The sequence below is a fragment of the uncultured Alcanivorax sp. genome, from assembly GCF_947258575.1.
Lineage (GTDB): Bacteria > Pseudomonadota > Gammaproteobacteria > Pseudomonadales > Alcanivoracaceae > Alcanivorax.
Genome location: NZ_CAMYIV010000010.1, coordinates 55179 through 170043 on the forward strand (window position 1 = coordinate 55179; position 114865 = coordinate 170043).

102 protein-coding genes (2 of these 102 only partly in view) are annotated in these 114865 nt (G+C 58.7%); 55 read left to right on the top strand and 47 right to left on the bottom strand.

What is annotated here, in order from left to right; translation table 11 throughout:
* The 7 genes from Q0Y02_RS10045 to Q0Y02_RS10075 form a co-directional block, all read right to left on the bottom strand.
* Positions 1-73: the start of a DJ-1/PfpI family protein gene (locus Q0Y02_RS10045; protein ID WP_297767505.1), read on the bottom strand. 503 nt of this gene lie to the left of the window's left edge; 73 of the gene's 576 nt are visible here — the first part of the coding sequence; the start codon lies at positions 71-73; its stop codon lies beyond the left edge, outside the window.
* Between the two features lie 16 nt (positions 74-89).
* A complete protein-coding gene (locus Q0Y02_RS10050; RefSeq protein WP_297767508.1) occupies positions 90-425 on the bottom strand; it encodes a TfoX/Sxy family protein in 336 nt (111 codons plus the stop codon).
* Positions 425-850, bottom strand: coding sequence for an MAPEG family protein (locus Q0Y02_RS10055; RefSeq protein WP_297767511.1), 426 nt, complete (start codon positions 848-850; stop codon positions 425-427). The genes Q0Y02_RS10050 and Q0Y02_RS10055 overlap by 1 nt, the downstream gene beginning before the upstream one ends.
* 34 nt (positions 851-884) lie before the next feature.
* Positions 885-1124: a hypothetical protein gene (locus Q0Y02_RS10060; protein WP_297767514.1), complete on the bottom strand. Its 240-nt coding sequence runs from the start codon at positions 1122-1124 to the stop codon at positions 885-887.
* 61 nt (positions 1125-1185) lie between these two features.
* Positions 1186-1848, bottom strand: coding sequence for a DUF1294 domain-containing protein (locus Q0Y02_RS10065; protein WP_297767517.1), 663 nt, complete (start codon positions 1846-1848; stop codon positions 1186-1188).
* A gap of 11 nt (positions 1849-1859) precedes the next feature.
* Positions 1860-3029, bottom strand: coding sequence for an AAA family ATPase (locus Q0Y02_RS10070; RefSeq protein WP_297767520.1), 1170 nt, complete (start codon positions 3027-3029; stop codon positions 1860-1862).
* Between the two features lie 169 nt (positions 3030-3198).
* Positions 3199-3918 (bottom strand): 16S rRNA (uracil(1498)-N(3))-methyltransferase, encoded by a 720-nt coding sequence (locus Q0Y02_RS10075; protein WP_297767522.1) that lies wholly within the window; start codon positions 3916-3918, stop codon positions 3199-3201.
* Between the two features lie 89 nt (positions 3919-4007).
* On the opposite strand from Q0Y02_RS10075, the gene Q0Y02_RS10080 reads away from it, so the two are divergent.
* Entirely contained in the window at positions 4008-4994 is a 987-nt protein-coding gene (locus Q0Y02_RS10080; RefSeq protein WP_297767525.1) for an alpha/beta fold hydrolase, read from the top strand.
* 270 nt (positions 4995-5264) lie between these two features.
* Here the strand turns inward: Q0Y02_RS10080 and Q0Y02_RS10085 are convergent, their stop codons facing one another.
* The 3 genes from Q0Y02_RS10085 to Q0Y02_RS10095 all read right to left on the bottom strand — a co-directional run bounded on the left by Q0Y02_RS10085 (position 5265) and on the right by Q0Y02_RS10095 (position 8175).
* Positions 5265-6278 (bottom strand): hypothetical protein, encoded by a 1014-nt coding sequence (locus Q0Y02_RS10085; protein WP_297767528.1) that lies wholly within the window; start codon positions 6276-6278, stop codon positions 5265-5267.
* Positions 6279-6410: 132 nt separating this feature from the next.
* Positions 6411-7022, bottom strand: coding sequence for a hypothetical protein (locus tag Q0Y02_RS10090; RefSeq protein WP_297767531.1), 612 nt, complete (start codon positions 7020-7022; stop codon positions 6411-6413).
* A 451-nt stretch (positions 7023-7473) separates the two neighbouring features.
* The gene (locus Q0Y02_RS10095; RefSeq protein ID WP_297767533.1) at positions 7474-8175 is read right to left on the bottom strand and encodes a TetR/AcrR family transcriptional regulator; all 702 of its coding nucleotides are present in this window, start codon (positions 8173-8175) and stop codon (positions 7474-7476) included.
* 313 nt (positions 8176-8488) lie between these two features.
* On the opposite strand from Q0Y02_RS10095, the gene Q0Y02_RS10100 reads away from it, so the two are divergent.
* From Q0Y02_RS10100 to Q0Y02_RS10115, 4 genes are all read left to right on the top strand, one after another.
* Positions 8489-9931, top strand: coding sequence for a coniferyl aldehyde dehydrogenase (locus Q0Y02_RS10100; protein ID WP_297768091.1), 1443 nt, complete (start codon positions 8489-8491; stop codon positions 9929-9931).
* Positions 9932-10146: 215 nt separating this feature from the next.
* Positions 10147-10680, top strand: a complete 534-nt coding sequence (locus Q0Y02_RS10105; protein WP_297767536.1) for a twin-arginine translocation signal domain-containing protein — start codon at positions 10147-10149, stop codon at positions 10678-10680.
* Positions 10681-10731: 51 nt separating this feature from the next.
* Positions 10732-12348 (top strand): GMC family oxidoreductase, encoded by a 1617-nt coding sequence (locus Q0Y02_RS10110; RefSeq protein WP_297767540.1) that lies wholly within the window; start codon positions 10732-10734, stop codon positions 12346-12348.
* A 149-nt stretch (positions 12349-12497) separates the two neighbouring features.
* Positions 12498-13361 (top strand): PA4780 family RIO1-like protein kinase, encoded by an 864-nt coding sequence (locus tag Q0Y02_RS10115; protein WP_297767543.1) that lies wholly within the window; start codon positions 12498-12500, stop codon positions 13359-13361.
* Between the two features lie 85 nt (positions 13362-13446).
* On the opposite strand, the gene Q0Y02_RS10120 is transcribed toward Q0Y02_RS10115, so the two are convergent.
* From Q0Y02_RS10120 to Q0Y02_RS10130, 3 genes are all read right to left on the bottom strand, one after another.
* Complete coding sequence (locus Q0Y02_RS10120) at positions 13447-13926, bottom strand: hypothetical protein (RefSeq protein ID WP_297767545.1); 480 nt, start codon at positions 13924-13926, stop codon at positions 13447-13449.
* A gap of 88 nt (positions 13927-14014) precedes the next feature.
* A complete protein-coding gene (locus tag Q0Y02_RS10125; RefSeq protein WP_297767548.1) occupies positions 14015-14593 on the bottom strand; it encodes a DUF4334 domain-containing protein in 579 nt (192 codons plus the stop codon).
* Positions 14594-14847: 254 nt separating this feature from the next.
* Positions 14848-15231, bottom strand: a complete 384-nt coding sequence (locus Q0Y02_RS10130) for a MerR family transcriptional regulator (protein WP_297767551.1) — start codon at positions 15229-15231, stop codon at positions 14848-14850.
* A 79-nt stretch (positions 15232-15310) separates the two neighbouring features.
* Between Q0Y02_RS10130 and Q0Y02_RS10135 the strand changes: the two genes are divergently transcribed.
* The 6 genes from Q0Y02_RS10135 to Q0Y02_RS10160 all read left to right on the top strand — a co-directional run bounded on the left by Q0Y02_RS10135 (position 15311) and on the right by Q0Y02_RS10160 (position 20879).
* A complete protein-coding gene (locus Q0Y02_RS10135) occupies positions 15311-16375 on the top strand; it encodes an SDR family oxidoreductase (protein WP_297767554.1) in 1065 nt (354 codons plus the stop codon).
* Between the two features lie 96 nt (positions 16376-16471).
* Positions 16472-16966, top strand: coding sequence for a pantetheine-phosphate adenylyltransferase (gene coaD / locus Q0Y02_RS10140; protein ID WP_297767557.1), 495 nt, complete (start codon positions 16472-16474; stop codon positions 16964-16966).
* Between the two features lie 259 nt (positions 16967-17225).
* Complete coding sequence (gene ggt / locus Q0Y02_RS10145) at positions 17226-18899, top strand: gamma-glutamyltransferase (RefSeq protein ID WP_297767560.1); 1674 nt, start codon at positions 17226-17228, stop codon at positions 18897-18899.
* 21 nt (positions 18900-18920) lie between these two features.
* Positions 18921-19118 carry a hypothetical protein gene (locus tag Q0Y02_RS10150; protein WP_297767563.1) on the top strand — a complete coding sequence of 66 codons (198 nt, stop codon included), beginning with the start codon at positions 18921-18923 and terminating at the stop codon, positions 19116-19118.
* A gap of 90 nt (positions 19119-19208) precedes the next feature.
* Positions 19209-20243 carry a nitronate monooxygenase gene (locus tag Q0Y02_RS10155; protein ID WP_297767566.1) on the top strand — a complete coding sequence of 345 codons (1035 nt, stop codon included), beginning with the start codon at positions 19209-19211 and terminating at the stop codon, positions 20241-20243.
* A gap of 216 nt (positions 20244-20459) precedes the next feature.
* Entirely contained in the window at positions 20460-20879 is a 420-nt protein-coding gene (locus Q0Y02_RS10160) for an SRPBCC family protein (RefSeq protein ID WP_052042504.1), read from the top strand.
* A gap of 140 nt (positions 20880-21019) precedes the next feature.
* On the opposite strand, the gene Q0Y02_RS10165 is transcribed toward Q0Y02_RS10160, so the two are convergent.
* A complete protein-coding gene (locus Q0Y02_RS10165) occupies positions 21020-23140 on the bottom strand; it encodes a TonB-dependent siderophore receptor (RefSeq protein WP_297767570.1) in 2121 nt (706 codons plus the stop codon).
* 123 nt (positions 23141-23263) lie between these two features.
* Complete coding sequence (locus tag Q0Y02_RS10170; RefSeq protein WP_035245758.1) at positions 23264-25036, bottom strand: monovalent cation:proton antiporter-2 (CPA2) family protein; 1773 nt, start codon at positions 25034-25036, stop codon at positions 23264-23266.
* 153 nt (positions 25037-25189) lie between these two features.
* Between Q0Y02_RS10170 and Q0Y02_RS10175 the strand changes: the two genes are divergently transcribed.
* Both Q0Y02_RS10175 and Q0Y02_RS10180 read left to right on the top strand, forming a co-directional pair.
* Positions 25190-25792, top strand: coding sequence for an HPP family protein (locus Q0Y02_RS10175; protein WP_035245749.1), 603 nt, complete (start codon positions 25190-25192; stop codon positions 25790-25792).
* A 73-nt stretch (positions 25793-25865) separates the two neighbouring features.
* Positions 25866-27122: a PepSY-associated TM helix domain-containing protein gene (locus Q0Y02_RS10180; protein ID WP_297767575.1), complete on the top strand. Its 1257-nt coding sequence runs from the start codon at positions 25866-25868 to the stop codon at positions 27120-27122.
* A gap of 118 nt (positions 27123-27240) precedes the next feature.
* Here Q0Y02_RS10180 and Q0Y02_RS10185 read toward each other — a convergent pair whose 3' ends face one another.
* The 6 genes from Q0Y02_RS10185 to serA all read right to left on the bottom strand — a co-directional run bounded on the left by Q0Y02_RS10185 (position 27241) and on the right by serA (position 32800).
* On the bottom strand, positions 27241-27648 hold the full coding sequence (locus Q0Y02_RS10185) for a DCC1-like thiol-disulfide oxidoreductase family protein (RefSeq protein ID WP_297767580.1): 408 nt from the start codon (positions 27646-27648) through the stop codon (positions 27241-27243).
* A gap of 49 nt (positions 27649-27697) precedes the next feature.
* Entirely contained in the window at positions 27698-28993 is a 1296-nt protein-coding gene (locus Q0Y02_RS10190; RefSeq protein ID WP_297767584.1) for a CsgG/HfaB family protein, read from the bottom strand.
* A 61-nt stretch (positions 28994-29054) separates the two neighbouring features.
* Positions 29055-29648: a penicillin-binding protein activator LpoB gene (lpoB, locus tag Q0Y02_RS10195; RefSeq protein WP_035245737.1), complete on the bottom strand. Its 594-nt coding sequence runs from the start codon at positions 29646-29648 to the stop codon at positions 29055-29057.
* Positions 29649-29686: 38 nt separating this feature from the next.
* Complete coding sequence (locus Q0Y02_RS10200) at positions 29687-30085, bottom strand: YcfL family protein (protein ID WP_035245734.1); 399 nt, start codon at positions 30083-30085, stop codon at positions 29687-29689.
* The gene (locus Q0Y02_RS10205; protein ID WP_297767591.1) at positions 30082-31422 is read right to left on the bottom strand and encodes a hypothetical protein; all 1341 of its coding nucleotides are present in this window, start codon (positions 31420-31422) and stop codon (positions 30082-30084) included. The genes Q0Y02_RS10200 and Q0Y02_RS10205 overlap by 4 nt, the downstream gene beginning before the upstream one ends.
* Before the next feature lie 148 nt (positions 31423-31570).
* Positions 31571-32800 carry a phosphoglycerate dehydrogenase gene (serA, locus tag Q0Y02_RS10210; protein ID WP_035245729.1) on the bottom strand — a complete coding sequence of 410 codons (1230 nt, stop codon included), beginning with the start codon at positions 32798-32800 and terminating at the stop codon, positions 31571-31573.
* A 143-nt stretch (positions 32801-32943) separates the two neighbouring features.
* On the opposite strand from serA, the gene Q0Y02_RS10215 reads away from it, so the two are divergent.
* Positions 32944-34338: an FAD-binding oxidoreductase gene (locus Q0Y02_RS10215; protein WP_035245726.1), complete on the top strand. Its 1395-nt coding sequence runs from the start codon at positions 32944-32946 to the stop codon at positions 34336-34338.
* Positions 34331-35029: a fumarylacetoacetate hydrolase family protein gene (locus Q0Y02_RS10220; RefSeq protein ID WP_297767595.1), complete on the top strand. Its 699-nt coding sequence runs from the start codon at positions 34331-34333 to the stop codon at positions 35027-35029. The genes Q0Y02_RS10215 and Q0Y02_RS10220 overlap by 8 nt, the downstream gene beginning before the upstream one ends.
* 151 nt (positions 35030-35180) lie before the next feature.
* On the opposite strand, the gene Q0Y02_RS10225 is transcribed toward Q0Y02_RS10220, so the two are convergent.
* A complete protein-coding gene (locus Q0Y02_RS10225) occupies positions 35181-36278 on the bottom strand; it encodes a histone deacetylase (RefSeq protein WP_297767598.1) in 1098 nt (365 codons plus the stop codon).
* A 126-nt stretch (positions 36279-36404) separates the two neighbouring features.
* Positions 36405-36869 carry a bacteriohemerythrin gene (locus Q0Y02_RS10230; protein WP_297767600.1) on the bottom strand — a complete coding sequence of 155 codons (465 nt, stop codon included), beginning with the start codon at positions 36867-36869 and terminating at the stop codon, positions 36405-36407.
* Positions 36870-37064: 195 nt separating this feature from the next.
* Here Q0Y02_RS10230 and Q0Y02_RS10235 point away from each other — a divergent pair, with 195 nt between their 5' ends.
* A complete protein-coding gene (locus tag Q0Y02_RS10235; protein ID WP_297767622.1) occupies positions 37065-39254 on the top strand; it encodes an OsmC domain/YcaO domain-containing protein in 2190 nt (729 codons plus the stop codon).
* Positions 39255-39356: 102 nt separating this feature from the next.
* Here Q0Y02_RS10235 and Q0Y02_RS10240 read toward each other — a convergent pair whose 3' ends face one another.
* The 10 genes from Q0Y02_RS10240 to Q0Y02_RS10285 all read right to left on the bottom strand — a co-directional run bounded on the left by Q0Y02_RS10240 (position 39357) and on the right by Q0Y02_RS10285 (position 49150).
* Positions 39357-40310 (bottom strand): NAD(P)-dependent alcohol dehydrogenase, encoded by a 954-nt coding sequence (locus Q0Y02_RS10240; RefSeq protein WP_297767625.1) that lies wholly within the window; start codon positions 40308-40310, stop codon positions 39357-39359.
* Between the two features lie 178 nt (positions 40311-40488).
* The gene (gene arfB, locus Q0Y02_RS10245; protein ID WP_035245718.1) at positions 40489-40905 is read right to left on the bottom strand and encodes an alternative ribosome rescue aminoacyl-tRNA hydrolase ArfB; all 417 of its coding nucleotides are present in this window, start codon (positions 40903-40905) and stop codon (positions 40489-40491) included.
* A 130-nt stretch (positions 40906-41035) separates the two neighbouring features.
* Positions 41036-42388, bottom strand: coding sequence for an SPFH domain-containing protein (locus Q0Y02_RS10250; RefSeq protein WP_052042499.1), 1353 nt, complete (start codon positions 42386-42388; stop codon positions 41036-41038).
* Between the two features lie 207 nt (positions 42389-42595).
* Positions 42596-43789: a DUF445 domain-containing protein gene (locus Q0Y02_RS10255; protein ID WP_289622860.1), complete on the bottom strand. Its 1194-nt coding sequence runs from the start codon at positions 43787-43789 to the stop codon at positions 42596-42598.
* A 66-nt stretch (positions 43790-43855) separates the two neighbouring features.
* Positions 43856-44515, bottom strand: coding sequence for a hypothetical protein (locus Q0Y02_RS10260; RefSeq protein WP_297767632.1), 660 nt, complete (start codon positions 44513-44515; stop codon positions 43856-43858).
* A gap of 157 nt (positions 44516-44672) precedes the next feature.
* Entirely contained in the window at positions 44673-46544 is a 1872-nt protein-coding gene (locus tag Q0Y02_RS10265; protein ID WP_297767634.1) for an MFS transporter, read from the bottom strand.
* Positions 46545-46674: 130 nt separating this feature from the next.
* Positions 46675-47271 carry a TetR/AcrR family transcriptional regulator gene (locus Q0Y02_RS10270; protein WP_297767636.1) on the bottom strand — a complete coding sequence of 199 codons (597 nt, stop codon included), beginning with the start codon at positions 47269-47271 and terminating at the stop codon, positions 46675-46677.
* An 81-nt stretch (positions 47272-47352) separates the two neighbouring features.
* Positions 47353-48051 (bottom strand): PspA/IM30 family protein, encoded by a 699-nt coding sequence (locus Q0Y02_RS10275; RefSeq protein WP_297767639.1) that lies wholly within the window; start codon positions 48049-48051, stop codon positions 47353-47355.
* A gap of 80 nt (positions 48052-48131) precedes the next feature.
* Entirely contained in the window at positions 48132-48404 is a 273-nt protein-coding gene (locus Q0Y02_RS10280) for a YiaA/YiaB family inner membrane protein (protein ID WP_035245713.1), read from the bottom strand.
* 131 nt (positions 48405-48535) lie between these two features.
* Positions 48536-49150 carry an acyltransferase gene (locus tag Q0Y02_RS10285; RefSeq protein ID WP_297767643.1) on the bottom strand — a complete coding sequence of 205 codons (615 nt, stop codon included), beginning with the start codon at positions 49148-49150 and terminating at the stop codon, positions 48536-48538.
* A 231-nt stretch (positions 49151-49381) separates the two neighbouring features.
* Here Q0Y02_RS10285 and Q0Y02_RS10290 point away from each other — a divergent pair, with 231 nt between their 5' ends.
* Positions 49382-50101: a DUF4197 domain-containing protein gene (locus Q0Y02_RS10290; RefSeq protein ID WP_297767645.1), complete on the top strand. Its 720-nt coding sequence runs from the start codon at positions 49382-49384 to the stop codon at positions 50099-50101.
* Between the two features lie 53 nt (positions 50102-50154).
* Here the strand turns inward: Q0Y02_RS10290 and Q0Y02_RS10295 are convergent, their stop codons facing one another.
* The 3 genes from Q0Y02_RS10295 to Q0Y02_RS10305 all read right to left on the bottom strand — a co-directional run bounded on the left by Q0Y02_RS10295 (position 50155) and on the right by Q0Y02_RS10305 (position 52484).
* Entirely contained in the window at positions 50155-50886 is a 732-nt protein-coding gene (locus Q0Y02_RS10295) for a glutamine amidotransferase (RefSeq protein ID WP_297767649.1), read from the bottom strand.
* A 343-nt stretch (positions 50887-51229) separates the two neighbouring features.
* Positions 51230-51793, bottom strand: coding sequence for a DNA-3-methyladenine glycosylase I (locus Q0Y02_RS10300; RefSeq protein WP_297767651.1), 564 nt, complete (start codon positions 51791-51793; stop codon positions 51230-51232).
* The gene (locus tag Q0Y02_RS10305; RefSeq protein WP_297767653.1) at positions 51762-52484 is read right to left on the bottom strand and encodes a YafY family protein; all 723 of its coding nucleotides are present in this window, start codon (positions 52482-52484) and stop codon (positions 51762-51764) included. The genes Q0Y02_RS10300 and Q0Y02_RS10305 overlap by 32 nt, the downstream gene beginning before the upstream one ends.
* Before the next feature lie 196 nt (positions 52485-52680).
* Between Q0Y02_RS10305 and glyQ the strand changes: the two genes are divergently transcribed.
* The 5 genes from glyQ (at position 52681) to Q0Y02_RS10330 (ending at position 57659) form a co-directional block, all read left to right on the top strand.
* Positions 52681-53673, top strand: a complete 993-nt coding sequence (gene glyQ / locus Q0Y02_RS10310; RefSeq protein WP_297767656.1) for a glycine--tRNA ligase subunit alpha — start codon at positions 52681-52683, stop codon at positions 53671-53673.
* Entirely contained in the window at positions 53673-55745 is a 2073-nt protein-coding gene (gene glyS / locus Q0Y02_RS10315; protein ID WP_297767659.1) for a glycine--tRNA ligase subunit beta, read from the top strand. The genes glyQ and glyS overlap by 1 nt, the downstream gene beginning before the upstream one ends.
* A gap of 171 nt (positions 55746-55916) precedes the next feature.
* Complete coding sequence (gene gmhB / locus Q0Y02_RS10320) at positions 55917-56459, top strand: D-glycero-beta-D-manno-heptose 1,7-bisphosphate 7-phosphatase (protein ID WP_297767662.1); 543 nt, start codon at positions 55917-55919, stop codon at positions 56457-56459.
* A 2-nt stretch (positions 56460-56461) separates the two neighbouring features.
* Positions 56462-57190: a lysophospholipid acyltransferase family protein gene (locus Q0Y02_RS10325; protein WP_297767665.1), complete on the top strand. Its 729-nt coding sequence runs from the start codon at positions 56462-56464 to the stop codon at positions 57188-57190.
* Positions 57191-57299: 109 nt separating this feature from the next.
* On the top strand, positions 57300-57659 hold the full coding sequence (locus Q0Y02_RS10330) for an H-NS histone family protein (protein ID WP_290536932.1): 360 nt from the start codon (positions 57300-57302) through the stop codon (positions 57657-57659).
* Positions 57660-58292: 633 nt separating this feature from the next.
* On the opposite strand, the gene gyrB is transcribed toward Q0Y02_RS10330, so the two are convergent.
* The 4 genes from gyrB to dnaA form a co-directional block, all read right to left on the bottom strand.
* Complete coding sequence (gene gyrB / locus Q0Y02_RS10335; protein WP_297767670.1) at positions 58293-60710, bottom strand: DNA topoisomerase (ATP-hydrolyzing) subunit B; 2418 nt, start codon at positions 60708-60710, stop codon at positions 58293-58295.
* Between the two features lie 9 nt (positions 60711-60719).
* Positions 60720-61829, bottom strand: a complete 1110-nt coding sequence (gene recF / locus Q0Y02_RS10340) for a DNA replication/repair protein RecF (RefSeq protein ID WP_297767672.1) — start codon at positions 61827-61829, stop codon at positions 60720-60722.
* A 294-nt stretch (positions 61830-62123) separates the two neighbouring features.
* Positions 62124-63224 carry a DNA polymerase III subunit beta gene (gene dnaN / locus Q0Y02_RS10345; protein WP_035245693.1) on the bottom strand — a complete coding sequence of 367 codons (1101 nt, stop codon included), beginning with the start codon at positions 63222-63224 and terminating at the stop codon, positions 62124-62126.
* A gap of 95 nt (positions 63225-63319) precedes the next feature.
* Positions 63320-64729 (bottom strand): chromosomal replication initiator protein DnaA, encoded by a 1410-nt coding sequence (gene dnaA / locus Q0Y02_RS10350; RefSeq protein ID WP_297767676.1) that lies wholly within the window; start codon positions 64727-64729, stop codon positions 63320-63322.
* Positions 64730-65336: 607 nt separating this feature from the next.
* Between dnaA and rpmH the strand changes: the two genes are divergently transcribed.
* From rpmH to Q0Y02_RS10390, 8 genes are all read left to right on the top strand, one after another.
* Positions 65337-65471 carry a 50S ribosomal protein L34 gene (rpmH, locus tag Q0Y02_RS10355; RefSeq protein WP_011590025.1) on the top strand — a complete coding sequence of 45 codons (135 nt, stop codon included), beginning with the start codon at positions 65337-65339 and terminating at the stop codon, positions 65469-65471.
* A gap of 38 nt (positions 65472-65509) precedes the next feature.
* Positions 65510-65875 (top strand): ribonuclease P protein component, encoded by a 366-nt coding sequence (rnpA, locus tag Q0Y02_RS10360; protein WP_297767679.1) that lies wholly within the window; start codon positions 65510-65512, stop codon positions 65873-65875.
* Between the two features lie 40 nt (positions 65876-65915).
* A complete protein-coding gene (gene yidC / locus Q0Y02_RS10365) occupies positions 65916-67652 on the top strand; it encodes a membrane protein insertase YidC (RefSeq protein ID WP_297767682.1) in 1737 nt (578 codons plus the stop codon).
* A 96-nt stretch (positions 67653-67748) separates the two neighbouring features.
* A complete protein-coding gene (mnmE, locus tag Q0Y02_RS10370; RefSeq protein WP_297767685.1) occupies positions 67749-69131 on the top strand; it encodes a tRNA uridine-5-carboxymethylaminomethyl(34) synthesis GTPase MnmE in 1383 nt (460 codons plus the stop codon).
* A 364-nt stretch (positions 69132-69495) separates the two neighbouring features.
* Entirely contained in the window at positions 69496-71019 is a 1524-nt protein-coding gene (locus tag Q0Y02_RS10375; protein WP_297767688.1) for a hypothetical protein, read from the top strand.
* Positions 71020-71028: 9 nt separating this feature from the next.
* Positions 71029-72330: a hypothetical protein gene (locus tag Q0Y02_RS10380; RefSeq protein ID WP_297767690.1), complete on the top strand. Its 1302-nt coding sequence runs from the start codon at positions 71029-71031 to the stop codon at positions 72328-72330.
* A 26-nt stretch (positions 72331-72356) separates the two neighbouring features.
* Positions 72357-73007: a hypothetical protein gene (locus tag Q0Y02_RS10385; protein WP_297767693.1), complete on the top strand. Its 651-nt coding sequence runs from the start codon at positions 72357-72359 to the stop codon at positions 73005-73007.
* Positions 72997-75114: a DUF6160 family protein gene (locus tag Q0Y02_RS10390; protein WP_366516916.1), complete on the top strand. Its 2118-nt coding sequence runs from the start codon at positions 72997-72999 to the stop codon at positions 75112-75114. Before Q0Y02_RS10385 ends, Q0Y02_RS10390 begins: the two co-directional genes overlap by 11 nt.
* Here the strand turns inward: Q0Y02_RS10390 and Q0Y02_RS10395 are convergent.
* On the bottom strand, positions 75111-76040 hold the full coding sequence (locus tag Q0Y02_RS10395) for a GIY-YIG nuclease family protein (protein WP_297767698.1): 930 nt from the start codon (positions 76038-76040) through the stop codon (positions 75111-75113). The two genes, Q0Y02_RS10390 and Q0Y02_RS10395, sit on opposite strands and share 4 nt — an antisense overlap.
* A gap of 31 nt (positions 76041-76071) precedes the next feature.
* On the opposite strand from Q0Y02_RS10395, the gene Q0Y02_RS10400 reads away from it, so the two are divergent.
* The 5 genes from Q0Y02_RS10400 to Q0Y02_RS10420 all read left to right on the top strand — a co-directional run bounded on the left by Q0Y02_RS10400 (position 76072) and on the right by Q0Y02_RS10420 (position 85089).
* A complete protein-coding gene (locus tag Q0Y02_RS10400; RefSeq protein WP_297767701.1) occupies positions 76072-77451 on the top strand; it encodes a class II fumarate hydratase in 1380 nt (459 codons plus the stop codon).
* A gap of 246 nt (positions 77452-77697) precedes the next feature.
* Positions 77698-79329, top strand: a complete 1632-nt coding sequence (locus Q0Y02_RS10405; RefSeq protein WP_297767704.1) for a fatty acid--CoA ligase — start codon at positions 77698-77700, stop codon at positions 79327-79329.
* A 665-nt stretch (positions 79330-79994) separates the two neighbouring features.
* Positions 79995-81116: an efflux RND transporter periplasmic adaptor subunit gene (locus Q0Y02_RS10410; protein ID WP_297767707.1), complete on the top strand. Its 1122-nt coding sequence runs from the start codon at positions 79995-79997 to the stop codon at positions 81114-81116.
* Positions 81113-84208, top strand: a complete 3096-nt coding sequence (locus Q0Y02_RS10415; RefSeq protein ID WP_297767710.1) for an efflux RND transporter permease subunit — start codon at positions 81113-81115, stop codon at positions 84206-84208. Before Q0Y02_RS10410 ends, Q0Y02_RS10415 begins: the two co-directional genes overlap by 4 nt.
* A gap of 215 nt (positions 84209-84423) precedes the next feature.
* Complete coding sequence (locus Q0Y02_RS10420; RefSeq protein WP_297767715.1) at positions 84424-85089, top strand: SprT family zinc-dependent metalloprotease; 666 nt, start codon at positions 84424-84426, stop codon at positions 85087-85089.
* Between the two features lie 216 nt (positions 85090-85305).
* Here the strand turns inward: Q0Y02_RS10420 and Q0Y02_RS10425 are convergent, their stop codons facing one another.
* The 3 genes from Q0Y02_RS10425 to Q0Y02_RS10435 form a co-directional block, all read right to left on the bottom strand.
* The gene (locus tag Q0Y02_RS10425; protein WP_011590014.1) at positions 85306-85509 is read right to left on the bottom strand and encodes a cold-shock protein; all 204 of its coding nucleotides are present in this window, start codon (positions 85507-85509) and stop codon (positions 85306-85308) included.
* 195 nt (positions 85510-85704) lie between these two features.
* Positions 85705-86592 carry a D-hexose-6-phosphate mutarotase gene (locus Q0Y02_RS10430; RefSeq protein WP_297767718.1) on the bottom strand — a complete coding sequence of 296 codons (888 nt, stop codon included), beginning with the start codon at positions 86590-86592 and terminating at the stop codon, positions 85705-85707.
* A 69-nt stretch (positions 86593-86661) separates the two neighbouring features.
* Positions 86662-88035 (bottom strand): wax ester/triacylglycerol synthase family O-acyltransferase, encoded by a 1374-nt coding sequence (locus tag Q0Y02_RS10435; protein ID WP_297767720.1) that lies wholly within the window; start codon positions 88033-88035, stop codon positions 86662-86664.
* Positions 88036-88516: 481 nt separating this feature from the next.
* On the opposite strand from Q0Y02_RS10435, the gene Q0Y02_RS10440 reads away from it, so the two are divergent.
* A complete protein-coding gene (locus tag Q0Y02_RS10440; RefSeq protein ID WP_297767723.1) occupies positions 88517-90115 on the top strand; it encodes an isocitrate lyase in 1599 nt (532 codons plus the stop codon).
* A gap of 363 nt (positions 90116-90478) precedes the next feature.
* On the opposite strand, the gene Q0Y02_RS10445 is transcribed toward Q0Y02_RS10440, so the two are convergent.
* The 3 genes from Q0Y02_RS10445 to Q0Y02_RS10455 form a co-directional block, all read right to left on the bottom strand.
* Complete coding sequence (locus Q0Y02_RS10445) at positions 90479-92293, bottom strand: acyl-CoA dehydrogenase C-terminal domain-containing protein (protein ID WP_297767725.1); 1815 nt, start codon at positions 92291-92293, stop codon at positions 90479-90481.
* A 386-nt stretch (positions 92294-92679) separates the two neighbouring features.
* A complete protein-coding gene (locus tag Q0Y02_RS10450; protein ID WP_297767729.1) occupies positions 92680-93489 on the bottom strand; it encodes an SDR family NAD(P)-dependent oxidoreductase in 810 nt (269 codons plus the stop codon).
* A 177-nt stretch (positions 93490-93666) separates the two neighbouring features.
* The gene (locus Q0Y02_RS10455) at positions 93667-95367 is read right to left on the bottom strand and encodes a potassium/proton antiporter (protein WP_297767732.1); all 1701 of its coding nucleotides are present in this window, start codon (positions 95365-95367) and stop codon (positions 93667-93669) included.
* 376 nt (positions 95368-95743) lie between these two features.
* Here Q0Y02_RS10455 and mnmG point away from each other — a divergent pair, with 376 nt between their 5' ends.
* The 19 genes from mnmG to Q0Y02_RS10550 all read left to right on the top strand — a co-directional run.
* The gene (mnmG, locus tag Q0Y02_RS10460; protein WP_297767736.1) at positions 95744-97639 is read left to right on the top strand and encodes a tRNA uridine-5-carboxymethylaminomethyl(34) synthesis enzyme MnmG; all 1896 of its coding nucleotides are present in this window, start codon (positions 95744-95746) and stop codon (positions 97637-97639) included.
* On the top strand, positions 97636-98268 hold the full coding sequence (rsmG, locus tag Q0Y02_RS10465; protein ID WP_035245652.1) for a 16S rRNA (guanine(527)-N(7))-methyltransferase RsmG: 633 nt from the start codon (positions 97636-97638) through the stop codon (positions 98266-98268). Before mnmG ends, rsmG begins: the two co-directional genes overlap by 4 nt.
* 34 nt (positions 98269-98302) lie before the next feature.
* Entirely contained in the window at positions 98303-99100 is a 798-nt protein-coding gene (locus Q0Y02_RS10470) for a ParA family protein (RefSeq protein ID WP_297767740.1), read from the top strand.
* Positions 99101-99113: 13 nt separating this feature from the next.
* Positions 99114-100034: a ParB/RepB/Spo0J family partition protein gene (locus Q0Y02_RS10475; protein ID WP_297767742.1), complete on the top strand. Its 921-nt coding sequence runs from the start codon at positions 99114-99116 to the stop codon at positions 100032-100034.
* A gap of 39 nt (positions 100035-100073) precedes the next feature.
* A complete protein-coding gene (locus Q0Y02_RS10480) occupies positions 100074-101177 on the top strand; it encodes a hypothetical protein (protein ID WP_297767745.1) in 1104 nt (367 codons plus the stop codon).
* 253 nt (positions 101178-101430) lie between these two features.
* Positions 101431-101859, top strand: coding sequence for an ATP synthase subunit I (locus tag Q0Y02_RS10485; RefSeq protein WP_297767750.1), 429 nt, complete (start codon positions 101431-101433; stop codon positions 101857-101859).
* A gap of 35 nt (positions 101860-101894) precedes the next feature.
* Positions 101895-102803: a F0F1 ATP synthase subunit A gene (gene atpB, locus Q0Y02_RS10490; RefSeq protein WP_035245639.1), complete on the top strand. Its 909-nt coding sequence runs from the start codon at positions 101895-101897 to the stop codon at positions 102801-102803.
* 56 nt (positions 102804-102859) lie between these two features.
* On the top strand, positions 102860-103081 hold the full coding sequence (atpE, locus tag Q0Y02_RS10495) for a F0F1 ATP synthase subunit C (RefSeq protein ID WP_007151035.1): 222 nt from the start codon (positions 102860-102862) through the stop codon (positions 103079-103081).
* 64 nt (positions 103082-103145) lie between these two features.
* Positions 103146-103616 carry a F0F1 ATP synthase subunit B gene (locus Q0Y02_RS10500; RefSeq protein ID WP_035245638.1) on the top strand — a complete coding sequence of 157 codons (471 nt, stop codon included), beginning with the start codon at positions 103146-103148 and terminating at the stop codon, positions 103614-103616.
* A 15-nt stretch (positions 103617-103631) separates the two neighbouring features.
* Complete coding sequence (locus Q0Y02_RS10505) at positions 103632-104168, top strand: F0F1 ATP synthase subunit delta (RefSeq protein WP_035245637.1); 537 nt, start codon at positions 103632-103634, stop codon at positions 104166-104168.
* 16 nt (positions 104169-104184) lie between these two features.
* Positions 104185-105729 (top strand): F0F1 ATP synthase subunit alpha, encoded by a 1545-nt coding sequence (gene atpA / locus Q0Y02_RS10510; protein ID WP_035245636.1) that lies wholly within the window; start codon positions 104185-104187, stop codon positions 105727-105729.
* Between the two features lie 23 nt (positions 105730-105752).
* Complete coding sequence (gene atpG / locus Q0Y02_RS10515; protein WP_297767760.1) at positions 105753-106613, top strand: F0F1 ATP synthase subunit gamma; 861 nt, start codon at positions 105753-105755, stop codon at positions 106611-106613.
* Positions 106614-106671: 58 nt separating this feature from the next.
* Positions 106672-108054 carry a F0F1 ATP synthase subunit beta gene (gene atpD, locus Q0Y02_RS10520; RefSeq protein WP_297767763.1) on the top strand — a complete coding sequence of 461 codons (1383 nt, stop codon included), beginning with the start codon at positions 106672-106674 and terminating at the stop codon, positions 108052-108054.
* Positions 108055-108075: 21 nt separating this feature from the next.
* A complete protein-coding gene (locus Q0Y02_RS10525) occupies positions 108076-108498 on the top strand; it encodes a F0F1 ATP synthase subunit epsilon (RefSeq protein WP_035245630.1) in 423 nt (140 codons plus the stop codon).
* A 309-nt stretch (positions 108499-108807) separates the two neighbouring features.
* Positions 108808-110175, top strand: a complete 1368-nt coding sequence (glmU, locus tag Q0Y02_RS10530) for a bifunctional UDP-N-acetylglucosamine diphosphorylase/glucosamine-1-phosphate N-acetyltransferase GlmU (RefSeq protein ID WP_297767765.1) — start codon at positions 108808-108810, stop codon at positions 110173-110175.
* A gap of 138 nt (positions 110176-110313) precedes the next feature.
* Positions 110314-112143 (top strand): glutamine--fructose-6-phosphate transaminase (isomerizing), encoded by a 1830-nt coding sequence (glmS, locus tag Q0Y02_RS10535; RefSeq protein ID WP_297767768.1) that lies wholly within the window; start codon positions 110314-110316, stop codon positions 112141-112143.
* Positions 112144-112493: 350 nt separating this feature from the next.
* On the top strand, positions 112494-113237 hold the full coding sequence (locus Q0Y02_RS10540) for a hypothetical protein (protein ID WP_297767771.1): 744 nt from the start codon (positions 112494-112496) through the stop codon (positions 113235-113237).
* Positions 113238-113251: 14 nt separating this feature from the next.
* Positions 113252-113938 carry a hypothetical protein gene (locus Q0Y02_RS10545; protein ID WP_297767774.1) on the top strand — a complete coding sequence of 229 codons (687 nt, stop codon included), beginning with the start codon at positions 113252-113254 and terminating at the stop codon, positions 113936-113938.
* Positions 113925-114865, top strand: the 5' portion of a protein-coding gene (locus Q0Y02_RS10550; RefSeq protein WP_297767778.1) for a hypothetical protein. Its footprint extends 661 nt past the window's final position; only the first 941 of its 1602 coding nucleotides appear in the window; its start codon is at positions 113925-113927; its stop codon lies off the right edge, out of view. The genes Q0Y02_RS10545 and Q0Y02_RS10550 overlap by 14 nt, the downstream gene beginning before the upstream one ends.

Here is a 114865-nt window from a genome sequence, read left to right on the forward strand (position 1 = left end):
AGAACACTTCAAAAGGGCCGGCAAAATCCAGCACTTCGGCATCATCGTAGATCACAATCCCGATTTGTAGCATGGTCATTCCTGATGATTTATTTGTGTGGCAGGGTACGCACAAAGGCAAAGCAGTGAGATAACCAGTCCTGCAGGGCCCCATCATCGGCGACGGTATCAGCGTCGATCATCAGCATGCCCTTCATGGGCCGACCGGTGAAATCCATTTCGCCAGCTCCGGGTTCGTCGAGCAACGCTGCATAGGCATCCGGCCCCACCCGTGCCATCAAGCGGTCACCGAGAATACCGCAGCACATGTTGCCGGCGATCATGAAACAGAGGCCACCGAACATGCGCTTTTCATCGGGCAAAGCACCACTGACAGTGAGCAGCCCTTCGCGAACCCGCAACGCCAGATCAGTATCAAAGGCCATCAGAACACGGCGCGTAACGCATTGACGGTGAGCCCGATCAGTACCAGAGACGACAGGGCAAACAACACAAAACGTAGCTCGATCTTGTTGATCAACGCCTGCAATAACGAATGCACCACGCGGATACCCACATAGGCCCAGGCCAACGTCAGGTTGATGCCATCACCCTGGCCAAGCAGTGCCAGCGACAGGGCCACGGCATAGAACACCGTAGGCTGTTCCATCAGGTGGTTATAGTTATCCGCCTTCCAGCGCACACTGGCGGGCAGGGTGTTCATCTGCTCGCCACGGGGCGCTACCGGGTCTGGCTTCATGCTAGCGGCTTTCATGGCTGGCAACCGCGTTACATACATCCAGAGCCACATGACCATGGTCCAGGCCACCAGTACCACGACCGGGGTAATAATAGGGCTTGTCACTTGCATGTCTTTTCCTCGTGCTCCTTCTCATCTGAAGCGCTCAGACCAGTTTTTCCAGTGCCGCCAGCAGCATGCCAACAAGAAAAGCCGTCATCAGAATGGCGGCTATTTTTCGGTTGCTCAGCGACGTGTCAGCTGCTTGCAGATGTTTGTCACAGCAGGCTGACACCCATCCCGCTGCCGCCCCGCGACTCATCTTATATTGTCGGCATAACTGTCTGATCGCTGCTTTTTTTCCGTACACTTTCAGCGAGCTTTCCACCTCTTCCGGTAACCGCATATTATTTTTCTTCCCTGGTTATTGTTTTATTCCATTCGCTTTTTTTATAACCGTTTCAGTCTCAAACTGGGCTGCTTATCCATCCCCATTGCTTGAGTGTGATCAACCAACTCAACGCCTGAACATCCAGCCAGTCCCGCAAGGGCGCGGCCTGAGGACTGAACAGAAAGACACCTACCGTCACAAGATTTCCCACGACCATCAGCCAGAAAACAGTGCGAAAAGGCTGCTTGCGGGTTTTGTGGCGAAACAGCGGACGCGCCAGAAGACCACCGGGCCAGCCACCGGCGAGAGACAAAAGATGCAGGGTATTTTCTGGCACCCTCTGGCGTTCGTTCAGCGCTGCTCGCTTGTCCAGACCGAACATCAGGAACGTCAGGCCGGCGATTAACAACAGGAAAATAATCAGGAAAAACCAGAACGCATTCTGCGAGAAAAACCACCACAGCCCGCCATAGAACGCCCCCACCATCAGCAGCGGGAAAAGAAACTCCGGCAACAGCAGATGGCCGGGCCGCCAGCACCGTTCCACCTCCACGGCGCGTACGCCCTTGGCCGCATCCGGCTCCACCCGAAACAGCACCTTTTCGCCGGCTTTCGGGCGCGAACGAATACGGCCAAAGGCACTGACATGAACAAAAATGTCCCGGCCTTTCTTGTCGGTGATAAAGCCGAAACCACGCTCATCATCCCAACGTTGCAGTACACCCGATTGTTTTTTCATATTTTCCTGCGTCAGTGGTGTTCCGACCAATGCCAGTTAGGCGTACTCAACAACCCCTGCCCGACGATCTGTGTTTCACCCAGCTCTTTGGTGAGCTCCACCCCATGGCAATCCGGATGTTCGTTCAACGCCGCCACCAGCTGGCTGGCATGGCTGACCACCCATAGCTGGCTGTGCTGGCTGGCCTGTTTGATCAGGCGGGCCAGTGCCGGCAGCAGATCCGGGTGCAGGCTGTTCTCCGGTTCGTTAAGCACCATCAGTGAAGGAGGGCGCGGGGTGAGCAGGGCGGCGATCAGTAACAGGTAGCGCAGGGTGCCGTCGGACAGCTCCGCCGCTGACAGCGGGCGCAGCAGGCCGTACTGATGAAACTCCAGCTTCAGGCGACCATCCGGCAACGGTTCGATATTCAGCCTGGCACCGGGAAAGGCGTCCTCAATGGCCGCATCCAACGCCAGGCTGTCGCCCACTTCGCGGATGGTCTGCAGGGCCGCCGCCAGATCGCGGCCATCGTGGTGCAGCACCGGTGTACGAGTGCCGATCTGCACTTGGCGGGCCGGGGCCTCCCGGTCGGTGCGGAAGTGGTCATAGAAACGCCAGCCACGAATCCGCTCGCGTAGGGCCAGCACCTCCGGCGCCGAACGCGCATCGGCCACCTGGCTGAAAAGACTGTCGAAGGTATTGAGGTGATCAGCCAATGACAGCCAGCCGTTATCGACACGGGCTTTCACCAGCGGCCCGCGCCGATCCACCAACGCTGCCGCCGGACGGTAGGCGCCGCCGGCCCAGATGATTTCCCGCTTGATTTCCGGGTCCAGGTTGAAGGCGGTGGTGCTGTCCGGCCGGGGCAGCCCCAACTCGATCAGGTAACCAAAATCCTCGTCGGCAAAACCCAGCCTGAGCCGCCGGCTATGCTGACGGGGCCCACCTTCCACCGGCACCAATCCCTTGCGCATGGCAGTACTGAGCGTCTCCGGCCCGGCCCAGAAGGTAGACTCCAGCCCGCCCTCACCAGCCAGCGCCGCAATCACGTCATCCTGGGCAGTGGCCGCCAGCAGCCGCAGGGCCCGATACAGGTTGGACTTGCCACTGCCGTTGGCACCGGTAATCACATTCAGCGGCCCAAGCGGCAATAGCAGCTCCAGGGCGGAACGGTAATTACTGATGGCCAGGGTTGTCAGCATGTTTTGCCCTTATTGTTAGCTGCAAGCCACAAGCTTCAAGCTGCAACGCGGTTATAGTCCCGTAGTATCCGCCAGGGTCTTATCCGCGCTCATGCGCGGGCACAGACTTTCTGCCGCGATAAACCAGGCCGCGCCTTGTAGCTTGCAGCTTGAAGCTTGAAGCTATCTTTTATCCTTTCCACGCCCACAACGCCGCCAGCAACGCCACCGGTGCCGTTTCCGCGCGCAACACCCGGTTGCCCAGGGCAAAGGCCACAAAGCCGTTTTCCTCCGCCGCGCGCAGTTCCTCATCGGAAAAGCCGCCCTCCGGGCCGGTGAGCAGGGCCAGTTCCGCTGTTCCTTTCAGGGCAGCAGGGGAGAACGGGCTTTTTCCCGGGTGCGCAATCAATCGCAAGTCTGGCAGGTCTTCAGTCAGCCAGTCCTTGAGCGGCATCACGCCGGTGACCTGCGGGGGCCGGTTCAGGCCGCATTGCTCGCAGGCACTGATGGCCACCTGTTGCCACTGGGCCAGTTTCTTTTCCTGGCGTTCGCCCTTGAGGCGCACCTCACAACGCTCGGTATCCAGCACCACGATCCGGGCGGCGCCCAGCTCTGTGGCTTTCTGGATCGCATAGTCCATGCGCTCGCCCTTAATCATGGGCAGCGCCACCGTGACCGCCAGCGGGGCAGTGCGGTCTTCCTCCACAAACGCCAGCGGCTCCACGGTCACCGCCTTCTTGCCCACGGCAAGGATCCGCGCGGTCCATTCACCGCCGTGCCCATTGAATACCACCAGCTCGTCGCCCACCGCCATGCGCAGCACCTTGCCAATATGATGACTGGCATTGGCGCCCAGCTCGGTGGCAAGGCCGGAGTGAAATTCCTGATCGTCGAAAAAGCGGCGGGCCATGGGATCTCCGTCATCAATGGGTGCCAGCGGGAAAAGCAAAAGGCTACCATAGCGCCGGTCAAAGAGACTGCTATCAAGTGAGAGATTCCATGGGCGAAATAGTTGCCTCCCCGTTCCGGCCCCCCGTGTGGCTACGCAACCCCCACCTGCAAACCCTGTGGGGACCACTCGGTCGCGCCTTGCCTGAGGTGGAGCGGCACAGCGAATGGCTGCCTCTGGCGGATGGTGACCAGCTGTTGCTGGACTGGGCCGGGCCGCAACGCCACCCCGGTCAGCTCACCGTGATCCTGCTCCACGGCCTCTCTGGCTGCAGCGATTCCCACTATATGCGTGGCATTCAGAAGGCGCTGGCCAATGCGGGGGTGCGCTCGGTGGCGATCAACAGTCGCGGGGCGAAACAGCCCAATGACACCGCGCTGTGTTACCACGCCGGGGAAACGGACGATGTGGATGCGGTGATCGAGCATGTGTTTGCCCAGGACCCAACAGGTAACCGCATCGCCATCGGCGTGTCGCTGGGTGGCAGCCGGCTGCTGAACTGGCTGGCTCAACGGGACAACGGCAAGCTGACGGCGGTGGCCTCGGTGTGTGCGCCCCTGCGGCTGGACCTGTGCGCCAACCGGCTGGATCGGGGCCTGTCGAAGATGTACCGCCAGCATCTGCTGAAAGTGCTGCTCGGCCAGCTCGACGACAAGAAGCGCCATCTGGACAAGATCAACCAGCCGGAAGCCAAGCGCCTGCACCGGCTGAACATGAGCGGCATCCGCTCCTTCTGGCGTTACGATGACCAGATCATCGCGCCGCTGTACGGTTTTCGTGGGGCCTACCATTACTACGCCCAATGCTCCGCCGGCCCCAAGCTGCTGCAGATCCGCACCCCCACACTGATGCTGCAGAACCGGGACGACCCCTTCATGACCCCGGACACACTACCGCGCCAGGAAGAGCTTGGCCCGGCGGTAACCCTGGAGGTGAGCGAGTACGGGGGCCACGTGGGCTTCATCAACCACGCGCCCCAGCGCTTCTGGTTGGAACAGCGGTTGATGGCGTTTGTGCAGGGGTTTGGTTTTCGCTGACAGACTGAGAGGGTTCGTTTCAAAGCCTGGGCAGCTTGTTGGAGCCCATGCTTGCATGGCGAACTAACCCGGCACTTGAATGCAAAATTCCAGGCTTGGAGGTATGGGAGGTATGCACATCACCGATGTCATCAACGCTCCCCCAGGTTCGATGAAACGCACGGGGCAAGAGCTGACCCCCATAATCTCACCGATTGCTAGTTTCTCTAACGCCGCACTCTGCGGTAAATTTGGAGCAAAGCGTAAAATTTAGCCGGCAGCAGCGCCTTGTTATGCATCTGGTGTTAACGATGGCATTGGAGAAATAAGAGAATCAGTGACAGCTCCGACAACATTATCATCCATTCCCTGTACGCTGACAGTATCCGTTTGTGGAACTAAAAGATGGGGCTGAGAAAGCGGGCCTAATGCTTGAATAATCTCCAACACACCGAACTCTCGCCTACTAACCAACTCTTGAGTCACGAGTCGATGAAGAGGCTCTGGCAGGTTTGCTTCTCTTGGCATAGAAGCATCCGCATTACAAAATTGACTGACTATACCCCAAGATTTATAAAATATTTCCATAAAAGATCCGTCATATGGCAAAGGGCAAACGACTAGATTTCTACGTTGGTCAAAAGTGATAAGATCACTCCGTCCATACTGAGCAGGCACTATACCTACACGCAGCCCTTCTGCTCCTTCAAGTGCTGTAGGATTTATCTTAACAGTAGTGCCGACCCAGCGTTGAGAATCGGTATATCCTAAAAACAAATCAGCTTTCCATAGTCCTTTTATACTTTTAGGAAGCTCTTCTCTTCGATTTCTAAAACGAAAAGCTTCAACAATGCCTGCAAGATGTGTTTTTAACTTAGGGGGCTGGGCCTGTGCACCAGTCAGTATCCGAGAATCTTCTGTCAAAATACTATGCGCCGTATCAATCAACTGCACGGAGCCATTTTTTTCAGCGCCAAATAATATTGATTCAATACTTTGACCGGGAACCCTACAATGATTTGCTAACGCATCATCTACTTTTCCAACGATAAGGGGATCTTTTCTACGCATGGCATCATGAACAGCATATTCGAAACAAATACCAATATCACCGTCACCCTCTCTCCTCAATCTTGGCAACATCTTCAGTTTTACATTTTCATAGCCACCGACCTCCGCAACAACATCCTGCTTCAAGGAATAAAGCAATCCATGCAGTATGGGACGAATAATTGCCAAGAAAGCAGAGTATGGATCACCGACCGGATTTTGTTGAATTTCTTTATTAATCAGAATTGGAGACATCAGATTATTCCTTTTATATTGAATTCCATAGATGCATAACGCCAATATTCAGCGGCGGCCTTTGCGTAGCGAAGCGGAGAAAAGGCCGTCCGGTGGATTCCCATCAGGGCCGGAACGAACTGGAATGGTTGGTTAGCTCCTTTTCCGGGATACGTGCGGCCTCAACCAAACCTCAAACTTGGTCACCGCGTCGTTGATCTTTGGAGTGAAAGTGTCATATTTCGAGCTTTCTCCTCCATAGTACAAGATCGCCTGCTGTTCCTTTCGCTCTTCGGCATTCATCCAATCGGGCTCGTGAGGGTTTTGATATCGAGAAAGTAGATGCTGAATTGCGAGCTGAACATCCACCCTGCATTTTCTCAGAGGGACAATAACGTCTTGATACTCAGAGCCCCACTCTACCATTGCCTCAAGGTGGCATTGTTCTAGCTCAACGAACGCGTCATGCAGCACTTTCCAGCGTTTTTCGTAAACATGTGCAGTACCAGCGTGCTTAAACTCTCTCTTTAGGTGGCCATGAGTGTTCGTCATCTCTTCTGGATATTCGTATCCATAAATCGCAGGGCCTCGAACGTGTTTGAAGGCTTCCCGTACACGATAAACAGCTCTAAGAGTATCTTTGGCTATCTGATATTCAGATCTCCCCTTGAGCTCTGCTCTCCAGGTACTGATACCTTTGAAGGCAAAAAAGGCTGTGAACGCAGCAGAGAGCCCTACGGCGATGTCCTTGATTTCTGACAGCATCCTTTCTCCTGACGTGGATCTCCAATGAGCTAACAGATATTAGGAAGCCGGCCCGAATATCCAATGAACGTGCCGGCTTCATATCACAAACTACAAATTTGCATATCGAAAGATAAAAGCAGAAAAGTCAGTCAGTTACAAACCGGCCTGTTTGCACATGATTCAATATGTTGGCCTCTTCTTTTCCCTGACCCAATAACACTGACCATAAAGACAGAATTATTGAGAATCGTATCCAGCCCATGCACAAGGAGCACGCAGGCCGCCCATAGAGGCAAGCAACCATCGGTTATCAACGCCTGCGTTTGAAAGATGTATTGGGAAAAGGGCGATAACCCTGCGTCTTCATCACAGAGGGCACAGAGCACACCGAGAAAAGAGGGTTTTCCTCCGTGTGCTCTGTGCCCTCTGTGGTGAAACCGTTTTTTTGCAGTGGTAGTTGGAAGGACAGCTATTCGCTGCCGGTACGCTGCATTCCCGGCACATGGCCCAGCAGCAGCGCCGAGGTGGTGTCCGCGGCCCGGTAGCGGGCCTTCATTTCTTCCAGGTGCTCGCGGGTCTCGCCGCGCAGGAAGGGTTCTTCCAGACAGATGATCTGGTAGATGCCGTGGCGCATCAGGGATTCGTCCAGGGCTTCATCCGCCGCCGCGTCCGGGCGCAGGCCATGGACCAGCGATGCCCAGGAGGACATCAGCACCCAGGTGTTCACCATCAGTCCCTGTAGCTGCTCATCATCCACATCGATAATGCCGCTGCTGCGCAGTTCGCCGTAAATCACCAGTCCCCGTTCCAGCACCACCTCCACAAAGGCCTGGTAGCGCGCTGCCAGCGCCTGGTCGGCATGAAGAAAGTGGGTCAGGTCGCGGTGGAAAAACCGGTACTGCCACATGGACGCCAGCAACCCCTCGAAATAATGGGTCTTGATGGTCCAGGTCAGCGGCCCCTGAGGCGCCTGCAACAGGGCCAGCAGGTGCTCGCTGTAGCGCTCGAACAACGCCGCCACGATGACGCCCTTGTTGCGAAAGTGGTAGTAGAGGTTCCCCGGGCTGATCCCCAGCGCGTCGGCAATATGATTGGTGGTCACATTGCGTTCCCCCTGCCGATTAAAGAGCGTGAGGCTGGTGTTGAGGATGCGTTCCTTGGTGCTGGTCATTGTAGGCCAAATGTTGTGATTTCATTACTGCAGGTTGACTCCTAGAGTAATTACTCTAAAAATCAGACTCAAGGTTAATTTTTGATCGGCAATCAGCACTGCCGGTCTTGTCATCATACATAATCCTGAAGCCGCGATTTCAGCGTGGATGGATGGCGTAAGAATTTGCTGTCACAGGGGATTTTCTGAAGAAGCGTCGCATCAGGGAATGCGATCGACTGAAGAAAATTTTCTGTGGCGGCAAAGGCTTGCGTCAGACGCCGCGATGAAGTCGCGGACTCAGGATAAAAAAAGCCTCGGGAGGCAAGTGACCATGGTCGCCGAAGTGAAAGATCTCCACAGCAACAATGCCGACATCGAACGCATGCAGCAGATTTTCGCTGCCCAGAAAGCGGCCTACCGCCAGCACCCTTACCCCAGCGCGGAACAACGCATTGAGCTGATCAACCGCATCAAACCGATGCTGCTGGACAACCTGGATGCCTGGATCGAGGCCCTCAACAACGATTTCACCACCCGGGCGGCCGACGAAACCAAGCTGGCCGAGATGCTGATCACTCTGGAAGGGCTCAAGTACACCACCAAGAAGCTGCGCAAGTGGATGAAGCCCCAGAAGCGTAGCGTCAGCGCACTGAGCTGGCCGGGCAAGACCTGGGTGGAATATCAGCCCGTGGGCGTGGTGGGCATCATCGTTCCCTGGAACTACCCGATCCAGCTGGCCGTGGTGCCACTGATCACTGCCCTGGCCGCCGGCAACCGGGTGATGATCAAGATGAGTGAAGCTACCCCACGCACCGGTGCCTTGCTGGAGAAACTGATCGCGGACACCTTCCCGGAAGAACAGGTAGCAGTGATCAATGGCGAGGTGGATGTGGCCCAGGCGTTCTCCAGCCTGCCGTTCGACCACCTGCTGTTCACCGGCTCTACCACCGTGGGCCGCCACATCATGCGCGCCGCTGCCGCCAACCTGACCCCGGTGACCCTGGAGCTGGGTGGCAAGAGCCCCTGCATCATCGGCCAGGACTTCCCCATGAAGGATGCCGCCGAGCGTATCGCCTTCGGCAAGTGCCTGAACTCCGGCCAGACCTGTGTGGCCCCGGACTACATCCTCTGCCCTGAAAACCGGGTGCAGGAATTCGTGGACGCCTGGAAAGCCCAAGTGGCCCAGTCTTACCCGACCATGGTCAACAACCCGGACTTCACTGCCATCATCAACCAGCGCCAGTTCAGCCGGCTGCAGGGCTACCTGAAGGATGCCAGCGAGAAGGGCGCCGATGTCATCGAGATCAACCCGGCCAACGAAGATTTCACCGGCAGCCAGAAGATCCCTCATACCCTGGTGCTGAACGTGACCGACGACATGCAGATCGCCCAGGATGAAATCTTCGGCCCGCTGATGATCGTGGTGCCCTACAAGAATCTGGATGACGCCATCGAGTACGTGAACGAGCGTCCCCGCCCGCTGGCCCTGTACTACTTCGACTGGAACCAGGGCAACTGTGACCGGGTGCTGAAGAACACCCATTCCGGCGGCGTCTGCCTGAACGACACCATCTCCCATGTGGGTGTCGACGACATTCCGTTCGGTGGGTCAGGCGAGTCCGGCATGGGCGCCTACCACGGCCCGGAAGGTTTCCTGACCTTCTCCCAGGCCAAGGGCATCTACAAGAAGGGCAAGTTCAACGCCACCAAGTTCATCCTGCCCCCCTATGGCCGCGGCATGCACAAGATGATCGACAAGTACTTTTTGAAATAGGAACAGCGGTTATAGATTTACCGTTACCTTGCTGTAGGAGCGGCGCTCGAGCCGCGAACAGCCTCACGCAGTAACGAGGCACGAGAAGCGAGTTACGAAAGACGAAGAGCGGGTTTGGGGTTTTCGAAACTCGCTTCTCGCAACTCGTACCTTGTTGGTTCGCGGCTCAAGCGCCGCTCCTACAAATAACCACTAACAAGAATATAGAGTGCGCTATGGATCAGGGACTCAATCGCCGCAGCTTTCTCAAGCTGGGCGCCGCCGGTAGTGCCTTGCTGGCCACCGGCTCCAGCCTCACCCTGCTTACCGGCTGTTCCAGCAATGACGGCCCGGCGGCAGGTTATCGCCATTTTCGCCAACAGGATGTAGACCTGCTCACCCCGCTGGTCGGCGCCGTGCTGGGCAAGGCACTCACGGATGTGGGCGCCAGTGCCGAAGACGGCATGAAGGCTTACGACGATCTTCTGGATGGGGCCATGCCCGGCACCCGGGCCACCCTGTTTCAGATTCTTGATCTGATGCAGCTGGGCGCTGCCCGCTGGTTTATCACCGGCACCTGGGCCAGCTTTGCCGAGCAGAGCGAAGACGAGCTGCAACAAACCCTGGCCCACTGGTCCTCCAGTGATCGCGGCCTGTCGCAGATGGCATTCAAAGGCCTCACCCAGCCCATGTTCATGGCCTGGTACGTGAAGCCCGAGGCGGCGCGCAGCACCGGTTACCCGGGCCCGCCGCAAAAAATCGTCGCCTGAACAGCGGCCTTTCTTCTGCACCAGCCAGTCAAAAAATAAAAGGACAACGCCATGCAGGACCTGTCTTCCCTGCCCATCAAGGGCATCAATGACCCGTGGAAAACCGGTATCAAGAACGGCTGGGATGTCATTGACGGCCGTACCGTTTCCGCTGACCGCACTCTGGAAGCGGATGTGGTGATCATCGGCACCGGTGCCGGCGGCGGCGTCAGCGCAGAAATTCTCACCCAGCGCGGGCTCAAGGTGATTCTTATCGAAGCCGGCAAGCTGATGAGCTCTGACGACTTCACCCTGAACGAAGGCCAGGCCTACCGGGACCTGTATCAGGAGGGCGCCATGCGCGCCACCAAGGATGCCGGCATCACCATCCTGCAGGGCCGCACTGTGGGCGGCACCACCGTGGTCAACTGGACCAGCTCCTTCCGCACCCCCAGTGAAACCCTGCAGTACTGGCAGGACACCTTCGGCGCGGAAAATCTGCTGCGTGATGATCTGGACCCCTGGTTCCAGAAGATGGAAGAGCGGCTCAAGATCAGCCAGTGGATCATGCCCCCCAACGCCAACAACGACGTGCTGAAAAAAGGCTGCGACGCCCTGGGCTGGGAATGGGCCGTGATCCCGCGCAACGTGGAAGGCTGCTGGAATATCGGTTACTGCGGCATGGGCTGCCCGACCAATGCCAAGCAATCCATGCTGGTAACCACGCTGCCCACGGCCATGAACAACGGCGCCACCCTCATTCACAGCGCCCAGGCCCATCGTCTGATCATCGACGGCGACACCGTCACCGGGGTGGAAGTGCACCCGCTCAACAATGACAAAGTCGCCATCGGCGCCACGGTCACCGTCAAGGCGAAAACCGTGATTGCCTCCGGCGGCGGCATCCAGACTCCCGCCCTGCTGATGCGTTCCGAGGCACCGGACCCCCAGGGCAGGGTAGGCAAGCGCACCTTCCTGCACCCCACTACCTTTACCTTCGGCATCTACGACAAGGAAGTGGCGCCGTATTACGGCGCGCCGCAATCCCTGTATTCCGACGAGTTCGTGTTCAAGCATGGCGTGGACGGCCCGGCGGGCTACAAGCTGGAAATGATGCCCATGCACCCGGGCCTCACCGGTGCCCTGATGGGCGGCTACGGTGGCGATGCCCGCAGCGAAATCGAGCGGCTGCCAAACCTGGCAGCCTCCATCGCCCTGATCCGGGATGGTTTCCACGCCGACAACCCCGGCGGCAATGTGGAACTTCGCGACAATGGCGAGCCGGTCATCGACTATCCCGTTGACCCCTATCTGCTGGAAGGCGCCAAGCGCACCCACCTGACCATGGCGGAAATGCACTTCGCCGCCGGGGCCAAAGAGATCCGCCCCAGCCACGGCCATGCCGGTTATTACAAAAGCTGGAAAGAGGCCAGGGATGCCATCAACAACCTGGCCTACGACCCGGTGATCACCGGCCTTGGCAGTGCCCACGTGATGGGGGGCTGCGCCATGGGCCAGGATGAGTCCCAGTGTGTGGTCAACAGCGACGGCAGCTACAAGTATCTGAACGGCCTGTACATTATCGACGGTTCGGTATTCCCCACCAGCCTGGGGGTGAACCCGCAGCTCACCATCTATGGCATGAGCGCCCGCAACGCCACCGCCCTGGCGGACAAGCTGCAAGCCTGACCCGCCTCTGAATAACGCCCTGCGACGGTTACCTGTACGGCGCAGGGCGTTACTTTTACCGCCCCACCTCATCGCCCCCAGCGCCGATTCCGACAGGAAAACCACAGGAAGCAGGCGAAGCCGGACGCCAAATAAGGTATAAGTGCGGCATGAAAACCCCGCAACGATTACAACCCCTGGTCGATGACGGCCTCATCGACGAGGTCATCAGCCGTCTTATGAGCGGCAAGGAAGCCGATATCTTCGTGGTCCGCTGTGGCGAGGAGATCCGCTGCGCGAAAGTCTACAAGGAAGCCGCCAAGCGAAACTTCAAGAAAGCCGCCCAGTACCGGGAAGGCCGCAAGGTCCGCAACAGCCGCCGCAGCCGGGCCATGGAAAAAGGCTCCAAGTTCGGTCGTGAGCAGCAGGAAAAGATCTGGCAGAGCGCCGAAGTGGACGCCCTGCGTCTGCTGGCCGAGGCCGGCGTGCGCGTGCCCAAGCCCTACGACATGCTCGAAGGGGTGCTGCTGATGGAACTGGTCACCGACGATGAAGGCGACGTGGCCCCGCGCCTCAGCGAGGTGGTGATGTCCGCCGAGCAGGCGGAAGAAGACCACGCGCTGATGATGCAGTACGTGGTGCGCATGCTGTGTGCCGGGATCATCCACGGCGACCTGTCCGAGTTCAATGTGCTGGTGGATGACTACGGCCCGGTGATCATCGACCTGCCCCAGGCCGTGGATGCCGCCGCCAACAACAGCGCCGAAGCCATGCTCTACCGGGACGTGGACAACATGACCCGCTATTACGGCCAGTATGCCCCGTCACTGCGCGGTAGCCGCTATGGTCAGGAAATCTGGGCCCTGTATGAAAGCGGCGAGCTGACCCCGGACAGCGAACTCACCGGCCAGGTGGAAGACGACGGCCACATCGCCGACGTGGAAGACGTGCTGGCAGAAATCAAGGCCGCCTTCGAGGAAGAACAGGAACGCCGCGAACGCCTCAGTGGCGACGCCGAGGACAGCGGTTATTGACCCCATCAGGTAGGGTGCACTGAGCCCAAGCGAACTGCACCAATTCGGCGTTTGGATGGTGCAGTTCGCTTGGGCTCAGTGCACCCTACGCATCTTGAAGCGCCTGGCCCAGACACCGGCCAACGTCCGGCGACAGCGTGTCGATCATGGCATCCGCCCAGAAAAATCCCTGCACCGATACCCCACACAAGAACACTACCAGCAGGAAAAAGATCAGCGGCTTGATACGCGCCCGGTGGCCGTACGCATAGCGGGTAGGGCGTAGCACTTTTTCGTCGGGCAGGGGCGACTGGCCCAGTCGTAACACACGAAAGCTGTGCCACCCTTCAATGGCCAGCACCACCAATGCCAGCCCCAGCGGCAAGCCGATAAAAAGGCTATAGATCACCCACTCCAGACCATTAAGAGACCCATAGTTGTGACAGTGGGCCGTTTCCACGTAGTGCTCGAACCAGGGGAAAAAGAAAAACTCGGTCAGCAGGAAAAGCGGCACAGCCCAGGCGGCATGAAACAAAAGCAGGCGGATACGTTCAGCCTTGCTGTATTGCGGTGCCCACTCGGCCATGATGACTCCCCCGAATCGATCTTCATTGTGGAAGACTCCGCTCCCACAGGCATTACGAATTATTCAGGGGATATTCTGGCAGAAAGACTCAGCGATCGTCGCGACGCAGCACAAAGAAAAACGGCTGCTTCATGCCTTTCAGATCCATGATGCCGAGCACGGTGTTGTCATCCACCTTGCGGAACACATCATTGATGGGCAGGTTGTCGTAGGACATGGTGGCCGAGGTTTTTCCCCGGTAGTTAACCATCCGCAGGCGGGCGGCGGACTGGCGCCCGGACAGCAGTGGCAGCATCCACTGGAACAACTTGCCGACCCGTTCTGACTTCAGGAACGGCAACCGATCGAGCAGGCCCAGCCCCGGCATCACCAGCAACGGTTTCACCGTAGTGAGCTCGCCGGACGCCTTGCGAAACACCAGCGGGTGCACATGCTCAGCGCTGTCAAAACGCTTGCCATGCCAGTGACAACGCTCCAGCACCCCATCCAGCGGATGACCGGTTTCGAAGCCTTCGCCTTTCCAGGCACCGATCATGAAATCCGTCTCAATCGGCTCCAGCGCATCATAAATGGCCAGCGCATCTTCACAGGAGACCTTCCCGACCTGCTGTGCTGTCGCAAAACTGATTTCTTTCACGCCGTTCTGTTCTGCCTGTGACGCACCCATGATCTACTCCCTGAAGCCGCACGAAGAATGGACCCATACGCTAAGCAGAGCCCGGCGAAATCGCCAGCGTTTGTACGCCATTGTCAGGCAAGGGTGTTCGCCAAAAACACCATTCATTGACCAAAACGTTCTTTTGATAAAAAACGGAGAGCAGAAAGAGAAAAATCACGCGACATTGTTTACTGCACACCCCGCAGCATCCACATCTTCAGCCTGCTTTTCCTCAGTGAACTCTGTGCCCTCTGTGGTAAAAATCATCCCTTGCAACGTCCTTCTTCGCGCAATGCCGCCGCGCTCTCTTCCAGCCGTTGCTGCTCCCGGCCCAGCAGGGCACTGACCTGTTTCAGCTCGCGAATCTTGTCGTCCACCGCCGCCTTCTTTTCCGCCATCAGCACTGCGCCCTGTTCGCAATCAATGCTGTCGCTCCGCAAGGCATCGAGCACCTCTCGAATCTCACGCAGGGAAAACCCCAGCGCCTTGAGCTGGCGCACCATATCCACCCGCTCCACCGCCTTTTCCGGGTAGTCCCGATAATTGTTACCGCGCCGCTCCACTTCCTGAAGCAGGCCGGCCTTTTCGTAATAGCGCAGGGTGTGACGGTTTACCCCGGTACGCTGTTCCAGTTCTGCAATCTGCATGGCCGCCTCAATTCACTGTTGACCTTAGAGCATACTCTACCCTTTAGGGTGGTGGCATACCTCATCACGGAGACCTGCCATGACCCTGCTCATCACCGGCGCCACCGGCTTTATCGGCCGCCATGTCTGCGCTCAGTTAACCCAACACCACGATATCCTGGCGGTATTGCGCCAGCCTGGCAGCCAGCTTCCCGTCCTGCGCCAACAGGTCAATGCCCTGGGCGGGCAGGGCGAGCGCCTGCAGGCGGTGCAAGGAGACCTGGATTTACCCGGCCTGGGCCTGCCGGAGGATCTCGCTGCCCCTCAGGCCATCATTCATCTGGGCGCACGCTTCGCCTGGCAACTGGATCGCGAGACCGCCCAGCGCACCAATGTGGCCGGCAGCCTGGCGGTGGCCGAGCTGGCCCGCCGCCATGGCAGCCGCCTGGTGTTTATCAGTGGCTTCATGCTGGAGAACCGGGAGCATCTGCAACGACTGGGTATCACCAGCGACGCCCCGGATCAGGTGGACTGGCAGCACGTCTACCGCCGGGCCGGCGGTTATGAAGCCAGCAAACTGGAAGCGGCAATCCGGGTACGGGCGCTGGCGGCAACCGATGCGCTGGATCTGGTCGAAGTGCAACCCGCTACCGTCGCCGGCCACAGCCATAGCGGCGCCCTGGATAGTACCCAGCCGCTATTTGCGCTGCTCGACAACCTGGCTCGGGGGCGAATGGCCATGGTCCCGGGCAGCCCGGATCACTGGCTACCGCTGGTGGCCGTGGATCATCTGGCGGCACTGATTGCCGTGGCCGCCACCGCTGACAGCGCCCCACCGCGGCTACTGGCCCTGGACCCGACCACGCCCAACCTGCAGGGCCTGCTGGCCATCGCCGCCAAGATACTGGGCCGGCGGGCACCGCAGCGACACTTGCCGATACCGGTACTGGCGGCATTACTGCGTCTGCCGGGGATGCCAAGGCTGATGAACACCTGGCCGGAGGCGTTGCACTTTATCCAGCCCACCCGTTTTGACACCACCGACACCGACCATTTTCTGGACCAGCAGGGCCTGGCACGCCCTGCCATGGAGGCGGTTATTGCCCACAGCGCCCGCTGGTACCAGCAATACCGTCGCAATCTGCCCGATGCACAACCGGCCTGACCCTGCATCTTTGCTGGCGCTTGGGGTATGCTTGCGGGCATTGTGGGTACCCGGTCCGGCGCCGGGTACGGTATTCAGCGACAAAGCGAGCCAAGCATGACCAACCGCGTAATCTACCCAGGCACCTTCGATCCGATCACCAATGGCCATCTGGACCTGGTCGAGCGGGCCGCCAAGATGTTTGATGAAGTGGTCGTCGGCATTGCCGCCAGTGAAAAGAAAGGGCCCCTGTTCACCCTGGAAGAGCGGGTCGAGCTGACCAATCAGGTGCTGGCCCATCTGCCCAATGTCCGGGTCACCGGTTTCTCCAAACTGCTGGCCCACTTCTGCAAGGAAGAGGAAGGCAACATCCTGTTGCGGGGCTTGCGGGCGGTGAGTGATTTCGAATACGAATTCCAGCTCGCCAATATGAACCGGCAACTGGCACCGGAGCTGGAGACCGTGTTCCTGACCCCGGCGGAGCACCTGTCCTTTATCTCCAGCTCCCTGATCCGCGAAATCGCCCTGCTGGACGGGAATGTGAGCAACTTCGTGCCGCCGCTGGTCGCGAAAGCGCTGGAGCAGAAACGCCAGGAACGGAAGAAAGGTTAAAGGCAGCCGACAACGCCAGTCAGCCCCTGCGTGACAGCCAGGCCAAGCCCGCGAACCGGAACCAGTCGCGGGTAGCGACTTTTCAGAAGCGGTAGCCTTGGATCGCGTTGTCAGGATAGCCACTCAATAACAATAACGCTGACAGCCCCTGTAGGAGCGGCGCTTGAGGCGCGAAGCGTACCCGGGAAACCTTCCACGAACAGATTCGCGCCTCAAGCGGCGCTCCTACAGAAAATATCCGCATCCACGGAGGAACCCCATGCGCATTTTGCTCTCCTTGCTACTGCTGATCACCGTCAGCGCCCAGGCCGCCGGGCCGGGCAAGAACGCGGTAGCGAGTGCTCACCCACTGGCCACCGAAGCCGGCATGGAGATCCTCGAGAAAGGCGGCAATGCCTACGATGCGGCCATCGCCGTGGCGGCGGCTCTGGCCGTGGTGGAACCTTACTCGGCGGGCATGGGCGGCGGCGGTTTCTGGCTACTGCACCGGGAAGGTGACGGTCTGCAGACCTTCGTGGATGCCCGGGAAACCGCCCCGGACGCCGCCATCCCCACCATGTACCAGGATCGCGATGGCAAGGTCGTACGCGACTGGGCACTGAACGGCCCCAGCGCCGCCGGCATCCCCGGCCAGGCTGCCGCCTTTGTGCACCTGGCGGACAACTACGGCAAGCTGCCCCTGAAGACCTCCCTGGCCCCTGCCATCCGGCTGGCCAAAGACGGCTTCGAGGTGGAAGCGCATTACCGCAAACTGGCCGGTTACCGGGAGGATGTGCTCAACCGCTTCCCCGAAGCCGCCGCCATCTTCCTGCACAACGGCAAGGTGCCCCCCGCGGGCCATGTGATCAAGCAACCGGATCTGGCGCGGGTACTGACCCTGCTGGCCGAGAAGGGCAAGGCCGGCTTCTATCAGGGCGAGGTGGCCCAACAACTGGTGGAGGGCGTGGAGCAGGCCGGGGGTATCTGGACCCTGGACGACCTGGCCAACTACGACGTGATTGAGCGCTCACCCACCGTTAGCACCTTCAAAAATGCCCGTATCGTGTCTGCACCACCGCCCTCCGCCGGCGGCATCGTGATGGGCCAGGCCCTCAATATCCTCAGCCAGTTCGATGGCGAACCGGACACCCACCTGATCGTGGAAGCCATGCGCCGGGCCTACCAGGATCGGGCCCGCTACCTGGGTGATCCGGACTTTGTGGATATCCCTGTGGATAAGCTGTTGAGCAGCGATTATGCCAAGCAGCGGGCCAGCACCATCAACCCGGACGAGGCCACTCCCAGCCACACTCTGGGCGAGCCGCTCACCGTGGAAGAGGGTTTCCACACCACCCACCTGTCGGTACTGGACAAGGCCGGTAACCGGGTCGCCGCTACCCTGAGCATCAACCTGCCCTTCGGCAGCGGCTTCGTGGCCCCGGGCACCGGTGTGTTGCTTAACAACGAAATGGACGACTTCTCCGCCAAACCCGGCGTCCCCAACGCCTATGGTCTGGTGGGTAGCGAGGCCAACGCCATTGCCCCCGGCAAGCGCCCTCTGTCGTCCATGAGTCCCACCTTCGTGGAATTCGACGACCGCGTGGCCATCCTCGGCACCCCCGGCGGCAGCCGTATCATCACCATGGTCATGCTCGGCGTGCTGGAAGCGGCCAACAACCAGCCGGTGGACGCCTGGGTCAACCGGGTGCGCTTCCACCACCAGTACCTGCCCGATGAAGTGCAGGCGGAGCCGGAGTTTGTCGGCAGCGAAGCGGCCAAGGAATTGATGCTGCGCGGCCACCATGTGGTCTCCACCGGCCGCGACTATGGCAACATGCAGGCGATCCTGTGGCGCAAAGGCAGCAATGAGGTCAGCGCCGCCAGCGACCCGCGCGGGATTGGCAGCGCCCAGGTAAGCGGGCAGGCCGTGCTGAAGAAAACCGGCACGGATTAAGGCTGACCAGGAGCTGATGCTGTGAAAGGAATCTTGCTGTTTACCGCCGCCATACTGCTTTGCGCCTGCAGCGAGAAAGCGGTCTATGACAACATCCAGCTCAACAACCGCCTCCAGTGCGACAAGGTGCCACTGTCGGAATACGACGACTGCATGTCCCGCGCCGGCAAGCCCTATGAGGACTATGAGCGGGAGCGCCAGGAAGCCGCTGGCTCCTGATGGCTGCGCCCATGGGGTGCTCGCAAACGGTAGCGACACCCCCGTTTTCCGGTTAGCGTTGTGCTTTTGGTGACGGCACCCGGAGCCCCTATGACGCCCCTCTTTGATACCGCGTTTCCGCTGATCCAGGCGCCCATGGCCGGCGTCCAGGACTGGCGCCTGGCAGCGGCGGTGTGTGAGGCCGGCGGTCTTGGATCAGTGCCGGCGGGGATGCTCAATATCCAGGGGCTGGAAGAACAACTGACGCAACTGTCCGCGGCCACCGCCAAACCCTGGAATGTGAATTTTTTCTGTCACAGGCCACCCACGCCGGATCCGCTCGGCGAGCAACGCTGGGTGGAAACCCTGCAGCCGTTCTATGAAGAGTTCGCAGCGGATGCCGCCGCCATTCCCCATGGCCCTTCCCGCCAGCCCTTCGACCAGGATTGCGCCACAGTGCTGGAGCGATTTCGCCCGGCGGTGGTGAGCTTCCATTACGGCTTGCCGGAAGCCGCCTTGCTGGACCGGGTCAAGGCCACCGGTGCCAAAGTGTTGTCCAGCGCCACCACGGTGGAAGAAGCCCTCTGGCTGGCAGACAACGGCGCCGATGGGGTGATTGCCCAGGGGCTGGAAGCCGGCGGCCATCGTGGCCATTTCCTCAATGACGACCTCAGCCTGCAGCAGGGAACCGTCAGCTTGCTGCCGCAGATTCGCGATGCCATTTCCCTGCCGGTGATCGCCGCCGGCGGCATTGCCACACCGGCAGGGGTCAAGGCCGCCCGTGCGCTGGGCGCCTCAGCTGTTCAAGTAGGCACGGCCTATCTGCTGTGCCCGCAGGCCACCACCAAAGGGGTGCATCGGCAGTGGCTGCAGAGTGACCGTGCCCGTCATACGGCTCTGACCACGGTATTTTCCGGGCGCCCGGCCCGGGGAATAATCAACCGGTTGATGGCAACAGTAGGCACGATGCCGGAGACAGCCCCGGCCTTCCCGCTGGCGGGCAACGCCATTGGCCCGTTGCGAGCCGCTGCGGAAGCCCAGGGCAGCGGTGACTGCTCACCGTTGTGGGCAGGGCAGTTTGCCAGTGCTTGCCGGGATGTATCGGCAGTAGAAGTGACCCGGTGGCTGGCCGAAGGCTGGAGTTAGTTTTTACGTAGGAGCTATGCTTGCATGGCGAAGAATTCAGAACCTGTTCGCCATGCAAGCATCGCTCCTACAGAAAACCCGGCAGGGCCGCTTCTCCTATGGCCCGATTTAACCTTGCAGGTTGTGGGGCAGCGGTCAGAATCGACATCCTGTTTACCGGCCAGGCCGGTGTGAGATTTGCCCGGCCCGTTGCCGGGCCCTAGCGGAGTGCTTTTCATGCAGCGTATCGAGATTACCAAGACCTTCCCGTTTTCCGTGGACAAGCTGTTCGACTTTCTCAGTGACCACGAGAACCTGGAAGTGATTTTCGCCCCAGCCAAGATCAAGCGGGTTAAGCCCGGCATCGACAGCCCCAACGGCGTGGGCTCCACCCGCCGTATGCGCATCCTGATCGCGCCGCCGTTCGAAGAAACGGTCACCAAGGTGGTCCCCAACGAGCTGATCGAATACAAGATCAGCAAGGGCAGCCCGCTGAAGAACCACAAGGGCACCATGCGCTTTTCCGAAAACGGCAATGGCGGCAGCCAGCTTCATTACGTAATTGAGTTCGAAGGCAAACTGCCACTGCTTGGCCCGGTGGTAAAAGCCGGTCTGGGTCAGGCCATCAGCCGCGGCCTGAACAAGCTGAAGCTGTAAGGCAGCACTCTGTAGGAGCCATGCTCGCATGGCGAACCCTCTTAGCATGGCTCCTACACGGGCTTTCAGACATAAAAAAACGCCGACACCCTTGCTTGCACAGATGTCGGCGTTAAACGGTTGCTACAGTGATTAAGTAGCTAGAACGTATAGTTCAGGCTCAGGTTTGCGTTGGTCGGTGGGCCGTAATAGCTCTGACCAAAGTAACGCAGACTGCTCAGATATTTTTCGTCGGTCACATTGTTAACCCGCAATTTGGCATTGAAGTGGTCAGTAAAGTCATACCCGGCCATCAGGTTAACCAATGCATAACTCTCCTGTTTCGTTTCGTTGCCACCGCTAGTGTTGGTCACACGGCTCTGCCAGTTAACGGTCATTCCCACTTTCAGCTTCTTCAGTCCGACCGGGCGATACGTAGTAGCCACTGTAAAGGTTTCTTCAGGAATGTAGGTTCTCAGCGCATTCCCTTTATCATCGTCCTCGATATCCAGGTAGGAATAGCCGGCAGTGATATTCCAGTCATTCAGAATCTCGCCGGACACTTCCGCTTCATAGCCGCCGCTGTCGAAGTCCTCTCCACGGAATTCCGCTTGTGGTTGGTTGCTGGGGATTTGCTCAGCCACATTTTTTTGTTCCGTTTCAAATGCTACCAAAGAGGTGTTCAGTCGACCCTGGAACCATTCGCTCTTCAGCCCATATTCAATATTTACACCCTCAACCGGATCCAGACGGTCACCATTCGGCGTCAGTTCCGTTTGCGGATTGAAGATAGTGGTATAGCTGGTATACAGAGAGTGCTGTTCAGTAAGATCCAGGATCACGCCGGCATAGGGAACCAGTTCGGATGCACTGCTGGTGCGTGAAGCGCCGTAGGCTTCGCCCTCGCTTTCCACGTCCTGATAACGGGCACCAAGCACCGCTGTCAGCGGATCAGCCAGATTCAGGCGGGTGGCCAGATAACCCCCCAGGTACCGATCGACCCAGTCACTGCCTTCTTGCTCCCCGTCAAAGGCTGGCTCAGGGAAGTCCCCGGTGAATACTTGCTCCGAGTCAATCGGTGTAAAGCGCGAACCGCCGAAATCAGCAAAGAAGGACATTTCTTTCGGCCGGACTTTGCCACGGTTAAAGCCGATGACCATTTCATGCACACGGCCACCGACCTCATAGGGGCCCCGGGCAGACAGATCAACGGTTTCCTGGCGTTCATAACTCTGGAACTTGCTGGGGTAGGCAAACATGCCATCCAGATCACGGGTGGGATTACCGAAGAGATAAAGCAACTTCGAGTCACCTTCCCATTTACGGTACTGGTAGACCGCTTTCCCTTCCCAGCCATTATCAAATTGCTGGGCCAGCTCGACAAAGGCATCTTCCTTGACCGTATCCCAGAAGGCCCAATCCGCCCCGGTACTGGTAGAGGTGCTAAAGTCAGTGGGGGTGCCATCTGCGTAGAACAGCGGCAAGGAGCCCCACATATTCTGGTCCGCTTTGTCTTCCTGACGAGAATAGCCAACGGTGAACAAGGTGTTATCGGTCAGATCCGCTTCAACAACACCATAGAGGACGCCACGCTCTTTTTCATAACGGTCCAGATAGGAATTGCCATCCCGGTACGCGGTCACCACACGAGCCCGGACATTATCAGTCAGGCTGCCAGACACATCGCCATCGGCGCGGTAGGTATCCCAGGACCCTCCGGTCAAGCCCACAGACGCCTGACTATCACGGGTGGGGCGCTTGCGGACAAAATTCACCACCGCGGAAGGCTCACCCGCCCCGGTCATCAGACCATTGGCACCACGAATCACTTCCACGCGTTCAAATAGCGCGGTATCCAGCTCACCTCGCACGCCGGGCCGGCCCGATGGTGAACCCACACCATCATATTTGAACGTATCAATATCAAAACCGCGGGCATTGTATTCAGCCCGGTCGGTTTCATATTTCTGCACGGTAATACCGGTGGTGTTGGCCAACACATCATTAATGGTGTTTTGACCAAAATCATCCATCTCCGTACGCGTGGTGACCGACACGGACTGCGGGGTTTCCCGCAGGCTCATCGACAGCCCTGTCGCACTGGAGACGGCTCTTTTGGGAGCATAGCTCTCGGTATCATCGGACACCGTTCCCGGTGCGGAGGCACCGACAGAAATTTCACCCAGTTCATGGGCTGACGTATTCGCCTCATCAGCCAGAAGGCTGGGCGAGAGGATTAACAGCGAAGCATTGACAGCCCCGATCAGAATTCGCTTTCCCATTGAAGACCCCAGTCAGTTCAAACACATATCGGCCCCGCAGGCAGAAAGGTCGCTGCCCCCACAACACCGTGAGCCGAAACTGACGAAGGATCATAATGATTTTGATAACCGTTCTCAATAGCGTTATCGACTATTGCCGTCATCCTGGGAAAGCAGAGACTGCAGTTCCGCACGCCCACGCTGGTTGGCCTCAACCAACTTTTCACCATCGTCCTGGTGTTCCACCTGCTCACGCAGCAGGTTTTCGTCCAGGTCGCGGAAACTGCGCACCAGATCGATGGCAGTGGATTCCGGCACGCCCAGTTGCATCAACGTCAGCCGGGTACTGAGCAGGGCGGACTCGAAGGTTTCGCGGATCACCTGCTCCACCCCCAGCGCATGAAGTTTGTAGGCGTGGAACCGGTCCCGGGCCCGCGCCACGATAGTCACGTCAGGGAAATGATGGCGTACCAGCTCCGCCGCTTTCAGCGACGCATCCACGTCGTCCACAGCCAGCACCATGACTTTGGCGTGTTCCAGGCCAGCGTTGCGCAACAGGTCCAGGCGAGTCACATCGCCGAAGTACACTTCGTTGCCGTAGCGGCGCAGCATGTCAATTTCGTCCGGGTCGGAATCCAGCGCGGTGAAGGGAATTTTGCGTGCCACCAGAATACGCGCGGTGATCTGGCCGAAACGGCCCAGCCCGGCAATCACCACCCGCGGGTGGTGGTCGGGCATATCTTCCGCTTCCAGATCCGGCCGGGAGCTGCTGGTGCGGCGCTCCGGCCACAGCAGGGTCACCAGTTTTAACAGCAGCGGGGTGGCTGCCATGGACAGGGCCACCACCAGATTGAGCTGACCCACCAGAGTGTTGTCGAGCAGATTCAGCGCCTGGGCCTGGGTAAACAGCACAAAGGCAAATTCACCACCCTGGCAGAGCAGGATGCCGAACAGGGCGGTATTGCGCCATTCCACCCCGCGTACCCGGCTGATCACCGCCAGGACCAGCGCCTTCACGCCCAGCAGTACCAGTAGATACAGCGCAATGTCGCCGGGGTTGTCGACCAGCAGACGCAGATCCATGGTCATGCCGATGGCCAGGAAGAACAGGCCCAACAGCAGGCTCTTGAAGGGCTGGATATCGGTTTCCAGTTGCTCCCGGTAGGGCGAGTTGGCCAGCAGCACCCCGGCCACAAAGGCCCCCAGGCCCATGGACAGGCCCAGGTGCTCCATCAGTGCTGCGGCACCCAGCACCAGCATCAACGCACTGGCGATCATCAGTTCCCGGTTGCGCAGTTTGGCCAGCCACCCCAGCCACGGATTCAGCGCGTATTTACCCGCCAGCACCATGCCCGCCAGCGCCGCCAGCCCCGCCAGCAACTGCGGGCTGTCATCCCCCGCCTGCGCTCCGGCCAGCAGCGGCAACAGCAGCAGGATCGGGATCACCGCCAGGTCCTGGAACAACAGAATGGAAAACGCCGAACGGCCCTGGGGCGTGCCCAGCTGGTTGTTCTCCACCAGCATCTGCACCACAAAGGCCGTGGATGACAGCGCCAGGGTAAAGCCGATGGCCAGGCTAACGTTGGTCTCGAAACCCAGCAGCAGGAAGGCACCGGCCAGCAGCAGGGCACTGAGAATCACCTGGCTGGCACCCAGCCCCACCAGCCGTTGGCGTTGCGCCCACAGCTGTTGCGGCGCCAGTTCCAGCCCCACCAGAAACAGCATCAGCACCACCCCCAGCTCGGCGAAGTGCAGCACATCGGTGCCGCCGCTGACCAGCGCCAGCCCAAGAGGCCCCACTACAATCCCGGCGGCGAGATAGCCAAGAATGCTGCCCAGACCCAATCGCTGGAACAGCGGCAATAACAACAGCGTAGCCGCCAGCAGAACCAGCGCCTGAGAGAAAAAGCCTTCCACGGTGATCTCCTTTTTCTGATCCGCTCATGCTAGCGGATTTGCCCATTAGCCGTTGTTAAAAAGCGCTATCGGCCTGGCGTGCACCAAAATTGCTCAACCATTACCAAAGCCTTACCATGCGCGCTCTTTATTCGCCCCGGAATAGTGCACGAGATGAGTGAACAGAATGACCGGCTGCGCCAGCAGCTGGTCGGCGGCCTGCTGCGGCAACTGCATCTGGATGTGATGAGCCAGCGGTTCAACCCCCGCCTGGTGCTGGCGCTGTTCAATCTGGTCAACGGCGGGCTGAGCATTGCCCTGATCGCCATCGTCGCGCTGATCACCCAGCAGTCGTTTATCTTTCCGTCCCTGGGCGCCACTGCTTTTTTGTTATTCCACCTGCCCCTGGCGGAAGCGGCCTCACCGCGCAATGTACTCAGCGGCCACGTGATTGGCGCCCTCTGTGGTTGGGCCGCCCTGTGGGTATGCGGGCTGCACGATGCCCCCGCCGCCTTCCTGACCGGGGTGGAATGGCCACGGGTGGTGGCCGCCGGCCTGTCGCTGGGCTTTACCAGCGCGCTGATGATCCTGTTCCGGGTCGCCCATCCGCCGGCCGGCGCCACATCGCTGATTGTTTCCCTGGGCCTGATGCACGAACTGCAGCAACTGCCGGTACTGATCAGCGCCGTGGCCCTGCTGGTCGCCCAGGCCTTCATCATCAACCGGGTAGCCGGGATTCCCTATCCTCTGTGGCGCAGTCGCAAGCAACAGGACTGAGCTACCTTCGTAATGAGAATTACTTTTATTCCTGTTAGACTCCCGCGCTCAGTCTGATCGTGACAGGTGCATCATGCGCGCAATTCTGGTGGTTCTTCATCGCTGGTTCGGCCTCTTTATCGCCGGCTTTCTGATTATTGCCGGCCTCACCGGGGCACTGATTTCCTGGGATCACGAGCTGGACGAGTGGCTCAACCCGCACCTGTTTGAAAGCCAGAGCCAGGGTGAGCCCCTGCCCATGCTGGAACTGGTGCGTCGGGTGGAAGAGGCCGACCCCCGGGTGCGCGCCAGCTTCTTCAGCCTGGGCGCCGAACCCGGCCACAACGCTGAGATCTGGGTAGATGCCCGGGAGAATCCGGAAACCGGACAGCGCTATGATCTCGACTACGACCACGCCTTCGTGGATCCGGTCACCGGCGAGATCGTCGGCAAACGCCTGTGGGGCAAGATTTCCCTGCACCCGGAACACCTGATGTCGTTCCTCTACAAGCTGCACTTCACCCTGCACCTGCCGGAGTGGAACGGCATCAACCGCTGGGGTATCTGGCTGATGGGCGCCGCCGCCATGGTCTGGCTGTTCGATACCTTTATCGCCATGGCGCTGACCCTGCCGCGTAAGCGCCGTACCCAAAAGCCCGCTGGCAAGAGCTGGCTGCAACGCTGGAAACCTGCCTGGATGATTCGTCGAGGCGCCGGTGCCTACAAACTGAATTTTGACCTGCATACGGCAGTAGGGCTGTGGGTGTTCGGCCTGCTACTGATTCTGGCTTTTACCTCTTTCTCCCTGAACCTGTACCGGGAGGTCTTCTACCCGGTCATGTCCATGGTGTCCGAGACCACACCCGGGCCTTTCGAAACCCGCACCCCCACCGCCCTGCATGACCCGGTGGAGCCCCGGGTCAGCTGGCCGACCCTGTTTGACAAGGCCCGTACCGAAGCGGACAACCGCAATTGGCAAGAACCCATCGGCGATACCTTCTACAGCGACAACTTCGCCGTTTTCGGGGTGCGCTTCTACTATCCGGGTGAAGACCACGACAGCGGCGGCATGAAAGTGAAAAGCCTCTACTACGACGGCAAGAACGGCGAACTGATCGGCGATGAAGTCCCCTGGCAAGGCACCGCCGCCGACGTCTTCAACCAGCTGCAGTTCCCGCTTCACTCCGGGCGCATCGCCGGTATGCCGGGGCGCATCATCGTGTCGATCATGGGCATCGCCGTGGCCATGCTGTCCATCACCGGCGTGGTGATCTGGTGGAAGAAGCGCAAGGCGCGGGTGGCCAGCAAAAAGCGTAAACAGGAAATGGCGACTGCCGTAAATGCTGGCTAGCATTTAGGCGCCCTGCCAGATAGCGATTAACCCGGTCAAAGACGGTTCGCCATGCAAGCATAGCTCCAACAGTGGTAAAAACCGGAGCCATGATCATAGAGCGAGCCTAACACCCCAATCAGAAGCGATCGCGGCCGGGCTGGTTGAGGTTGTTGATGCGCGTTTTGCCCAGCAGTTTCAGCAGCAGGTTGCGGAAGAAACGCAGTAGCGGGTAGAGCACTGTCGACACGCGCCGGGAACGGAACATCCAGTAGTTGAAGCGATTAAACACGCCAGAGCGGCTGCCGATCAGGGCCAGGGCATGGATGGCATCGGCGCCGTAGTAAAGCTGCTCGCCCATCTTCAGCACCATGCCCTGATCGATATCCAGGCCAGCGCCGGTGATCTCGCGCATCACCTCACTGTCTTCCCGGGCATCCACGATGCGCAGCTCACCCACGCTTTCGCGAATCCGCACCACCTGGCAGTAGGCATGGCAGGCCGGGCATTCCTTGTCGTAGACCAGCAAGATGTCGGGGCGGGACACGTTATCTCCGGCTGAGCCAATAAAAAGCCCCCGGGAAGGGGGCTTGTCGTTACCACTGAATCGGTGCTTCCGACGAGCCCGGGCTGGGCGGCTGCCCGGCAGGTTGAGCCGTCGAGGCGCTGGACTGGTGCGAGGTTCGCACCCGGTCTCCCGCCTGTAGAGCACTACTGGCCGGGCCTTCCAGACGGGCTACGCCATAATCCGGGCGCACGTCGGTGACCGTCAGGGTGGCCAGGGCGTTGCCCTCCAGCTTGATGGTCAGGCCGGTGTCCGGGTCTTTCATTTCCCCGGCGGGGCGGTAGACCTGCATGCTGGCATCCTGCTCCAGCCGGCCCTGACCCTGACTGAGGAAGACGGTATCGCCCTGCACCTTGATGATCTGCACCGGGTAGAGCACGTCCGTGGCGGCACCGGCCATGGCACGGGCAATGGCCGGGTAAAGCTCATCCGCCAGCCGTTCCGGGTGGTTGCGGTCGTCGATATTGAGCTGACGGGCCACTTCACGGATGGAGGCTTCCGACTTGTTCCAGTCGAACAGATCTGCCCACAGAATTTCACTGGTGGTGGTGTCGATCAGCCGATAACGAACACGAATACGCGGTTCGTAGCCGGAGAATTTGGCACCGTAGAATTCCCGCTGGCTGTCGCCAATGCTGAAGTCCTCGATGGTGCCTACCAGCAGTAGATCGGCGCCCTTGCGCTGTCCCAGACGGACCAGCTCTTCCGGCGCCACACTGCCGCTGGCGACAACGGACTGCTCCTGATCAATGGCATCCAGGTTGGCCCGGTCCAGCACCCGGAAGCGACCGGACTGGGTAAAGGCGGTAACCAGATCATCGCGCAACTGACGCTGCACCTGGCTGGCCGGCACCTGCAGATCGCCCAGATCATAGCGGGGCTGGCGGCTGTCGAAGGTGGTAATGGCAATACCGGGCAGGTGCGAGCGGTCCGCACCCAGGGTCTTGGGACGAAGCACCTCCGCCTGCACGTTGGCCTGCCACAGGCCGTCTTCCACCTGCTTGACCGACTGCACCTGGTAACTCTTGATATTGCCCAGGGTAGGCAGCTGCGGCTCCGGCACCGAGGTCTCGGTACCGATCCAGGTGCTGACATCACCCTGCTGGCGAACCACCCACTGCAGCACATTGGTGCGGAAGTTCGGGTCCACCGCCACGCTGACCCCGCCGGCCTGTCGCACCGCCGCCACCAGGGCATTGGTCATGGCCTGTTCCGGGTTGTCGCCGTAACCCCGGGCCGACACGGAAATGGTTTCCGTGGCTGCCTGGGCCAGTGACGCACACAGCAACAGGATGAAAAACAACGGAGCGAACAGGTGCTTGGTCATAACGGCCTCCATGTCTGGTTAGCATGCACGCCACCGGGAACACCGGTGGCGTGCAGCGTCCTTACAACCCGAACAGGCTCTTGCTGCGAGTCTTGCGGATTTCTTTTTCGTTGGTCCACTCGATGATGCCGGTCTGGATATTGAGCAGCTTGAGGGTGAACTTGTAGTACACGTCCTTGGTGCTGCCATCGCGTTTGACGATGGAGGAAAAGTTACCGTACATCATCATTTCGGCGCCGATCTGGCGGCCCATGGCGGCGGCAGTGGACGGATCCACCAGGCCGGAATCGCTCTGGTAGTCCAGCTGCTGACGCACACGATCGACCACGGACATGTCCACAAAACGGAACTTGCCGGAGTTGATCAGCTTGGACTGAATAGTGTCGGTAATGGACTCGGTGTCCACATGCTCGGTGGTCTTGTTCTTGATGCGATCCACGAATACCACCGGACGACGGTTCTGGGTCATCTGCACGATGGGCGGAAACACCATCATGTCATCCACCATCTTGGCGGCGATCATCTGCAGGTCGGTGGAGCCGAAATCCGTGTTGACGGTTTCGCGGGCCTGGGCATCACCATAATCCACCTTGGAGGCACAGCCGGACAGGGCCAGGGCGCTGCCCAGCAGCAGCATGGAAAGTACGCGTAGCATTATGATTTTCTCCTTGTTCCCTTTAGAAAGGCGCACCGTTATTCGCGCACCCAGATTTCAAAGCGTACCGCGGACGGGTTGGGGGCAACGGCCTGGACGCTGTTCTGGCTACGACCCGCCATCACCACCTGCCGCCAGGGCTGGCCTTCCGGCGCCTGCTCGAAACCATCCTTATCGAACCATTTGAACTTGTATTGGAAATCCAGTTCAAATTTCCAGTCATTTTCCAAGGTGGCCTGTATATAGAGCAGGTCCCCCACGGTCTTTTGCTTCAGATCCTGCACGGAAATACGGCTGGCCAGCAGGCTGTTGCTGGAATAGACCTTGGTGATGGTCTGGCCGTCTTCATCCACTTCCATGCGACCCATATTGGTGGCCGAACAGGCCGCCAGCATCGCGGCCAGCAGCAGCGCCAGCATCGGGCGTAACAGTGTCATAAGGGTCCCTCCTGAACGGGTAACACGCGGGTAATCAGCTGGCCGGGAACGGCCGCCACATGAATCACGGTGAGGCCACGGTTTACCACCGGTACCGTCAACGTAGCATTGCCCCCGGGGGTGCTCAATACAAGGGTATGTTCCCCCTGGGGCAGTGAAAATCGTGTTGCCTGGGCGTAGGCAGGCAGGGTCAACCAGCTGCGCCGGTCCGCCTGCTCACTGACCAGGTTGTACAGCTGGGTGGCGAAGGCCCCCAGCGGGCCAAAATCGTCATTGGCCTTTTTCTGCAGATTGTACTTGGCGGTGGCGCGCAGGGTCTGGCGAACCAGCATGCCGGGCAACCGCTCTTTCAGATCCTTGGCGGCCAAGGCCCCCACATCCGCCAGCACCACGGTTTCCCCCAGTGGCTGGCTGGCACTGTCCAGCACCCGCAGGCTGTTGGGGCGCGGCTTGCTGGTCAGGGAATAGGTGGGGAAGGCCACCGAAAAGATGCCGTGGACGGTGGGAATGGGCAGGCTGAATTCTTCCCGGGCCTGCACAAAGCCCTGCTCGTAAAGCACCGCCACCATGCCCTCGTCGGCAGGACGGCCTTTCATGGCATTGGACACTCGCTCAACATCTTCCTTGAGCATGTCCAGCTCCGGGTGGATCTCCAGGGCCTTCTTGTAGTCCACCAGGGCATCGTTGTATTCGCCGTGGGCTTCCCAGAACAGGGCGGACAGATAGAAGGTCCAGGCATTCTGGAAGCTGGCTTTGACCTCCCCGGCCACCGCATTGATGCCCTGGAAATAGCCATCGAACTGGCTCAGGTCCACGTTGTTTTCTTCTGCCGCTTCCTCGGCCTTGGCAATTTCCTTGTCGCGCTTGTCGGCAGCGACCCGCTGCTCCAGGGCCGCGCCACGCAATTCCACGGCGGTGCCAGTGGGATCGTTGGCATCCCAGTAATTCAGGGCCTGATAGGCATGGGTGAAGATGCGCTCGTAGTCCGGCGCCACATAGCCGCGGGCATTGTCGTTGGTAATCAATGAGGAGGCGGAAGCCGTCAGCGAAGACACCTGGATACGAGCACTGGCGTCTTCCTCGTCATATTTCTGAATGGCACCGGCGAAGGCTTCGCGGCTCTGTTCACGCTGGCCGGTAAGCTGGCTGACTCGACCCAGTTCCTGCAGATACAGCACGCCATCGCCGCCACTGGCCGCTTTTTCCAGCTTCTGGGTGGCCGCCGGGGTCACCGGAGCGGTGGCCAGCGAGGCCTTCCATTGCTGGGCCTGATTGGGGTAGGGCACAAACAGGGAGTTTGTGGCACAGCCGGACAATGCCAGCAGCCCTGCAACCAACAGGCATCCTTTCCTGAGTCGTCTTATCATACGTTAGATACGAAAAAAGCCGGAGCAGGCAAGGTAGCCCGCCACCGGCTTTTTGTCGAGTGTTTCACAGTTCCGCAGGAGCGCCCGAACGAACGCTCCTGCGGAAACACCGGGTCGTCTAGAACAACACCCGGGTACGGATGGTGCCGTCGATGGTGCGCAGCTTCTCCAGCGCCAGCTGGCTGTAGCCCTTGTCCACATCGATGACCACGTAACCGATCTCTTCGTTTGTCTGCAGGTACTGACCGCAGATGTTGATGCCGTTCTCGGAGAACACGGTGTTGATCTGGGTGAGCACGCCGGGCACGTTCTTGTGAATGTGCAGCAGGCGGTGCATGTCCGGGTGAGCCGGCAGGGCCACTTCCGGGAAGTTCACCGCACCCAGGGTGGCGCCGTTGTCGGAGTAGCGGATCAGCTTCTCGGACACTTCGGTACCAATGTTCACCTGGGCTTCCTGGGTGGAGCCACCGATATGCGGGGTCAGGATCACGTTGTCGAATTCACGCAGCGGGCTGATGAACTCGTCGTCGTTGCCCTTGGGCTCTTCCGGGAACACGTCGATGGCAGCGCCCAGCAGGTGGCCATCACGCAGGGCACCGGCCAGGGCATCAATGTCCACCACTTTGCCGCGGGCATAGTTGATCAGGTAACCCTTGGGCTTGATGGCGCGAATCTGTTCTTCCTTGATCATCCAGCGGGTGGCGGCGGTATCCGGCACGTGCAGGCTGACCACGTCGGACTGCCCCAGCAGCTCGGTGAGGCTGCTCACCTGCTCGGCATTACCCAGCGGCAACTTGGGAATCACGTCGTAGAACTTCACTTTCATGCCCATGGATTCAGCCAGCACGGACACCTGAGCGCCAATGTTGCCGTAACCCACAATCCCCAGGGTCTTGCCACGGATCTCGTAGCTGTCCTTGGCAGACTTCAGCCAGCCACCGCGATGGGCAGAGGCGTTCTTCTCGGGAATGCCACGCATCAGGTTGATGGTGTGGGCAATCACCAGCTCGGCCACCGAGCGGGTGTTGGAATAGGGGGCATTGAATACCGGGATACCACGCTTCAGGGCGGCGTTGAGATCCACCTGGTTGGTACCGATACAGAAACAACCCACACCGATCAGTTTCTCCGCCGCCTGGAACACCTCTTCGGTGAGCTGGGTGCGCGAGCGAATGCCGACGAAATGGGCATCCTTGATCTTGTCTGCCAGATCGTTGCCGGTCAGCGCGGTGGGCAGCAGCTCCACATTGCTATAGCCGTGCGCTTTCAGGTTCTCCACGGCGTTTTCGTGGATGCCCTCGAGCAGGAGAACGCGGATCTTGTCCTTCTCAAGAGAAGTATCGGCCATGATTGAAGTCTCGGTAGCCTGTGAAATGGGCGCGTATGTTAACATAGCCCGCTCAAATTGAGAGCAGCCGCGCCGTCGGATTGCTCAAGTTGCCGTGAGAACGCCTCAACATCGTGCGTTTTACCCCTGCAGGAGACCTGTTGATGACCGCCCATGCCCATGCTGCGCTGGAGCAACTGACTGATTTGCTTGGCAATCGCCTCCTTACCGACCCGGAAAGCGCCCAGCGCTACGGGGTCGACTGGACCAAGGTATGGGCCCCGGCCCCCAGCGCGGTAGCGCTGCCGGAGACCATCGACGAGGTGCAACAGATCGTGGAAATCGCCAACGACCATGGCCTGCACCTGGTGCCCTCCGGGGGCCGCACCGGCCTGTCCGCCGGGGCGGTGGCCGCCAACGGCGAGCTGGTGGTGGCCTTCGATCGCATGAACAAGATCCTGGAATTCAACGAATTCGACCGCGCTGTCACCGTGCAGCCCGGCGTCATCACCCAGCAGTTGCAGGAATTCGCCGAACAGAAGGGCCTGTTCTACCCGGTGGACTTCGCCTCTGCCGGCTCCAGCCAGATCGGCGGCAACATCGGCACCAATGCCGGTGGCATCAAGGTGATCCGCTATGGCATGACCCGCGACTGGATCACCGGCCTGAAAGTGGTCACCGGCAAGGGCGAACTGCTGGACCTGAACAAGGGCCTGATCAAGAACGCCACCGGCTACGACTTCCGTCATCTGTTCATCGGCGCCGAGGGCACGCTGGGCTTTGTGGTAGAAGCCACGGTAAAACTGGCCCGCGAACCGAAAGACCTGACCGCCCTGGTACTGGGCGCCCCCGGCTTCCGGGAAGTGATGAAGATCCTGCACGCCTTCCAGCAGGACATCGACCTGACCGCCTTCGAGTTCTTCTCCGACAAGGCCATGGCCCATGTACTCGAACACGGCGTTGCCAAACCCTTCGACACCGAGTGCCCGTTCTACTGCCTGCTGGAATTCGAACAGCTGTCAGAGGCCACCGGCGATCAGGCCATGGCCATCTTTGAAAAGTGTGTAGAAGAAGGCTGGGTACTGGACGGCGTCATGAGCCAGTCCCTGCAGCAGCTGGATCAGCTGTGGCAGCTGCGTGAGCGCATCTCCGAATCCATCGCCCCGCACACCCCTTACAAGAACGACATCTCGGTCACTGTCTCCAAGGTGCCGGACTTCGTGGAAGACATCGACACTGTGGTGCAGGAGGCCTACCCGGATTTCGAGATCGTCTGGTTCGGCCACATCGGCGACGGCAACATGCACCTGAACATCCTCAAGCCCGCCGACCTGGCCAAGGAAGACTTCTTCGCCCAGTGCAACAACGTGTCCAAGTGGGTGTTCGAGATCGTCGAGAAATACAACGGCTCCATCTCTGCCGAACACGGCGTGGGCATGACCAAGAAACCCTACCTGGAATATTCCCGCAGCCCGGAAGAAATCGCCTGCATGAAAGCGGTGAAACACGTCTTCGATCCCAACAACATCATGAACCCGGGGAAACTGTTCGATGTTTGATGAAGTGAACACCCCGGTGGATCAGGACGGCTACCAACATCGCTGGATCGACGGTGCTCCCATCGACATCCCGGTGGGCAAGGTGGTGTGTGTGGGCCGCAACTACGCCGACCATGCCAGGGAACTGGGCAATGACGTGCCGGACGCCCCCATCCTGTTCATGAAGCCGGCCACCGCTTTAGTGAGCCTGCATGAACCTCTCGAGCTGCCAAAAGGGCAGGGCGAGGTACACCACGAAGTGGAAATGGTGGTGCTGATCGGCAAGCGCATTCACAAAGAAGCTGACCTGGACAACGTCCGCTTCAGCATCGCCGGTTACGCCGTCGGCCTGGACCTGACCCTGCGTGAGGTACAGAACACCCTGAAGGAAAAAGGCCACCCCTGGGAACGGGCAAAAGCCTTCGACGGCGCCGCCCCGGTCTCCGGCTTCATCGATGCCCGCGGCATCTCCGTGAAGCAGAAGCTCAACGTCACCCTGGAAATCAACGACGAGGTACGCCAGCACGGTCACACCGGCCAGATGCTGTTCCCCACCTTCGAGCTGCTCAGCGAAATCAGCCAGACCTTCACCCTGGAACCCGGTGATGTGGTCTTCACCGGCACCCCCGCCGGCGTCGGCCCGCTCAACAGCGGCGACAAGTTTACCGCGCGACTGGGCAATATCATTCAGGTGTTCGGCTCCGTCGCCTGATACGCAGCCACCGCTCCCACTGAACAAATGTCACTGTTGGAACTCAGCGAATACGGTCAACATTGATGATATTTAGCCATTGGGTATTGAAGTGGCGTCGCTGCTTGAACGCACTTTGAGGCGGGTTCTATTTGGGCATGGAAGACACCACCTACTCCTCCTCAAACGCATCCCGATGAAACTCCGCCGCTTCGAGCACCTCTCGTAATCCGCATTCCATCAGTTCTGGTACATCGCCACCGGCCAGCACCGTCAACATGGTATGCACCCCCCGGGCAAGAGAGGTCAGGTTGTAGCCGCCTTCCAGCACCAGTACCAGGCGGCCATCGCAGTGTTTGTCGGCAATGCCCTGGACGATGCTGGTGAGTACTGCGAAGCCGTCGTAGCTCAGATTGAAGGCCATGTCGTTGTGGTGGGGGTCGGTGCCGGCGGAGACCAGCACCAGGTCGGGCTCAAAGCGGTCAGCGGCGGGGATCAGAATATCGCGGAAGGCCTTTTCCATGGCGATGTCGCCAGCAGATTCCGGCAGAGGAACGTTGACCGTATAGCCTTCACCCAGGCCGGCACCCACCTCATTCAAATTACCGGACCCCGGGTAAAACGGCGCGGCGCAGTGGGTGTCGAAAAACAGCACATCCGGGTCGGCCCAGAAGATGTCCTGGGTGCCGTTACCGTGGTGCACGTCCCAGTCAACGATCAGGATACGCTGGCAACCCAGTTTCGCCTGGGCATGGGCAGCAGCCACGGCCACGTTATTGAACAGGCAAAACCCCCGCGCCCGCACCGGTTCCGCATGGTGGCCGGGAGGCCTAACCAGGGCGAACGCGCTTTGCGTGTCGCCCTTCACCACGCTCTCCACGGCGGCAATGGCATTGCCCGCCGCAGAGGTGGCGGCTTCAATACTCTCCGGTGAAACGGCGGTGGTATCGCTGTCCAGCCAGGCGCGTTTGCCTGCCAGGGAAAAGATGTGATCCAGATAGGTGGTGGTGTGGACACGGCCCAGTTGTTCGTAGGTGGCGGGCGGGCCGGACTGGAACTGTACACCGGGGATGGGCTCCTGCCTGAGCAGATCCATGATGGCGGTGAGCCGGCCGGGGTGTTCCGGGTAGTTCCATTTGAAATTCAGCCCACCGAGAATATTCCGCACCCGCTTTTCCACCCGGCTGGGGAGGAAGGGCAAATCCACTTGCGGATCATGGCCGAGCATTACCTCGTCATAAAACACGGTTACGCTGCGCGACGCTGCCACTCGTGACTCCCTCACTTGGTGTGTGTCCTCGCTTGATTCTCCGCGCAACCCCCCGCTTAACACAACAACACAGCCTCCATGGCCGCTGATATCAGCACGCCAATAGCGCGCTAGCCGCCATGTCAGCTACGACACCCGGAAGTGCCTGCGCAAATTATCATTCACCCAGCCACCCAATCGCTCACGGCCAATACTGTCGATAAAGTCCCGCACCTGTTCCGTATAGTCACGATCCTCTTCAAGAATATGGTGCAGCAGCCACTTCTCCAGCACCTGCAATAGCGGCTCTGCCACGTCGACGCCTTCTTCATGGCGACGCATCAGGGATTCGATGTGGAAGGTGAACTTGCGATGCAGGTGATGGTGGTCATCCAGGCCTTCATAACCGGCCCGCTCCATGAGTGCTTCCTCGAAGCTGAAATGGGATTCGGTGTAGTCCACCAGATCATAGAGGACCCGGGCCACGCCCATCTGGGCGTCGGGCTGGCCGGCCAGCCGGTCCAGATCATTGATGTAGTCGACGATACGACGGTGCTGCTGGTCGATCAGCAATATTCCCAGTTCGTAGTCGGGGCTCCATACGATGCGCATGATCTGTCTCCGGTTTGTGATGGATAGTTACGCTAGCAAGGGGTAGATCAGGCGATGTAGACATAGATCAATGTTTGAACACCGTAGGGGAGGCCCGGATTCCAACCCTGGAAGGGCGCCCCTACAGACGGTAGGGGGTAAAAGCTGGATAATGGCGCCCCTAGCTCACCATTTCTTAACTCCGGTAGCCTCGCCATGGAAATCAACGTCAACTTCCTCGATAACCTTCGACTGGAAGCCAAGTTCGACGACTTCACCGTCATCACCGACCAGCCCATTCGCTACAAGGGTGATGGTTCGGCGCCCAGCCCGTTTGACTATTTCCTGGCATCGTCGGCCATGTGCGCGGCCTATTTCGTCAAGGTGTACTGCAAGGCGCGGGATATCCCTACGGACAATATCCGCCTGTCGCAGAACAACATCGTCGACCCGGAGAACCGCTATAACCAGATCTTCCGCATTCAGGTGGAGCTGCCGGAAGACATTTCCGACAAGGACCGGCAGGGCATTCTGCGCTCCATTGATCGCTGCACGGTGAAGAAGGTGATCCAGACCGGGCCGGAATTCCAGATCGAGGAAGTGGACAACCTGGACGAAGATGCCCAGGCGCTGCTGATGGTGACGCCGGATGACGCGCACCGCACCTTTATCGAGGGCAAGGATCTGCCGCTGGAGCAGACCATTGCCAACATGAGCGCCATCCTCGAAGAACTGGGCATGAAGATCGAGATCGCCTCTTGGCGCAATATCGTGCCCCATGTGTGGTCGCTGCATATCCGCGATGCGGCCTCGCCCATGTGCTTTACCAATGGCAAGGGCGCCACCAAGGAAGCGGCGCTGTGCTCGGCGCTGGGCGAGTTTATCGAGCGGCTCAACTGCAACTTCTTCTACAACGACCAGTTCTTCGGCGAGGAGATCGCCAACAGCGACTTCGTCCACTATCCCGACGAGAAGTGGTTCAAACCCGGCGCCAACGATGCGCTGCCGACAGAGATCCTGGACGACTACTGCCTGGGTATCTACAACCCGGAGGGGGAGCTGGGTGGCTCCAACCTGATTGATACCAACTCCGGTCGGGTGGACCGTGGCATCTGCTCGCTGCCCTTTGTGCGCCACTCCGATGGTGAGACGGTGTACTTCCCCTCCAACCTGATCGAAAACCTGTTCCTCAGTAACGGCATGAGCGCGGGCAACACCCTGGCCGAAGCCCAGGTGCAGTGCCTGTCGGAAATCTTCGAGCGGGCGGTGAAGAAGCACATCATCGAGGAAGAAATCACCCTGCCTGATGTTCCTGATGCCGTGCTCGCCAAGTACCCGGCGATTGTGGAAGGTATCCAGGCCCTGGAAGAACAGGGCTTCCCGGTGCTGGTGAAGGATGCCTCCCTGGGCGGCCAGTTCCCGGTGATGTGCGTGACGCTGATGAACCCGCGCACTGGCGGGGTGTTTGCCTCCTTCGGCGCCCACCCGAGTTTTGAAGTGGCACTGGAGCGCAGCCTCACCGAGCTGCTGCAGGGCCGCAGTTTCGAGGGCCTCAACGATGTGCCGCCGCCCACCTTCAACAGCCAGGAAGTCACCGAACCCAACAACTTCGTGGAGCACTTTATTGATTCCACCGGGGTGGTGAGCTGGCGCTTCTTCAGCGCCACGGCGGATGAAGATTTCTGCGAGTGGGATTTTTCCGGAACCAATGACGAAGAGGCTGCGCGACTGTTTGCCATTCTCGACGATCTGGAAAAAGAGGCCTATGTGGCGGTGTACGATCAACTGGGTGCATCGGCCTGCCGGATTCTGGTGCCGGACTTTTCCGAGGTCTACCCGGTGGAAGACCTGATCTGGGACAACACCAATATGGCCCTGGATTACCGGGAAGACATTCTCAATCTGCACCGCCTCAGCGACGACCAACTCAGCCAGCTGACTGAGCGCCTGGAAGAAAGCCAGATCGACAATTACACCGACATCATTACCCTGATCGGTATCGAGTTCGACGAGAACACCGTGTGGGGCCAGCTCACCGTGCTGGAGCTGAAGCTGCTGATCAACCTGGCGCTACAGCGCCATGAAGAAGCCCTGGAACTGGTGGATATGTTCCTGCAGTTCAACGACAACACGGTAGTGCGCGGGCTGTTCTACCAGGCCCTGCGCGCGGTGCTGGAGATCACTCTGGATGACGAGCTGGAGCTGGATGATTATCTGGTTAACTTCCAGCGTATGTTTGGTAAGGAGACCATGGAAGCGGTGGTGGGCTCAGTGAATGGCACGGTGCGTTTCCACGGCCTTACCCCCACCAACATGCAGCTTGAAGGACTGGAGAAGCACCAGCGTCTTATTGAAAGCTACAAGAAACTGCACGCTGCGAGGGCGGCCAAGGCGGGGCTAGCGTAACCAGCCCCCCAATACCTATTACTGTAGGAGCTATGCTTGCATGGCGAACAAGCTTGCGGAAGGGTTCGCCATGCAAGCATAGCTCCTACGGTAGATGCATCCTCAAGCTATTACTTCGATCACCACCTTGCCCCGACAGCGACCCGTGCGGCTGCGATCATAGGCTTTCTGGCTCTGCGCCAGAGGAAAAACGCTGTCGATGATGGGGCGCAGTTTGCCGCTTTCCACCAGCTCCGAGAGGGTGTCCAGATCCCGTGTCCAGGATTCCACCACCACGGTGCCGCAGTGCTTTCCGAACACCCGGTAGAACGGTGTGATCAGCATGGAGCGGGTGTCACCGCCGGTGGAGATGAACCAGCCATCTTCAGCGATCAGGGCATCACAGGTGCGCGGGGATTCGTAGGAGGTCACGTCGAAGACCAGATCGAAGGAACCAGCGGTGTTCCGGTAGTCACCCTGGGTGTAATCGATGATCTCGTCGGCACCCAGTTCGCGAGCGAAGTCAGCATTGCGGCCACTACAGACCCCGGTAACGTGCAAGCCCATTGCCTTGGCAATCTGAACGGCAAAGGTACCGACCCCCCCGGAAGCGCCGATGATCAATACGCTTTTGCCGGCTTCCGCCTTGCCCTTACGCAGTCCCTGTAACGCCGTCTGTGCCGCCAACGGCATGGAGGCTGCCTGCTGGAACGTTAGCGACGGCGGCTTTTTGGCAATGCGCTTCTGGTCGATGCGCGTCAGTTCCGCCAGAGACGCGGTGCGCGGGCGCATATCCATGCCGTAAACCGCATCGCCGATCTCGAAGTCCCGCACCTTGCTGCCCTTGTCGATAATCACGCCGGCCAGATCGTCACCGAAGAAGGGCGGCAGCTTGTTAACCAGCAGGGGGGTAAACGCCACGGCCGCATGGTAGTTCAACTTCCAGTCCTTGGGGTTCACGGATGCCCCATGAACCTGCACCAGCACATCATTGGCTCCCAGGCGGGTGGGCGCAGAGATGGTGTTCAGGACCAATTCGGCAGACAGGCCCCAGCCTGATGTGGTGATCGCTTTCATGGATACGGCTCCGTGGTGAAATCAGCGAATTCAAGCTTAACAAAGGAGGGCGTGAAGGGAGCGGTCAGATAGCGCCAAGGGAGCGGCGGTTTGTGTCAATACAACGGCAAGCCAAGCATACGCTGCAATGCCGGTAACTACTTCAGGTATGAGAATGGGCTGAGCCGCGACGCAGCTTTCAGCCCGGATCCACCTTGCCGCGCAGGGATTTGGTTCTGCCGCGTTTGGTTTTGCTGTCCATGCGCCGTCGCTTGCTGCCCAGGGTGGGGCGGGTGGCCTTACGGCTTTTCTGTTCCACCGTCACGCTCTTGATCAACTGGGCCAACCGGGCCAGGGCATTTTCCTTGTTCATTTCCTGAGTGCGAAACTGCTGTGCTTTTATCACCACCACGCCATCGCTGGTGATGCGCTGATCACTGAGGGCTAGCAGGCGTTCCTTGTAGCGTTCCGGCAGGGAGGAGGCGCGAATATCGAAGCGCAGATGAATTGCGGAGGCGACCTTGTTCACATTCTGGCCGCCGCTGCCCTGGGCGCGGATTGCCTGAAGGTCGATTTCCTGTTCCGCCAGGGACAGGTTGGGAGTGATTTGCAGCATGGGGGTACTGTAGCGGCTTCGGGGAAAGAGGAGCAAGTGACGCCGCTGCATGAACAGCGTCTCAAGGTGTGAACCCGAGTGCCGATGAGGAACGCCTGCAGCGTATTCGATACTGCTGCAGGCGTTTGCTTTAATTCTTCACATCACGGTCATAGTTGAGCCGCTTGGCCGCATCCAGGGTCAGCAACTGCATGAAGGCCTTGGTTTCGGAATCCGAGCCGGTAGGCGTATTACCGTCACCACCGCCAAAGACATACTGCGGCACCTTGCGCTGGGCGAAGGCTTCAGCCCAGATTTTCTGGATTTCGATTTCCGCATCCAGCTTCTGCGCCAGGGCGTTATCCGCCTGCAGCACCGCTTTCTTCTGGTAGGCTTCTGCATCGGCCAGGGTACGACGGGTTTCCGCTTCGATGCGCGCTTTTTCCAGGTTGACCTGGGCGGTCTGTTTGTCGATTTCCGCCTGTTCCTGTTTTTTCTGCGCTTCGGTAATGGCCAGCTGTTTCTCGGTCTCCGCTTCCGTGGTGCGCTGGATCTGGTCCACCTTGGCCTTGGCCTGACGCTCCGCCACTTCCCGCTCACCCCGGGCGATGGCCAGCAACCGCTGCTCTTCTTCCTGCACCCGTTGCTCGCGGGCAATAGCACGGTCGGCTGAGGCTTTCTGCTTGAGTTGCATACGCTCTACAAAACGCTGGTTCGGGTCCATCTGGGTGATACGGGCTTCCACTACTGAAACCCCGTAATCGATAAACCTCTGGGATTTGCGCCGCGGAATACCGGTATCATCGAGCATCTTTCGCACCACAAACACCACTTTGGAGTCGTCGCCGTAATCTTTCTGTTGGGTGCCCAAGGCGACATTGGCGCTGCCTTTGACTTCGTTGACCCGTTTTTCGCTGATCTCTTCGCGACGAACAATATAGATGCCATTGATCATCTGGTTTTCGAACTCGGTGTTGAACTCGGTACGACCACCGGAGTAATACTCTTCAGCGCTCATCAACGACGCATTGGCCTGCAAGGTTTCCTTGAAAGCCGGAATCAGTGCCGTACGCAGCAAGTTTTCCGGGTTGCGGTATTCATGAGCCAGTTGCAGGAAGCTGTCCTTGTCGGTGGGGATGGTAAAACGCACGGTAGCCTGTGCATCAGCGTCAACCTGATCAAGGAACATGATGTTCTGGGGTGGCAGTGCGGCTGACGTTTCAGAACTTTCTACTTCCACATAGGCAAGATCTTCCGTGCCGCCCTTTACCGCCTGAACGGTCAGCGCGCGCTTCCAGGAATTCCAGCGACCGAAGAAAAAGAACTGGTAACCCACATCGGACACCACCTGTTCCTGACCGGTGATGGTGCGCACGTGATATACATAGCCAGGCTCGGCATAGAAGATGGATTTGTTCGCCACAAACACCAGTACCAGCACAGCGATGACCGTGCCAACCAATCCCGGCAAGGGTAATACACCCTTGAGCTTGTCCTTGAGCATGATTTTCCCCCAGAGAGTCAATGTGAAAGGGGAATATTTTAGTGAGCATTCCGGGAAAGAATAGTGGGCAATGTCTTACATTTGCGATCTTGCGGATAGAAGGGGAAAGCGTGACAGGGCGGGGAACAAGAGTCTGATGAGCGAGGGATCAGTTGCGAAAACCCTGACGTGCCGGCTTGTCGCAACTGGTACCTCGTTAATCGCGATTCACCCCACCGGCACCGCAAAGTGAATCATCGCATGCACCTGCAGCTCACCAACAAGGAAGCCGAGTAACGCCCCCACGGTAATCAGAATCCATTCATCCTGCTGGAAGGCCGGCCTGAGTAATCCCTCGAATTCCTCTTCGGTAAGCTCCTGCATTTTTTCTACCATGAGGTTCTTCAGGTCCATGGCTTCTTCGGCATAGGCTTCCATGTGGGTGAGCGTTTCCGGCAGGTGCTGCATCACCTTCTCGGACACGGAGCGCTTCATTTCCTGATACCGGGTGCTGCCCACGGCGAACACCACCAGCGGCTTGGCCAGGCCGGCCTGTTCATCCATGGTGCGCTGCACCTGTTTCTGGACCAGGCCGAACAACCGGTCGGACATGGGGCCAGTCAGGATGGCGCCGATCACCGCCGCCGGAGTAACGATCTCCGTGGCCACCAGTTCCCCATAACGCGCTGCCACCTGTTTGCGGCGGCGCAGGAACAGGCCCTGCCATTCGAACAGCCCCAGATAACGCACCGGCTGTTTCGGGTTGAAGATCATCTTCAACGCCAGCCAGTCGGTAAACCAGCCGGTGAACAGACCAAACAACGGAATCACCCAGATGTTATGGGTAAAGGCCCAGACGATGGCCTGCACAATACCGATGGCAAAACCGAAATAGATGCCGGAGTTACGAATGAACTTGAATTCCACATGACCGGCTTCCAGAAACACCCGGTTAAGCAGTTCCTTGTCGCGCACCAGCGCGCTGGTGACCAGATCCTTGAGATCGAACACCCGGGTAATGTTGCTTTTGATATCCGTCATGATCTGCTCGACCATGTGCGGCGCTTCATTCTGGATACGCTGGATCAGCAGGTTCTTCACGGATTCCGGGGCGGACTCCCATAGCCCTGGCTGGTACTCGGCAGCGACCTCGCGGGTAATGTCTTCCACCGCGCGAATCAGCGGATCGCGAATCTCGGCAGCCACCCGCTGGGGGTCCAACTTATCGAACACATCTTCAGGTTTGAGTAAGCGCTCCATCATCAGATCGCAGGCCACGCTCGCCATGGTGGCGGCCTTGCGCGGTACGATACCCTGCCAGCCCAGAAAGGGTCGCCAGCCCACAAACTTCAGTGGTTTGAACATCATTTTGATGGCCACCACCTTGGTGTAATAACCAATGGCAGCGGCCACAAACGGCATGGCCAGATAGAGCAGCCAGTTGGCCTGAAGGTCCGCCAGAATCAGATTGGGATCGGTAATCACAGGCTACTCCTCACTCACTGCGGCTTCGCTCAACAACGCCCACACCTTGCTGCCCACCGGGCTGATGTGGAGAGTTTCACGGCGTACTTTCAATTTCGGGGAGTGCGCCTTCAGCGCCGCTTCCGCCTTGCGATAATCACTGTCGCCTTCCAGCAGTTCGTAATCCGTGCGCCGCTCCTCACTGAACCCGGATGCCACCACCAGGCCACGGGCAAACAGACGGCTAAGGTAAAAGGCGATGAAATCCGTACATTGGATACCGGCAGCCCGCCCAATGTTGGAATGTCGGTGCAACACTTCCCCGCGGGACAGGCGACCACCGGTGAACAGCGTCAACATGGGAAACCCACTGCCATCGGACAGGGCGGCCAGCAAGCGGGCTTCGTCGGCCGTGGTGCCGGCCAGAACCTGGCTGATCAGCATGGCGCGAGCCTGCTCCTGGCTCTGTTCCATGGACACTTCCAGCAACTGCTGAAAACTGTCGGCCGCGCCCCCCAGACTGCCGGGCGGTTCCAACCCTTCCAGGCGATGTTTCAGCCCCTGCAGGACATCCTGTTCCACTTGATGGAGGCGTTCATCGGCACGCTGCACCGGTGGTAACTGATACAACAAATGCTGTATTCGCGCCCGCAGGGCGGCGGGCGAGAGTGGGGAATCAGACACGGTTGTTTCCTGTTCTTATTGTGGTTTCGGGTCTTGCTGGCTTACCGATGTTTCCCGATATCGCCGGAAATAAACAAAGACCGCTTTATTATTGAGTGTGCTCGGTTTTCATTTTAGTGCAAGTTACTGTCCGTATGTTTTACGCAACGCCATGGATTCACGGCCGTTCGCGTAAACTCATGACGCGTTCGCGCAGGTCATCCGCACGTACCTGTTCCGGTGCCACCGCGTCCCCCACCGCCAGTTTGATCCGCGACCAGAAGCGGCGCGGCAGCCGGGTGAGGGCCTTGCCTCCCTTGTGGCTGAAAAAACTGCCCCACAGACCGGACAGGGCCATGGGGATCACCGGCACTGGATAATCGGCGACAATCTTTTCAATCCCGGCGCGAAATTCGGCCACCTCGCCGTCGTCGGTGAGCTTGCCTTCCGGGAAGATGCACACCACTTCGCCTGCCTCCAGCTCCTCACGGATGCGCACGAACGCACGCTCATAAATCACCGGATTGCGGATTTTGGAATCGATGGGGATGGTCTTGCCGGTACGGAAAATATAGTTGAGCAGTGGCATGTCATAGATGGGCTTGAACATGACAAAGCGCACCGGACGACGGATGGCCCCGGCCAAAAGCAGGGCATCCACATAGCTCACATGGTTGCACACCAGCATGCAGGGCCCTTCGTCGGGAATATGCTCCATGCCATGGTGTTTCACCCGGTACATGGTGTGGGTCAGCATCCACACCAGCAGGCGAATGAGAAATTCCGGCACCACCGTATAGATGTAGCTGGCCACCAGCACATTGGCCAGCGCCAGCGCCAGGAAGAACTGCGGCACGGTCAGTTCCAGCACACCCACCAGCACGATGCCGGCCACTGCCGACCCCACCATCAACAGGGCATTGAGAATGTTGTTGGCGGCGATGATTCGCGACAGGTGCTTGGGATTGCTGCGGTGCTGGATAAAGGCGAACAGCGGCACAATATAAAAGCCGCCAAACACACCGATGCCAAGCAAGTCCATCAGTACCCGGTAGCCACCGGCCTGTTGCAGAAAGCCGGCGATATCTACCTGGCCATTGCCTTGCAGCCCGGCATAGGAAAAGAACAGATCCACCCCGAACACGCTCAGGCCGATGGAACCCAGCGGCACCAGCCCCAGCTCTACCCGCTTGCCGGAAAGCTTTTCACAGAGAAAAGAGCCCAGCCCGATGCCGATGGAAAAGGTGCCAAGCAGCACGGCGTAGAGACCGTCGGTACCCAGCAGGTAGTCGTCCACGTAGACCTTGAGCTGGGTGGTATAGGCGGCGCCGAGAAACCAGAACCAGGAGATCCCCAGCACGCACATCCAGACAGATTTCACCTCCCGGGCATAGCCAACGATATGCCAGGTTTCCTTCCACAGGTTCCAGTTTATTTTCAGGCCATCGTCCGCCGCCGGTGCCGAGGGAATGCCACGTGCGGCCAGGTAGCCAAGCAAGGCCAGCCCCACCACCGTGATAGCCACCACACCATCACCCACGCCATCCATCTTCAACAACACCCCGGAAATGGAGCCCAGCAGAATGGCCAGGAAGGTGCCCATTTCCACCAGCGCATTACCGGATACCAGTTCCTTGTCATCCAGCTGCTGGGGAATGATGGAGTATTTGATGGGCCCGAAGAAGGTGGACTGCAGGCCCATACAAAACAGGACGCCAAGCAGGAAATACACCGCGTCGAAAAAGAAGCCCACCGCGGCGGCGGACATGATGCAGACTTCCACGAACTTGATCTTGCGGACCAGCGACGCCTTGTCGTATTTATCCGCCACCTGACCCGCTAGCGCGGAGAACAGGAAGAAGGGCAGGATAAACAGGGCCAGAGCGACATTATTAAGGGTGTTGACGCTGACGGCGGTGACCGCCCCGGAGGCAATCAACAGTATCAGTGCCTGGCGAAACACGTTGTCGTTGAACGCTCCGAGAAACTGGGTAAAGAAGAAAGGCCCGAAGCGGCGTGACGCCAGCAGAGAGAACAACCCTTTTTTCATTTTGTCGCCTTTTCATTCTTATTTCAGGAGAAACGGCAAGCCGCCTGAAGACTGATCGTTGCGCGCTGAAAATCCGGGCGCGGCTGTTGTGTTAACAATTACCAGTAGCTGTGATTCGCATTGTCGCTTGTTACTTTCCCGGCCAGCTATTCAGGTAATGCTCCAGCAATGAATCCAGCATGGCCTGTTCATCCACATCCCCGGCCACATCCAGTTTGTTTTCCGCCGCCAGTACGGCAATACCGTGGACGCTGCTCCACAGCGTCCGCGCAGCCAGGTGAATCGCCGGGCCGGATTGGCCGTCGGCCAGTCGGGCCACTTGTTGCTCCACCTGGGCAAACAACCGGGCGGTGCGCTGCAGATACCAGTCCGGTACCGGCGCCGCCTTCTGCATGCGATGCATGAAGACCATCTGCCACAGGGCTGTCTGCTCCCGGGCAAGATCCAGGTAAGCGCTGGCCATGTGGTGCAGGGCCTGCTGCGGGGAGACGGTTTTGCCGGTTTCCATATCCGCCAGCAGGGCATCCAACGTGGCCGCGTTGGCATGCAGAATCAGGTCATCAAGATTGGCGAAAACGTGATACAGCATACCCGGGGTATAACGGATGCGCTCTGCCACCTTGCGCACACTGAGTTTCGCCAGCCCCTGTTCCGCCACCAGTTCGCGCACCGCATGAACGGCCAGCGCCTGCAGTTCCTCGCGGCTGTGTTGGTTACGACGTGCCACCGGTATTCCTTATTGCTGATGCCATTTTCCGCATGGACCTTGTGGGAGCGATCGCTCGACCGATCCCACAGATGATCTGATTCAGGACGGTTGCAACCTGGCCAGAATCACCCGCGCCCGCTCGGCCTGACTGTCACCGATGCCGGCATCGGCCATGCGCCTGTCCAGACTGTCGATCTGACCATCGCCTGTCTGCCAGTCACAGTGAATCTCACTGTGCCACAACAGACGGCATTCTTCCTGCCGTTGTTGGATTTGCTGCAGCGTCTGCTTGCTGTCGCTGAGCCGTTCGGCAAGACCGCGCCCCTGAGCATCCCGATTCTGACTCTGCCCGAACAGCGCTTCCTGGGTTCTGGCCAGGGACTGTTCGTGGCGCAGGGTTTTCAACTGGTCTGCCGCTTGCTGGATGAAACGTTGGTATTCCGCTTCCTGCTGGTTGAGGGCAATGCCCTGTTGTTCCAGGCGCGCCTGCTGCTGTTCCAGGTCCGCCAGCCGTTTACCGATATCCAGAGCCAGCGCTTCCTCGCTGGCGGCCAGAGCCTGGCGGGCACCATCTTCGTAGTAGCCTATCTGACCAAGCAACTCGTCGCTGCGGCGGCGGTTAAGTTTTTGCTCAGCCATCAACCGCGCCAGCTGTCGGCGGGCATCACGCAGGGACTGTTCCGTTTCATAGAGCTGCTGATCGAGCAACAGCATGTCGTTGGCATTGACGATCTGTTCCATGCTGACACGGGCCTGGCCGCGCATCAGGGTTTTCAGTTTGTTCCAGGCGGTCGCCATGATGATTCTCCAGAGTTTGGTCGTTATCCAGGGGCCTGACAAAACCTTGGGGGTTGTCCCAGGCCGGCGTCAGGCGTTCTTCACTCCGTGTATTCCTTGAGCAGGCGCTCGGTCTTCGCCTCACTGATGCGGTTGATCAGTCGCCGGGCTTCGTGGTCGTCGCGCAGGGTCTTGGCCAGGGTGATGGTGGAGCCCACCACGAACATGATGCCCATCACCAGGTAGCCCTTGATCCACAGGTCCGTGGGCAACCAGACGATACCCAGAATCATCAGGCCCAGGCTGATGCCGAAGGCCGCTTTCACGTAGAACAACCAGCCGCCGGAATGACGTTGAATCGCGCTCTCGTCCATGGGGTTTCCCTCTCGGTTTGTGTTGTTGTTTGTTTAACGATGTTTAATAAACAACATTGCTAAACATCGTTCAACAAAGAGGGTGTTACCGATTATGTGGCGGGGTGTTCAATAGGGGGAAGCGCGATAAATCAGGTACCACCCGGGCGGCGGCCTACCGGGCGAGCCGGGTTGCCGGCGACAATGGTCCAGGGTTCCACGTCCCGGGTGACCACGGCCCCCATGCCGACCACCGCATGATCGCCAATGGTGACCCCATCGACGATGCCGGCCCTGGCCCCGATCCACACATCCCGACCGATGCGGATCCCCTTCGAGGTCACCGGCTGCTCGCGGACCAGTCGGTTCGCGTCCAGTCCGTGGTTAAACGCATAGAGGGTGCAGTAAGCGGCAATGCGGCTGTCGTCGCCGATCTGGATGCCCGCGGCACCGCCATCCAGGGTCACATGATGGTTGAGGCTGACCCGTTCGCCCAGGCGGATCGGGCCATGAATGACGCAATCTGCAGCGATCTGGCAGCCATCAGCCACGATAATGTCGCGAACAGGCTCAGCCAACAGTACCGCCTGGGGCGCCACAAAACAGTCCTGCCCGAAACGAACGGTTTCCAGCGCCATCAGGCTTTGCTGGATATCCCGCTGCCAGGGCTCTGCCCAGGCACGGTGCTTCGCTTTCAGGCGACCGTACAGCCAGGGCATGTAGGCCAGGCGTTTTTTATGTTGTTCGCGGTAGTCCGGGTGAGTCATGGGGTTCAGTTACAAGTTGAAAGTTCAAAGTTTCAAGGCGCGAGAAGAGCACTAGCTAAACCCGCAAGCCGTGCCCGCGCAACACCCTCATCGTTAAGCGCGGGCCGGCCGGTTTTCATGTGGCTCATGCCGTGTTCGCGTTGCAACTTTAAACTTTCAACTTATAACTGTCCTTTAGCAGCCAGCCCGGAATGCAGTAGCATTGGCCGCACATCATAAGGAGAACACGGTATGAAACAGCTTGGGGTTCTGGCGGGGTTACTGATAGTAAGCATGGTGAGCGGCTGCAAGACCATGGAAGCCGCCATGCCCTGGGTGGACATGGGCAACCAGATGGCCAAGAACGCCGGCTACGACACCGACTCGAAACTGGCCGCCGGCATCAAGGAAGCCCTGATCACCGGCACCGACCGGGCCAGCACCCAACTCTCCCAGACCGGGGCATTCAATCTGAAGCTGCCCGCGGCCGCCCAGCCAGTTGCCGATACCCTGCGCCAGTTCGGTTTCGGCAGCTATGTGGATAAGGTGGAAACGGCCATGAACCGTGGCGCGGAGCAGGCGGTGGCGGAAGCGGCACCGGTGTTCAAGCAGGCCATCACCAGCATGAGCGTCAATGATGCCCTGGGAATTATCCGTGGCGGCGATACCGCGGCCACCGCCTATTTTCGGGGTGAGACCGAAAGCAGCCTGCGCCAGCGCTACCAGCCGATTGTGGAAGACAACCTGAAAAAGACCGGCTTCTACGACCAGTATAAGAGCCTGCTTGCGGTGTACGATAAGTTACCACTCACTAACAAGCCCAGTATGAACCTGGAAAGCTACGTCATCGACAACAGCATGGACGAACTCTACACCCGCATCGGCGAACAGGAATCCCTGATCCGCCAGAACCCCATGCAACAGGGCAGTGCGCTGATCGGTGCGGTGTTTGGTTCAGGCCAGGGCGGGTAAAAAAGCGGGGGGCGGCCGTAGGAACGTCGCTACGCTCCTACGGCACAGGTTGGTTACGCCACCTGCGCTGCCGTGAGCAGGGCAAAGCGATTCAGGATGGTGCGGGCATCATCGCATTCGCGCACTTCCGGCAGATGACTATCCACTTGTTGCTGGGTGAGCCCCTCACCACGCAAGGCCTGCAGGTAGGCGCGCATCACATCGGCGCTGAATTCCGGATGAAACTGCACCCCCCAGACCCGCTCTCCATAGCGGAAGGCCTGACAGGCATCGTGGCCGTTGCTGGCCAGGACCATGGCGCCGGGGGGCGGAGTCAGTACTGACTGACGATGCACCACTTGTGCCCACGGATGTCCGGCGATGGCGCCTAACAGGGCATCCTGTCGTCCGGCACCGGTCAACCGCAGGGCAATCGTGCCCACTTCCAGACCCATGGGGTTATCCGCCACTTCGCCACCCAGGGCGTGAGCCAACAGCTGGTGGCCAAAACACAGCCCCAGGACCGGCACTTGCACCGCCTCGTGAACCAGGGTGTATAACCAGCGCATCAACGTCCGCATCCATGGCGCCTGATCGGTGACCATGGCGTGGGAACCGGCAATGACCACGCCCGCCAGCTCGCTCAGGGCAGGAAACGGCCCCCCCTGTTCCGCATCAATGACCATGACATCGGTGACCGACCCCAGTCCCTGGTGTATCCAGGCCTCGAAGTCACCGTAATGGGCGCTGATCTGCGGGAAGGTGCTGCCGGTCTTGATGATGGCAATGGGTTTGATCTGATTCATGGCCTGTCCACCGTACTGTCCTTGTCTGGTTTCCTTTATACAGAGCAAGGGCTGTACCAACTTCTCAACGCGCCAAATCTTTGTGTAGGAACGGAGCGTAGCGGAGTAACGCACGTAGTTCTGTGCGGCCCGAAGGGTGAGCGTAGCGAATATACCTCTTGAGGGGCGAACCACGCGTCAGCGTGAAAATCGCCCGCAGGGCGATCAGCAATATCAGAGCTTGGCAGGCTGCATTGAGGGTTCGCCTTGCCATATTGCCTCGCTACGCTCGGTTCGCCCCTCAAGAGGAGCTCCTACAGGGGCTTCGATACAGGCTATCACGCCGCGTCACGGCTGGAGGGCGCTATCGGAGATCTCGATGCCGCGGGCAGGTGGTGAGGTGATCGTTGACCATGCCGGTGGCCTGCATGAAGGCATAGACGATAGTAGGGCCGACAAATTTGAAGCCACGTTTTTTCAGCGCCTTGCTCATGGCTTCAGCCACCGGGGTAACGGCGGGTACCTCCTTGAGGGTGTGGAAATGATTGATCTGCGGGCTACCATCGACAAAGTCCCAGAGGAAATCGCTCAAGGTCAGGCCCTCGTCACGCAGGGCCAGATAGGACCGGGCGTTGCCGATGGTGGCAGCCACTTTCAGACGGTTGCGGATAATCCCCGCATCCTGGAGCAGGGCGGCTACCTTGCGGTCGTCATAGCGAACGATCTTTTCCGCGTCGAAACCGTCGAATACCTTGCGATAGTGCTCACGCTTGCGCAGCACGGTAATCCAGCTCAGGCCGGCCTGGGCACCTTCCAGGTTCAGGCATTCGAACAGGGCCCGATCATCGTATTCGGGAACCCCCCATTCATGGTCGTGGTAGTGCTGGTAGAGCGGGTCATCCCCGCACCAGGGACAGCGGTCGTTCATCTCTTTTCTCTTCCGTTGTTGCACAGTCAAAAGACGCTTGGTAATCGGCCAGGGTCTGGCCCGCACGTACCGGGTAGCTGTCTTCCAGGGTCTGCAGGATAACGATGCGATCCACCCGAAAATGGCGGAAGGCGCCGCGCAGTTCACACCAGCCCGCCAGGGTCCAGCAGTGGCCCCAGAAGTATAGTCCCAGAGGCCAAATCACTCGCCGGCTATGTTGATCCTGCAGATCCCGGTAATGCAGGCGTACCTTCGCCCGTTCGGCGATGGCCTGCTGCAACGGATCGAGCATGGCGCCCAGCATGCGCCGCTCCGGTAGCGGCGGGGCGCTCACCGGTGGCGTCATGGCGCGCAACTGGGCCGGCACCGCCATGGCCAGCTTTTCCTGTACCGCCGCCAGGGCTTGCGCCTGGCGCCGGCCGGCCCAGCCCTGGGCCATGGCCAGACCGGTGAGCAGGGCCTGCCATTCCTCCACGCTGAACATTAACGGCGGCAGCTGATAGCCCTCCAGCAACGCATAGCCTTTACCCGCCTGGGAATAGATGGGCACGCTACTGGCAGAAAGGTGATCAATATCCCGATAGATAGTCCGTTCCGATACCGCCAATCGCTGCGCCAATGTCTGGGCGGTGGTCCACTGGCTGGCACCAATAATCTGCACGATCTGAAACAAGCGTTCCGCGCGTCGCATGCTCTTTCCCTGTTATCGCACTGGTTATGCCACTCTGGCCATCGACATTACCCGAGCCAGCCTGGTGCGTCATTCTACCGGTTCACTCCTGACACCCTGCTGTCAGTAGTCGTCCGGCCAGCGGTATCACCGGCCCGGTCGGCCCGGTATACTTGGCGCCTTTCGCGGCAATCGAACTCGAACAACAGGATTCAGCATGGCGGAACAACCGCAGACGGACATCATGACATTCCAGGGCCTGATTCTGGCCCTGCAACAGTACTGGGCCGAACAGGGGTGCGTGGTCGTACAACCCCTGGATATGGAAGTGGGCGCGGGTACCTTTCACCCCTCCACCTTCCTGCGCGCCATCGGCCCGGAAAACTGGAACAGTGCCTACGTGCAGCCTTCCCGCCGGCCCACCGATGGCCGCTACGGGGAAAACCCCAACCGGCTGCAGCACTATTACCAGTTCCAGGTGGTACTGAAACCGTCTCCGGACAATATTCAGGAGCTGTATCTGGGTTCCCTGCGGATGCTGGGTTTTGATCCGCTGGTCCACGATATCCGCTTCGTGGAAGACAACTGGGAATCACCCACTCTGGGTGCCTGGGGTCTGGGTTGGGAAGTGTGGCTCAACGGTATGGAAGTCACCCAGTTCACCTACTTCCAGCAGGTGGGCGGCATCGACTGCTACCCGGTCACCGGCGAGATCACCTATGGTCTGGAACGTCTGGCCATGTATATCCAGGGCGTGGATTCGGTCTACGACCTGGTCTGGTCCGACGGCCCGTTCGGCAAGGTCACCTACGGTGACGTGTTCCTGCAGAACGAAATCGAGATGTCCACGTTCAACTTCGAACACGCCAACGTGGATGAACTGTTCAAGCAGTTCGACCTGTTCGAGGGCGAATCCACCAAACTGATCGAGGCCGGCCTGCCGTTGCCCGCCTATGAGTATGTGCTGAAAGCCTCCCATACCTTCAACCTGCTGGATGCCCGCAAGGCCATCTCCGTCACCGAACGTCAGCGCTTTATTCTGCGTGTGCGCACCCTGGCCCGGGCCGTCGCCCAGGCCTACTTCGACAAGCGGCGTTCGCTTGGCTTCCCCATGGCGGATGCCAGCATCCGCGAGGAAGTAGAAACGGAATTGAAAAAGCAGGATGAAAAGGCCGCAAAGCAGGCCGCCGAAAAGAAGGGGAAGCAATAATGTCCCGGGATTTGCTGATTGAACTGGGCACCGAAGAACTGCCCCCCAAGGCGCTGCCCACTCTGAGTGCGGCGCTGACGGAAGAATTTGTTCGCCAACTGGATGAAGCCGGCCTCAACCACGGTGAGGTAGAAAGCTTTGCCGCCCCGCGCCGTCTGGCTGTGCTGGTGCGAGGTCTGGATGACAAGCAGGCCGATCGGGATATCGAACGCCAGGGCCCGGCCGTGCAGGCCGCCTTCGACAAGGACGGTAACCCCACCAAGGCCGCGCAAGGGTTTGCGTCCTCTCTGGGATTAACCGTGGACCAGCTGGGTCGTCAGGACACCGGCAAAGGGGAGCGCCTGGTGGCGCAGATCACCGAGAAGGGCAAACCCGCCGCTGAATTGATTCCCGACTTCTTTGCCCAGGCGGTACAGAAGCTGCCGATCCCCAAGCGCATGCGCTGGGGCAAACGCAAGGTCCAGTTCGTGCGCCCGGCGCACTGGCTGGTGGCCCTGTTCGGTGATGAGGTGGTGCCCTTCGAGCTGCTGGATCTGCACGCCGGGCGCACCAGTTACGGCCACCGTTTCCATGCCCCCGGCGCCATCGAGCTGGCTACCGCCAGCGACTACGCCGAGCGCATGGAAAAAGACGGTCATGTGATCGCCGACTTCGCTCGCCGCAAGGCGATGATTGAAGAACAGGCCATCGCCGCCGGCAAGGAAGCCGGTGGTACCGCGCAGATCGACCCGGATCTGCTCAATGAAGTCACCGCCCTGGTGGAATGGCCACTGGCGCTGATGGGTAGCTTCGACGACGACTTCCTGCGCGTGCCCCAGGAAGCACTGATCAGCGCCATGGAAGAGCACCAGAAATATTTCTCGGTGCTCGATGCCAACGGCAAGCTGATGCCGCGCTTCATCACCATCAGCAATATCCAGTCCAAGGATCCCCAGCAGGTGATCCACGGCAACGAGAAGGTGATTCGCCCGCGCCTGGCGGATGCGGCCTTCTTCTACGACAACGACTGCAAGAAGACCCTGGCCCAGCACGGCAAGGGGCTGGCCAATGTGGTATTCCAGCAACAGCTGGGCACCGTGGCTGACAAGTGCGCACGTATTGGCGCACTGGCCGCCATTATCGCCGAGCAAATCGGAGGCGATGCCGAACAGGCCAAGCTGGCTGGTGAGCTGAGCAAGGCGGACCTGAACAGCGAAATGGTCGGTGAGTTCGACACCATGCAGGGCATCATGGGTTTCTATCTGGCGCGCCTGGAAGGCCAGCCGGAGGAAGTGGCCCAGGCCCTGTACGAGCAGTACCTGCCGCGTTTCGCCGGCGACAAGCTGCCGCAGAGCAAGACCGGTATGGCCGTGTCCCTGGCCGACAAGATCGATACCCTGGTGGGCATCTTCGGCATCGGCCAGAAGCCCAGCGGTACCAAGGACCCCTACGCCCTGCGTCGGGCTACCCTGGGTGTGCTGCGTATCATCATCGAAAACCAGCTGGATGTGGACCTTCACCATCTGCTGGAAAAAGCCGGTGATCAGCTGGAGCTGCGTATCAACCGCGCCGAGGCTGCGGAAGCCTTCGAGTTCATCAAGGGTCGCTACCGGGCCATCTACCAGGAGCAGGGCATTGCTACACCGGTGATCCTGTCGGTACTGGCCATCGACGATGCCTGTCGCAAGCCGCTGGATTTCGACCGCCGGGTGAAAGCCGTGGCCGCCTTCCAGCCTCGGGAAGAAGCCCAGGCCCTGGCCGCCGCCAACAAGCGGGTGTCCAATATCCTCGCCAAGCTGGATCAGGCACCGCCGGAGGAAATCGATGGGGCTCTGCTGGAAGACGAGGCCGAGCAGACCCTCACCGATCTGGTGGTGGCCAGCTACGAGCAGTCCGAACCGCTGCTTGAGAAAGGGGACTATCAAGGCGTGCTGGAAATGCTGGCTGAGCTGCGCGAGCCGGTGGATGCCTTCTTCGACACCGTCATGGTAATGGCGGACGACGAGGCCGTGCGCAACAACCGCCTGGCCCTGCTGGCCTTCCTGCGCGACCTGTTCCTGAATGTGGCGGATATCAGTCTGCTGCAGGAATGACGAACAGCTAGACGCAACACGAGAAAAAACGAGGCCGCTTCCAAGCGGCCTTTGTTTATCCCGTAGGCGCGTCGCTGGCGGCACGATACCGGTTGCTTCTTGGTAATCTGTAACCCTCTCGCCATGCAAGCATGGCTCCTACGAACATGATTGGTATTGGGCAAGAAAGGCATGAACAAACTCATCATCCTCGACCGAGACGGTGTCATTAACGAAGACTCCGACGCCTATATCAAAACCTTAAACGAGTGGATTCCATTACCGGGCAGCATTGACGCCATCGCCCGTCTCAGCCGGGCAGGCTATACCGTGGTGGTGGCCACCAACCAGTCCGGTATTGCCCGTGGCTACTTTGATGTGGCGACACTGGATGCCATGCATGAACGGCTGGCAGATCTGGTTCGTGCAGCGGGCGGCGAGATCGGCAAGGTGTTTTATTGCCCCCACGGCCCGGACGATGGTTGCGACTGCCGCAAGCCCGCTCCCGGCCTGATCGACCAGATTGTTACCGAGTATGGCGATGTCACCGGCACGCCCCTGATTGGTGATAGCCTACGGGACCTGGAAGCCGGGGTAGCCCGTGGTTGCCAACCTGTACTGGTATTAACCGGAAAGGGCGCCAAGACACAGGACAAAGGCTTGCCGACTACGCTGGGCCATGTCGATATCTACGACTCCCTGGCGGATTTTACAGATCATATTTTGAAGGATTAGGCATGACCCAGCACACGCATTATTCGCTGCCCATCAAGATACGCAGCATTCTGTTTTTTGTGCTGTATAACCTGGCCGGCATTATCCACAGTGTCTTCTGCGTACTGATTGGCCCCTTCCTTCCCTACCGCCGTCGCTATAATTTCGTCAATCTGTGGACCGGCTTTGCCATGTGGCTGCTGCAGCGGCTTAACGGCGTGCGCATTCAGGTGGAAGGGCGTGAGAATCTGCCTCCAGGGGCTTTCGTAGTCTTGGCGAATCACCAGAGCAGTTTCGAAACCTTTTATATGCAATTGCTGATCAGACCACAGGCCACCGTACTCAAGCGCGAGTTACTGTGGCTGCCTTTTTTCGGCTGGGGTCTGGCCTTGCTAAAACCGATTACCATCAATCGCAGCAATGGCAGTGCGGCACTAAAATCTGTACTGCAGCAAGGCAAGCAACGCCTGCAAGCTGGCATTCCCGTGGTGATTTACCCGGAGGGTACACGCCAGGCACCGGGCACCCTGGGTAAATTCAATCATGGTGGTTCCATGCTGGCGTGTCAGGCTGGCGTCCCGGTTGTGGCCATTACCCATAACAGCGGCAATTGCTGGCCCGCCCGTTCCTGGATGCGCCTGCCTGGGACGATTACCTTACGCATCAGCCCGCCGATTAACAGTGACGGTAAAAAGGCTAAACAGGTTACCGAAGAAGCAGAAAACTGGATTCACCAGCATTACCCTCAATAGTTTTAAAATCGTTTTTTTATTGTCCATCTATCACGAGTTTAATTGCCTTTCCCCGCTAAAATAACTAGAGTTTGTGCCGCTGTTAATCATCGATAACAAGGGCTACTCAATGAGCATTAATCTTGATGAACTTTCCGTTGATGAACTGGAAAAACTGATCAAGCAAGCGGAAACCGCACTGGACAAGAAGCGCAAGGCAGAGCTGAAAAATGCTCAGGCGGTACTTGAGAAAATGGCCAAGGATCTGGGCGTCTCTCCGGAAGCATTGCTGAAGGATACCGCCGGCAAAAAGAAAACCACCCGCAAAAAAGCCGCCAAGAAGAAAACCGGTGTGCGTCGTCCGGCCAAGGTGAAATACCGCGATCCGAACGATAGCAGCAACACCTGGACCGGCCGCGGCAAACGTCCGTTGTGGCTGCAGGGCGCACTGGAGAAGGGCGCCAAGCTGGAAGATTTCGCGGTCGAGTAAACAACAACGTTTACCCGATACGCGACAAAAAAAGCGAACCGTAAGGGTTCGCTTTTTTTTATCTGCTTATTTCAGGCTAGCCCCTTAACCCCGCCGGTAACCGGTTATTCGGCAGTGTGCCTTCCTGGCCAACCGATGCCGTGAGTCCCTGACAGGCCGGAATCAAAACCGTCACTATTGCCAATAGCAAAAGGCCAGTGAGACCCGTCAGCGGTAAATGGCTTAACAGCTTTGCCCTGCGACGCTTATCGCTACGGTAATCCTTTTCCTTTTTCACCATGCGGCTCCTTTCATCCCTGATCTGCAGAGCAGTTTTCCCGACCCTCAGATTGTCGCCCTATGACAGCGGACAGTCCGGGCATAGAGGGTCCGGAAAAGTCACGACCTCTTTACGGCCTCCAGGGGCACTGACCCTCATGAGCGCCAGCATCCGCTGATGCCGCGCTTGTTATGCTTACAAACTACACTCACACAGTTACAAATTGAATACTGTTCAGATCAGCTTTTACGATTGCAGACGACGATCCGCACTAATGCAGGAGAGACAGGAAGAAGGGGAAGCGAGGAGGGCAAAAACAAAAAAGGGGCCAGACGGCCCCTTTTTCGTTTTCGTTACGGCAAAACGACGCTGTATCAGACGTCCAGATTGGAGACCTGAAGTGCATTGGACTCGATAAACTTGCGACGCGGATCCACATCATCACCCATCAGGCAGGTAAAGATCTGGTCTGCTGCGATGGCGTCCTCGATGGTGACCTGCAGCATACGCCGGCTTTCCGGGTCCATGGTGGTTTCCCACAGCTGCTCTGCATTCATTTCCCCCAACCCTTTGTAGCGCTGGAAGCTGGTGCCACGGCGAGCCTGAATCATCAACCACTCCAGGGCGTCGGCGAAGTGCCGGATGGGGCGCTGCGTTTCGCCACGCTGGATATAGGCATCCGCGGCCAGCAGGCCTTCCAGGGTTTCCCCCAGTGCCTTGATCTTCTGATAATCCGGCGACTGCAGGAAATCCAGAGTCACGCGGTATTCGCGAGGTACACCGTGAGCGAGTACTTGCACACGCGGCAGGTACAGGCCACGCTCCTCGTCTCGAGCGGCGGTGATGGTAAAGGTCTGGGTGGCATCGGTGATCGCATCTACCCGTTTGCCAAGCACCTGGCACCAGTCTTCCATGCCCGCCTGATCCTTCAAGCCTTCTTCGCTGACCGAAGGCATGTAAATCATCTGCTCCAGCACTTCCTTGGGGAAAACCCGCGACTGACGGTCGACAATCTTCATGACGTTGCGGTATTCCGCAATCAGGTTGGCCAGGGGCTCTCCACTGATTGGCGGCGCATCATCACCCGGATACAGGGCGGTTTTTTCCAGAGCCAGGGTGGTCAGGTACTCCTCCATGGCCGGATCATCCTTCAGATAGGTCTCCTGCTTGCCTTTCTTCACCTTGTAGAGCGGCGGCTGGGCAATGTAGATATAGCCCCGCTCAATCAGCTCGGGCATCTGGCGGAAGAAGAACGTCAGCAGCAGGGTGCGGATGTGAGAGCCATCCACGTCCGCATCGGTCATGATGATGATGCGGTGATAGCGGAGCTTTTCAATATTGTATTCGTCGCGGCCGATCCCACAGCCAAGGGCGGTAATCAACGTGCCTACTTCCTGGGAAGAAAGCATCTTGTCGAAGCGGGCCTTTTCCACGTTGAGGATCTTGCCCTTCAGCGGCAGGATCGCCTGATTCTTGCGGTCGCGCCCCTGTTTGGCAGAGCCCCCCGCAGAATCACCCTCCACAATATACAGTTCGGAGAGGGCAGGGTCTTTCTGCTGGCAGTCCGCCAGCTTGCCGGGCAGGCCGGCAATATCCAGCGCGCCTTTACGACGGGTCATTTCCCGGGCCTTGCGCGCCGCATCCCGGGCACGGGCCGCATCGATGATCTTCGAGGAAATGGCCTTGGCTTCCTGGGGGTTTTCCAACAGGTAGTCCTGGAACAACTCACCCATGGTCTGCTCGACCGCACTTTTCACTTCGGAAGACACCAGCTTGTCTTTGGTCTGGCTGGAGAACTTGGGATCTGGCACCTTCACGGAAATCACCGCGGTCAGACCTTCACGGGCATCATCGCCGGTGGGGTTGGCCTTCTCTTTCTTGAGCAGACCTTCCTTTTCCATATAGCTGTTCAGGGTGCGGGTGAGGGCAGCGCGGAAGCCGGCCAGGTGGGTACCACCATCCCGCTGGGGAATATTATTGGTAAAGCAGAACAGATTTTCCTGGTAGGAATCATTCCACTGCATGGCTACTTCCACAGCAATGCCGTCTTCTTCGCGGTCAAACTGGAAGTGGAATACCTGGTTCAGGGGCGTCTTGTTTTCGTTCAGGTAGCTGACGAAGGCGCTCAGGCCGCCGTCATACTCGAACACATCCTCTTCACCATTACGCTCATCCAGCAGGTGGATACGCACCCCGGAGTTCAGGAAGCTCAGTTCCCGCAAGCGCTTGGCCAGAATGTCGTAGTGAAACTTGATATTGGTAAACGTTTCCGGAGAAGGGCGGAAATGAATGGCTGTGCCGCTGCTGTCAGTATTACCGACCACTTCCAGAGGCATAGCCGGTACACCGTGGCGGTAGACCTGCTCGTGGACCTGGCCGTTACGACGAATCGTCAGCTTCAGCTCTTCGGAAAGGGCATTCACAACAGACACCCCCACACCATGGAGGCCGCCGGACACCTTGTAGCTGTTGTCGTCGAATTTACCCCCGGCATGGAGCACGGTCATGATCACTTCGGCGGCGGACATGCCTTCTTCTTCGTGCATGTCCACGGGAATACCCCGACCATCGTCCTGGACGGACACGGATTCATCCGGGTGGATAACCACCTTGATCTCGGAACAGTGGCCAGCCAACGCCTCGTCGATGGAGTTATCCACCACCTCGAAGACCATATGGTGCAGGCCAGTGCCATCATCCGTGTCCCCGATGTACATGCCAGGGCGCTTGCGAACGGCGTCCAACCCTTTCAGCACCTTGATGCTGGATGAATCGTAATTTTTCTCCGCCATGGTATTTCCTTATTCACTCCCGGTGAGGGGCCGAAGTTGGCCATGTTCCACGTGGAACATTTTGCTCTCGATCGCCCGTAACGCTTTATTCTGCTGCACCACAGCCTCCCATTGGGGCTGATCCAGTGCGGTAATCAGGGTCTGGTGGCCAGTGGAAGCCAGATACCCCAGCATCTGATTACGGTGTTCTTCGTCCAGCTCAGCAGCCAGATCATCCACCAGCAGGGTACAAACTTTCCCTGCCTGACTGATCAACGGCAACTGAGCCAGCACCAGACCATAGGCAACCAGCTTGGCCTGGCCCCGGGAAAGGCGATCTCGCGCCACCACTCCCCGGGTTTCGATACGAATATCGCTGCGGTGATACCCTGCCTGACTGAACCCACGTCGGATATCATCAGGACGGAGGCGAGCCAGGGCATCCTCATAGCTCTCGTCTTTTTGTAGTCCCGTCTGTAGATGCACCCGGATTTTCAACTCCGGTGCCAGATGAGACAACACCGTATCCAGCCCTGACTGCAGGGCTTGCAGATAGCTACGACGCAACCCTTCGATTCTATCAGAAGTCTGCGCCAGTTGCTGGTCCCAAAACCCCAGTTCACGGGGGTTCGGACGCCCGGTGCGGAGCAGGGCGTTCCGTTGCTTCAGGGCCGCGGACGCGGTGCGCCATACCGGCATAAATTCATGTTCCACGTGGAACATTCCCCAGTCCATAAACCGCCGGCGCAGGGCTGAGGCCCCGAACACCAGCTCCACCGACGTGGGGTGCAGGGCCAGAACAGGGAGAAGACCAGCCACCTCGCTCAACGCCCTGGGGGTTTCCCCATTTAGCTTGATGGCATCAATCCCCCCCGGGTTACGGCGCACCCCCAGCCGGTGGCTCTTTTCGCCCACCTCTACTTCGGCATACAGGGTTGCCGCGGAGGCACCGTCGCGAACCAGCCGCGACAGTCTGCCACCACGAAACGAGCGCCCCCCGCTGCCAATGAAATAGATGGCCTCCAGCAGGCTGGTCTTGCCGCTGCCGTTGTCACCAAGAATCACATTAAGGGAAGGGGAGAGGGCAATATCCAGCTGACGGTAATTGCGAAAATCTCCGAGCTGGAGACGACTCAACATAGAAAGGAATCCACCCACACCAACCAGGGAAGCCGCCACAGCGGCAAGAAATGACTGCACCGATTGTAGCTCAGGGAGAGGGCAGGGGCGATGATGCTAAAACCTGTTTCCACCACAGAGGGCACAGCGTTCACTGAGAAAAACCCATTTTCGACCAAGAGGGTGGCGAAAGATCTTCACCTCTGTGTGCTCTGTGCCCTCTATGGTAAGACGCTTTTACAGAAGCAGATGAGGCCGGGCAAAAAAATACCCGGCGCGGTGGCCGGGTATTGGGGGAGGAGCAAGGGCTGTGGATCACAGCCGCATGGGCATGACCACATACAGGGCCGCTTTGCTCTCCGGGTCCAGCACCAGGGCGCTGCTGTTGCTGTCACCCATTTCCAGCTCCGCCTGAGTGCCGGCCATGGTGTTGAGCACATCCAGCAGGTAGCTCACGTTGAAGCCGATCTCCAGGGGCTGACCATTGAAATCCACGGATACTTCTTCTTCCGCTTCTTCCTGCTCCGGGTTGTTGGCTACGATACGCAGGCTGCCTTCAGACAGCTGCACCCGCACACCCCGGTATTTTTCATTGGACAGGATCGCCACCCGAGCCAGAGCCTGGCGCAGGGTTTCCCGGTCGGCGATGATGGTGCGCGAGCCTTCCTTGGGAATCACCCGGTCATACTCGGGGAACTTGCCATCGACCAACTTGGAGGTGAACGTAATCGCCCCCACCACAATACGGACATGATTGCGGCCCACGGTCAGGCGGGCATTTTCGCCAGCATCACCCAGGATGCGGGACAGCTCCATCACCCCTTTACGCGGCAGGATCACCGACGCTTCTTCCACCGGCACATCCAGCTCCGCATCGCACAGGGCAAGGCGGTGACCATCGGTAGCCACGGCGCGCAGACGGCCTGGCTTGAGCTCGAACAACATGCCGTTGAGGTAATAGCGCACGTCCTGCTGGGCCATGGAAAACGCAGTACGATCGATCAGGCTGCGCAACACGCCTGGCTGGATATCCAGACTGGAGCCGGCAGCATCTTCTTCCAGATTGGGAAACTCGGACGCGGGCAGGGTGGAGAGGGTGAAACGGCTGCGACCGGAACGAACCAGCATGCGCTCGCCATCCACCTCGAAACGGATGTCGGCTTCCGCCGGCAGGCTCTTGGCAATGTCCACCAGCTTGCGGGCCGGCACCGTGGTTTCCCCAGCCTGATGCTCCCCCTCCAGGGGCAGGCGAGCCACCAGCTCCAGCTCCAGATCGGTGCCTGTCATGGAAAGCTGACCATCTCCCACTTCCAGCAGGACATTGGACAGCACCGGCAAGGTTTGCCGTTTTTCCACCACTGCAGCCACCTGTTGCAGGGGCTTGAGCAGTTGTTCTCTATTGATTGAGAATTTCATCGCGCTTTCCCGTTCTGGTTATTTGGGCCAGAGGCTCCCGGGCCCTTCCTTTACATATGGATGCTCAGAACCGGCCACCAGGCCGGGCTTCCCCGTCAGGACGTCAACGTCCGTAACAGGCTCTGGTAATCTTCCTCGATTTCCGGATTGGATTCCCGCAGCTGCAATACCTTACGACAGGCATGCAACACGGTGGTGTGATCACGGCCACCAAAATTTTCACCGATCTCCGGCAGGCTGTGGCTGGTCAGTTCCTTGGACAACGCCATGGCCACCTGCCGCGGTCTCGCCACCGAACGGGTCCGACGTGGAGAGAGCAGGTCATTGATCTTGATCTTGTAGTACTCGGCCACCACACGCTGAATATTGTCGATGCTGATTTGCCGCGCCTGCAGAGCAATCAGATCCTTCAGCGCTTCCTTGATCAGGCCGATATCGATCTGGGCACCGGTGAAACGCACATGAGCGATCACCCGGCGCAGCGCCCCCTCCAGTTCCCGTACATTAGAACGGATTCGTTGCGCAATAAAGAAGGCCGCGTCATTGGGCAGATCCACCTTGGCTTCTTCCGCCTTCTTTTTCAGGATCGCGACCCGGGTTTCCAGCTCCGGCGGTTCCATGGGCTGGGACAACCCCCAGCCGAACCGACTCTTGAGCCGCTCTTCGAGACCATCCACTTCCTTGGGAAACTTGTCGCAGGTAAGGATGATCTGCTGACCATTTTCCAGAAGGGCATTGAAGGTATGAAAGAACTCTTCCTGGGACTGCTCTTTGCCTGCAAAGAATTGAATATCATCAATCAGTAGCGCATCTACCGAACGATAGAAGCGCTTGAACTCGTTGATGGTCTTGTTGCGCAGGGCAGAGATCATGTCCGCCACAAAACGCTCACTGTGCAGATAGACCACCTTGGCATTGGGGTTGCGTCGCAGCAACTCGTTGCCCACTGCGTGCATCAAGTGGGTCTTACCCAGGCCCACGCCCCCGTACAACAGCAGGGGGTTGTAGCCATGACTGGCCGGGTTCTCCGCCACCTGTTGGGCCGCTGCCGCCGCCATGCGATTGGACTTGCCTTCGACAAAGGTAGCAAAGGTGAACCCGGTGTTGAGGTTGCTGCGATGTTTGCGGGCGCCTCCCAGCTCCGTAGGCTGCGGTTTGCTCTCTGCCAGCTCCGGTGTGCGCATATGACCAGAAGATGGCGTAGCGGGGCTGGCAGGGGCAGGGGATGACGACTGGGCAGACGGAGTGGGCATCCGGCTGGACCCCACCTCCAACCGTAACTGGGGCAGGGCGCCACTTTGCAGCTCGCCCAGCACCTCGCCGATACGGTCCATGTACTTGTCACGAACCCAGTCAACCACAAACCGATTGGGTGCAAACAGCGTCAGCTCGGCGCCATCCGCAGATGCAGCCACCTGTAATGGCCGTATCCACATATTGTACTGCTGTGACGGCAACTCATCCTCGAGTCGAGTCAGGCAGCGTTGCCAGAGCTCTTCAGACACGCACACGCCTTATTATCCTGGAACGATACCGTCCTTTCCTCTTCCACTGAGACGGGAAGAGGAAGAACACAGGGCCCGACCGCGACAGAAATCACAGTCCAGCGGCACTCTTGAGCCCTGAATCGTCTTTTATGAACTGAATGAAAATTCGGTCAATGAACCGGAATCGAGCCCGTCATTCTACCCCCTCCGAGCGATAACTATCCACAGGGCAGTCAGGATTTTTCCGGCTTTATTTCTGTGGATAACTAGGGCCATAACCCTGTGCGGGAATGCAGGTACAACCCGGTGGACAATTGGAGGGACAACTTATACCCACATTTAATGACAGGTCGTCCCCCGCTCGTCCCCAGTACTTACACACAATGGTACGCAAGTTATCAACGACGCAAACTAATGATATAAATAGCCTTTTCGCGCTTATCCACAAAAAGTGCCTTCCCCTATAATAACTACTACTACTAAAAAACATTTAAATATTTAAGTTCTATTAACAGTTCTCTCCAGCAGGTCTTGAACTTGTCTGAAAAGCCGATTGACAGGGGATTTCGCTTTCCCTAGACTTGCCGGCCTTCCAATTGCTGTCTCATTCCATGGGGAAGACACCATGAAACGCACATTTCAGCCCAGCGTACTCAAGCGCAAACGTGCCCACGGTTTCCGTGCTCGCATGGCGACCAAAAACGGTCGCAAAATCCTGGCCGCTCGTCGTGCCAAGGGTCGTAAGCGGTTGGCTGCCTGAGCCAACCGTCTTACTCTGCCCTCCTGGCTGAGGTAACAGTGCCAACAACCCAGGCTTTTACCCGCCAGCACAGACTTCTCACCGGACCCCAATATCAGACCGTATTCGACCACTCCAAATGGAAAGTGGGCAATGCGGCGTTTCTGTTGTTGGCTTGTCCCAACCAGCAGGCTCTGCCCCGGTTGGGATTGGTGATTGGTCGCAAGCGTGCCAAACGTGCCGTCGACCGTGGCTGCGTCAAACGCAGAGCGCGGGAACAGTTCCGATTGCGGCAGGATCAGCTGGCAGGTCTGGACATTATTTTGCTGGTTCGAGGACGTGTGGATCATCCTGACCCGGCAGAAGTCACCGACCAGCTTGGCAAGCTATTCGACAAGCTGCTTGCTAAGTGCGGGCAAGCTTGAGAAACTGCGGCCCGTTTTTCTCGCCACAGAATAGTCTGTTATGGAAATCCAGCGCGCCCTTGTAATCACCGGCATTGCCATCGTTTCCTACCTGATGATTCAGGCCTGGCAACAGGATTATGCCAACCCGACCCAGCCAGCCCCCGTTGAGGAGGTTGCGCAGAGCGCGCAAGGCAATGGCGACGGACTCGACCTGCCTTCCCCCCAGGCAGATGATGTGGATAACGGTATTCCCTCTGCACAGTCAGAGCGGGTTGATGCCCCTTCTGCCGAATCCACTGAAACTACAGCCCGCCAGGAACGCATTCGGGTCAATACCGATGTGTTGCGCGTGGAGATCGATCCTCAGGGCGGCGATATCGTTCGTCTGGCGCTGCCTGAGTTCCCCCATCATGTGGATACCCCGGACCAGCCCTTCGTGCTGCTCGAACAGGATGCAAGCCGCACCTATGTGGCTCAGAGTGGCCTGATTGGCAAGAACGGCACAGATTCCAGCGCTGGCCGTCCACTATGGAGTGCTGCCCAGCAGAGCTACCAACTGGATGACGGCACCCAGGAACTGAACGTGGATCTGACCTTGCGTCAGGACAATGGCGCCGAGCTGGTCAAGCGTTTCACCTTCGAACGCGGCAGCTACCTGGTACGTGTCAGCCATATTGTTCGTAACCAGGGCAGCAGCGAGTGGTCCGGTGCCTTGTATGGCCAGATCAAGCGTGATGGCAGCGAAGATCCTGGTCTGTCCAACAGTGGCTTTATCCCCATGCCCACCTATCTGGGTGGCGCCTACTGGGACAGCGAAAAGCCTTACAACAAACTCGATTTTGAAGACATGTCAGAAAACCCGCTGGACCTGACCGTCCAAGGCGGCTGGCTGGCCATGGCGCAGCACTATTTCGTGTCAGCCTGGGTGCCTGATGCCCAGCAAAAGAACCATTACTCCAGCGTTCACCTGGAAAAACGCGGTCAGTACCTGCTTCGCTTTGTGTCCCCCACCATCAAGGTGGCGCCGGGCGAAGAGAAGGTGCTCTACGCCGAGTTCTATGCCGGGCCCAAGCAGCAGGACAAGCTGGAGGCGATTAGCCCCGGTCTGAATATGACTGTGGATTACGGTTGGTTGTGGTTTATCTCCCAGCCGATCTTCGCCCTGCTGGTATTCCTGCAAAGTGGTGAAGTGTCCGTGTTCGGCATGGATATCGACATTGGCATGGGCGTCGGTAACTGGGGTGTTGCCATTATCCTCCTCACGCTCATTATCAAGGCGATCTTCTTCAAGCTCAGTGCCACCAGCTATCGCTCCATGGCGAAAATGCGCAAGGTGGCGCCGGAAATGCAGCGCATCAAGGAGCAGAACAAGAACGACAAGCAGAAAGCGCAAATGGAAACCATGAAGTTGTTCCAGCGCGAAAAGATCAACCCGCTGGGTGGTTGTCTGCCCATGCTGGTTCAGATGCCAGTGTTTATCGCTCTTTACTATGTGTTGCTGGAATCCGTGGAGCTGCGTCAGGCACCGTTCTTCCTGTGGATCAACGATCTGTCAGTAATGGATCCGTACTTCGTCCTGCCAATCCTGATGGGCGCCTCCATGTTCCTGCAGACCCGCCTCAATCCCACCCCGGCCGACCCCATGCAGGCCCAGGTGATGAAGTGGATGCCGGTGGTGTTCTCCGTATTCATGCTGTGGTTCCCGGCGGGTCTGGTGCTGTACTGGCTGACCAACAACATTCTCTCCATTGCCCAGCAGTGGGTGATCACCCGCAAGATCGAAAACGAGGGATAACGGGCTCGCCCCGCTGTTCTTTGCAAACCGGCCGGGATTTCCCGGCCGGTTTTGTTTTATGCTGATGCTCCCGTTACGGCCTTCCAGAATCACTCCATGTCGAATACTGCCCAGGACACCATTGTTGCGATTGCCACTGCGCCCGGCCGGGGTGGGGTTGGCGTGGTGCGTCTGTCAGGGCCTAACGCCGAAAACATCGCAGGCAACATTGTTGGTGGTCGCACACTGACGCCGCGAATGGCGCATTTCGCCAAATTCAGGGATGGCAAGGGCGACGTTATTGATGAAGGACTGGTGATTGCCTTTCCCGCCCCTCATTCCTTTACCGGCGAAGATGTGGTGGAGCTACAGGGCCACGGCGGCCCGGTGATCCTGGATATGCTGGTGGCTGCCTGCATTGCCGCCGGCGCCCGCCAGGCCCGGGCCGGGGAGTTTTCCCAGCGGGCATTCCTTAACGACAAGATGGATCTGACCCAGGCCGAGGCCATTGCGGACCTGATTGACGCGGGCACCAGCGCCTCTGCGCGGGCTGCTCTGCATTCCCTTCAAGGGGTATTCTCTGACCAGGTGAATCGTCTGGTGGAGGCATTGATCGGATTGCGCATCTATGTAGAAGCAGCAATCGACTTCCCGGAGGAGGAGATCGACTTTCTTTCCGATGGCAAGGTGGCTGGCGATCTGCATGACGTGCGCGAGCAGTGCCTGCGGGTGCTGGAGGAGGCCAACCAGGGCCGCCTGGTCCGGGAAGGCATGACCCTGGTGATCGCCGGCAAACCCAACGCCGGCAAGTCTTCCCTGATGAATGCCCTGGCCGGTTTCGATGCTGCCATCGTCACGGATATCGCCGGCACCACCCGGGATGTGCTGCGCGAATCTATCCAGCTCGATGGCATGCCGCTTAACCTGATCGACACCGCCGGCCTGCGTGACAGCGCTGACGTGGTGGAGCAGGAAGGGATTCGCCGCGCCTACGCGGAAATGAGAAAAGCGGACCGTTTGCTGGTCATGGTGGATTCCCGCGAGGGTGAAGTTAATCCACAAGATATCCACAGCTTGCTGCCGCAGAGTCAGCAACAACTGGAGAATCTGGATCTGCCGGTTACCGTGGTGCTCAACAAGGCCGATTTGTCCGGCATGGCCACCGGCCCCCGTGATGACGGCAGCTTCGTGATCTCTGCCACCACCGCTGAAGGGCTCTCTGATCTGCGCGATCACCTGAAAGACGCTGCGGGGTTTAAAGGGATGGGCCAGGGCGAAGGGCAGAGCCGCTTCTCCGCCCGCCGCCGCCACATCACTGCCCTGGAGCAGGCCCTGGCCGCCCTGGACAAGGGCGAGCAGCAATTGCACGGTCACGCTGCTGGCGAATTGCTGGCAGAAGACCTGCGCGCCGCCCAGAAAGCCCTGGAAGAAATCACCGGTGCCTTTACTGCCGATGATCTGCTGGGGCGTATTTTTTCCTCCTTCTGTATTGGTAAATAAAAGAGCGCTATCTCTGCCATGGAGTCAGGCGCAGTGCTCTCCGCCTACAATAGTTACCCACAGCCTTTCTGGTTGACCCAATATCCTCCATTTCTGACCAAACCGCTCATCGCATAAAAAAGCGGCGAAGCCCTTTCAAATCAAAAGCCTACCTGTACGGTAAACACATTGTTTTATTTTGAGCATTGAGTTGCATATTGGTTGCGTTAGTTTCGTATGACCGAGCAGTCACAAAAATGAATGGCTGTACATAAAACAATAACAACGCAATGAGGTGAGCATGCTCACCAGACTCAATGACAGAACCTGCATCAGGTTATCCCGTGTTTTGATGGTTGTGCTCGCGGCTGCCCCGATGCCAGGGATGTCTGCACTGCAATCCCTGGATGAAGAAAGCCTGTCTCAGGTGACCGGCACCGGGCTGGCTATCGGCTTTGAGGATTTCCGCTGGCTGATCAAGCCCACCAGTTATTTCGAGCAGGTGGGGTCAGATCCGGTAGGCAGCACCACGCTGCAACGGGGGGATCTGCGCTGGTATGGCGTGAACATTTCCGGTGCGGGTACCGGTGGATTTCACTGGGATGAAACTGGCGGCAATTTCGGCACGTCCTGTGATGCCTCAAGCCTCGGCTGCCCCAGAGGAGGGTTAATCAGTGACTTTGCACCCCATGATAACCCTTACCTGTTACGCGCATTTTCACCCAGGGGAGTCAGCTACGATGGCAACGTCCTCAACAGTGATCCCAATAACCCGGACAGCACCATCTATGAATATCTGGCGCCCAGTGCCCAGCCGGATTACACCTTTTCCTTCTGGGGAGAACTGGAAGTAGGTCGCTCCGGCAATAATGACAACCTGGCCGTGGGTACCGGGGATTTGTTGAAAACCCAGACCATCATTCGCGGTAATGCGGCCAATTCAGCCTTCCGTCTTTTCCAGTTTACCCAACCGGGTAACGAAACCTTCGCCATCCTTTACCACAGTCGCCTGCAGGGAGACTTCCGGTTTTCTGCGGCACAGCATGATGGTCCGGGCGCTAGCGATGTGGTGGGGCAACCGGTCAGGTTTGATGCCCTTGAAGGTCTGCATTTCAAAAATGTGGATGCCTATGTTCCGCTGGGACAGCTTTACTATCAGGCGCTGACCCTGGATACGGTGCCGTCCCAGGATGGGAATTTCATTCTGGAAATTCCCCGTCTTCCCGATGTTCCTACCCATACAGCGGTTCATGATCATTTCTATTCTCTGGCAGTACCGGACAGTGCCGATGCCGGCTATATCACTGCCCGGGCAGCGTTATTGAGCAATACGCCTGGCGCAACGCCTTCTCATGCGGTGGATGATTCGTATTTTGTCACCCATGGCTATTCACGTTGGGGAGACTGGTATCCCTGTCGAGGGGTTGGATGTCCACCGATATCGACAACGGTTACTCCCAATCGCAATGCCTATAACGACACCGATGACGGCATCTTCTTTCGCAAGTGTGAAAGCTGTGATGACTTCGATGCGTTCGCTTACATGATCACGGCGGTGGATGTTCGGCCTGGACAGGATCAGTACTCCTGCCCGGGGGGAAGTAATTGTGGTGATTATGCCCCGCGTGGAGGCACCGGAAGTGTTGCGGATCGCTACTATCGTCAGGCGGTTAATTGTACCGCCAATAACGGGAGTGATTACCAGTGTGGCTACGGCGGCAGCTACAACATCAGTGCCGGGTCTGATTACACGACGGTGAACAAGATTAACCCATCAACGCTATTGGGAGTTCCCGGCACCAACACTCTTCCCGTTATTCGTACTGGAGCTGCAAACCTTGGGGATGCCAGAGCGGAAGGTTTACAGGTGAATTACATGAAATTTACCAGCTATGGTGCGGGGAACTAGGCAATTTTCATGAAAAATAAAATAAAAAAAATATCAGCCGCGATCATGTTGTTCCTGGTTTCATCTTGCTACGCGTTCAATGCTGGAGGGATGAGTCCACTTGATGAGGATCAGATGAGAGCTGTTACGGGTCAGGGGCTGATCGTTTCCGACAAAATATCGGGCAGCGCATTATCCAATCCCAATGCCTACTCAACACCCTTTGAGTTCTATCGGATTGGTCTGGACGGTGAGCTTCAGTTGAATCTTAACGTTTCAAAGTTACAGCTTGGCTGTGGTGGGATTAACGACCACCTTTCTGGTCATGCAGGTTGTGATATCGATATTGATTACCTGAGCCTGATGGGAAGAAACGGCACCGATATCGGCGATCCAGGAAGCCCTTTTACACTGGACAGGCCTTATATCGAGTTCGCGGTTAAGAATGATGACTCAACGACATTACGCGAGATTGCCGGGATAAAAATTGGCGCGCAATCCGCAGATGGGGCAATCAGTGCAGGGCGGCGGTATTACACGAATAATGCTGTGAATCAGGAAAACACAGCGTTTGCCACTACCTGTAATACCGGTGCGGTGACAGGCTCTGGCGTTGTGGGATGCCATTCCGGGATAAACAGCGTCAGCGGTTTTCTGGGCTCCGAACTGTCACTGACCATGGATATTGAGGCCAGATTGCTGAGTATCTTTACTATAAGAGCAACCGGTTGTACGGGAAGGACCAGCATTGGACATGATGACTGCGGTAATAATCTTGCTGATGCACTCTTTGTCGATATCGCCGGCACCAGAATGCAGACGCTTGGCTTGCAAGCTGCGGAACTGAAAACCAACAATCTCGAGTTCCTGGGGGGAAGTTGTGGTTTTTTTAACCCCCTTGCCTGTGCCGCGGAAGCAGTAATGGATACGGTTTTTGCAAGCCTCAATACCGACCTTCGTAACGTTCATAAACTGACCTTTGAAGATACCTCGGATTTCTTTCTTTCCTTCCAGAGAGAGCCTATTGCCTACCCGCGTTACAGCAAACTGACGCCGACGGCAGAGTTACCTCCTGGCGCCTTTGATATCTGTGCCACCAGTAATGCCACTCCCCGTTGCTCAAGCGGCTATGCGGTTCCGGCCAATACCGGTTGGTGGCTCAATGCCCCTTCCGTGAAACTGCTGGATGTTTACAACCCCAATGCAGATCTAGGCAACCGCGGCATTGATGAGGCTATTGCATTGCTCGGTGCGCCGGGGTTGTTGCTGGAACACCCGGAGTTTGATCTGGCGCCGAAACAAAACTGCTACGGCAGCACCCTGTTCTGCTGAGAGAGGGAAATATGTCTGGATACGGTATGCCTTCGAAATACATTCCTGTTCTGTTGGTGCCGTTGTGGTTGCTGCTAAGCGTTTTCTATCCGCAAATCGGGAAAACCGACTCCATGGTTCCCTTGGAAGATAATGAACTGCAACTTGTCACTGGGGGTGATGCGATTCAGATAACTCTGCGATTGCGAAACAACGTTGGGGAGAACAATACGCCCGATATCGGTTGTAACGGCACCCCGGACCCCTGTCGTCTGGGGTTGGAGTTTGTGGCCAGGGAAGGGAACTGGCTGGTGCTGAAGGAATTCTATGGCAGCCTGGCCATTGAAGATGTCCGGCTGGAAGGGGCCTATCTGAGTAATAGCGGTTCCAGCTACCGGGACCTGAGTCGTTTTGAAGATGCTGACGGTAACTGCCTGCTTTCCCCCTGTAACCCGGATGGCCTTCCGGCAATTCAGATGGATTATCCGTTTGCGAAAGGGCCGGGGGAATACCAGGACATGCATACCTTTCTGAATATCGGACGCATGGCTGTGGAAGTGGACGATGGCGCTACGCCCGGTTTCATGCTGGACAACAATCCTGGTAGTGCACTGGCGTTTAGAATGAGTGATTCGGCGAGCGCCAACGGCGACATGCAGATGCGGTTTGACGGGAGGGCGTTTTTGTATGGTTTCTGATAACCGTCTTCTGTTGGTCATGACACTATTACTTCTTTCTGCTGCGCTCACTGCCATGACGCCTATCGATGACACTGGCCTGGCCAATATCCGTGGCCAGGACGGTCTCACCGTCAACCTGGAAAACAGTGGCGTCATCCAGGCCCAACAGCTGAACTGGATAACCGATAGTGGTAACGCCCCATTCGGATCTTGCAGTGGCGGTGTGACGGACCAACATGCCTGCACGCAACTGAATGGCCTCACCCTGCAGGGCGACGGCAATCCTCTGAGTGCACAGCTGCAGCTGGATGTAGGCAGTGATGGCACTGTTCCTCTAGTGGCATTGCAGTATGGCTGGCAGCCCTCCTTGTTCACCCTGGACGGGATGACCTTGCAAACCGGGACCAACCCCGCTTATGCAGGGCACTCGCTGGGCCAGGTCGGGTTGTATTCGCAAGGCAACCTGGCGCTGGTGAACCGGGGGCTTTTCAGCGCGAATAGCCAGCACGCCAATCTGGATTTTTCCATGACCGGTGACTGGATATACCGCCAGGGCGAGGCAGGCAGTGCCGAGATGAGCATTGGCAATCTGATGATACAGAACCGTTTTACCAACGGCCCGGCCGGGGGGCATGCGCCCGCCACTGGCATCATCGGTATCGACAGCAATGGCTTGCTGCTGGAAGCGGATCACACCTATACCGCGCTGGAATTCGACCTGATGTACAAGGCGGCGCCGACAAATTTTGATCGAACGGATCGTCAGCCCCTGCTTTACGGCGCCTGGCTAGGTGGCCTGAAAGACGCCCGTGTGCGGGTGTCTGCCGGTGGGGTCGGCTATGGCTATGACGGTACAGCGCCGAATGGCAACTGGGATTATGCCGGAAGCAATACGCCACGCTCAGAGGGCCTGATGATTCAGAGCCAGTGGGACTACGACACGGATTTCCAGCTTCGCCTGGGCCATGCGGACGGGGATCGTACCCGCATGGAGCTGGTGAATTGGCGCCGACTGGGGAATAGCCCCGGCCCCATGTTCGCCGTGGATGCGATTCTGGATGTGGTGCAGAACAACACCGGCCCGGCAGGCCTGTGCTTTGGGGGGGGCTTTACCAGCGGCCAGCCGGATAGTGGTTTGTGTACCAGTGCGGGGGGCGGGTTTCATCCCACCCGGGTCGCCCCCGGTGAATCGGCGTTTGCCGTCCTGCTGCGCAATGGCCACCTGCATGCCTACAGTGAACAGTTGACTGTCACCAATCCCACCAGCGACTGGTCAGATAGCTATGACTGGGGCGTTGTCCTCACCCTGGGCAAGCTCGATGCCGATATCCTGGCTTACCCGCAAGGGCCCACCGGCAATGTGGGGCTGCGGGCAGACGCTACCGTGATGGTGCAGTCGCCAGGATTCTGGGACGCGGCCAATAGCGCAGACCCGTTGGTGCGTGCGGCGGCGGCGAATAACTGGCAGACCCACTCCCATTTCCTGTTCGCCAATACCAGCAGCGAGGTGGCCGTGGGTTTGATGAATAACGATCTACTCTGGAAAGCCCGGGATCTTTATTTAACGCTGGGAGAAACAGATACCGCCTTTCCGGACCTTGCGTCAGGAATCATGTTGCGCACCGATACCCTGTCGCACTATCAGGTGCGGGGTCTGCTCGGGGCGGGCAATCTCAGTGACCTTGGCGGGTCCACCGCCAAGGTGGCGCTGTGGGATTTCAATTTGTCCGCGGACCAGTTTCGTTTCGTACTCTACCCGGCCACTGCCGATGGTCTGGCAACCCTGGGGTTTGATGGTTATATGAACCTGGACGGCAATGCGTACCTGTCACTGGCAGAGGTATCCAGCCCTCAGTCAGCGTTCCGGCTATCCAATGTCAGCGGTAGCATCGGCTGGCGAAACGGCAACGTGGTGTTGAAATCCGGCGATCAGAACAGTGACGGCTTGCCCAGCCTGACCATCGAAAATGAACTGTTGCTGGGGCAGAGTGCCGACTTTGGTCAAAGCGGCGGTGGCAACCCGCTGGTGGGGCAGGTGGGATTCGGTGATCAGCAGTATGGTCGCATCGCCTTGCCCGGCGGCACCTGGCACAGTGAAATCATTGCCAAGGTACCGCCGCCTTAGTTGTCTGGCGCCAACACAAAATGCTCGATTCCCTGATTCAGAAACCGGATCAGCATGCGGTAACTGTCCAGATCGAAACTGGCATCTGTATCCGGCATCACCGCCGCCGTTTCCGGCTCACGCTGCACGGTGGTGAGATGACACCACTGATCAATCAGATGGTAGTCCGTTTGTTGCCCGTTCTCCTCACGGATCACCAGCACCCCTGTATAGGGCCAGGCCTGGATATGCTGATCTTCCAGAGTCGCCCGTAACCGCTGATCATGACTTTCCACCGTTTCCTTGCCGCAACAGGCTCCCCGGCACCGGCCCAGCTGGTGCGCAAAACAGGCGCCCTTGCCGCTGCCTTCCAGGCCACAGATCCGCGGGCAAAGTCCGGCATCGCGCACCTTGCTGTCGAGCATGGCTTTTGCCTGCCGTGGGCTGCGAAACAGGCCATAGCTGTCCTGGTGCCAGCCGTCGTTGTTTGCCAGCGGCCGATATAACACCGGAACCAGAAAACCACGAGCATCGGTTTCCAGTCGCCAGGTATGCAGCTGGCGATACCGGCGCTGGCGGCGGTTGAAGATCGGTTGGCGTTGCTTTATCTCCCGGTTTTCCAGCAGCAGGGCGCCCAGTTCGCCGGCGGTGACCTGATGCTCGATACGGCGGGTCAGGTAGCACAGCCGGCCTTCCTTCTTATCCCGATGCCGGGCAGAAAAATGGCTTTTTGCCCGTTGCCGCAGGTTGATGCTTTTACCCACATAGAGCAGCTCGTCCTGCTCGCCGAAAAACCGGTAAATACCGGGGAGGGCGGGCAGGTCAGCAAACAGGGTTGGATCGACCGGGGAGCGCTGGGAATCTGGGACCATACCGGTAGTGTCCATGGCGAAACGCCATGATGTGGTGAAGGCGAGATGGATGATCTGATATTTTTCCCGTGCCATGATGAAGAAAATGCATTGCCAGGAGGCAACCATGAGCGGCCACGACACCGACACCCGTATCGAAACCGATTCCCTGGGCGAGGTGCAGGTACCCAAAGCCGCTCGCTGGGGCGCGCAGACTCAGCGAGCAGTGGATAATTTCCCCATCAGCGGCCGCCCGTTACCGGAGCGTTTCATTCTGGCAGTGGTGCGCATCAAGCGCTGCGCAGCGGAAGCCAATCTCAAGCTGGAACAATTGCCGGCGGACAAGCAGGCCGCCATCGTCGGTGCCTGCAATGATCTGCTCGCCGGCCACCATCTGGACCAGTTTCCGGTGGATATTTTCCAGACCGGTTCCGGTACCAGCACCAACATGAACGTGAACGAGGTGATTGCCCACCTGTGCGCCGACGCCGGTGTCGAGATTCATCCCAATGATGATGTGAATCTGGGGCAGAGCAGTAACGACACCATTCCCACTGCCATTCATGTGTCGTCCGTGCTGGCCGTCACCGAGCAATTGCTCCCCGGTCTGGAGCACCTGATCGCGACTCTGGGGCTGCGTGCCCGTGAAGGTCGCGAGCTGGTGAAAACCGGCCGCACCCATCTGATGGATGCCATGCCGGTGACCGTAGAGCAGGAACTGCAGACCTGGGTGCTGCAATTACAGGATGCCAGCAGCCGGCTGGCCCGGGCCCGGGACGAACTGCTGGCCATTCCCCAGGGCGGTACGGCGGTGGGCAGTGGTATCAATGCCCCCCCGGATTTTGCGACCAGCTTTGCGGAGCAACTGGCGGACGAAACCGGGCTGGCCTTCAGGCCCATGCCGCACCCCTTTGTGGCCCAGAGTGCGCTGGATGCACCGCTCAATCTGTCCGCGGCCCTGCGCGGGCTGGCGGTGGTGCTGATGAAGATCAGCAACGACCTGCGCTGGATGAACTCAGGCCCCATCCATGGCCTGGGCGAGCTGCAGCTGCCGGCCACCCAGCCTGGTTCCTCGATCATGCCCGGCAAGGTGAACCCGGTGATCTGCGAATCGGTGACCATGGTGGCGGCCCAGGTGATGGGGCTGGACCAGGCCAATGCGGTGGCGGCCCAGAGCGGCAACTTCCAGCTCAATGTGATGCTGCCGCTGGTAGCCAGCAACCTGCTGGACATGACCGCCTGGCTGGCCAACAGCTGCCGTAATCTGGCCGACCGGGCGATTACCGACATGACCTTCAATGAAGACCGTCTGGCCGAGGGCGTGGGCAAGAACCCGATTCTGGTCACCGCTCTGAATCCGGTGATCGGCTATGAGAAGGCGGCGAAGATTGCCAAGGAGGCCTTCGCCAGCGGCCGGCCGGTGATCGACGTGGCCGAAGAGCAATCAGACCTGTCTCGGGCCGAGCTGGAAAAACTGCTGGACCCGAAAACCCTGACGCGCCCCTGAATCCGTAGGGTGCAGTTCGCCTTAGGCTTAGTGCACCCTACGCACAGCTTTTCGCTCCTCGTGACTCGCTTCTCGCAACTCGCGCTAGACACAGCGTCTACACCGGGTAGTATTTTGTTACCTCGGGCGCAGCTGAACGGATGACCCGTGCGGGGGACTGTGTCAGTCTTGAACGCCTTACATACTCACAGGTATGGGCGCCTTGCCCCGCCCATATCGCCAGAATAACAAGGTAACGGAGCCACTATGAGCAGTAACCTCACCATCCAGCGCAGCCCTTCCGCCGTGGAGCCGCCGCTGGTGATCAACCGTATTCTCGAAGCGGGCGTGCAAAAGGCGCCGGCACAGACCATCACCTACGGTGACCGGGATTTCACCTACCGGGAATTTGAAGAGCGGGTACACCGTCTGGCCGGTGCCCTGGCCGCCCAGGGCATCAAGCCCGGCGACACCGTGGCAGTGATGGACTGGGACACCAACCGTTACCTTGAAGCCTTCTTCGCCATCCCCATGATGGGGGCGGTGCTGCACACCGTGAACGTGCGCCTGAGCCCGGAACAGGTGCTCTACACCATCAACCACGCCGAGGATGATGCCATCCTGGTGAACAGCGAATTCCTGCCGATCCTGGAAGCCATCAAGGATCGCATCGAGCCGGTGAAGACCTACATCCTGCTCGACGACGATGGCGTAAAAAGCAGCGATGCGCTGCCCCTGGCTGGCGAATACGAAGAGCTGCTGGCCAAGGCGCCGGCCCGCTTCGACTTCCCGGAGCTGGACGAAAACACCCGTGCCACCACCTTCTACACCACCGGCACCACCGGCCTGCCCAAGGGCGTGTACTTCTCTCACCGTCAGCTGGTGCTGCACACCTTTGCCGGCCGCTCCTCCATGGCCGGTGTGGGCCAGGGACGTTTCAACGAAGACGACGTCTACATGCCGATCACCCCCATGTTCCACGTACATGCCTGGGGCATTCCCTACATGGCCACCCTGATGGGCGTGCAGCAGGTGTACCCGGGTCGCTACGAGCCGGCCTCCCTGCTCAAATTGCTGGTCACCAAGAAGGTCACCTTCTCCCACTGCGTGCCCACCATCATCCAGATGTTGTTGCAGGCGGAAGCGGCCAAGAGCATCGACCTGAGCGGCTGGAAAGTGATCATTGGTGGTTCCGCTTTGCCCAAGGCCCTGGCCATGGGCGCCCTGGAGCGCGGCATCGACATCTACACCGGCTACGGCATGAGCGAAACCTGCCCGCTGCTGACCCTGGCGCAACTGACCCCGGAACTGGAAAAGGCCGACCTGGAAACCCAGGCGGACTATCGCACCCGCACCGGTCGCCCGGTGGCCATGGTGCAGCTGCGTATCGTCGATGCGGAAATGAACGACGTGCCCCACGACGGCAAGAGCCAGGGCGAAGTGGTAGTCCGTGCCCCCTGGCTGACTCAGGGCTATCTCCACGACAAGGAAAAATCCGAAGAGCTGTGGGCCGGCGGCTGGCTGCACACCGGCGACGTGGCGGTGATGAGCGAAGACGGCTGGCTGAAGATCGTCGACCGCATCAAGGATGTGATCAAGACCGGCGGCGAATGGGTCTCCTCCATCGACCTGGAAGGCATGATCCTGCAGCACGCGGGTGTGGGTGAATGTGCCGTGGTCGGTGTGCCCGACGAAAAGTGGGGCGAGCGCCCGGTGGCCCTGGTGGTCAAGAATGGCGAGGCGGACGAAGAGGGCATCAAGGCCCTGATGGCCGACTATGCCGACAAGGGCATCATCAGCCGTTACGGTATCCCCGACCGCGTCATCTTCGTGGATGAGCTGCCGCGCACCTCCGTGGGCAAGCTGGACAAGAAGAAGATGCGCGCCGAAATGGTGTAATGCCTCCACGGCGTCACACTACCGAGAAGCCCGCCACCCGGCGGGCTTTTTATTGGTGAACCAAGCAGACGCTGAATCAAAAGCCTTTTCAGCACAGAGGGCACAGAGCACACCGAGGCAAAGAAGGTTTATCGTGGCGTAGAGTGAAAAATGGCTGCTGTGCCAACTTGCTGGCGATGGTGGTTGTGGTGCAGTTCGCCTTGAGCTCAGTGCACCCTACGCAATCTGTGGTGGTGGGCAGGGATTCAGATTGCAGCTGCTGTCATCCGCCAGGCGAGCAAATTTGCGATAAACAAAAGAACTGGGTTTTTCTCGGTGTGCTCTGTGCCCTCTGTGCTGAAAGCGCCGTTGGTTTTCTGCCCCTACGGCAAGAATCTGCGCGTAAACTGAATTTCCTTCATAATTGCCTGTCACTTTAACCTGGACCCGTGATTTCAGCGTGGATGAATGGCGTAAGATTTTGTTGTCACAGGGGATTTTCTGAAGAAGCGTCGTATCAGGGAATACGATCGACTGAAGAAAATGTTCTGTGGCGGCAAAGGCTTCCGTCAGGCGCCGCGATGAAGTCACGGATCCAGGTTTTACGCTCCCTCTACAAATTGCTTGCATAATTGGGCGTTAGACTTCCCTTACGGCTTGTTGCGACTAACACTTTGGAGACGTTCATGAAGCGGATTATCGCCGCCCTGGTATTGGTGGTGCTGGTAGGTGCTGGCCTCTGGTGGGCCCTGGCGCCAGCGCCGGCACCCATGGGGCAGCGTCCGCCCACGGTGGTCAACCTGGCGCCGAGTATTGAACGTTCCCTGTTTGATCGGGTGGAAGCGGTGGGTACGGCGCGGGCCGCCCAGGCAGTGACCATCCTTACCGAAGTGCCCGGCCGGGTGGCGAAGATCCATTTCCGCCAGGGCCAGAAGGTGGAAGAAGGTAAGGTGCTGGTCACTCTGGATGATCGCAATGCCAGCGCTGAGCTGGCGCGCAGCGAAGCGGAATACCAGCGTGCGCTGAATGATTTCCAGCGCGGTCAGAAACTGGTCAAGAGCCGCGCCATTTCCCAGTCGGAAGTGGATAGCTTCCGCACCACCCTGGATGGTGCCAAGGCCAGCCGCGATGCCGCCCGGGCCAATTTCAACGATCACACCATTCGCGCCCCCTTTGCCGGCGTGGTGGGGTTACGGCAGGTGGATGCGGGGGGTTACCTGCAAACCGGCGATGCCATCACCACCCTGGATAACCTGGGGTACATCGAAGTAGATTTTCAGGTGCCGGAACGCTACCTGGCCCGGCTGGTTTCCGGCCTGCCGGTACAGGCTCGCAACGAGGCCTTTGCGGATCAGGTGTTCGAAGGCAACATCACCGATCTGGATTCCCGAGTGAGCACGGCGAGCCGCAGCCTGACGGCCCGCGCCCGACTGGAAAATCCCCAGGACCGGATTCGTCCCGGACAGTTTCTGCGCGTGTCCGTACAGCTGGCCGAGCGCGATGCCTTGTTGGTGCCCGAGCAGTCGATCATTACCCAGGGGGCGCAGAGCTATGTGTTCACCGTCACTGCGGACAACACGGCCGAACGTCATCCGGTCACCCTGGGTGGCCGTCGTGATGGCTGGGTGGAAATCACCAGTGGCCTGACCGGCAAGCCGGATGTGGTGGTCAATGGCCACTCACGGCTGGGTAGCGGTCAGGCGGTGCAGGTGCTGGATAACCCTGAGGCCTTGCTGCCGGGGCAGCGGGCCCTGCTGGACCCCCCCTCGCCGGACGCCGATAAGGCGGACAGCGAGGCCGCTGCATGATTCTTTCCGATATCTCCATCAAGCGACCGGTCTTCGCCACGGTCATCAGTTTGTTGATTGTGGTGTTCGGCATCAGCGCACTGATGAAACTGTCGGTGCGCGAATACCCGGACATTGATCCGCCGGAAGTGTCCATCTCGGTGGACTATGCCGGCGCTGCGCCGGAAGTCATCGATACCCAGATTATCCAGGTGATCGAAGGGGCCGTGGCCGGGGTGGAAGGGGTGCGCAAGATCGAATCGCGCAGCCGGCTCGGCTCCGCCCGTACCAGTGTGGAATTCAATCTGGACCGGGATGTGGACGTGGCCGCCAACGACCTGCGTGATGCGGTGTCGCGGGTGCTAAACCGGCTGCCGGAAGAAGCGGACACCCCGGTGATCGCCAAATCCGACGCGGATGCCCGGCCCATCATCTGGGTAACCCTGACCAGCAGCACCCTGGCCCCCCAGGAGCTCACCGACTTTGCCGAGCGTTCCCTGGTGGATCGTTTCGCGGTGCTGGATGGTGTGTCGGAAGTCTTCATCGGCGGCGAACGCCGCTACGCCATGCGCGTCTGGCTGGACCGCCAGAGCATGGCTGCCAACCAGGTCACCGTCACCGATATTGAACAGGCCCTGCGCAGCAACAATGTGGAGCTGCCCGCCGGGAAGCTGGAATCCCAGTCCCGCGCCTTTACGGTGCGGGCGGACAATCGCCTGTCCTCGGTGAACGAGTTTGAGGATCTGGTGGTGCGCCGCCAGGGCAATTACCTGCTGCGGGTGGGCGATGTGGCCCGGGTGGAGCTGGGTGTGGAAAGCGATGACACCGTGTTGCGCGCCAATGGGGAGACCGCCATCGGCCTGGGTATCATCCGCCAGTCCAAGGCCAATACCGTGGCGGTGTCCGATAACGTGCGGGCGGAAATCGAGGCGGTGAGCAGCAGCTTGCCGGCGGATATCAGCCTGGATGTGAACTACGACGAATCCCTGTTTATCCGCGCCTCCATCAAGGAAGTGCTGGTCACCCTGGGCATTTCCGTGGTGCTGGTGATCGCGGTGATCTTCGCCTTTCTGGGCAATCTGCGCGCCACCCTGATTCCGGCGGTGACCATTCCGGTATCGATCATCGGCGCCTTTATCGGCCTGGGCATCATGGATTTCTCCATCAACGTGCTCACCTTGCTGGCGCTGATTCTGGCCATCGGCCTGGTGGTGGACGATGCCATCGTCATGCTGGAAAACATCCAGCGGCGTATCGACGAAGGCGAGAGTCGTCTGGTTGCCGCCTATCTCGGTGCCCGCCAGGTGGCCTTTGCGGTGGTGGCTACCACCCTGACCCTGGTGGCGGTGTTCGTGCCGATCTCTTTCATGGGCGGCGACGTGGGCCGCCTGTTTGGTGAGTTCGGTTTCACTCTGGCCTCGGCAGTGATCATCTCCAGCATCGTCGCCTTGAGTCTCGCGCCCATGCTCTGTTCCCGCTGGTTGCACCGGCACAGCGTCAAGGAGCTGCAAGGCGAGGGCAATGCGTTTGAGCGTGCCCTGCAAAAACTCAACAGCGGTTATGCCCGCAGTCTGGCGGCGGCCCTGGGCAAACCCTGGCCGTTGGTAGTGGGCTGCGTGGCCCTGTGCGTGGTGGCGCTGCTGGTGTTCCGTGGGTTGCCCCAGGAGCTGGCTCCCACCGAAGACCGGGGCGTCTTTATTATTCCGGCCTCAGCACCCCAGGGTTCCACTGCCGAATACAGCCTGCATCATGTGAAGGAAGTGGAAAAGATCATGGCGCCGCTGGTGGAAAGTGGGGAAGCGGAGCGGGCCCTGTCCATCGTCGGTTTCCGTGGCGTCACCGAGCGGGCTTTCAGTATTGTGCGGCTCAAGGACTGGGGCGAGCGTGACCGCTCCCAGCAGGAGATCGTCAACGAAGTGCGAGGCAAGCTGTCCCAGGTGGCAGGTCTGCGTGCCTTTGCGGTGAACCCGCCGGGGCTGGGTCAGAGTGCGTTTAACCAGGCCCTGGAAGTGGTGGTGGCCGGGCCGGACTATGACCAGGTGTTGGCCTGGAGCGAAACACTGATGGAGGCCATGGCGGAAAACCCGGGGCTGACCAGTATTGATACGGATTTTGAACAGACCCAGCCACAGCTGGACGTAAAGCTGGATCGGGAGCGGGCCGCGGATCTGGGCATCACCGCGACCGATGTGGGTCAGACCCTGCAAGCCATGTTCGCTACCCTCACCGCGTCCACCTACGTGGACCGGGGTCGTGAATACGATGTGCTGCTGGAAGCAGAAAAACGCAACAGCCAGGGTCCCGACGATGTGTTGCCGATTTATCTGCGCGCCGCCAACGGTGAGCTGGTGCCGTTCTCCAGCGTGGTAGAACTGACCACCACCGGGGATGCGCCGGAATTGCGTAGGGTGGATCGGCTGCCGGCCATCACCCTGTCCGCCAACCTGGCGGACGGCTACGACCTGGCCACGGCCATGACCTATGTGGAAGATCAGGCTCGGGAGCGCCTGCCACTGGACGCACGTATCGGTTACAAGGGCATGGCCGAAGAACTGCAGGAATCCGCAGCGGCGATCCTGGTTACCTTTGCGCTGGCGCTGGTGATTGTATTCCTGGTGCTGGCCGCCCAGTTTGAAAGCTGGATACACCCGCTGATCATCATGCTCACCGTCCCCCTGGCCCTGGCCGGGGCGGTGCTGGCGATCTGGGTCACCGGCGACAGTCTCAACATCTACAGCCAGATCGGCATGATCATGTTGCTGGGGCTGATGGCCAAGAACGGCATCCTCATCGTGGAATTCGCCAACCAGTTGCGCGACCAGGGGCTGGCGGTGAAAGAGGCGGTTTACCAGGGCGCCATCGTGCGCTTCCGCCCGGTACTGATGACCGGCATCTCCACCATCTTCGGTGCCATTCCGCTGGTGCTGGCCACCGGCGCCGGCGCGGAAAGCCGCTTCACCATCGGCGTGGTGATTCTCGGCGGGCTGCTCTTTGCCACCGTGCTGACACTCTTTATTATCCCGGTGTTGTACCAGTGGCTGGCCCCGTTCGCCTCTCCGGCGGATGCGGTGAAGCAGCAGCTGGATAAAGAGATGGGCCAACCGCAGGAGTAGGAGCGTCGTTGGCGGCGTGATCCAGATGGCGTGCTACTAGAGGGGACGGAGTTGCAAGCTACAAGCTTCAAGCTACAAGGCGCGAGAAAAGGTGCGGCTGTATTAAAGGCTGTGCCCGCGACCATAAAGCTTGGGGCGCGGAATCCATTCTTTTCAGGTTGGCTACGCGGCAGTTTCGCGTTGCAGCTTGAAGCTTGTAGCTTGCCGCTGTATCCATGACCGACTACGAACTGATCCGCAGCAAACGCCGCAGCCTGGAGCTGCGCGTGCTGGAAGATGGCCGGGTGCAGGTGCGGGCGCCGCAGCGGGCGCCGTTGCGCATGGTGCAGGCGTTTGTGGACAGTCGCCGCCAGTGGATTCGCAGTCAGCAGCAGCGCCAGGCCAGCCGGCCTCGTCAGCGTTGGCAGGATGGCGCGTCCTTCCCGTTCCGGGGCCAGCCGCTGACCATGGATGTCTCTGCCGGGCGGAGCGCGGTGGCCGTGTCCGGTGGCTACCTGCAGATTCGGGTAGCGGACCCGGACAGCGAGGCGGCGGTGCAACAGACGCTGGAAGGCTGGCTGCGCAAACAGGCCCGCTCCCTGTTTGAAGACAGCATCACCCGCCAGTTTCCCTGGTTCGCCAGCCAGGGCTATTCACGGCCGGCATTGCGAGTGAAGAAAATGCGTACTCGCTGGGGATCATTGTCGGCCAAGGGCTACATCAACCTGAACATGGCGCTGCTGCAGTATCCGCCAGCGGCGCTGGATTACGTGGTCATGCATGAGTTGTGTCACCTGCAACACATGGATCACGGCCCCGGCTTCCACGCCCTCATGGACGCCCGCATGCCCGACTGGCGCCAGCATAAACAACTCCTCGACCAGCCGTATTACCAGCCCTGAGAGTCGAGTTGAAAGTTTAAAGTTGAAACGCGGGGTGTTCAGTCAGGTTCGGCAATGCTGTGCCCGCGATTAATGGTAATGGTGCGCTGGCACGGCCTTTCAACGCTCGAGCACCCGTTCCGCGCTTTTCAACTTTAAACTTTGAACTTTCAACTGCTTTTCGCCAGACATAAAAAAAGCCCGCCGAAGCGGGCTTTTTCTTGCTAATGCAATCGCTTATTCAGCAACTACGTTAGCAGCCTGCGGACCTTTTGGGCCCTGCTGGATCTCGAAGGAAACCTTCTGACCCTCGGCCAGGGTTTTGAAGCCTGAGCCGGTAATTGCGCTGAAATGAACGAATACGTCCGCACCACCATCGTCCTGAGAAATGAAACCAAAACCCTTGGACTCGTTAAACCACTTCACAGTACCTGTAGCCATGTGAATCTATACCTCGAAACTATTACTTTGAGTGTTGCTTGCAAACCATGTTGGGCGGTGTTCGGAGACAACTTCAGCTTCACGCAGGGAAGACAATTACCAAACTAATCCACGGCCATAATTCGCAGCCATTTCCGACTTTACCCTCCTTTTTTGGCGAGCACCACCCCTTTTTATGGCCGGTTAAACGGGTAGTTATAACGCCGTTGTCACAAAGCGAACCACCATGCTGTGTTGCTCGTCAGGGCCCAGCAACAGGGCGTTGTCGAGGACACGAGCGGTTTCAATACAGAGCATTCTCTGCCAGGCATCATCAGCAAACTGCGTCAGGCGCTGACTTTTGTCGATCCAGGGATTCCATACCACCGCCGACCGACTGCCGGAGGCCGACAGGGTCAGCCGACGCTGCCAGCCGGGATCATCAATATGCACAGTGTCGGGCAGTTGTAGATACAGCCGGTCGGTCTCTGCGACAAAAGTCAGCGGACTTTCCTGTCGATGGGATTGCCAGTCATCCAGGGCGTCCACGTAGGGGCAAGTCTCCAGGCCATGTACCGTCACCTGCCGCGAGTCTGATACCGCAAAGTAACTGTGCAGAGCCTGGCTGATCCATACCGGCGTGTTGCCATGGTTATGGTTATTCAATGCCAGACTCAGGCCATCGTCCAGGCGTACGGTCAGAGTGGGCTCCACGGCGGGCAAGGATTGCCGGTCGGCCTGATCCGACAGGCCGAAGTGCAGAGTGATGCCGTCGCTATCTTCCCGGGTGTGTTGCAGAGTCCAGGGCTGCTGACGGACCAGGCCGTGGGCGGGAGGCTCTGCCAGTGCATATTGCTGGCGGATCTCTTCCGGGTTGAAATCCAGGCCACCGAACCAGGGCCAGCACACCGGCACCCCACCGCGAACACCCTGCCCCCGCTGATAGGCGGCCTTCTCACTGAGCCAGATCAGCGGATGCTCACCGTCCCGTTGATACGACAGCACCTGGGCGCCCTGTTCGGCAATCACCAGGGTCTGGTGACGGTGGCGAATTTCCCAGCAGGGCAGGTCGCCGCGGATAATCTGTGTAACGGATGCGGTCATGCCTTCTCCGGGAAAATGCAGGAGTGTTGCTCTGTCTGCGCCACCAACCACGTGGCTCTGGGGGCGGGGTTATTTAATCCCCGCCGCAATCTCCAGCTCACGGATGGACTGCTCCAGATAGTCCAGCAGTCGCTGCATGGAAGGCAGGGTGCGACGGCAGGCAATCAGGCCGAATTCCAGCTGATCCTGATAGCTGGTCAGGGTGATGTTGAGGGCGATGCGATCCAGCACGATGGACACCGGATACATGCCTTTCAGCTTGGCCCCGTTCCAGTACAGCGGCTCCTTCGGTCCGGGCACGTTGGAGATCACCACATTAAAGGCTCGCCATTTTGGTGCCAGCCCGGTGAGCAGGTTGAGACCGGTGGGGGCCATGGTCAGAGCGGTGAAGTTGAGGATTTCCTCCGGGCTCATCTGCGAGAAGCGCTCTTTCGCTTCCTGTACCGAGTCGTGTACCACCCGCAACCGGTTGGCCGGGTCGCAGATGTGGGTGCCCAGGTTGGCCAGGATCATGCCGATCTGGTTGCCCCCAGCGCTGTCATCCTGACGCAGGCTCATGGGCACCATGGCAATCAGCGGCTCGTCGGGCAGGGCGTTCTGGCTGATCATGTACTCACGCAGGGCATGGCCGCACATGGCCAGTACCACCGTATTGACGGTACAGCCGAACGCCTTGGCGATGACTTTCAGCCGTGACAGGGAATAGCTCTGCGCGGCAAAACGGCGTGACCCGGTAACGGTCTGGTTGAACACGGTGTCCGGGGCCTGAAAGATGGACACATAGTTCTCATCCTTTTTGGCTTTTTGGCTCACCTTGTAGATCTCGCGGGCGAGGCCCGGCACGGTGGCCGCCTGTTTGCTCAGGCCTGCGCCGAGGCGCGCCAGGCTGGAGGCCACATCCACCGGGTTGCTGGGCAGTGAGCGGCTGCGTTTTTTCGGCTCATAGGCCCACACCGGCGGCAGTTCCCGTTCATCCGGATCGGTGGACAGGGCGCGCATGCCCATGCGCATGGCAGAGATGCCATCCACCACGGAATGGTGAATCTTGGTATAGAGGGCGAACTGGCGGCCGCGGATACCTTCGATCAGATGGGCTTCCCACAACGGCCGCTCACGGTCCAGCAGGTTGGAATGCTCGGCGGAGACCAGCGACAGCAGCTCACGGATGCGTCCCGGCTTGGGGAGGGCCTCGTGGCGGAAGTGATGGTCGATGTCGAAGTGCTTGTCCTCGGTCCAGTAATACTGGCCCAGGCGCCGGGTCAGTCGCTGATTAAACGGCGCCACCGGGGAGCAGTAGTCGCGCATGTGCCGGGCGAGCTCGCTGACATATTTCGGGCCTGCATCTTCCGGGAAGGAAAACAGCTGCAGACCGGCTACATGCATGGGCTGCTGGCGTTTTTCCAGCCACAGGAAAAGTTGATCCACCGGGCTAAGCGCTTTCATAGAGTCCCCTTCGTCATTTTTATATCCCTGAACACAACCACAACAATTACCTGATAACGGCAATGCACTCTCTATGCCAAGGGAAGATCATAGTAGCAAAGCCGCATTCGGGTCACTGTGTGCAAGGTGTAAATCGGCGGGCGATGCGGTAAATGCCGCCGGATGGAACATTGATCAATGGCAGTGTGTCCGGGAAAATGGACAGACACCTCCACCCTGAAGACCGGGTTGTCGATTGGCAAGCCGGGCGGGCGATGGCGCCGTCGGCAAGGTCGTTGCGGCAAGCAAAATGACCGGCGCAGGCTACGAAATACGCCTTACATTCACCAGGAAAATACCGAACATAGATCATATTGATTATGTTTATGGGTCTACTGCCTCTAGAATGCGCCGCATCGGTAGACCGGCATGTGTCCGTCTGGCATGAGCAGGGTTGCCCCTCCCGGTATCGATAAACCAATTTGTTAATCAGAGGTTCACCATGTCATACACCAAAGACATCGAAGCACTGAGTTCTGTGGTTGGTGCCAACAGCACCTGGAAAGATATCAACCCGGAATCTGCTGTTCGCATGCGTCTGCAAAACCGTTTCAACACGCATCTGGACATCGCCAAGTACAACGCCAAGATCATGCGTGAAGACATGGCGGCCTATGACAAGGACACCAGCAAGTACACCCAGTCCCTGGGTTGCTGGCACGGCTTCGTAGGTCAGCAGAAGCTGATCTCCATCAAGAAGCACTTCGGTACCACCAAAGGCCGTTACCTGTACCTGTCCGGCTGGATGGTTGCTGCGCTGCGCTCCGAGTTCGGTCCGCTGCCTGACCAGTCCATGCACGAGAAGACCGTTGTTGCTGACCTGATCCGTGAGCTGTACACCTTCCTGAAGCAGGCTGACGCCTGGGAACTGAACCACCTGTTCCGCGCTCTGGACGATGCCAAAGAAGCTGGCGACGAAGCCAAGCAGAAAGACATCATCAGCAAAATCGACAACTTCGAAACTCACGTTGTTCCGATCATCGCTGACATCGATGCTGGTTTCGGTAACCCGGAAGCCACCTACCTGATGGCCAAGCAGCTGATCGAAGCTGGCGCGTGCTGTATCCAGATCGAAAACCAGGTTTCCGACGAGAAGCAGTGTGGTCACCAGGACGGTAAAGTAACCGTTCCTCACGCCGACTTCCTGTCCAAGATCAATGCTGTGCGTTACGCGTTCCTGGAGCTGGGTATCGACGACGGCGTAATCGTTGCCCGTACCGACTCCCTGGGTGCTGGCCTGACCAAGCAGATCGCTGTAACCAACGAGCCGGGCGACCTGGGCGACCAGTACAACGCGTTCCTCGACGGTGACGTGGTTGAATCTGCTAGCGACATCAACAACGGTGACGTTGTAATCAAGTCCAACGGCAAGCTGCTCAAGCCGAAGCGTCTGGCTTCCGGCCTGTTCCAGTTCAAAGCCGGCACCGGTGTTGACCGTGTGGTTCTGGACTGTATCACCAGCCTGCAGAACGGCGCTGACCTGCTGTGGATCGAAACCGAGAAGCCGCACGTTGGCCAGATCGCAGAGATGGTTAACCGTATCCGCGAAGTGGTGCCGGACGCCAAGCTGGTTTACAACAACAGCCCGTCCTTCAACTGGACCCTGAACTTCCGTCAGCAGGTATTCGATGCCTGGGAGAAGGAAGGCAAAGACGTATCCGCCTACGATCGCGATCGTCTGATGAGCGCCGACTACGACAGCACTGAGCTGGCCGAGCTGGCTGACGAGTGGACCAAGAACTTCCAGCGTGATGCGTCCCGTGAAGCAGGTATCTTCCACCACCTGATCACTCTGCCGACCTACCACACTGTTGCTCTGTCCACTGACAACCTGGCTAAAGGCTACTTCGGTGACGAAGGCATGCTGGCCTACGTTGCAGGCGTTCAGCGTAAGGAAATCCGTCAGGGCATCGCTACCGTGAAGCACCAGGACATGGCCGGTTCCAACATCGGTGATGACCACAAAGAGTACTTCTCCGGCGAAGCAGCACTGAAAGCTGGCGGTAAAGACAACACCATGGGTCAGTTCGAGAACACCTAAGTCTCGATAGATTCTGGTAAGTCTTAAAAGGCGGCCCCCGAAAGGGGGCCGTTTTTTTTTGTGCCGGAAAAACCCGTCTCCTTTCCAAACCCGCCGCAGGAGCGTCGCTTGAGGCGCGAAGCAAGGAAATCCCCACAGGGGATAGGGGATCAGGCACGCCAGCTCTTCTCCAGAAATGCTCGTCCGCGTCGGGAAGGGTTTGTCGCCTCGCTGCGCTCGGTTCGCGCCTCAAGCGGCGCTCCTGCGAGGGCTTTCCCATGATGCAGAGGTGTTCGCGTATCAGCGTTGGCCACAAAAAAAGGGCGGCCCGAAGGCCGCCCTTTTCTGTGTCTGACGTGCGTATAGCGACGTCCGACCGTCTCCTTACTCGTAATCGAAGGAGAAGTGTTCCGGCTTCAGCTGCATGGTGCTCTTGGTCGGCTTCAGCGCGGCATCCGCGTGGGCCTTGGCAGAGGGCAGCATGCGATCGAAGTAGAACTCGGCGGTGGCCAGCTTGGCCTGGTAGAACTCCGCCGGCTCTGCGCCGCCATTTTCCAGCTTGTCCTGGGCAACACCGGCTTGCAGGGCCCAGAAGTAGGCCATCATGGCGTAGCCGCTGTACATCAGGAAGTCGTAGCTGGCGGTGGAAACGATATCGCGGTCCTTGGAGGCCACCAGCATGATGCGGGTAGTCAGGTAGTTCCACTCGGCGGCGATCTTCAGCAGCTTCCAGGCGAACGGACGCAGCTTGGGATCACGCAGGTTCTTGGTGCCGAAATCCACCAGCTTCTTGCTGAAGTCACGAACACACTTGCCCTTGGTCAGCAGCAGGACCTTACGACCCAGCAGATCCAGTGCCTGGATGCCGGTGGTGCCTTCGTACAGGGTGGAGATGCGCGCGTCACGGACGATCTGTTCCATGCCGTGCTCTTTGATATAGCCGTGGCCGCCGAATACCTGCATGCCGTCGTTGGCCACTTCCAGACCTTTCTCGGTGAGGAAGCCTTTCAGGATCGGCGTCAGGAAGCCCAGCTCGTCATCCCACTTCTGGTACTCTTCGTCGTTGTCGGCCTGGGCAGCGCTGATCATCTTGTCCGCGTACTGGGCGGCAAAGTAGATCATGGCGCGACCGCCCTCGGCGATGGCCTTCTGCTTGAGCAGCATGCGGCGCACGTCACCGTGGTGGATCAGGCTGTCGGCGATGGCATCCGGCTCTTTCTTGCCAGACAGAGCGCGCATGGACTTACGCTCCTTGGCGTAGGTCAGGGCGCCCTGGTAGGACAGCTCGGCGTGGGCCAGACCCTGGATGGAGGTACCGATACGCGCGGTGTTCATGAAGGTGAACATGCACTCAAGGCCCTTGTTTTCCGGGCCGATCAAAAAGCCGGTGGCTTCGTCGAAGTTCATCACGCAGGTGGCGGATGCCTTGATACCCATTTTCTTTTCCAGGGAACCACAGTGCACACCGTTATCTTCACCGATCTTGCCCGGCAGGTACTTGGGCACGATGAACAGGGAGATGCCGCGGGTGCCTTTCGGCGCATCGGGCAGGCGGGCGAGAACGATGTGGACAATGTTCTCGGTCAGATCGTGCTCACCGGAAGAGATGAAGATCTTGGTACCGGAAATTTTGTAGGAGCCATCTTTCTGCGGCTCGGCCTTGGTTTTCACCTGGCCCAGGTCGGTACCGCACTGCGGCTCGGTCAGACACATGGTGCCGCCCCAGATACCTTCGGTCATGGGGACCATGTAGTCCTGGAGCTGCTGCTCGGAACCGTGCATCTGGATGGTGTTCATGGCACCCATGGACAGGCCCGGGTACATGGTGAAGGACCAGTTGGCGGTGGCCATCATTTCGGATTTGATCAGACCCAGGGATGCGGGCAGGCCCTGGCCGCCGAATTCCACCGGGTGGCTGAGACCCTGCCAGCCGCCGGCCACGAACTCGTCGTAGGCTTCCTTGTAGCCTTTCGGGGTGGTAACCACGCCATCTTCAAACTTGCAGCCTTCTTCGTCGCCGCTCTGGTACAGGGGCGCGAGGGTGTTTTCACACAGCTTGGCCATTTCGCCAATAATGGCTTCGACCATATCCGGGGTGGCTTCTTCGCCTTCCGGGAAAGTCTTGTAGTGGCCTTCGAAATCGAGCACTTCGTTCATCAAAAAGCGCATATCGCGCACGGGAGCCTTGTAAGTCGGCATAACAGTTACCCTCGTCAGGCAGAAATCGATTCAACTGTCAGTAACGGACAGCGCAACAGGGCGGGCATTGTTCGGCAATTCAAGCGCAAACACATTGACTGTCAAGGCGGGCGCGGGCGGGCGTTAGGGTGAATGGGCGTTCACGGGATGTTGAGCTTCAAGTAACCACAACCCTTTCTACGAAGCCGCTGTAGGAGCACTGCTTGAGGTGCGAACCGAGCCACAGCGAGGAAATCGTTGCCGTTCCTCGCCTTGCTCTCAGAAAACCGTTCCCGCAACGCCAACACCAAGATCGCCCTTCGGCCGATTCCGCACTGCGTGCGATTCGCCATGCAAGCATAGCTCCTACAGCGGCTACGTAGTCAGGGGGTTTTTATAGTTGGACGTTATTTCTTTCCTTTCCAGCTATACATAGACGTGGACACCCCGGTCCGTCGCGCCACTTCGTCCCAGATGCCCTGGGGGAGCAGGGCTTTCATCAGTTCCACGGACTTGGCCATGGGCGGTTCGATGACAAAGGCGTCTTTCTTCTGCATGCCTCGCATGATGCTTTTCACCACCTTCTTCGGGGTCAGCATGGGAGAGAACAGCGGCGTCTTCACGCCGTCGAACATGCCGGTGGAGATATAGCTGGGGCAAACGCTGGTGACGTGCACATGCTTGATCTTGCGTACCGCCAGTTCCAGCCGAAGGGACTCCGAGAAGCCCACCACCGCCCATTTGCTGGCCGCATAGGTGCTGCCGTAGGGCAGGCCGATAAAGGCAGAGGCACTGGCGATGTTGACCAGGAAAGCCTCGCTGGCCTGAATCAGGTCTTCCAGGAACGCATGGGTAGTGGCCATCAGGCCTTCGCTGTTCACCCGGAAGGTGTTCAGGTGCTGTTCCAGTTCGACGGTCTCGAACTCGCCACCGAACACCACCCCGGCGTTATTGATCAGGCTGGTGATGGGGCCCACTTCCTGGTGCAGCTTATCGCGGAATTTGGCGATGGAGGCAATCTTGCTCACATCCAGCACATAGGGATGCGCCTTGCCGCCGGCGGCCTGGATGCGATCGGTGACTTCACGAGCCGCGCTGATGCGCCGGGCGGTAACGATGACTTCTGCGCCCTGTTTGGCAAATTCCTCGGCCATCAGGGCGCCAATGCCGGCACCGGCGCCAGTGATCAGAATGCGATGCTTTTCGAAACGGGCCATAACAAACTCCTTGAAGACAAGCTGCGAGCGACTAGCTTCTAGCGGCTAGGCGCGTGAAAGGCGTTGAGCGTTTTAACCTCTGTGCCCGCGCCCTGCCGTTAATCGCGGCGAATAACGTATCAAAATGATTAACGCTATCGTCGTGTCGCAGCTAGCAGCTCGACGCTAGTAGCTGCTTTATCCCGGCAGCTTCAAGCCGACCAGCACCACCTTGCCATCTTCCACCGAGCGGGCCCGCAAGCGCAGGCCGCTGACACGAACCGTATCACCGACCACGGTCTGCTTGCCTACCTGTTTGGTAAACAGCTCCGCCACGGTGAGCCCTTGCCAGAGCGGCGGCGGGGGGTCTACGCCGTAGATGGCGATCAACTGGGCCACCGGTGTCTTGCCGAGCACGGTGAAATCGCCGTAATAGCGTTTCTCGTCGTTGCTCATCTTGTGGCACAGGTCGGACAGGCCGGACTTATGGGACAGGGGCGCCAGCCAGGCGATCAGGTCGCCGGCTTCGATATCCGGGTTGTCGCTAAGGCTGAGCACGTGTTGATTGCGGTAGAGGATCAGCGGGGTGCGTTTGTCTTCGCTGAGTTCCGCCAGGGGTTTGCCCACGGCCCGGGCACCGGCTTCCACCTCGAATTGCATCAGATAGCGATCCCGCGGCGCGGCCAGTGGCACCATCTGTTTCGGTTCGGTGGTGGGCGGCACCGACACTTTCAGTTTGCGCGCCACATAGCGCAGGCTGGCGCCCTGGCCGAGCAGGGAAATCAGCACCACCACCAGGGTGATATCGAACAGCAGGTAGGTCTGTTCCACCCCGGCCAGCAACGGGAACACCGCCAGGACAATGGGCACCGCGCCGCGCAGGCCGGTCCAGGCTATAAAGGTTTCCTCCCGCCAGGTGAAGCGGAACGGCAGCAGGCTTACCCACACGGCGATGGGGCGCGCCAGCAGCATCAGGAAGGCCGCTACCGCCAGGGCCCAGGGCAGGTTTTCGGTCAGCCGGGACGGCGTCACCAGCAGACCGAGAATCAGGAACATGCCCGACTGGGCCAGCCATGCCATGGAATCCATGGCCTTGAGCACATTGTCGCCGGTGCCACCGCGGCGGTTTCCCGCCACCAGGCCGGTGAGATAGATGGCCAGAAAGCCGGAGCCACCCACCAGGTTGGTGAGGGCAAATACCATGGCGCCGCCACTGCACAGCAGCAGGGCATGCAGGCCTTCGTTGCTGCGTACCCTGAGCAGCAGCTCACTGATCACCGCGCCCAGCAACAAGCCGAGCAGGGCGCCCAGGCCGAACTGTTGCAGCAGGGTCCACAGCATGCCCACACCCCAGTCGGCCGCGGGGTCCACCAGCAGCCCCACCAGCATCAGGGTGATAAAGATGGCCATGGGGTCGTTAAGCCCGGATTCGATTTCCAGGGTGCTGGCCACCCGTTCATTCAGCGTCACCCCGGCGCCCTTGATCACGCTGAATACCGCCGCCGCATCGGTGGAGCCAATAATGCCGCCCAGCAGCAGCCCCACCCGCCAGTCCACGCCCATCATCCAGGTGGCAAAGGCTCCCACCAGGGCGGCGGAAATGGCGACGCCAAAGGTGGCCAGGCTGAGAGCCGGCTTCAGGCCCAGCCTGAAAGTGCTGAGCCGGGTGCGCAGGCCGCCGTCGAGCAGGATGACTGCCAAGGCAATATTGCCGATCACATAGGCGGTGGAGAAATCATCGAACTGGATACCGCCGATGCCGTCCTCGCCGGCGAGCATGCCCACCACCAGGAAAATCAGCAGCGACGGCACCCCGAACCGGGCACTCAGCGAGCCCAGCAGCAGGCCGGTAAACATCAGGCCGGTGCCGATAAGAAGAAACAGGTTCAGAGAGTCCAAGCGGAATCCATGCCAAGAGAATCAGGGTTCTATAGTAGAATAGCTTACACGCAACGCGCTGCACGCTACATGGCAGAGGTTGAGTCGCGCCGGGTATGTTTCGGTAGACGCAGAGCGAATAACGCTGCTGGCGGCGCGATCACCTCAGTTGCGAGGTACGAGTTGCGAGAAGCGAAAACCGGACCTTCCCGAATACCGGGTTTATGCCTTTCGTAACTCGTACCTCGTTACTCGCGACTTCTTCAATCGCGCCGCCAGCGACGTGCCTGCGGCAAGGTGGGTTGCGCGATGCTTGCAGCGTGAAGCATTGCCATTATACTAGCGCGCCCTTCTGGCTATATTTTGAACAGCAGACCCCTGCAAGGCGAGTGTTGAGATGGATTTTTCCCAGCGATTTGGTGTGATTGTGATCGGCGGCGGCCATGCCGGCACCGAGGCGGCGTTGGCGTCCGCGCGCATGGGCGTTTCCACCCTGCTGCTGACTCACAATATCGAAACCCTGGGTCAGATGAGCTGCAACCCGGCCATCGGCGGCATCGGCAAGAGCCACCTGGTGCGGGAAATCGACGCCCTGGGCGGCGCCATGGCCCGCGCCACCGATAAAGGGGGCATCCAGTTCCGCGTGCTCAACGCTCGCAAGGGCCCGGCGGTGCGGGCCACCCGCGCCCAGGCGGATCGGGTCCGTTACAAGGCCGCCATCCGCGCTACCCTGGAAAACCAGCCCAACCTGACCCTGTTCCAGCAGGCGGTGGACGACCTGATCGTGGACAACGGCCGCTGCGTCGGTGTGGTCACCAATATGGGTCTGCGCTTTGTGGCCGATGCGGTGGTGCTCACCGCCGGCACCTTCCTGGGCGGAGTCATTCATATCGGCCTGGATAACCACCAGGGCGGCCGCGCCGGCGATCAGCCCTCCAATGCCCTGGCCCGTCGCCTGCGCGAACTGCCGTTCCGGGTCGACCGCCTGAAAACTGGCACGCCGCCGCGCATCGACGGCAAGACGGTGGATTTTTCCGTGATGCAGGAGCAGTGGGGCGACAGCCCGCTGCCGGTGATGAGCTACCTGGGCAAGGTGGAAGAGCACCCGCAACAGGTGTGCTGCTACATCACCCACACCAATGCCCAGACCCACGACATCATCCGCAGCGGCTTTGATCGCAGCCCCATGTTCACCGGTGTGATCGACGGGGTCGGGCCACGCTATTGCCCGTCCATCGAGGACAAGGTGAACCGCTACCCGGACAAGGACAGCCACCAGATCTTTGTGGAGCCGGAAGGGCTGGATACCCACGAGCTGTATCCCAACGGCATCTCCACCAGCCTGCCGTTCGATGTGCAGCTGCAGGCGGTGCGTTCCATCCGTGGTTTCGAGAACGCCCATATCACCCGGCCGGGCTACGCCATCGAATACGACTACTTCAATCCCCAGGATCTCAAGCACAGCCTTGAGACCAAGCACATGCCGGGCCTGTTCTTCGCCGGTCAGATCAATGGCACCACCGGCTACGAAGAAGCCGGTGCCCAGGGGTTGCTGGCGGGCCTGAACGCGGCGCGGTTAAGTCAGGAGAAAGATGCCTGGACGCCCCGTCGCGATGAGGCCTACATCGGCGTGCTGGTGGATGACCTGATCACCATGGGCACCCAGGAGCCCTACCGCATGTTCACCAGCCGGGCGGAATACCGCTTGCTGCTGCGTGAGGACAATGCCGACCTGCGCCTCACCGAAAAAGGCCGTGAGCTGGGCCTGGTGGACGACGAGCGCTGGGCCGCCTTCAACGCCAAGCGCGAGGGCATGGTGAAAGAGGAGCAGCGCCTGAAAAGCACCTGGGTGCAGCCGAAAACGCCCCAGGCCGAGGCGGTGAATACCCTGATCGAGAAGCCGCTGACCCACGAATACAGCCTGCTGGATCTGCTCAAGCGCCCGGAGTTGAGCTATGCCACCCTGGCGGACGCGGTGGCGCTGGACGACCGCCCGGACGCGGCAGTGATCGAGCAGATGGAAATCCTCGCCAAGTATGCCGGCTATATCGAACGTCAGAGCGACGAAATCGAGAAGCTGCGGGCGGCGGAAACCACCCGGCTGCCGGACGACTTCGATTATGGTCAGGTGAAAGGCTTGTCCAACGAGGTGAAGCAGAAGCTCGGCGATATCCGCCCCGAGACCCTGGGTCAGGCGGGCCGGATTCCCGGGGTGACCCCGGCGGCGATTTCCCTGCTGATGATCTATCTGAAAAAACACCAGCACCAGCAGAAGGCGGCCCAGCAGGCATGAGCCTTTCCACAACCTTATCCGATACTCTGGCTCGGGGCGTTGACGCCCTGGGCCTGTCCCTCAGTGATGACCAGCAGCGCCTGCTGCTGGCGTATGTGGACCTGTTGGTGAAGTGGAACCAGGCCTACAACCTCACCGCCATTCGCGATCCGGCGGAGATGGTCACCCGTCATCTGCTCGATTCCCTGGCGGTGCTGCCTTACGTGGCCGACACCGACACCCTGGACGTGGGCACCGGTGCCGGCATTCCAGGGATTATTCTCGCCGTATCGCGGCCGGATCAGGCCTTTACCCTGCTGGATTCCAACGGCAAGAAAACCCGCTTCGTGCGCCAGGCCCGTCGCGAGCTGGGGCTGGACAACGTGGAGGTTGTGCACGCCCGCGTGGAACAGTACGGTAAGAGCCCATCACAGATAATTTGCCGTGCCTTTGCCTCCTTGTCGGACATGCTGGCACTCATGGCGCCGATAATTACCGATAATACCCGGGTACTGGCCATGAAAGCGGCCAGCACAGAGCGGGAATTGGCGACCATGCCGCCGCACTGGCAAGGCAACCACCATAGTCTGAACATTCCCGGGCTCGATGAGCCCAGGACACTGGTGGTGGTACAACAGCGCAGCGATTGAAGGCCACCGGGGTGGCCTCCATAAGGAGACAGCAGTGACCACCGTATTTGCCGTAGCGAACCAGAAAGGCGGCGTGGGGAAGACCACCAGCAGTGTGAACCTGGCGGCGTCGCTGGCAGCCACCCGCAAGAAAGTGTTGCTGGTGGATATCGACCCGCAGGGCAATGCCACCACCGGCTCCGGGGTAGACAAGTTCGAGACGGATTACACTATCTACGATGTGCTCTGCGATGACGTGCCCATCGAGCAGGCGGTTACCGGTACGCCGGAAGAGTCCGGCTTTGCCCTGATCGCCGCCAACGGCGACCTGACTGCCGCCGAAGTCCAGATGCTGGACCTGAAGTCCAAGGAATTCCGCCTGCGTAATGCGCTGGCGCGGATCCGTGACGACTACGATTACATCCTCATCGATTGCCCGCCGTCCCTGAACATGCTCACCGTCAATGCGTTGACGGCGGCGGATTCGGTGATCGTGCCGATCCAGTGCGAGTACTACGCCCTGGAAGGTCTGACCGCGCTGATGAACACCATCGAAAAGATCCGCTCGGTCCTCAATCCCAAGCTGCACATCGGCGGCCTGCTGCGCACCATGTACGACCCGCGCAACAGCCTGTCCAACGATGTGTCCAACCAGTTGATCAGCCACTTCGGCGACAAGGTGTATCGCACCATCATTCCGCGCAACGTGCGGCTGGCGGAAGCGCCCAGCCACGGTGCGCCGGTGATCACCTACGATCCGAAATCCCGCGGTGCGGTCAGCTATCTGGCATTGGCCGGTGAGATCCTGCGTCGTGAGCAGGCCCTCAAGGCCCAGCCTGCAGCAGCTTCATAAGGAACGAAACATCATGGCGGCAAAGCGTAAACGCGGTCTCAGCAAGGGCCTGGATGCCCTGCTCAGCAGCAGCGAATCCTACCAGCAGCACCAGGACGAAGTGCGCATCAAGCAGGAGGAGGAAGACCGAGTCAGCGGTGTGGAATATCCCCCCCGTGACGGCGAGCTGCGGCACCTGCCGGTAGATTGCATGGAGCGCGGTCGTTACCAGCCGCGCCGTGACATGTCCCCGGATGCCCTGGAAGAGCTGGCCGAGTCCATCCGCGCCCAGGGGGTCATGCAGCCCATCGTGGTGCGTCCTCTCGGCGAAAAGCGCTACGAGATCATTGCCGGTGAACGCCGCTGGCGTGCCGCCAAGATGGCCGAGCTGGACACCATTCCCGCGGTAATCCGCGAGGTGCCCGACGAAGCCGCCATTGCCATGGCGCTGATCGAGAACATCCAGCGGGAAAACCTCAATCCCATGGAAGAGGCCATCGCCCTGGGGCGCCTGAAGGAGGAATTCGGGCTGACCCACCAGCAGGTGGCCGACGCGGTGGGCAAATCCCGCGCCATGGTCACCAACCTGCTGCGCCTGATGAGCCTGGAATCCGACGTCAAGAAGCTGCTCGAGCACGGCGACCTGGAAATGGGCCATGCCCGAGCGCTGCTGGCGCTGACCGGCAACAAACAGGTGGAAGCGGCGCGCACCGTGGTGGCCAAAGGGCTGTCCGTGCGTCAGACCGAAGAGCTGGTCCGTGATTTCGAAAAAGCCAAACCCGCCAAACCGGCACCGCCCAAGGAAGATCCCAACGTGAAAGCACTGATCGGCGACTTGTCCGATCGTCTGGGAGCGCCGGTGCAGATCCAGCAAGGCCAGGGTAACAAGGGCAAACTGGTGATCAGCTATAACAACCTGGATGAACTGGACGGCATCCTGGCCCATATCAAGTAATCCGTCCGGCGTGTTATCCAGGGAAAGGATGAAGGGATAGTGGGGCGGTTTCTTTACCGGGCCGAGGCCGACGGCAAACCGGTTTCCGGTATTCAGGATGCGGCTAGCGCCGCTGAGGCGCTGACCTTGCTCAAGGAGCAGGGTCTGCAGTCCGTGCGTCTGCAGAACGATGCCATGAGCGCCGCCATGCCCCTGGATACCCGCGGACTGGGGGATCGGAACTACGCCGAACTACGCCACTATTTCCAGGCCCGTCACGGGCTGCTCCCCTTCCTGTTGATGCTGCTCAAGCAAACCTGGCTGCTCTGGCTGTTGGCCGTGCCCGGAGCGGTGCTCCTGTGGCTGGCCGACTATCGATTCTGGGCCGGTCTGTTGTTGCTTCTGCCCCTGACAGCGGCGGCCATCTCCCTGTGGAAATACCGCGACGCCCGGGATTTTGATGCCATGCTGTCCGCCATCGCCCTGGGCCACTGGCAGAAAGCTACCTCTCTGGGTGACCGCCTGAGTCGCCGTATCCGTGATGAGTCCGTGGCCATGGAATTGACGGTGCAGCGCGCCTGTGTGCAGGCGAGGGTCGGCGATACCGACGAGGCACTCGGTACCCTCGCCCCCTGGCAGCCGGTCATGGATATGTTGATGCCGGGCATGTATGCCGCCCAGCAGGCGCGGGTCTACCTGGCGGCGGGTGAGCATGAGGCGCAGCTATGCTGCCATCGCGAGGCCGTGGCGGCCTCGCAGCAGGATCCCAGCCAGACCCTGGACTATGCCCTCATGGAAGCCCGCTACGGCTCCGCAGCCCGGGCCCACTGCCTGCTGCTCGAGGTAGACCCGGCGTTACTGCCGGAATATGGCGATGCCTTTGTGCCCTGGGTGGAGGGCATTGTGGCATTGCGCCAGGGGCGCTATGAGCCAGCGGCTTCACACCTGCGCGAGGCCCTTGACCGGCTGGAAGCGCTGGCCGGCAATCCAGCGGTGTGGTGCACCCTGGCCATGGTCGCCGGAGATGCGGCGCGCGTCCTGCTGCGGCTGCGGCAGACCGATGAAGCGACGGCCATGGTAGAAGCCATCTGGCCGGTGCTGGCGGTCCATGGCGACCGGGATCAGCTTGCCGCCCTGGCGTCGATTTTGCCTGCCAGGCCATAGCGGGTGGCTTTTGCGGACCGGTAAACAAAAGAATTTTAATGTTTACCAAAATGTGTGAATCAGGTTCATAATGGGCGTGGCCCCGTTCTCACCACTTTTCCCTTCCGCAATTGCTCTGACATTGACTAACAATCCGCCCTGCACGGTTGCCAGTGGCCTGCCAACTCCATATACTTCGCCGCGCTAAAGATCAGGGGTGCCATGACCTTGCGCCTGGTGCGGCATCGACTTGCATCGGCCCAGAGGCTTTACGGTGACCAGCAACGAATTTCAGCCCAACAGAACCTTGTTCTGGGGCTTAATGCGCGCCCAGCTTGCAACGCTGGTGATATTCGCGCTGCTGGTAACTTCCCTGGCCGGTACGCTGGCCGGTCTGGTAGCGGCCTGGGGAGGCACTATCAGCCTGATCGCATACGCCTGGGGCGGCTTTCAATTATGGATGCACCCCGGTAACCGCGCACCGAAACGCATGGCGACAGCGGCGATTCGGGCAGAGATGGGCAAGATCGCAATTATGTTGTTGCTGTTCTGGCTCACTTTCTCCAAGGTCCCTGAAGCGCGGGAAATGAAGATTGCAATGGTTCTGCTGCTGGGTTTCATGCTGACCCAGATCGTGGGCTGGGTTCAGGTGGCACGCCTGGACGGGCAAACAGCGGCAGAACAAGACAGTCAAGACGACTGAGACTGTAGGCATCGGCTCTCTAACAGAGGTTTGACATGGCAGCGAACTCCGCCGGCGAGTATATCAAGCACCATCTGGGTAATCTGACCTATGGCAAACTGCCCGAAGGGTATGTCCGTGAATGCCATGGTCACGCGGAGACGCTGACCGAGACTACCTGGACCTTCGCCTGTAACGGTAACGAAGCCAAAGACATGGGCTTCGCCGCCTTTCACGTGGACTCTCTGGTGTGGTCTGGCGGCCTCGGCATTATCATGTGCCTGTTGTTCTGGCTCGGCGCCCGTAAGGCGACTGCCGGCATCCCTTCCGGTTTCCTTAATTTCGTGGAAATCATTATCGAGTTTATTGATACCCAGGTTCGCGACTCTTTCCATGGCAAGAGCAAGCTGATCGCCCCGCTGTCACTGGTGATCTTCTGCTGGGTCTTCCTGATGAACCTGATGGATCTGGTCCCTGTGGACTTTATCCCGAAGACATTTGAGTGGGTAATGGTGAGCTTCTTCGGCTGGAGCGCTCACGAAGCCTACTTCAAGATTGTTCCGACCACGGATCCGAACATTACTCTTGGCATGTCATTTAGCGTAATGTTCCTGATCATTTTCCTCACCATCAAAACCAAAGGTGTGGGCGGATTTGTCGGAACTCTGGCACTGCATCCTTTTGAATCCGGCAACCCGGTGGTCAAAGCACTTCTGATCCCGGTGAACCTGCTGCTGGAAACCATTGCTCTGCTGGCCAAGCCGGTATCTCTGGGCCTGCGACTGTTCGGTAACATGTACGCGGGTGAGTTTGTGTTTATTCTGCTGGCAGCCATGATGGGCACCTGGCAGTTCGTAGGTGCCTGGCCCTGGGCGGTATTCCATATTCTGGTAATCACCCTGCAGGCATTTATCTTCATGGTTCTGACCATCGTGTATCTGAGCATGGCGGTCGAAGAGCACTAAGTTTTTTTAAACCGGTTTTTAATTAAACCAACCAAGCACTTAACGGGAGTGTAAAGATGGAAGGCATTCAATTTCTTGCTGCTGCTATCGTAGCTGGCCTGGCGGCCATCGGCGCAGGTCTGGGCTTCGGCATGATGGGTGGTCGTTTCCTGGAGTCTGTGGCTCGTCAGCCTGAACTGGCTCCGATGCTGCAAACTCGCATGTTCATCATCGCCGGTCTGCTGGATGCTGTGCCGATTATCTGTATCGCCATCGCGTTCCTGCTGATTTTCCAGTAAATCGCGCTTTACTTTTTAAGCCCCGATTTTGGGAAATCTAAGCAACGCGGATTGAGGTGTTGGCATGAATATTAATGCGACACTAATTGGCCAGGCCATTTGGTTTGCCCTGTTTGTGTTCTTCTGCATGAAGTTCGTTTGGCCTCCGATTTCTCGGGCGCTCGAGGAACGTAAGCAGAAGATTGCCGAGGGCCTGAGTGCCGCGGATCGGGCAGAGCGTGATCTGGAACTGGCGCAGGAAAAGGCGACCGCCAATCTCAAAGAAGCGAAAGAGAAGGCGGCCGAAATTATTGATCAGGCCAATCGTCGGGCTAATCAGATTGTGGAAGAGGCTAAAGATGCAGCGCGCACCGAAGGTGAGCGTCTGGTAGCCAAAGCCCACTCTGAGATTGACCAAGAGGTTAATCAGGCTCGTGAGCAGCTGCGTAAAGAAGTGGCGGCCCTGGCGCTGAGCGGTGCCGAGAAGGTACTGGCTGGCGAAGTAAACCAGGACGCGCACAAGCAGATGCTTGAGCAGCTGGCGGCTGAACTCTGAGACTACGGGTAACCCATGGCTGAACTGACCACCATCGCACGCCCCTACGCCAAGGCCGCCTTTGTTTTTGCAAAGGAACAAGGCGACCTGGGCAAGTGGGAAAAGATGCTGGGCTTGGCAGCGGCAGTGGCAGGTGATGCCACCATGCGTGCCTACCTTGACCAGCCGGAACTGGATGACGCTGCCAAGGTTTCTGCTTTTGCAGAAGTCTGTGGCGATGAACTCGACGAAAGTGGCAGCAACTTTGTTGCCCAGCTGGCGCAAAACAAGCGCCTGCCGCTTTTGCCGATCATCCTGCAACTGTTCCACGAGCTTCTGGCCCAGGAGCAGCGGTTCACCGATGTGGAGCTTATCTCCGCATTCGATCTGGACGACGCTGCAACCGAGAAGCTGGTAACAGCGCTGAAGAAACGCCTTGGCACGGACGTGAATGTCACCACGTCCGTGGACCAATCCCTGATTGGAGGCGTGCTGGTGCGAGCCGGCGATACCGTAATTGATGGCAGTGTGCGCGGCCGACTGAATCGTCTGGCAGAGCAACTGAACTCTTGAGTTTGAGGGATTAGAGATGCAGCAACTCAACCCGTCCGAAATCAGCGAGATTATCAAATCGCGCATTGCGAAACTTGATACCTCCACCGAAGCACGCAACGAGGGTACGGTTGTATCCGTATCCGATGGTATCGTGCGTATTCATGGTCTGGCCGACGTGATGTTCGGCGAGATGATCGAGTTTGAGGGCGGCATCTTCGGCATGGCCCTTAACCTGGAGCAAGACTCTGTGGGTGCCGTGGTCCTGGGTGATTACCTGGGTCTGGCCGAAGGTCAGAAGGTACGTTGTACCGGCCGCATCCTGGAAGTCCCGACTGGCCCCGAACTGCTGGGCCGTGTGGTGGACTCCCTGGGTAACCCGATCGACGGCAAAGGCCCGATCGATGCCAAGCAGACCGACGCAGTGGAAAAGGTAGCGCCTGGCGTTATCTGGCGTCGTGAGGTTAACGAGCCTGTCCAGACCGGTTACAAGTCCATTGATGCCATGGTGCCGATCGGCCGTGGTCAGCGTGAGCTGATCATTGGTGACCGTCAGATTGGTAAGACCGCGGTAGCGGTTGATGCGATCATCAACCAGAAAGACTCCGGCATTAAGTGTGTCTACGTTGCCATCGGTCAGAAGCAGTCCACCATTGCTAACGTGGTGCGCAAGCTGGAAGAGCACGGCGCGATGGACAACACCATCATCGTTGCGGCCTCCGCTTCCGATCCCGCTTCCATGCAGTTCCTGGCACCGTTTGCCGGCTGCACCATGGGCGAGTACTTCCGTGATCGCGGTGAAGATGCACTGATCGTTTATGATGATCTGACCAAGCAAGCCTGGGCCTATCGTCAGATTTCCCTGCTGCTGCGTCGTCCTCCGGGTCGTGAAGCTTATCCTGGTGACGTGTTCTACCTGCACTCCCGTCTGCTGGAACGCGCCGCCAAGGTAAACGAAGATTACGTAGAGCAGTTCACCAACGGTGAAGTGAAAGGCAAAACCGGTTCTCTGACCGCACTGCCGATCATCGAAACCCAGGGTGGTGACGTTTCCGCTTTCGTACCGACCAACGTAATTTCCATTACCGATGGTCAGATCTTCCTGGAAACCGACCTGTTCAACTCCGGTATTCGTCCGGCGATGAACGCGGGTGTATCCGTATCCCGTGTAGGTGGTTCCGCGCAGACCAAGATCGTCAAGAAGCTCGGCGGTGGTATTCGTCTGGCTCTGGCTCAGTACCGTGAACTGGCGGCATTCGCCCAGTTCGCATCCGACCTGGATGACTCCACCCGCGAACAGCTGGAGCATGGTCAGGCGGTTACCGAGCTGATGAAACAGAAGCAGTACAGCCCCATGAGCGTTGCCGAAATGGGTGTTGTTCTGTACGCAGCGAACGAAGGCTACCTGAAAGGGATGGAAGTCGAGAAAATCGGCGCCTTCGAAGCGGCTCTGCTGGACTACATGAACAGCGAAAAGAAAGCGTTGATGGACAAAATCAACGAGAAGGGTGACTACAACGGCGAGATCGAAGCCGAGATCAAAGAATCTCTCGATCAGTTCAAAGCCACCCAGACCTGGTAATTCGCTGAAAAAGGGTACTTCCTATGGCCAGCGGTAAAGAGATCAAAGGCAAAATTGCCAGCGTCCAGAGCACGAAGAAAATTACTCGTGCAATGGAAATGGTGGCAGCCTCCAAGATGCGTAAAGCGCAGGAGCGTATGGCGGCAAGCAAGCCCTACGCGACTCGCATGCGTCAGGTGGTTGCACATCTGGCCAATGCCGATCTGGAATACCGGCACAGCTACCTGCAAGAGCGGGAAGTGAAGAACGTTGGCTACATCGTAGTGACCTCCGATCGGGGTCTCTGCGGTGGCCTCAATGTAAACCTGCTCAAGAATGTCGTCAAAAGCTCGCGAGAGTGGGAAGAAAAAGGCGCCAAGGCCCAGTACTGCGTAGTGGGCTCCAAGGGTGTTTCTTTCTTCAAAAGTGTTGGCGGCAATGTGGAAGCGACAGTGTCCGGTTTGGGGGATGCCCCTCACCTGAACGACCTGATCGGTTCCATCAAAGCGATGCTGGATGCCTACGATAATGGTGAGATCGACCGCTTGTACATCGTGTACAACGAGTTCGTGAACACCATGACCCAGGCGCCCAAGAACATTCAGATGCTGCCGCTGGAAGCAGCAGATGATGAAGAGTTCAAGCGCCACTGGGACTATATTTACGAGCCGGCCCCGAAAGCACTGCTCGACGAGTTGCTGGTGCGGTTCATCGAGTCCCAGGTGTATCAGGGTGTGGTAGAAAACAATGCCTGTGAGCAGGCAGCGCGAATGGTAGCGATGAAAGCGGCCAGTGATAACGCCGGCGACATCATTCGTGATCTGCAGCTGGTGTACAACAAAGCACGCCAGGCTGCTATTACGCAGGAAATCTCCGAAATCGTTGGTGGTGCTGCTGCGGTCTGATTTGTCAGCAGACTGGTAGAAAGAACGCGGCAAAAACGCAAGTTAAGAGGATGCAAGCATGAGTAGCGGTCGTATTGTTCAGATCATCGGTGCTGTGATCGACGTGGAATTCCCGCGCGACGGCGTACCGAAGGTATATGACGCCCTCACCGTGGACGGTACTGAAACCACGCTGGAAGTTCAGCAGCAGCTGGGCGACGGCGTTGTCCGTACCATTGCCATGGGCTCCACCGAAGGTCTGAAGCGTGGTCTTGACGTGATCGACTCCGGTGAGCCGATTCAGGTTCCGGTAGGCACCAAGACCCTGGGCCGTATCATGGACGTGCTGGGTCGACCCATCGACGAAGCCGGCCCGATCGGTGAAGAAGAGCGCATGCCGATTCACCGTGCTGCTCCTACCTATGCGGACCAGGCAGCCACCAACGAACTGCTGGAAACCGGCATCAAGGTAATCGACCTGGTTTGCCCTTTCGCCAAAGGCGGTAAGGTTGGCCTGTTCGGTGGTGCGGGTGTAGGTAAAACCGTAAACATGATGGAGCTGATCCGGAACATCGCGATCGAGCACTCCGGTTTCTCCGTGTTTGCCGGTGTGGGTGAGCGTACTCGTGAGGGTAACGACTTCTACCACGAAATGAAGGACTCCAACGTACTCGATAAAGTATCGCTGGTTTACGGTCAGATGAACGAGCCGCCAGGTAACCGTCTGCGTGTAGCGCTGACCGGTCTGACCATGGCCGAGAAGTTCCGTGACGAAGGCCGTGACGTACTGTTCTTCGTGGATAACATCTACCGTTACACCCTGGCCGGTACCGAAGTATCTGCACTGCTGGGCCGTATGCCTTCAGCGGTAGGTTACCAGCCGACCCTGGCGGAAGAGATGGGCGTTCTGCAGGAACGTATTACTTCCACCAAGACCGGTTCCATTACCTCCGTTCAGGCCGTATACGTACCTGCGGATGACTTGACTGACCCGTCTCCGGCAACCACCTTTGCTCACCTTGATGCGACCGTGGTACTGAGCCGTGACATCGCCTCCAAGGGTATCTACCCGGCGATCGATCCGCTGGATTCCACCTCTCGTCAGCTGGATCCGCTGGTGATTGGTCAGGAACACTACGACGTGGCCCGTGGCGTGCAGTCTGTACTGCAGCGCTTCAAGGAACTGAAGGACATCATTGCGATCCTGGGCATGGACGAACTGTCTGAAGAAGACAAGACCATCGTTGCCCGTGCTCGTAAGATCGAACGTTACCTGTCCCAGCCGTTCTTCGTGGCCGAAGTATTTACTGGCTCTCCGGGCAAGTATGTTTCCCTGAAGGACACCCTCACCGGTTTCCGGGGCATCCTTGACGGTGATTACGATCACATCCCGGAGCAGGATTTCTACATGAAGGGTTCTATCGACGAAGTGGTAGAAGCCTACAACAAACGTAGCAAGTAACCTGCACCGGGAGACAAGCAAATGGCGATGACCGTGCATTGCGACATTGTTAGTGCAGAACGCCAGCTGTTCTCCGGTCTGGTTGAAATCGTGGTGGCCTCCGGTGTGGAAGGCGATCTCGGTATCATGCCGGGCCACGCCCCGCTGCTGACCCGGCTCAAGCCGGGTCCGGTACGGGTGAAGAAGCAGAATGGTGAAGAAGAAGTGTTCTATGTATCCGGCGGCTTCCTGGAAGTGCAGCCGAAGCTGGTAACTGTGCTGGCCGATACCGCAGAACGTGCCGACAACATGGATGAAGCTGCTGCCGAACAGGCAAAACAGCGCGCCAAGGAAGCACTGGAAGGGAAGAACTCCGAAATGGATTATTCCCGTGCCGCCGCTACCCTGGCCGAGTCCGTGGCCCAGTTGCGCGCAATTCAGCAGTTGAAGAAGAAAGGGCGGTAAGCACCTTTTGCAATTCTTCAACACAGAGGGGGGTAGCCAAGTGCTACCCTTTTTTGTTTCTGTCATAGACCTGAGTCCATGACTTGATCGCGGCGCCTGACGTAAGCCTTTGCCGCCACAGAAAATTTTCTTCAGTCGATCGCATTCCCTGATGCGACGCTTCTTCAGAAAATTCCCTGTGACAACAAATTCTTACGCCATGCATCCACGCTGAAACCATGGATTCAGGTCAAGAGACAGAAATGTCACGATGTCATGCTATAAAGCCGCAGGGCAGATCGCGACAAGGGTAAAACATAAGGACAGGGTATGAGTTCAGGGTCTATTGCAGTCGTCATTCTCGCCGCCGGCAAAGGCACCCGCATGAAAAGTGCGTTGCCCAAGGTGCTGCATGAAGTGGCCGGCAAAGCCATGGTCCAGCATGTGGTGGATGCCGCCAGCAGCCTGGCCGCCGACAACACCATCATCGTCTACGGCCACGGTGGGGATCAGGTGAAAGAGATCGTCAACGGCGATCACCTGCAGTGGGCCGAGCAGGCCGAGCAGCTGGGCACAGGCCATGCGGTGGCCCAGGCGATGCCCCTGGTCAAGGAAGATATCGTACTGGTGCTGTACGGCGACGTCCCCCTGATCCGCCCGGAAACCCTGCGGGATTTTGTCGCCTCCGTGGATGACAAGACCCTGGCGCTGATGACCCTGACCCTGGACGACCCCAGCGGCTATGGCCGCATCGTTCGCGATGGCCAGAACAATGTGCAACGCATCGTCGAACAGAAAGACGCCAGCGAAGCGGAACTGGGTATCCCGGAAATCAACACCGGCATCCTCGCCTGCACCCGTGGCTTCCTGGATGACTGCCTGCCCAAGCTGTCCAGTAACAATGCCCAAGGCGAATACTACCTCACCGACGTGATCGCCATGGCGGTGCAGTCCGGTCTGACCGTGGAAACCCTGCAGCCGGAATTCGCCTGGGAAGTGGACGGTATTAACGACCGGGTGCAGCTGTCCCGCCTGGAGCGCATCTACCAGCTGGCCCAGGCCGAATCCCTGATGCGCGACGGCGTCACCCTGCGCGACCCGAACCGCCTTGATGTACGCGGCAGCGTGCAGATCGCCACGGATGTGATCATCGATGTGAACGTGGTGCTGGAAGGCGACGTCACCATCGAGGAAGGCGTGGTCATCGGCCCCAACTGCATTATCCGCGATACCAACATCGGTGCTGGCACCGTCATCGAAGCCAACAGCCTGGTGGATGGCGCCATTGTCGGCGAGCACTGCACCATCGGCCCCTATGCTCGCCTGCGCCCCGGCACCGAGCTGGCGGACAAGGCCAAGATCGGCAACTTTGTGGAAACCAAGAAGTCCTATGTGGGCGAGGGTTCCAAGGTGAACCATCTCACCTACATCGGCGACAGCCAGATCGGCAAGGGCGTCAATGTGGGCGCCGGCACCATTACCTGCAATTACGATGGCGCCAACAAATTCCAGACCGTGATGAAAGACGGCGCCTTTATCGGCTCCAATTCTTCACTGGTGGCACCGGTCACCATCGGCGAAAATGCCACCGTGGGCGCAGGCAGCACCATCACCAAGGATGTGGACGACAACGGCCTGGCCGTCGCCCGTGGCCAGCAGCGCAACGTCAGCGACTGGAAACGCCCGCAAAAAGGTTAATACCAGGTCCTCTCCCTGTCCCTCCCCGGCAAGTTGGGAGGGAGCCCTCCAGAACGGCGGGTGTTTAGCTCCCCTCTCCCGCTTGCGGGAGAGGGGCTGGGGGAGAGGGCTCGACTTCAAACAAAGGACTAACGCAACATGTGTGGAATCGTCGGGGCCATTGCCCAGCGTAATGTGACCAACATCCTGATCACTGGCCTCAAGCGCCTGGAATACCGGGGCTACGACAGCGCCGGTGTGGCGCTGCTCAATGATTCCGGCATTACCCGGGTGCGACGCCAGGGCAAGGTAGCTGGCCTGGAAAGCGCCACCGTGGACGAGCAAACCACCGGTTTCACCGGTATTGCGCACACCCGCTGGGCGACCCACGGCAAGCCCTCTGAAGACAACGCCCACCCGCACATGTCCGGCAGCGATCTGGCCCTGGTGCACAACGGCATCATCGAAAACTTCCAGGAACTGAAAGACGAACTGGAAGCCGCCGGTTATGACTTCCAGTCCCAGACCGACACCGAAGTCATCGTGCACCTGCTCCACCAGATACTGGCCACCGGCGTGGATCTGTTCACCGCCGTCCAGCAAGTGGTGAAGAAACTGGATGGCGCCTACGCCCTGGGCGTGATCCACAAGGACGAGCCCCATAAACTGGTCGCCGTGCGCTCCGGCAGCCCGCTGGTGATCGGCCTGGGCATCGACGAAAACTACATCGCCTCCGACCAGCTGGCCCTGCTGCCGGTGACCAACCGCTTCATCTTCCTGGAAGAAGGCGACCAGGCGGAAATCAGCACCGACAGTATTCGTATCGTCGACGCACAGGGTAACCCGGCCAATCGCGATACCCACGAATTCGACGGCACCCACGAAGACGCGGAAAAAGGCGAATATCGCCACTACATGCAGAAGGAAATCTTCGAGCAGCCGGCGGCCATCCAGAAAACCCTGGAAGGCCGCATCGACAGCCCGGCGAGCCTGATCGACGCCTTCGGCGAAAAAGCCCCGGCCATCTTCGACCGGGTGAAAACCGTGCAGATTGTTGCCTGTGGCACCAGCTACCACGCCGGCATGGTGGCGCGTTACTGGCTGGAAGACATCGCCGGCATTCCCTGCCAGGTGGAAGTGGCCAGCGAGTTCCGCTACCGCAACCACGTGGTACCGGAAGGCACCTTATTCGTCACCATCTCCCAGAGCGGTGAAACCGCCGACACCCTGGCGGCCCTGCGTGATACCCAGTCACCCAACTACGTGGGTCGCCTGGCCATCTGCAACGTGGACAGCTCCTCCCTGGTGCGCGAATCCGAACTGGTATTCCTCACCAAGGCCGGCCCGGAAATCGGCGTGGCCTCCACCAAGGCATTCACCACCCAGCTCACCGGCCTGCTCATGCTGGTGCTGGCCCTGGGCCGCCAGAAAGGCCTGGATGATGCCCGCATCGAAGGCATCCTCGACGAACTGCGCCAGCTGCCCAACCTGATCGAACAGACCGTTGCGCTGGACAAGCCCATCGAGAAGCTTTCCGAAGCCTTCGTGGAAAAACACCACACCCTGTTCCTGGGCCGTGGCGTGCAATTCCCGGTGGCCCTGGAAGGTGCCCTCAAGCTCAAGGAAATTTCCTACATCCACGCCGAAGCCTACCCGGCCGGCGAGCTCAAGCACGGCCCCCTGGCCCTGGTAGACAGCGACATGCCAGTGGTCTCCGTGGCGCCCAACGACGAACTGCTGGAAAAACTCAAATCCAACCTGCAGGAAGTCCGCGCCCGCGGCGGTGAGCTGTACGTGTTCGCCGACAAGAATGCCCACGTGAAAGAAGGCGAGGGCATCCACGTGCTGAACATGCCGGCGGTGCCGGAAACCATTGCCCCGATCGTCTATACCGTGCCGTTGCAGTTGCTTAGCTACCATGTGGCCGTGCTGCGGGGGACGGATGTGGATCAGCCGCGGAATTTGGCGAAGTCGGTGACGGTGGAGTAATAATTGATAATTGAGAATGGATAGTTGATAACGAAAGCCCGGCGATGCCGGGCTTTTTTGTGGGGGACAGGCTGACAAGAATCAGCTTGCTGTAGAAGCGTCGCTGGCGGCGCGGTCGCAGGAGAGAGTGAGGAGAGACTCCGGGCTGTAACCGGGGTTCTGGCCCAACGCATCCCCCAAATTGGGGATGCGTATACAACCTGTCGCACTGTAAAATTGAATTCATGAAGTGAAATAGTGTGTCACAGCATAATTTCGCTTGGGGGATCTTCTTCGTCTAAAAGATCACTGCAGCCGCATGCTAAAAATACGGCTGCTGATTGCCGGTGTCTGGAAATTGGGGAAATATAATGCATAAATTCATGCCTTTCTTGTTTGTTTTGATCTTATTCGGGGGGTGTGCGCTTTCGGATACACGAATGACTGCTAGCAGTAAGACGTTCAAGAATAGCGAAGCACTTGATAATTATTCGACGGCTGATTTACAGGGAATGCCAGTATCTAAGAGCAAGGTTTACCTAAAAGGTAAAACCAAGTGGTGTGCCGTTGGAAGTGGTCACCACGCGGAAGGTATAGAGGTTCCATTTTCAATGCTGGCCGGACGCACTTACCCGATCGGTTACAGGCTTCAGGGTGACAAACTGGAAACCATGATTCGTAGCCAGCTGGATTCTCTCGGTATGGATCTTGTCAATAGTGAAGCTGAAGCAGACTTTGTTCTTACCATGAAACTAGAACACAAGGACATTGATGTTGTTATTGAAAATGCACCAACGATCTTGTCTCTTTTTATGTTGTACCCGTTAACGAAGGGCGATGCATGCATGGCTTCAGGTCAGTTGATTGACAGGCGGTCAGGCAGAAATGAGGTTGTTATTGCTTTTGACTCCTGGGAGGGAGCGCAAAAGGGTGAAAAGCCAATTCGCACTGATATTGCGCTACATGTCACACCGCTAGCTATCGTGGTACATACCCCTATCAACTATATCTTCAAAAAGGATCTTCTTGAAGCCAATACCTACCTCGATAATCAGGTGGTTAATGGTTATGTTTCACGGGTTTATCAGCTCATGCAGCAAGGGATGTTTTACTGATGCGTTGGATATTCATGAAAAAAAATATAATTGCCATGTGCGCGACACTGCTGCTGATGTCCGGTTGCTCAATATCGCCAAAGGTTGAACCCGTTGATATAGGTCATGCAGGTATTGATGCAGGCATTGCCGTAGTGTCGTCTGCTCAGTATAACCTGTTTGCGCTACACCAGTTTGATGGTGATGTGCCGCCTGGATTTAAGCGTCGCTTTCGCTATTACGAAGGAACAAATCGACCTGAAGAAGACAGGGGAAGCATTCCTGATATTTATAGTTATCTTGGTGATGATTTTTTTGTCGAGCAAGCCAGCAAAACCCTTCGAAAAAACGGCTACAAAGTGGTAACACCAGATCAGGCGGACTATTTTCTGGTCTATAGTGATCTGGGTTTTCGCAAGACACCGACCTATGGTAGTGGGGTAGGTGTTGCGGCAGTGTTTGTTACCGCTTATACGCTGGGCCTTCTCCCTCCTCTATGCGACGACTTTGCTTTCACACTTCAACACAGCCTGTATCGTGCCGGTGAACTGGGTAATGCACTCGATGCAGAACAGAACGTACATGTTACGCGTAACTGTCTTAATCCATGGGCCCATGGATTTTTTCCGAGTAAAGAGTCGGAGGATGAGTTAGAGGAAATTTATGCCAACCTGATTGAGAAATCGATCAAGAGCATCCAGGTGAACTATGTTCTTTATTAGATTGCTATCGATGGGGATAATATTGTTGGCCGCTCAGCATTTACAGGCGCAAGTATTATACGAGGGAAAGCTCGGCCCGATTAAGTACGAAATGAGTGGTGTAAAAAAGGAGGTCAAGCCGCAGCTACGCAATGCCGTACGTAAACGATTGAAGCCGATGTTTTCAGGTAAAGGTGAAGTAGTTTACCGAATAGATTTCAAGGTCCGCTCTGACGATCTGGTTGGAATATCACCCAAAAAAGGAACGATAGGACTTGTGAAAGCAAAATGGCGGGTGACCATGGAGATGTCACGTTTTCGTCCCGACCAGGAGTCACTCGCTGTAGCCTCATTTCCGCTTTGGGCGAACCTTCTGACGACTGAATACCGCTATCACCACATCAAACGTGGAGGACCAACCGGTACTGCACACCCCCAGTACCAATTGATCAAGTTGCTTCCTGCCCGGATGGAAATCGCGTTAAGGGATTTTCGTGATCAGGATGTATCTATGTCACTTGCTGGACTTAACAGAAAAATGGACAAGCCGATCCATGTTACTGATGGTATCGCGCGGGCGTTTTCCGGGATTACGGTTGGCGTAAGCACCGCTGGCGATGCAGGTATGAGTATTCTGGAAGTGATCGGAGACCCGGCTGTGGCAGGGGCAATTAATAATGGCTTGCAGCAGGCCAATCGGGATATGGCTGCGAGAGATCGTACGTTCCAGCGGCAGGCTGTGGAAATCCAGGCCATGGTTCACGAGGCCCGTAATGAATCGTTAGAGGATCTGCAACGGCGAACGGCATTGCAGCGTCAGCAACAGGCAAACGTGACGAACAATGGCAAAATTATCGTGGCCCAAGCTAACAGTGCAGCGCAGGTGGATACGGCGAAACAAAAATGTCTGGCTCGAGGCGCCCAATGGGTTGCAGACAAACGACACTG

What these genes read in the sequence shown, in the direction of transcription:
- Q0Y02_RS10445 (WP_297767725.1), bottom strand. Translation starts at nt 92,293, where the DNA reads ATGCCGACTTACAAGGCTCCCGTGCGCGATATGCGCTTTTTGATGAAC.
- Q0Y02_RS10200 (WP_035245734.1), bottom strand. Translation starts at nt 30,085, where the DNA reads ATGACACTGTTACGCCCGATGCTGGCGCTGCTGCTGGCCGCGATGCTG.
- Q0Y02_RS10120 (WP_297767545.1), bottom strand. Translation starts at nt 13,926, where the DNA reads ATGGCCGAGTGGGCACCGCAATACAGCAAGGCTGAACGTATCCGCCTG.
- Q0Y02_RS10220 (WP_297767595.1), top strand. Translation starts at nt 34,331, where the DNA reads ATGTTTGATGAAGTGAACACCCCGGTGGATCAGGACGGCTACCAACAT.
- gyrB (WP_297767670.1), bottom strand. Translation starts at nt 60,710, where the DNA reads ATGGCGGAGAAAAATTACGATTCATCCAGCATCAAGGTGCTGAAAGGG.
- Q0Y02_RS10375 (WP_297767688.1), top strand. Translation starts at nt 69,496, where the DNA reads ATGTCTGCACTGCAATCCCTGGATGAAGAAAGCCTGTCTCAGGTGACC.
- atpG (WP_297767760.1), top strand. Translation starts at nt 105,753, where the DNA reads ATGGCCAGCGGTAAAGAGATCAAAGGCAAAATTGCCAGCGTCCAGAGC.
- glmU (WP_297767765.1), top strand. Translation starts at nt 108,808, where the DNA reads ATGAGTTCAGGGTCTATTGCAGTCGTCATTCTCGCCGCCGGCAAAGGC.
- Q0Y02_RS10125 (WP_297767548.1), bottom strand. Translation starts at nt 14,593, where the DNA reads ATGGGTGCGTCACAGGCAGAACAGAACGGCGTGAAAGAAATCAGTTTT.
- Q0Y02_RS10180 (WP_297767575.1), top strand. Translation starts at nt 25,866, where the DNA reads ATGCGCGCAATTCTGGTGGTTCTTCATCGCTGGTTCGGCCTCTTTATC.
- Q0Y02_RS10175 (WP_035245749.1), top strand. Translation starts at nt 25,190, where the DNA reads ATGAGTGAACAGAATGACCGGCTGCGCCAGCAGCTGGTCGGCGGCCTG.
- Q0Y02_RS10475 (WP_297767742.1), top strand. Translation starts at nt 99,114, where the DNA reads ATGGCGGCAAAGCGTAAACGCGGTCTCAGCAAGGGCCTGGATGCCCTG.
- Q0Y02_RS10055 (WP_297767511.1), bottom strand. Translation starts at nt 850, where the DNA reads ATGCAAGTGACAAGCCCTATTATTACCCCGGTCGTGGTACTGGTGGCC.
- Q0Y02_RS10250 (WP_052042499.1), bottom strand. Translation starts at nt 42,388, where the DNA reads ATGCTCAAGGACAAGCTCAAGGGTGTATTACCCTTGCCGGGATTGGTT.
- Q0Y02_RS10440 (WP_297767723.1), top strand. Translation starts at nt 88,517, where the DNA reads ATGTCATACACCAAAGACATCGAAGCACTGAGTTCTGTGGTTGGTGCC.
- gmhB (WP_297767662.1), top strand. Translation starts at nt 55,917, where the DNA reads ATGAACAAACTCATCATCCTCGACCGAGACGGTGTCATTAACGAAGAC.
- glmS (WP_297767768.1), top strand. Translation starts at nt 110,314, where the DNA reads ATGTGTGGAATCGTCGGGGCCATTGCCCAGCGTAATGTGACCAACATC.
- Q0Y02_RS10215 (WP_035245726.1), top strand. Translation starts at nt 32,944, where the DNA reads ATGACCGCCCATGCCCATGCTGCGCTGGAGCAACTGACTGATTTGCTT.
- Q0Y02_RS10305 (WP_297767653.1), bottom strand. Translation starts at nt 52,484, where the DNA reads ATGCGACGCGCGGAACGCTTGTTTCAGATCGTGCAGATTATTGGTGCC.
- Q0Y02_RS10050 (WP_297767508.1), bottom strand. Translation starts at nt 425, where the DNA reads ATGGCCTTTGATACTGATCTGGCGTTGCGGGTTCGCGAAGGGCTGCTC.
- Q0Y02_RS10130 (WP_297767551.1), bottom strand. Translation starts at nt 15,231, where the DNA reads ATGCAGATTGCAGAACTGGAACAGCGTACCGGGGTAAACCGTCACACC.
- Q0Y02_RS10410 (WP_297767707.1), top strand. Translation starts at nt 79,995, where the DNA reads ATGAAGCGGATTATCGCCGCCCTGGTATTGGTGGTGCTGGTAGGTGCT.
- Q0Y02_RS10545 (WP_297767774.1), top strand. Translation starts at nt 113,252, where the DNA reads ATGAAAAAAAATATAATTGCCATGTGCGCGACACTGCTGCTGATGTCC.
- lpoB (WP_035245737.1), bottom strand. Translation starts at nt 29,648, where the DNA reads ATGCTACGCGTACTTTCCATGCTGCTGCTGGGCAGCGCCCTGGCCCTG.
- Q0Y02_RS10425 (WP_011590014.1), bottom strand. Translation starts at nt 85,509, where the DNA reads ATGGCTACAGGTACTGTGAAGTGGTTTAACGAGTCCAAGGGTTTTGGT.
- Q0Y02_RS10255 (WP_289622860.1), bottom strand. Translation starts at nt 43,789, where the DNA reads ATGCCGTTTGTGGCCGCTGCCATTGGTTATTACACCAAGGTGGTGGCC.
- Q0Y02_RS10325 (WP_297767665.1), top strand. Translation starts at nt 56,462, where the DNA reads ATGACCCAGCACACGCATTATTCGCTGCCCATCAAGATACGCAGCATT.
- Q0Y02_RS10080 (WP_297767525.1), top strand. Translation starts at nt 4,008, where the DNA reads ATGGGCGAAATAGTTGCCTCCCCGTTCCGGCCCCCCGTGTGGCTACGC.
- Q0Y02_RS10405 (WP_297767704.1), top strand. Translation starts at nt 77,698, where the DNA reads ATGAGCAGTAACCTCACCATCCAGCGCAGCCCTTCCGCCGTGGAGCCG.
- Q0Y02_RS10065 (WP_297767517.1), bottom strand. Translation starts at nt 1,848, where the DNA reads ATGAAAAAACAATCGGGTGTACTGCAACGTTGGGATGATGAGCGTGGT.
- Q0Y02_RS10290 (WP_297767645.1), top strand. Translation starts at nt 49,382, where the DNA reads ATGAAACAGCTTGGGGTTCTGGCGGGGTTACTGATAGTAAGCATGGTG.
- rsmG (WP_035245652.1), top strand. Translation starts at nt 97,636, where the DNA reads ATGAGCCTTTCCACAACCTTATCCGATACTCTGGCTCGGGGCGTTGAC.
- Q0Y02_RS10500 (WP_035245638.1), top strand. Translation starts at nt 103,146, where the DNA reads ATGAATATTAATGCGACACTAATTGGCCAGGCCATTTGGTTTGCCCTG.
- coaD (WP_297767557.1), top strand. Translation starts at nt 16,472, where the DNA reads ATGACCAACCGCGTAATCTACCCAGGCACCTTCGATCCGATCACCAAT.
- serA (WP_035245729.1), bottom strand. Translation starts at nt 32,800, where the DNA reads ATGGCCGATACTTCTCTTGAGAAGGACAAGATCCGCGTTCTCCTGCTC.
- Q0Y02_RS10240 (WP_297767625.1), bottom strand. Translation starts at nt 40,310, where the DNA reads ATGAAAGCGATCACCACATCAGGCTGGGGCCTGTCTGCCGAATTGGTC.
- Q0Y02_RS10385 (WP_297767693.1), top strand. Translation starts at nt 72,357, where the DNA reads ATGCCTTCGAAATACATTCCTGTTCTGTTGGTGCCGTTGTGGTTGCTG.
- recF (WP_297767672.1), bottom strand. Translation starts at nt 61,829, where the DNA reads ATGTTGAGTCGTCTCCAGCTCGGAGATTTTCGCAATTACCGTCAGCTG.
- Q0Y02_RS10285 (WP_297767643.1), bottom strand. Translation starts at nt 49,150, where the DNA reads ATGACTCACCCGGACTACCGCGAACAACATAAAAAACGCCTGGCCTAC.
- Q0Y02_RS10275 (WP_297767639.1), bottom strand. Translation starts at nt 48,051, where the DNA reads ATGGCGACCGCCTGGAACAAACTGAAAACCCTGATGCGCGGCCAGGCC.
- Q0Y02_RS10415 (WP_297767710.1), top strand. Translation starts at nt 81,113, where the DNA reads ATGATTCTTTCCGATATCTCCATCAAGCGACCGGTCTTCGCCACGGTC.
- Q0Y02_RS10380 (WP_297767690.1), top strand. Translation starts at nt 71,029, where the DNA reads ATGAAAAATAAAATAAAAAAAATATCAGCCGCGATCATGTTGTTCCTG.
- Q0Y02_RS10135 (WP_297767554.1), top strand. Translation starts at nt 15,311, where the DNA reads ATGACCCTGCTCATCACCGGCGCCACCGGCTTTATCGGCCGCCATGTC.
- atpE (WP_007151035.1), top strand. Translation starts at nt 102,860, where the DNA reads ATGGAAGGCATTCAATTTCTTGCTGCTGCTATCGTAGCTGGCCTGGCG.
- Q0Y02_RS10160 (WP_052042504.1), top strand. Translation starts at nt 20,460, where the DNA reads ATGCAGCGTATCGAGATTACCAAGACCTTCCCGTTTTCCGTGGACAAG.
- Q0Y02_RS10115 (WP_297767543.1), top strand. Translation starts at nt 12,498, where the DNA reads ATGAAAACCCCGCAACGATTACAACCCCTGGTCGATGACGGCCTCATC.
- atpB (WP_035245639.1), top strand. Translation starts at nt 101,895, where the DNA reads ATGGCAGCGAACTCCGCCGGCGAGTATATCAAGCACCATCTGGGTAAT.
- Q0Y02_RS10330 (WP_290536932.1), top strand. Translation starts at nt 57,300, where the DNA reads ATGAGCATTAATCTTGATGAACTTTCCGTTGATGAACTGGAAAAACTG.
- Q0Y02_RS10060 (WP_297767514.1), bottom strand. Translation starts at nt 1,124, where the DNA reads ATGCGGTTACCGGAAGAGGTGGAAAGCTCGCTGAAAGTGTACGGAAAA.
- Q0Y02_RS10265 (WP_297767634.1), bottom strand. Translation starts at nt 46,544, where the DNA reads ATGAAAAAAGGGTTGTTCTCTCTGCTGGCGTCACGCCGCTTCGGGCCT.
- ggt (WP_297767560.1), top strand. Translation starts at nt 17,226, where the DNA reads ATGCGCATTTTGCTCTCCTTGCTACTGCTGATCACCGTCAGCGCCCAG.
- Q0Y02_RS10525 (WP_035245630.1), top strand. Translation starts at nt 108,076, where the DNA reads ATGGCGATGACCGTGCATTGCGACATTGTTAGTGCAGAACGCCAGCTG.
- Q0Y02_RS10085 (WP_297767528.1), bottom strand. Translation starts at nt 6,278, where the DNA reads ATGTCTCCAATTCTGATTAATAAAGAAATTCAACAAAATCCGGTCGGT.
- Q0Y02_RS10435 (WP_297767720.1), bottom strand. Translation starts at nt 88,035, where the DNA reads ATGAAAGCGCTTAGCCCGGTGGATCAACTTTTCCTGTGGCTGGAAAAA.
- glyQ (WP_297767656.1), top strand. Translation starts at nt 52,681, where the DNA reads ATGGCGGAACAACCGCAGACGGACATCATGACATTCCAGGGCCTGATT.
- mnmE (WP_297767685.1), top strand. Translation starts at nt 67,749, where the DNA reads ATGTCGAATACTGCCCAGGACACCATTGTTGCGATTGCCACTGCGCCC.
- Q0Y02_RS10430 (WP_297767718.1), bottom strand. Translation starts at nt 86,592, where the DNA reads ATGACCGCATCCGTTACACAGATTATCCGCGGCGACCTGCCCTGCTGG.
- arfB (WP_035245718.1), bottom strand. Translation starts at nt 40,905, where the DNA reads ATGCTGCAAATCACTCCCAACCTGTCCCTGGCGGAACAGGAAATCGAC.
- Q0Y02_RS10070 (WP_297767520.1), bottom strand. Translation starts at nt 3,029, where the DNA reads ATGCTGACAACCCTGGCCATCAGTAATTACCGTTCCGCCCTGGAGCTG.
- Q0Y02_RS10400 (WP_297767701.1), top strand. Translation starts at nt 76,072, where the DNA reads ATGAGCGGCCACGACACCGACACCCGTATCGAAACCGATTCCCTGGGC.
- Q0Y02_RS10505 (WP_035245637.1), top strand. Translation starts at nt 103,632, where the DNA reads ATGGCTGAACTGACCACCATCGCACGCCCCTACGCCAAGGCCGCCTTT.
- Q0Y02_RS10155 (WP_297767566.1), top strand. Translation starts at nt 19,209, where the DNA reads ATGACGCCCCTCTTTGATACCGCGTTTCCGCTGATCCAGGCGCCCATG.
- Q0Y02_RS10235 (WP_297767622.1), top strand. Translation starts at nt 37,065, where the DNA reads ATGGAAATCAACGTCAACTTCCTCGATAACCTTCGACTGGAAGCCAAG.
- Q0Y02_RS10280 (WP_035245713.1), bottom strand. Translation starts at nt 48,404, where the DNA reads ATGGACGAGAGCGCGATTCAACGTCATTCCGGCGGCTGGTTGTTCTAC.
- Q0Y02_RS10100 (WP_297768091.1), top strand. Translation starts at nt 8,489, where the DNA reads ATGGTCGCCGAAGTGAAAGATCTCCACAGCAACAATGCCGACATCGAA.
- Q0Y02_RS10450 (WP_297767729.1), bottom strand. Translation starts at nt 93,489, where the DNA reads ATGGCCCGTTTCGAAAAGCATCGCATTCTGATCACTGGCGCCGGTGCC.
- Q0Y02_RS10095 (WP_297767533.1), bottom strand. Translation starts at nt 8,175, where the DNA reads ATGACCAGCACCAAGGAACGCATCCTCAACACCAGCCTCACGCTCTTT.
- Q0Y02_RS10075 (WP_297767522.1), bottom strand. Translation starts at nt 3,918, where the DNA reads ATGGCCCGCCGCTTTTTCGACGATCAGGAATTTCACTCCGGCCTTGCC.
- Q0Y02_RS10230 (WP_297767600.1), bottom strand. Translation starts at nt 36,869, where the DNA reads ATGCGCATCGTATGGAGCCCCGACTACGAACTGGGAATATTGCTGATC.
- Q0Y02_RS10090 (WP_297767531.1), bottom strand. Translation starts at nt 7,022, where the DNA reads ATGCTGTCAGAAATCAAGGACATCGCCGTAGGGCTCTCTGCTGCGTTC.
- Q0Y02_RS10165 (WP_297767570.1), bottom strand. Translation starts at nt 23,140, where the DNA reads ATGGGAAAGCGAATTCTGATCGGGGCTGTCAATGCTTCGCTGTTAATC.
- glyS (WP_297767659.1), top strand. Translation starts at nt 53,673, where the DNA reads ATGTCCCGGGATTTGCTGATTGAACTGGGCACCGAAGAACTGCCCCCC.
- rpmH (WP_011590025.1), top strand. Translation starts at nt 65,337, where the DNA reads ATGAAACGCACATTTCAGCCCAGCGTACTCAAGCGCAAACGTGCCCAC.
- Q0Y02_RS10300 (WP_297767651.1), bottom strand. Translation starts at nt 51,793, where the DNA reads ATGAACGACCGCTGTCCCTGGTGCGGGGATGACCCGCTCTACCAGCAC.
- yidC (WP_297767682.1), top strand. Translation starts at nt 65,916, where the DNA reads ATGGAAATCCAGCGCGCCCTTGTAATCACCGGCATTGCCATCGTTTCC.
- Q0Y02_RS10110 (WP_297767540.1), top strand. Translation starts at nt 10,732, where the DNA reads ATGCAGGACCTGTCTTCCCTGCCCATCAAGGGCATCAATGACCCGTGG.
- atpD (WP_297767763.1), top strand. Translation starts at nt 106,672, where the DNA reads ATGAGTAGCGGTCGTATTGTTCAGATCATCGGTGCTGTGATCGACGTG.
- Q0Y02_RS10420 (WP_297767715.1), top strand. Translation starts at nt 84,424, where the DNA reads ATGACCGACTACGAACTGATCCGCAGCAAACGCCGCAGCCTGGAGCTG.
- Q0Y02_RS10105 (WP_297767536.1), top strand. Translation starts at nt 10,147, where the DNA reads ATGGATCAGGGACTCAATCGCCGCAGCTTTCTCAAGCTGGGCGCCGCC.
- Q0Y02_RS10190 (WP_297767584.1), bottom strand. Translation starts at nt 28,993, where the DNA reads ATGACCAAGCACCTGTTCGCTCCGTTGTTTTTCATCCTGTTGCTGTGT.
- Q0Y02_RS10390 (WP_366516916.1), top strand. Translation starts at nt 72,997, where the DNA reads ATGGTTTCTGATAACCGTCTTCTGTTGGTCATGACACTATTACTTCTT.
- Q0Y02_RS10540 (WP_297767771.1), top strand. Translation starts at nt 112,494, where the DNA reads ATGCATAAATTCATGCCTTTCTTGTTTGTTTTGATCTTATTCGGGGGG.
- Q0Y02_RS10395 (WP_297767698.1), bottom strand. Translation starts at nt 76,040, where the DNA reads ATGGCACGGGAAAAATATCAGATCATCCATCTCGCCTTCACCACATCA.
- dnaN (WP_035245693.1), bottom strand. Translation starts at nt 63,224, where the DNA reads ATGAAATTCTCAATCAATAGAGAACAACTGCTCAAGCCCCTGCAACAG.
- atpA (WP_035245636.1), top strand. Translation starts at nt 104,185, where the DNA reads ATGCAGCAACTCAACCCGTCCGAAATCAGCGAGATTATCAAATCGCGC.
- mnmG (WP_297767736.1), top strand. Translation starts at nt 95,744, where the DNA reads ATGGATTTTTCCCAGCGATTTGGTGTGATTGTGATCGGCGGCGGCCAT.
- Q0Y02_RS10295 (WP_297767649.1), bottom strand. Translation starts at nt 50,886, where the DNA reads ATGAATCAGATCAAACCCATTGCCATCATCAAGACCGGCAGCACCTTC.